The sequence below is a fragment of the Geobacter sp. genome (assembly GCA_009684525.1).
In the GTDB taxonomy this organism is placed as follows: Bacteria; Desulfobacterota; Desulfuromonadia; order Geobacterales; family DSM-12255; genus Geoanaerobacter.
In genome coordinates this window covers 56,707-146,508 of record WKKR01000007.1, presented here as the reverse complement: position 1 = coordinate 146,508, position 89,802 = coordinate 56,707, and the positions used below count along the sequence as shown (strand labels likewise).

95 protein-coding genes and 6 tRNA genes (1 of these 101 only partly in view) are annotated in these 89,802 nt (G+C 56.1%); 18 read left to right on the top strand and 83 right to left on the bottom strand.

Features of this window, described 5'->3' with window-relative positions; translation table 11 throughout:
• Positions 1-102: 102 nt before the first annotated feature.
• Positions 103-1,389, bottom strand: coding sequence for an aminotransferase class V-fold PLP-dependent enzyme (locus tag GJT30_18100; GenBank protein ID MSM41531.1), 1,287 nt, complete (start codon positions 1,387-1,389; stop codon positions 103-105).
• A gap of 108 nt (positions 1,390-1,497) precedes the next feature.
• Positions 1,498-2,982, bottom strand: a complete 1,485-nt coding sequence (malQ, locus tag GJT30_18095) for a 4-alpha-glucanotransferase (protein MSM41530.1) — start codon at positions 2,980-2,982, stop codon at positions 1,498-1,500.
• Positions 2,983-3,097: 115 nt separating this feature from the next.
• Between malQ and GJT30_18090 the strand changes: the two genes are divergently transcribed.
• Entirely contained in the window at positions 3,098-3,256 is a 159-nt protein-coding gene (locus tag GJT30_18090; protein MSM41529.1) for a hypothetical protein, read from the top strand.
• A 37-nt stretch (positions 3,257-3,293) separates the two neighbouring features.
• On the opposite strand, the gene GJT30_18085 is transcribed toward GJT30_18090, so the two are convergent.
• From GJT30_18085 to GJT30_18070, 4 genes are all read right to left on the bottom strand, one after another.
• Positions 3,294-4,169, bottom strand: coding sequence for a CRISPR system precrRNA processing endoribonuclease RAMP protein Cas6 (locus GJT30_18085; protein ID MSM41528.1), 876 nt, complete (start codon positions 4,167-4,169; stop codon positions 3,294-3,296).
• Positions 4,170-4,239: 70 nt separating this feature from the next.
• A complete protein-coding gene (locus GJT30_18080) occupies positions 4,240-4,998 on the bottom strand; it encodes a succinate dehydrogenase/fumarate reductase iron-sulfur subunit (GenBank protein ID MSM41527.1) in 759 nt (252 codons plus the stop codon).
• Complete coding sequence (gene sdhA, locus GJT30_18075) at positions 4,998-6,914, bottom strand: succinate dehydrogenase (quinone) flavoprotein subunit (protein MSM41526.1); 1,917 nt, start codon at positions 6,912-6,914, stop codon at positions 4,998-5,000. Before sdhA ends, GJT30_18080 begins: the two co-directional genes overlap by 1 nt.
• A gap of 13 nt (positions 6,915-6,927) precedes the next feature.
• The gene (locus GJT30_18070) at positions 6,928-7,593 is read right to left on the bottom strand and encodes a succinate dehydrogenase/fumarate reductase cytochrome b subunit (protein ID MSM41525.1); all 666 of its coding nucleotides are present in this window, start codon (positions 7,591-7,593) and stop codon (positions 6,928-6,930) included.
• Between the two features lie 390 nt (positions 7,594-7,983).
• Here GJT30_18070 and tgt point away from each other — a divergent pair, with 390 nt between their 5' ends.
• Entirely contained in the window at positions 7,984-9,135 is a 1,152-nt protein-coding gene (gene tgt, locus GJT30_18065) for a tRNA guanosine(34) transglycosylase Tgt (GenBank protein ID MSM41524.1), read from the top strand.
• The gene (gene mazG, locus GJT30_18060; GenBank protein MSM41523.1) at positions 9,128-9,913 is read left to right on the top strand and encodes a nucleoside triphosphate pyrophosphohydrolase; all 786 of its coding nucleotides are present in this window, start codon (positions 9,128-9,130) and stop codon (positions 9,911-9,913) included. Before tgt ends, mazG begins: the two co-directional genes overlap by 8 nt.
• A gap of 312 nt (positions 9,914-10,225) precedes the next feature.
• On the opposite strand, the gene rplQ is transcribed toward mazG, so the two are convergent.
• The 49 genes from rplQ to GJT30_17815 form a co-directional block, all read right to left on the bottom strand.
• A complete protein-coding gene (gene rplQ, locus GJT30_18055; protein MSM41522.1) occupies positions 10,226-10,789 on the bottom strand; it encodes a 50S ribosomal protein L17 in 564 nt (187 codons plus the stop codon).
• A gap of 36 nt (positions 10,790-10,825) precedes the next feature.
• Positions 10,826-11,848 carry a DNA-directed RNA polymerase subunit alpha gene (locus GJT30_18050; GenBank protein ID MSM41521.1) on the bottom strand — a complete coding sequence of 341 codons (1,023 nt, stop codon included), beginning with the start codon at positions 11,846-11,848 and terminating at the stop codon, positions 10,826-10,828.
• Positions 11,849-11,879: 31 nt separating this feature from the next.
• A complete protein-coding gene (rpsD, locus tag GJT30_18045; GenBank protein ID MSM41520.1) occupies positions 11,880-12,506 on the bottom strand; it encodes a 30S ribosomal protein S4 in 627 nt (208 codons plus the stop codon).
• A 32-nt stretch (positions 12,507-12,538) separates the two neighbouring features.
• Positions 12,539-12,934, bottom strand: a complete 396-nt coding sequence (gene rpsK / locus GJT30_18040) for a 30S ribosomal protein S11 (GenBank protein MSM41519.1) — start codon at positions 12,932-12,934, stop codon at positions 12,539-12,541.
• Positions 12,935-12,963: 29 nt separating this feature from the next.
• On the bottom strand, positions 12,964-13,332 hold the full coding sequence (rpsM, locus tag GJT30_18035) for a 30S ribosomal protein S13 (GenBank protein ID MSM41518.1): 369 nt from the start codon (positions 13,330-13,332) through the stop codon (positions 12,964-12,966).
• Positions 13,333-13,356: 24 nt separating this feature from the next.
• Positions 13,357-13,470, bottom strand: coding sequence for a 50S ribosomal protein L36 (gene rpmJ, locus GJT30_18030; protein MSM41517.1), 114 nt, complete (start codon positions 13,468-13,470; stop codon positions 13,357-13,359).
• A gap of 26 nt (positions 13,471-13,496) precedes the next feature.
• Positions 13,497-14,243: a type I methionyl aminopeptidase gene (gene map / locus GJT30_18025; protein ID MSM41516.1), complete on the bottom strand. Its 747-nt coding sequence runs from the start codon at positions 14,241-14,243 to the stop codon at positions 13,497-13,499.
• The gene (locus GJT30_18020) at positions 14,240-14,893 is read right to left on the bottom strand and encodes an adenylate kinase (GenBank protein MSM41515.1); all 654 of its coding nucleotides are present in this window, start codon (positions 14,891-14,893) and stop codon (positions 14,240-14,242) included. Before GJT30_18020 ends, map begins: the two co-directional genes overlap by 4 nt.
• Positions 14,894-14,905: 12 nt before the next feature.
• The gene (gene secY, locus GJT30_18015) at positions 14,906-16,213 is read right to left on the bottom strand and encodes a preprotein translocase subunit SecY (GenBank protein ID MSM41514.1); all 1,308 of its coding nucleotides are present in this window, start codon (positions 16,211-16,213) and stop codon (positions 14,906-14,908) included.
• Positions 16,210-16,656, bottom strand: a complete 447-nt coding sequence (rplO, locus tag GJT30_18010; protein ID MSM41513.1) for a 50S ribosomal protein L15 — start codon at positions 16,654-16,656, stop codon at positions 16,210-16,212. Before rplO ends, secY begins: the two co-directional genes overlap by 4 nt.
• A gap of 201 nt (positions 16,657-16,857) precedes the next feature.
• A complete protein-coding gene (gene rpsE / locus GJT30_18005; protein MSM41512.1) occupies positions 16,858-17,346 on the bottom strand; it encodes a 30S ribosomal protein S5 in 489 nt (162 codons plus the stop codon).
• A gap of 21 nt (positions 17,347-17,367) precedes the next feature.
• Entirely contained in the window at positions 17,368-17,736 is a 369-nt protein-coding gene (rplR, locus tag GJT30_18000) for a 50S ribosomal protein L18 (GenBank protein ID MSM41511.1), read from the bottom strand.
• Between the two features lie 17 nt (positions 17,737-17,753).
• On the bottom strand, positions 17,754-18,293 hold the full coding sequence (gene rplF / locus GJT30_17995; protein ID MSM41510.1) for a 50S ribosomal protein L6: 540 nt from the start codon (positions 18,291-18,293) through the stop codon (positions 17,754-17,756).
• 21 nt (positions 18,294-18,314) lie between these two features.
• Complete coding sequence (rpsH, locus tag GJT30_17990; protein ID MSM41509.1) at positions 18,315-18,713, bottom strand: 30S ribosomal protein S8; 399 nt, start codon at positions 18,711-18,713, stop codon at positions 18,315-18,317.
• 39 nt (positions 18,714-18,752) lie between these two features.
• Positions 18,753-18,938: a type Z 30S ribosomal protein S14 gene (locus tag GJT30_17985; GenBank protein ID MSM41508.1), complete on the bottom strand. Its 186-nt coding sequence runs from the start codon at positions 18,936-18,938 to the stop codon at positions 18,753-18,755.
• A gap of 19 nt (positions 18,939-18,957) precedes the next feature.
• Entirely contained in the window at positions 18,958-19,497 is a 540-nt protein-coding gene (rplE, locus tag GJT30_17980) for a 50S ribosomal protein L5 (protein MSM41507.1), read from the bottom strand.
• A gap of 14 nt (positions 19,498-19,511) precedes the next feature.
• Complete coding sequence (locus tag GJT30_17975) at positions 19,512-19,838, bottom strand: 50S ribosomal protein L24 (protein ID MSM41506.1); 327 nt, start codon at positions 19,836-19,838, stop codon at positions 19,512-19,514.
• Between the two features lie 11 nt (positions 19,839-19,849).
• Complete coding sequence (rplN, locus tag GJT30_17970) at positions 19,850-20,218, bottom strand: 50S ribosomal protein L14 (GenBank protein MSM41505.1); 369 nt, start codon at positions 20,216-20,218, stop codon at positions 19,850-19,852.
• Positions 20,219-20,233: 15 nt separating this feature from the next.
• Positions 20,234-20,491, bottom strand: a complete 258-nt coding sequence (rpsQ, locus tag GJT30_17965) for a 30S ribosomal protein S17 (GenBank protein MSM41504.1) — start codon at positions 20,489-20,491, stop codon at positions 20,234-20,236.
• A 3-nt stretch (positions 20,492-20,494) separates the two neighbouring features.
• Positions 20,495-20,692 (bottom strand): 50S ribosomal protein L29, encoded by a 198-nt coding sequence (gene rpmC / locus GJT30_17960; GenBank protein ID MSM41503.1) that lies wholly within the window; start codon positions 20,690-20,692, stop codon positions 20,495-20,497.
• Entirely contained in the window at positions 20,682-21,104 is a 423-nt protein-coding gene (gene rplP, locus GJT30_17955; protein MSM41502.1) for a 50S ribosomal protein L16, read from the bottom strand. The genes rpmC and rplP overlap by 11 nt, the downstream gene beginning before the upstream one ends.
• Positions 21,105-21,130: 26 nt before the next feature.
• Complete coding sequence (gene rpsC, locus GJT30_17950; GenBank protein MSM41501.1) at positions 21,131-21,760, bottom strand: 30S ribosomal protein S3; 630 nt, start codon at positions 21,758-21,760, stop codon at positions 21,131-21,133.
• A gap of 21 nt (positions 21,761-21,781) precedes the next feature.
• The gene (gene rplV / locus GJT30_17945; protein MSM41500.1) at positions 21,782-22,117 is read right to left on the bottom strand and encodes a 50S ribosomal protein L22; all 336 of its coding nucleotides are present in this window, start codon (positions 22,115-22,117) and stop codon (positions 21,782-21,784) included.
• Positions 22,118-22,135: 18 nt separating this feature from the next.
• On the bottom strand, positions 22,136-22,417 hold the full coding sequence (gene rpsS / locus GJT30_17940; GenBank protein ID MSM41499.1) for a 30S ribosomal protein S19: 282 nt from the start codon (positions 22,415-22,417) through the stop codon (positions 22,136-22,138).
• Between the two features lie 22 nt (positions 22,418-22,439).
• Positions 22,440-23,264, bottom strand: coding sequence for a 50S ribosomal protein L2 (rplB, locus tag GJT30_17935; protein ID MSM41498.1), 825 nt, complete (start codon positions 23,262-23,264; stop codon positions 22,440-22,442).
• A 23-nt stretch (positions 23,265-23,287) separates the two neighbouring features.
• Positions 23,288-23,572: a 50S ribosomal protein L23 gene (locus tag GJT30_17930; GenBank protein ID MSM41497.1), complete on the bottom strand. Its 285-nt coding sequence runs from the start codon at positions 23,570-23,572 to the stop codon at positions 23,288-23,290.
• On the bottom strand, positions 23,569-24,192 hold the full coding sequence (gene rplD / locus GJT30_17925) for a 50S ribosomal protein L4 (GenBank protein MSM41496.1): 624 nt from the start codon (positions 24,190-24,192) through the stop codon (positions 23,569-23,571). Before rplD ends, GJT30_17930 begins: the two co-directional genes overlap by 4 nt.
• 24 nt (positions 24,193-24,216) lie before the next feature.
• Positions 24,217-24,849: a 50S ribosomal protein L3 gene (gene rplC, locus GJT30_17920; GenBank protein ID MSM41495.1), complete on the bottom strand. Its 633-nt coding sequence runs from the start codon at positions 24,847-24,849 to the stop codon at positions 24,217-24,219.
• 28 nt (positions 24,850-24,877) lie between these two features.
• Positions 24,878-25,186 carry a 30S ribosomal protein S10 gene (gene rpsJ, locus GJT30_17915; GenBank protein ID MSM41494.1) on the bottom strand — a complete coding sequence of 103 codons (309 nt, stop codon included), beginning with the start codon at positions 25,184-25,186 and terminating at the stop codon, positions 24,878-24,880.
• Between the two features lie 22 nt (positions 25,187-25,208).
• A complete protein-coding gene (tuf, locus tag GJT30_17910; protein MSM41493.1) occupies positions 25,209-26,399 on the bottom strand; it encodes an elongation factor Tu in 1,191 nt (396 codons plus the stop codon).
• Positions 26,400-26,435: 36 nt separating this feature from the next.
• Complete coding sequence (gene fusA / locus GJT30_17905) at positions 26,436-28,514, bottom strand: elongation factor G (protein ID MSM41492.1); 2,079 nt, start codon at positions 28,512-28,514, stop codon at positions 26,436-26,438.
• 36 nt (positions 28,515-28,550) lie between these two features.
• Complete coding sequence (rpsG, locus tag GJT30_17900; protein ID MSM41491.1) at positions 28,551-29,021, bottom strand: 30S ribosomal protein S7; 471 nt, start codon at positions 29,019-29,021, stop codon at positions 28,551-28,553.
• A 35-nt stretch (positions 29,022-29,056) separates the two neighbouring features.
• Positions 29,057-29,428 (bottom strand): 30S ribosomal protein S12, encoded by a 372-nt coding sequence (locus GJT30_17895; GenBank protein MSM41490.1) that lies wholly within the window; start codon positions 29,426-29,428, stop codon positions 29,057-29,059.
• A gap of 535 nt (positions 29,429-29,963) precedes the next feature.
• A complete protein-coding gene (gene rpoC / locus GJT30_17890) occupies positions 29,964-34,226 on the bottom strand; it encodes a DNA-directed RNA polymerase subunit beta' (protein ID MSM41489.1) in 4,263 nt (1,420 codons plus the stop codon).
• Between the two features lie 74 nt (positions 34,227-34,300).
• The gene (rpoB, locus tag GJT30_17885) at positions 34,301-38,413 is read right to left on the bottom strand and encodes a DNA-directed RNA polymerase subunit beta (protein ID MSM41488.1); all 4,113 of its coding nucleotides are present in this window, start codon (positions 38,411-38,413) and stop codon (positions 34,301-34,303) included.
• A gap of 175 nt (positions 38,414-38,588) precedes the next feature.
• On the bottom strand, positions 38,589-38,966 hold the full coding sequence (gene rplL, locus GJT30_17880; GenBank protein MSM41487.1) for a 50S ribosomal protein L7/L12: 378 nt from the start codon (positions 38,964-38,966) through the stop codon (positions 38,589-38,591).
• Positions 38,967-39,003: 37 nt separating this feature from the next.
• Positions 39,004-39,528 carry a 50S ribosomal protein L10 gene (locus GJT30_17875; GenBank protein ID MSM41486.1) on the bottom strand — a complete coding sequence of 175 codons (525 nt, stop codon included), beginning with the start codon at positions 39,526-39,528 and terminating at the stop codon, positions 39,004-39,006.
• 176 nt (positions 39,529-39,704) lie between these two features.
• Positions 39,705-40,406 carry a 50S ribosomal protein L1 gene (locus GJT30_17870; protein ID MSM41485.1) on the bottom strand — a complete coding sequence of 234 codons (702 nt, stop codon included), beginning with the start codon at positions 40,404-40,406 and terminating at the stop codon, positions 39,705-39,707.
• Between the two features lie 21 nt (positions 40,407-40,427).
• Positions 40,428-40,850, bottom strand: a complete 423-nt coding sequence (rplK, locus tag GJT30_17865) for a 50S ribosomal protein L11 (protein MSM41484.1) — start codon at positions 40,848-40,850, stop codon at positions 40,428-40,430.
• A 68-nt stretch (positions 40,851-40,918) separates the two neighbouring features.
• Positions 40,919-41,446: a transcription termination/antitermination protein NusG gene (gene nusG, locus GJT30_17860; GenBank protein ID MSM41483.1), complete on the bottom strand. Its 528-nt coding sequence runs from the start codon at positions 41,444-41,446 to the stop codon at positions 40,919-40,921.
• Between the two features lie 15 nt (positions 41,447-41,461).
• Positions 41,462-41,647: a preprotein translocase subunit SecE gene (gene secE, locus GJT30_17855; protein ID MSM41482.1), complete on the bottom strand. Its 186-nt coding sequence runs from the start codon at positions 41,645-41,647 to the stop codon at positions 41,462-41,464.
• A gap of 28 nt (positions 41,648-41,675) precedes the next feature.
• A tRNA-Trp gene (locus tag GJT30_17850) sits at positions 41,676-41,752 on the bottom strand.
• Positions 41,753-41,780: 28 nt separating this feature from the next.
• Positions 41,781-41,930: a 50S ribosomal protein L33 gene (rpmG, locus tag GJT30_17845; GenBank protein MSM41481.1), complete on the bottom strand. Its 150-nt coding sequence runs from the start codon at positions 41,928-41,930 to the stop codon at positions 41,781-41,783.
• Positions 41,931-41,993: 63 nt separating this feature from the next.
• Complete coding sequence (gene tuf, locus GJT30_17840; protein ID MSM41480.1) at positions 41,994-43,184, bottom strand: elongation factor Tu; 1,191 nt, start codon at positions 43,182-43,184, stop codon at positions 41,994-41,996.
• Between the two features lie 62 nt (positions 43,185-43,246).
• A tRNA-Thr gene (locus GJT30_17835) sits at positions 43,247-43,322 on the bottom strand.
• 14 nt (positions 43,323-43,336) lie between these two features.
• Positions 43,337-43,413, bottom strand: a tRNA-Gly gene (locus GJT30_17830).
• Positions 43,414-43,521: 108 nt separating this feature from the next.
• Positions 43,522-43,607: transfer RNA gene (locus tag GJT30_17825), tRNA-Tyr, on the bottom strand.
• Between the two features lie 35 nt (positions 43,608-43,642).
• Positions 43,643-43,718: transfer RNA gene (locus GJT30_17820), tRNA-Thr, on the bottom strand.
• A gap of 96 nt (positions 43,719-43,814) precedes the next feature.
• Complete coding sequence (locus GJT30_17815; protein ID MSM41479.1) at positions 43,815-45,677, bottom strand: YgiQ family radical SAM protein; 1,863 nt, start codon at positions 45,675-45,677, stop codon at positions 43,815-43,817.
• A 223-nt stretch (positions 45,678-45,900) separates the two neighbouring features.
• Here GJT30_17815 and GJT30_17810 point away from each other — a divergent pair, with 223 nt between their 5' ends.
• The 4 genes from GJT30_17810 (at position 45,901) to GJT30_17795 (ending at position 49,053) form a co-directional block, all read left to right on the top strand.
• Positions 45,901-46,692, top strand: coding sequence for a transporter substrate-binding domain-containing protein (locus tag GJT30_17810; GenBank protein MSM41478.1), 792 nt, complete (start codon positions 45,901-45,903; stop codon positions 46,690-46,692).
• Positions 46,693-46,734: 42 nt separating this feature from the next.
• Positions 46,735-47,760: an ABC transporter permease subunit gene (locus tag GJT30_17805; GenBank protein ID MSM41477.1), complete on the top strand. Its 1,026-nt coding sequence runs from the start codon at positions 46,735-46,737 to the stop codon at positions 47,758-47,760.
• Positions 47,747-48,523 (top strand): ATP-binding cassette domain-containing protein, encoded by a 777-nt coding sequence (locus GJT30_17800; GenBank protein MSM41476.1) that lies wholly within the window; start codon positions 47,747-47,749, stop codon positions 48,521-48,523. Before GJT30_17805 ends, GJT30_17800 begins: the two co-directional genes overlap by 14 nt.
• A 164-nt stretch (positions 48,524-48,687) precedes the next feature.
• Positions 48,688-49,053: a PilZ domain-containing protein gene (locus GJT30_17795; GenBank protein ID MSM41475.1), complete on the top strand. Its 366-nt coding sequence runs from the start codon at positions 48,688-48,690 to the stop codon at positions 49,051-49,053.
• A 103-nt stretch (positions 49,054-49,156) separates the two neighbouring features.
• Here the strand turns inward: GJT30_17795 and GJT30_17790 are convergent, their stop codons facing one another.
• The 23 genes from GJT30_17790 to smc all read right to left on the bottom strand — a co-directional run bounded on the left by GJT30_17790 (position 49,157) and on the right by smc (position 75,458).
• The gene (locus GJT30_17790; GenBank protein ID MSM41474.1) at positions 49,157-50,197 is read right to left on the bottom strand and encodes an N-acetyl-gamma-glutamyl-phosphate reductase; all 1,041 of its coding nucleotides are present in this window, start codon (positions 50,195-50,197) and stop codon (positions 49,157-49,159) included.
• Positions 50,198-50,528: 331 nt separating this feature from the next.
• Positions 50,529-50,921: a 30S ribosomal protein S9 gene (gene rpsI / locus GJT30_17785; protein MSM41473.1), complete on the bottom strand. Its 393-nt coding sequence runs from the start codon at positions 50,919-50,921 to the stop codon at positions 50,529-50,531.
• Positions 50,922-50,945: 24 nt separating this feature from the next.
• Positions 50,946-51,374 carry a 50S ribosomal protein L13 gene (rplM, locus tag GJT30_17780; protein MSM41472.1) on the bottom strand — a complete coding sequence of 143 codons (429 nt, stop codon included), beginning with the start codon at positions 51,372-51,374 and terminating at the stop codon, positions 50,946-50,948.
• Between the two features lie 162 nt (positions 51,375-51,536).
• Entirely contained in the window at positions 51,537-52,301 is a 765-nt protein-coding gene (gene truA / locus GJT30_17775) for a tRNA pseudouridine(38-40) synthase TruA (GenBank protein ID MSM41471.1), read from the bottom strand.
• Positions 52,298-53,509 carry an HD domain-containing protein gene (locus GJT30_17770; GenBank protein ID MSM41470.1) on the bottom strand — a complete coding sequence of 404 codons (1,212 nt, stop codon included), beginning with the start codon at positions 53,507-53,509 and terminating at the stop codon, positions 52,298-52,300. Before GJT30_17770 ends, truA begins: the two co-directional genes overlap by 4 nt.
• 191 nt (positions 53,510-53,700) lie before the next feature.
• Positions 53,701-54,138, bottom strand: coding sequence for a hypothetical protein (locus GJT30_17765; protein MSM41469.1), 438 nt, complete (start codon positions 54,136-54,138; stop codon positions 53,701-53,703).
• Between the two features lie 76 nt (positions 54,139-54,214).
• On the bottom strand, positions 54,215-54,583 hold the full coding sequence (locus GJT30_17760) for a hypothetical protein (protein ID MSM41468.1): 369 nt from the start codon (positions 54,581-54,583) through the stop codon (positions 54,215-54,217).
• A gap of 37 nt (positions 54,584-54,620) precedes the next feature.
• Positions 54,621-55,478: a hypothetical protein gene (locus tag GJT30_17755; protein ID MSM41467.1), complete on the bottom strand. Its 858-nt coding sequence runs from the start codon at positions 55,476-55,478 to the stop codon at positions 54,621-54,623.
• Complete coding sequence (locus GJT30_17750; GenBank protein ID MSM41466.1) at positions 55,475-55,933, bottom strand: NfeD family protein; 459 nt, start codon at positions 55,931-55,933, stop codon at positions 55,475-55,477. The genes GJT30_17755 and GJT30_17750 overlap by 4 nt, the downstream gene beginning before the upstream one ends.
• A gap of 46 nt (positions 55,934-55,979) precedes the next feature.
• Positions 55,980-56,735, bottom strand: coding sequence for a DUF72 domain-containing protein (locus tag GJT30_17745; protein ID MSM41465.1), 756 nt, complete (start codon positions 56,733-56,735; stop codon positions 55,980-55,982).
• Positions 56,732-58,345, bottom strand: a complete 1,614-nt coding sequence (locus tag GJT30_17740; protein ID MSM41464.1) for a hypothetical protein — start codon at positions 58,343-58,345, stop codon at positions 56,732-56,734. Before GJT30_17740 ends, GJT30_17745 begins: the two co-directional genes overlap by 4 nt.
• 142 nt (positions 58,346-58,487) lie before the next feature.
• The gene (locus GJT30_17735) at positions 58,488-59,393 is read right to left on the bottom strand and encodes an ATP-dependent DNA ligase (GenBank protein ID MSM41463.1); all 906 of its coding nucleotides are present in this window, start codon (positions 59,391-59,393) and stop codon (positions 58,488-58,490) included.
• Positions 59,390-60,175, bottom strand: coding sequence for a Ku protein (locus GJT30_17730; GenBank protein ID MSM41462.1), 786 nt, complete (start codon positions 60,173-60,175; stop codon positions 59,390-59,392). Before GJT30_17730 ends, GJT30_17735 begins: the two co-directional genes overlap by 4 nt.
• Positions 60,176-60,189: 14 nt before the next feature.
• A complete protein-coding gene (locus tag GJT30_17725) occupies positions 60,190-60,960 on the bottom strand; it encodes a hypothetical protein (protein ID MSM41461.1) in 771 nt (256 codons plus the stop codon).
• 234 nt (positions 60,961-61,194) lie between these two features.
• Positions 61,195-64,002, bottom strand: a complete 2,808-nt coding sequence (locus tag GJT30_17720; GenBank protein ID MSM41460.1) for an RCC1 repeat-containing protein — start codon at positions 64,000-64,002, stop codon at positions 61,195-61,197.
• A gap of 121 nt (positions 64,003-64,123) precedes the next feature.
• Positions 64,124-64,750 carry a hypothetical protein gene (locus tag GJT30_17715; GenBank protein ID MSM41459.1) on the bottom strand — a complete coding sequence of 209 codons (627 nt, stop codon included), beginning with the start codon at positions 64,748-64,750 and terminating at the stop codon, positions 64,124-64,126.
• A 225-nt stretch (positions 64,751-64,975) separates the two neighbouring features.
• Positions 64,976-65,320 carry a cupin domain-containing protein gene (locus tag GJT30_17710; GenBank protein ID MSM41458.1) on the bottom strand — a complete coding sequence of 115 codons (345 nt, stop codon included), beginning with the start codon at positions 65,318-65,320 and terminating at the stop codon, positions 64,976-64,978.
• A 120-nt stretch (positions 65,321-65,440) separates the two neighbouring features.
• Positions 65,441-66,832, bottom strand: a complete 1,392-nt coding sequence (locus GJT30_17705; protein ID MSM41457.1) for a hypothetical protein — start codon at positions 66,830-66,832, stop codon at positions 65,441-65,443.
• Positions 66,833-67,068: 236 nt separating this feature from the next.
• The gene (locus GJT30_17700) at positions 67,069-67,782 is read right to left on the bottom strand and encodes a hypothetical protein (protein ID MSM41456.1); all 714 of its coding nucleotides are present in this window, start codon (positions 67,780-67,782) and stop codon (positions 67,069-67,071) included.
• 255 nt (positions 67,783-68,037) lie between these two features.
• Entirely contained in the window at positions 68,038-68,814 is a 777-nt protein-coding gene (locus GJT30_17695) for a hypothetical protein (protein ID MSM41455.1), read from the bottom strand.
• Positions 68,815-70,304: 1,490 nt separating this feature from the next.
• Positions 70,305-70,643: a hypothetical protein gene (locus GJT30_17690; GenBank protein MSM41454.1), complete on the bottom strand. Its 339-nt coding sequence runs from the start codon at positions 70,641-70,643 to the stop codon at positions 70,305-70,307.
• An 81-nt stretch (positions 70,644-70,724) separates the two neighbouring features.
• On the bottom strand, positions 70,725-71,417 hold the full coding sequence (locus GJT30_17685; GenBank protein MSM41453.1) for a hypothetical protein: 693 nt from the start codon (positions 71,415-71,417) through the stop codon (positions 70,725-70,727).
• A gap of 510 nt (positions 71,418-71,927) precedes the next feature.
• The gene (gene smc, locus GJT30_17680; protein MSM41452.1) at positions 71,928-75,458 is read right to left on the bottom strand and encodes a chromosome segregation protein SMC; all 3,531 of its coding nucleotides are present in this window, start codon (positions 75,456-75,458) and stop codon (positions 71,928-71,930) included.
• A 158-nt stretch (positions 75,459-75,616) separates the two neighbouring features.
• Between smc and GJT30_17675 the strand changes: the two genes are divergently transcribed.
• On the top strand, positions 75,617-76,690 hold the full coding sequence (locus GJT30_17675; protein MSM41451.1) for a branched-chain amino acid aminotransferase: 1,074 nt from the start codon (positions 75,617-75,619) through the stop codon (positions 76,688-76,690).
• A gap of 217 nt (positions 76,691-76,907) precedes the next feature.
• Positions 76,908-77,117 carry a 4Fe-4S ferredoxin gene (locus GJT30_17670; GenBank protein MSM41450.1) on the top strand — a complete coding sequence of 70 codons (210 nt, stop codon included), beginning with the start codon at positions 76,908-76,910 and terminating at the stop codon, positions 77,115-77,117.
• Here GJT30_17670 and GJT30_17665 read toward each other — a convergent pair.
• Positions 77,100-77,357, bottom strand: a complete 258-nt coding sequence (locus tag GJT30_17665; protein MSM41449.1) for a hypothetical protein — start codon at positions 77,355-77,357, stop codon at positions 77,100-77,102. The genes GJT30_17670 and GJT30_17665 overlap by 18 nt on opposite strands.
• Positions 77,358-77,648: 291 nt before the next feature.
• Here GJT30_17665 and clpB point away from each other — a divergent pair, with 291 nt between their 5' ends.
• The 8 genes from clpB (at position 77,649) to GJT30_17625 (ending at position 85,080) form a co-directional block, all read left to right on the top strand.
• Positions 77,649-80,246, top strand: coding sequence for an ATP-dependent chaperone ClpB (gene clpB / locus GJT30_17660; protein MSM41448.1), 2,598 nt, complete (start codon positions 77,649-77,651; stop codon positions 80,244-80,246).
• Between the two features lie 128 nt (positions 80,247-80,374).
• Positions 80,375-81,223, top strand: a complete 849-nt coding sequence (locus GJT30_17655; protein MSM41447.1) for a 4-(cytidine 5'-diphospho)-2-C-methyl-D-erythritol kinase — start codon at positions 80,375-80,377, stop codon at positions 81,221-81,223.
• 50 nt (positions 81,224-81,273) lie between these two features.
• Positions 81,274-81,348 (top strand) — tRNA-Gln (locus GJT30_17650).
• 73 nt (positions 81,349-81,421) lie between these two features.
• Positions 81,422-82,369, top strand: coding sequence for a ribose-phosphate diphosphokinase (gene prs, locus GJT30_17645; GenBank protein ID MSM41446.1), 948 nt, complete (start codon positions 81,422-81,424; stop codon positions 82,367-82,369).
• Between the two features lie 43 nt (positions 82,370-82,412).
• Positions 82,413-83,003 (top strand): 50S ribosomal protein L25, encoded by a 591-nt coding sequence (locus tag GJT30_17640; GenBank protein ID MSM41445.1) that lies wholly within the window; start codon positions 82,413-82,415, stop codon positions 83,001-83,003.
• Positions 83,004-83,029: 26 nt separating this feature from the next.
• Positions 83,030-83,611: an aminoacyl-tRNA hydrolase gene (locus GJT30_17635; GenBank protein ID MSM41444.1), complete on the top strand. Its 582-nt coding sequence runs from the start codon at positions 83,030-83,032 to the stop codon at positions 83,609-83,611.
• Positions 83,612-83,648: 37 nt separating this feature from the next.
• Positions 83,649-84,743 carry a redox-regulated ATPase YchF gene (ychF, locus tag GJT30_17630; GenBank protein MSM41443.1) on the top strand — a complete coding sequence of 365 codons (1,095 nt, stop codon included), beginning with the start codon at positions 83,649-83,651 and terminating at the stop codon, positions 84,741-84,743.
• Positions 84,744-84,843: 100 nt separating this feature from the next.
• Positions 84,844-85,080 carry a hypothetical protein gene (locus GJT30_17625; GenBank protein MSM41442.1) on the top strand — a complete coding sequence of 79 codons (237 nt, stop codon included), beginning with the start codon at positions 84,844-84,846 and terminating at the stop codon, positions 85,078-85,080.
• A gap of 126 nt (positions 85,081-85,206) precedes the next feature.
• Here GJT30_17625 and GJT30_17620 read toward each other — a convergent pair whose 3' ends face one another.
• Together GJT30_17620 and GJT30_17615 are read right to left on the bottom strand one after the other, a co-directional pair.
• Complete coding sequence (locus GJT30_17620; protein ID MSM41441.1) at positions 85,207-85,998, bottom strand: M48 family metalloprotease; 792 nt, start codon at positions 85,996-85,998, stop codon at positions 85,207-85,209.
• A gap of 55 nt (positions 85,999-86,053) precedes the next feature.
• Positions 86,054-86,269: a hypothetical protein gene (locus GJT30_17615; GenBank protein MSM41440.1), complete on the bottom strand. Its 216-nt coding sequence runs from the start codon at positions 86,267-86,269 to the stop codon at positions 86,054-86,056.
• 302 nt (positions 86,270-86,571) lie between these two features.
• Here GJT30_17615 and GJT30_17610 point away from each other — a divergent pair, with 302 nt between their 5' ends.
• Positions 86,572-87,852, top strand: a complete 1,281-nt coding sequence (locus tag GJT30_17610; protein MSM41439.1) for an HD domain-containing protein — start codon at positions 86,572-86,574, stop codon at positions 87,850-87,852.
• A gap of 141 nt (positions 87,853-87,993) precedes the next feature.
• Here GJT30_17610 and GJT30_17605 read toward each other — a convergent pair whose 3' ends face one another.
• Both GJT30_17605 and GJT30_17600 read right to left on the bottom strand, forming a co-directional pair.
• Positions 87,994-89,145, bottom strand: a complete 1,152-nt coding sequence (locus tag GJT30_17605) for a hypothetical protein (GenBank protein MSM41438.1) — start codon at positions 89,143-89,145, stop codon at positions 87,994-87,996.
• Between the two features lie 173 nt (positions 89,146-89,318).
• Positions 89,319-89,802 carry the end of an MFS transporter gene (locus GJT30_17600; protein ID MSM41437.1) on the bottom strand. It continues 821 nt past the right edge of the window, so only the last 484 of its 1,305 coding nucleotides appear in the window; the start codon falls outside the window, past its right edge; the stop codon is at positions 89,319-89,321.

Genomic DNA, 89,802 nt, shown 5'->3' with positions numbered 1-89,802 from the left:
CAAACTCCCCGCTGCACCGTCAAGGAGTTTTTTCAGAAAATTATCGGTTCTGGCTAAGTGGCTGATATCTCCACAGCTCCCTCTGACGAAATATGCACCTCGTCATTGTTGCGATGCCTTGAGTGCCTGATCAATGTCGCACATAATATCAGCCACGTCCTCGATACCAATGGACAGCCTAATAAAATCAGGGGTCACACCGGTGGACTGTTGCTCCACCGGGGTCAATTGCTGGTGTGTTGTCGAAGCAGGATGGATCACCAGCGACTTTGCATCGCCGATATTGGCAAGATGGGAAAGCAGCTTCACGTTGTCGATAAACCTCTTGCCCGCTTCCAAACCACCCTTGATACCAAAACCGATAATGGCGCCGGCACCATTGCCCAGGTATTTTACCACACGAGAGTGATCGATATGCTGTGCCAGCCCCGGATAATTGACCCACGAGACCAACGGATGACTGTCTAGCCACTCCGCTACCTTCTGGGCGTTTTCCACATGGCGGGCCATCCGCACATGCAACGTTTCGATTCCCTGCAGAAACTGAAACGCATTGAATGGGGAAAGGCACGCACCCATATCACGCAGCAGCGTGATCCTCATTCTCATGATATACGAGAGATTCCCGAGAGCATCCCAGTATTGAAGTCCATGGTAAGAGGGATCGGGCTCAGTGAACTCGGGAAACCGGCCATTGTTCCACGGGAACGTGCCGCCATCGACCACAGCCCCCCCAATACTCGTCCCGTGCCCTCCCAGAAACTTGGTCAGGGAGTAGACCACTATATCGGCACCCGAGGCGAGCGGCCTGAAGAGATAGGGGGTGGCGACGGTATTATCCACGATAAACGGGATACCTGCGTCGTGTGCGACGCGGGCGATCGCCTCAAAATCATCCACGTTGTTTTTCGGATTGCCGATGGTTTCGGTATAGACCAGCCTGGTATTAGCATCTATCGCCCTGCGCACGTTCTCAGGATCGGATGTATCGACAAAGTTCACCGTTATCCCGAGCCGGGGGAGGGTGTAATGAAATAGGTTATAGGTCCCGCCATACAAATAGCTGGTTGAAACGATATTCTGCCCTGCCCGAGCAATATTCAGGACCGCATAGGTAATGGCAGCCTGCCCGGACGCAAGTGCGAGCGCCCCTACCCCCCCGTCCAGCTCCGCCAGCCGCTTCTCCAGTACATCGCAGGTAGGATTCATGATCCGCGTATAGATATTACCGAACTCTTTGAGCCCAAACAGGTTTGCCGCATGCTCGGAACTGTTGAAGACGTAGGAAGAGGTCTGATAGATGGGGACCGCACGGGAAAGCGTTGCCGGATCGGGAGTCTGGCCTGCATGAAGCGCCTGGGTTCCAAACTTGTAATTTTCTGCAGACATACATACCTCTCTGGTGCGATTACTTATTTACGCACTATTTTTATCAAGTACACTGGCTTGACTTTATAGAAACCCGACAGAATCTGTCAACCTTTTTCCAGACTGCCTCTAGGGATACCTCGCATAGAATTCGGTCAATTCCCTGAGGCGGATTGCAGAGTCCGCGGTAAGGTCATGCGAGGAAAAGCGCCAACGCCAGTTCTCGCCGACCGTACCGGGAGTATTCATGCGTGCGGAACCTGACAGTCCCAAGATATCCTGCAGCGGAATGATCGCGGTTGCGGCAACAGAAGAGAGCGCCAATCGGATCATTTCCCAAACGACTTCTTCCGGAGTGCAGCGGAGATAGCGGCAGACGCGACGCTGCTGTTCGCCGTTCAATGTGTCAAACCACCCTTGCGTTGTATCGTTATCGTGGGTCCCCGTGTAGACAACACAATTCGGCACATAGTTATGCGGGAGGTAGCCGTTCCGTGCCCCCCCCTCAAACGCAAACTGAAGCACCTTCATCCCCGGCAGACCGAAACGGTCTCGCAAACTGAGCACTTCTGGTGTAATGAGGCCGAGGTCCTCGGCAATGAACGGCAGCTTGCCAACAGCAGCCTGAAAAGAGCTGAAGAGCGCTTCACCTGGCCCTTTGACCCATTGCCCTTTTATGGCGGTCTTTTCCTTAGCCGGTATCTCCCAATACGCCTCAAAACCCCTGAAATGATCGAGCCGAACAACATCATACAGGGAAAGATCGTTTTTCAAGCGGGCAATCCACCAGCCAAATCCATCTGCGGCAAGTCTTTCCCAATCATAGACAGGATTTCCCCAACGTTGACCGGTCTTGCTGAAATAATCTGGTGGCACGCCGGCTACCAACTCCGGTAGACGGTGACTATCCAATTTAAAGAGATGCTGATTACACCATACGTCAACCGAATCATAGGCAACAAATATGGGAGTATCGCCGACAATCAAGATGTTCCGTTCATTGGCATACTGCTTGACTGCCTTCCATTGTCGGTGAAACTGCCATTGCATGTACTTATGGAATCCAACCTCATGCCCGAGGCGATGTGAATATTCTGCGCACTCATCACGATTGCGCAGCACGAGCTCCTTTGGCCAGCGGTTCCAGCACTTCCCCTTGAACAGATCTTTCAGGGCCATAAACAGGGCGTAATCGTGGAGCCAGAAAGAAGTATCACAAAAATGCCAGAAGGAGTGCGTGCGGCGTGGATCATTGCCGGCAAAAAACCGATCCGCTGCCTGGCGTAGCAACCTTAATTTATATGCAGCAACACCGGTAAAATCTATCCGTTCCTCAGCCACAACCGGCGATATTTCATCGTTTCGCAGATCACCTTCCGACACGACAGTGGCAAGGTCGATCAGCAATGGATTACCGGCAAATGCCGAATAGCAGGAATAGGGAGAGTTCCCGTAACCGGGAGGCCCCAATGGGAGGACTTGCCAGAGAACCTGCCCCGCAGCTTGCAGGAAATCGACAAATTGTCGCGCCTCACCACCAAAAGTGCCAATGCCTCCATGTCCAGGGAGCGAAGTAGGGTGGAGCAGTATGCCACTCTTGCGTTGAATGTTCATGAATCCTCCCGCTGATGGATTCAGTATGCCACAGCAGGTAGGCAATGCAACGAGATGAGGACTTTACGGCGGGGTGGCAATCATGTTAGAAAGGAGTCAATAAGGAGGTGCGAACATGGTAAAGACTGCCCTTTTTGAAACGCTCATCGAAAGTGTCGTTGACAATGGCGATGGGACCTCCACGTTTACTCTAGAAGGAAAATCATATCTGATCCGTGACACCCTGGAGATCTCAAAGATCGCCCAAGATCACGGCTATATACTCATCTATTAGCACCTCGTTCACAATGGCAGGCCCCCAACAGGACTTTTCACTGCCTGAGCAGGTATCGCCCCATACCATAGACCGCCCCCTTCCCCAAATGGAAATATTCTCCAAACTGGAGAAAGGGGAAAAGATCTGATGGCACTGCGCTGAATCGCACCTCACCAGTCAAGCCTCCCTGCATACCTGGCCACTCCTCCCATTGCACAGTTGAAGATCCAACCCGCACGTCACCAGATTGCCTTGCCAGCCATTTATAATCCATATTCGGCTCAATCCCGCAATAGTAATAGGCAAGAGACGAATATCTGCGCATGAGCGGTCGGACAAAATCGCTAAAGGTCAACTGGCGGACTGGTCGCCCGTCACTGAGCAGGCGCAGTGGCGTCAACAGGACAACCGCAGCATCACTATGACCATCAGCCAACACCGGATTGGGGAACGAATCCGGGGACAGCAATACAAGCCCATCAGAGACTAAGCGTCCGACGGGATCCAACAGATTTGCAAAGTCGCCATTCACCCCGCAGGACAGAATCTGTCGGAGGATGATGGGGGTTTGAGCGATTGATTCACAGCGAGCGAGGGTACGTTGTACAGACGCAATGAATAGTGAAAGGCTGTTGACTGCCGAACCAGCCAATACAAGGGCAATGTCGACATCGTTTGCGGAAGCGTGTGATGAAGAAAGGACGGGAAAGTCAAACACAAATGGCAAGGGTGGTTTCTGGAATCGCTTGACTGCTGCAGGGTCAGGACTCAGGGCCTGACCGAACAGTTGCTCATAGATCAGCGGCTCCCCCCGCTCATTGCAGGTCCGCATGAATTCATCCCTGAAAAGGCGCCTGAATGAAAACAGCAGATACCGATCAGACGTCCCAGCCAAGGTAACGCGAAAGATGAGCTTGGCAAAGCTGAACATATTCACACCCTGCACGAAAAAAGGGGCGGGGATATGCTCCCCGCCCCTATTAAATCCTGCATAATATAGGTTATGCGAACAGCGCCTTCAGGTATTCGCGATTCATCCTGGCGATAAATTTGACATCAATACCCTTGGGACATGCAGCCTGGCACTCGTAATGGTTGGTGCAGTTGCCAAAACCACAATCCCTCATGGCCTGGATCATGTTGGTAACACGCTGTGCCGCTTCCGGCCTACCCTGAGGGAGAAGCGCAAGCTGTGAAACCTTGGCACCAGTGAAGAGCATTGCTGCGCTGTTGGGGCACCCAGCCACGCAGGCGCCGCAACCGATGCATTCGGCAGCGTCGGTTGCCTCTTCAGCAATTGGCTTGGGAATCATGATCGTGTTAGCATCGGGTACGCCACCAGTATGGCAGGAAGTATAGCCGCCAGCCTGGATAATCGTGTCGAGTGCAGAGCGATCAACAACCAGGTCTTTCACGATCGGGAAGGCACGAGCGCGCCACGGTTCAATATAAATCGTGTCGCCATCCTTGAACTTCCGCATATGTAACTGGCACAGGGTAGTGCGCTCTTGACCACCGTGCGGCATGCCGTTGACGACCTGTGAGCACATCCCACAGATCCCTTCGCGGCAGTCGTGGTCAAACACGATCGGTTCTTTTCCAGCATTAATCAGATCTTCGTTGACGACGTCCAGCATCTCCAAGAAGGAATGGTGCTCAGTGATCTCCTTGGCAGTGTATGTCTCAAATTTTCCGGGATCGTTGGCGTTCTTCTGGCGCCACACGATCAGTGTCAATGTCATGGTCTTGTGATCGCTCATTATTTGTAACTCCTTACAGCGAGATGAATAGTCTCGAATTTCAGGGGTTCCTTGTGAAGTTCAGGTTCCTTGTCGAGACCTTTGAATTCCCATGCCCCTACATATGAGAAATCGGCGTCATTACGCTTGGCTTCCCCGTCAGGGAGTTGATGTTCAACCCTGAAATGGCCGCCACAGGACTCTTCACGATGGAGTGAATCTCGTGCCATCAATTCACCGAATTCAAGGAAGTCAGCCACACGACCGGCATTTTCCAGTTGCTGGTTGAGCTCAGCCCCAGTGCCAGTGACCTTGACATTTTTCCAGAATTCTTCACGAAGCTTGGGAATCTGCTGTAAAGCTTCGGTAAGGCTCTCTTTGGAGCGGGCCATCCCGACATTGTTCCACATGATCTTGCCCAGATCACGGTGGAACTCGGTAACCGTCCGCTTGCCGTTAATGGCGAGCAGTTTCTTTGTCGTGGCATTGACGTCCTCAGCCGACTTCTTGAACTCGGCATGGTCTGTCTTGGTCCCACTGGGCTTGACAGTCGCCAGATACCCGCCAATGGTGTAAGGAATAACGAAATAGCCGTCGGAAAGACCCTGCATGAGGGCAGAGGCACCCAGGCGGTTTGCACCATGCACCGAGAAGTTGGCTTCACCCAGAACGAACAGGCCAGGAATATTGCTCATCAGGTTGTAATCGACCCACAGACCGCCCATGGCATAGTGTGGTGCCGGGTAGATGCGCATCGGTGTCTTGTAGGCGTTGTCGTCAGTAATCCGCTCGTACATCTCAAACAGGTTGCCGTAGCGTTCGCAGATGATTTTTTCGCTGAGACGCTTGATCGAATCGGCATAATCGAGGTAAACACCACGACCACCGGGACCGACACCGCGCCCCTCATCACACTGCTCCTTGGCGGAACGGGACGAGATATCGCGAGGAGCCAGGTTTCCGAATGAAGGATACTTGCGCTCGAGATAGTAATCGCGATCCTCTTCGGGGATCTGCTCTGGCCGCTTGTTTACATCTTCCTTCTTCTTGGGAACCCAGATGCGACCGTCGTTACGCAGCGACTCCGACATCAGCGTCAGTTTGGACTGGTATTCACCTGCCTGCGGGATGCAGGTCGGGTGGATCTGTGTGTAGCAGGGGTTGGCAAAGAAGGCGCCCTTTTTGGCTGCCTTCCAGGTAGCCGTAACAGAACAGCCTTTGGCATTGGTAGAAAGGTAAAACACGTTGACATAACCGCCGGTGCAGAGGCAAACGGCGTCAGCAGCGTAACTTTCAATCTCGCCGGTAATCAGGTTGCGGCAGGTAATACCGCGGGCAACACCGTCAACCACTACCAGGTCCAGCATCTCGCGGCGGTTGTACATCTTGACCGAACCGAGCTTTATCTGGCGGGACAGGGCCGAGTAGGCACCCAGAAGCAACTGCTGGCCGGTTTCACCGCGTGAATAGAAGGTACGGGAAACCTGGGCACCACCGAAGGAGCGGTTGTCGAGATAGCCGGCGTAATCGCGGCCAAAGGGTACGCCCTGGGCCACACACTGGTCGATGATGTTGTTGGAAACTTGGGCGAGGCGCCAGACGTCAGCCTCACGGGCACGGAAGTCACCACCCTTGATGGTGTCATACATCAGGCGCAGGATGGAATCGCCGTCACTCGGGTAGTTTTTTGCAGCGTTGATGCCGCCCTGTGCAGCAATTGAGTGGGCGCGACGCGGGCTGTCCTGATAGCAGAAAGCCTGGACATTGTAACCGAGTTCTCCCAAGGAAGCAGCAGCAGCGCCACCGGCCAAACCGGTGCCCACGACGATGATGTTATATTTGCGCTTGTTGGCGGGGTTCACCAGCTTCAGGTCGAAGCGATGCTTGTCCCAGGTTTTTTCAATTGGTCCGGTTGGACATTTTCCGTCGAGTATCACTATGAACCCCCTATTATTTGCTCAGAATGCCGGTAAGTATAAAGACTGGAATGGAACTGTAGCCAACCAGGAAGACAACGGCCACAACCTTGGCCAACTTGGTAATAACCGGCAGTGTCTTGTCGTTATTCCAACCCACGGTCTGGAAGAAGCTCTGGATGCCGTGGCTCAGGTGCAGGAAAAGAACAACCATTGCTGCCACATAAATGAAGGCGATCCCACCCTTTTGGAAGCTCGTGAGAACCATGGTGAAAACATCATATCTCCCCGCAGCATCAACTCCTTGCACGATATCGGGAGTAACCCTCGCCGTGAATTGCATGAGGTGATACACAAGGAATACCAGGATCAGGAGGCCGGTCCAGACCATGTTGTCGCTGGCGAACGTTGCCTTGCGATAATTCTTCACTGCATAGGACTGGGGGGACGCTGCACTGTTTTCAAGTGTCAACTGAATGCCAAAAAGGACATGGACGGAGAGCAGGCTCAACATTGCAAGGCGGAATACCCAGACCAGCGGTCCCAGGTCGTGGAGATGCTTGGCATAGGCGTTGATGCCGTCTGCCCCGATGAAGATCGAGGAATTGCCGAGCAGATGCACGACAACGAAAAGGACCATCAACTGGCCGGTGATCGCCATCAGAATCTTTCTGCCCACTGAACTTGTAAGTATCTGCATATTGGTATCCTTTTACCTTGAGATTTCTCGTATTGCACGTACAGTAGATGCGTGGAACGTCCGATACGCCGGAAGACGAAATAGTTTCTGCTATCCCGTCAAGAACGGCTCAGAAGTACATCGAGGGGGCGCTCGCCATTCGTTGATCGTGCACATACGTACCTCCTTGACCATTAAATTTTGCGAATTGGAGACCTTCCCACTTCATTAATGCCAATTAATATGCCTCGTGTATACTGTATACTAAACGTCGTTTTAGCAAAATGCAACAAAAAAACCGCATAAATCCACGTCTGGCATGCTGTTGCATTTTTCACTTCGATCTGCTAATAAGATTAATTCACTGGTACTTTTGCTCACCATTAGCCTATCTTATGAATGGGATAATTAATGCATTTTATAGAAAAAGGCAACTTCCATTTTACCCTTGTGGCCAAGGATTTTTCTTCAGCTGCCAGGCGAGGACGGATCAGAACCCCACACGGAGTTATTGAAACCCCCATCTTTATGCCTGTCGGCACCCATGCTGCCATGAAAGCAATGACTCCTGAGCAGGTCTCTGCTACCGGAGCACAGATCATTCTTGCCAATACCTACCATCTACACCTGCGGCCAGGTGAAAACCTTGTCGAAAAAGCTGGCGGACTTCACACATTCATGGCTTGGGACAAACCGATTCTCACCGATTCGGGAGGTTTTCAGGTCTTTTCTCTGCCCAATAAGCGCATTACCCATGACGGCGCATATTTTAAACACGAACTCACCGGCGAAGAGATCTATCTCGACCCGTCCAAGGCCATAGCAATTCAGGAAGCACTCGGTGCGGACATCATAATGGCTTTCGATGAATGCATCCCCTATCCCTGTGATCGCCAGTACGCAGAAACGTCAACCCGTAAAACCATTCGATGGGCAGAGATATGCAAAAATGCCCAACAGCGCACGGATCAAGCACTATTCGGCATCGTGCAGGGGAGCGTCTATCCAGATTTACGCACCATGTGTGCTAAAGAACTGGTCGCCATGGACTTCCCCGGATACGCCATTGGCGGCGTGAGTGTCGGCGAAGGACTGGAACTGTTGAAACAAGTTGTCGAAGTAACGGTTCCCCATCTACCTGAGGGCAAACCACGCTATCTCATGGGGGTAGGTCTCCCGGAAGACATCTTGGCAAGTGTCGAACGGGGGATTGACATGTTTGATTGTGTCATCCCCACTCGCTACGCACGCAGCGCAACACTATTCACTAACCGTGGGAAAATCAGGCTTACAAACAAGAATTACCGCCGTGATTTCTACCCAATTGACCCCAATTGCACCTGCTACACCTGTAAAAATTTCACACGTGCTTACTTACACCACCTCTTCAATGCGAATGAAGTCCTCTCGGCTGTTCTTGCCAGCATTCACAATGTACACTTCTACCTGAACATGATGGCTGACATTCGCACAGCAATCGAAGAGCATCGTTTCCTTGACTATAAACATGAATTTCTTTCAGCCTATCTGGGAAAAGCAAAAAAGGATCGTCCTCATGAATGAACCCGGTTTTGAACGCCTCATGACCATCATGAAACGCTTGCGAGGTCCCGCAGGTTGCCCTTGGGATGCAGAACAAAACCACGAATCCCTCAAGCGGTATCTCCTGGAAGAGTGCTACGAAGTGCTTGAGGCGATCGATGCCAATAACGACGAACTTCTCAAGGAAGAGTTGGGTGACTTGTTGTTGCAGCCGGTTTTTCATGCCGTAATTGCCGACGAACGTGGCGCATTCACGATGGACGACATTCTTGCTTCAATCTGCGAAAAACTCATTCGCCGCCACCCCCATGTTTTTGGTGATGACACCATCAAGTCAAGTGATGAGCAAATTGTAAACTGGGAAAAGATTAAACAACAAGAAAAGGGTAATGAACGACGCTCTGCTCTCTCGGGAATACCACCACACCTACCAGCCCTGCTCAAAGCGCAGAAAATCACGGAGAAAGCTGCAAGGGTAGGTTTTGACTGGGAAGATAGCGATCAAGTATTTGCAAAAGTGCTTGAGGAGTTACGTGAGTTTGAGGAGAGTGTTGTTAGTGGCAATCGGGAGGAAATGGAAGCAGAACTAGGCGATCTTCTTTTTGCAATTGTTAATCTAGGCCGCTTTTTGTCATTAACACCGGAAGAGGCGCTCCGTAAAACGATTGATCGCTTCACCTCGCGGTTTTCCTATATTGAACAGACACTACAGGGGCAAAACATCTCCATGCAAGACGCCACTCTCCACGAAATGGAGTCTCTCTGGCAGGAGGCAAAGGTTTTGGAACGTAAACGCTGACTTATGAGTCCACTTCATGCACTTACCGTATTTTCGACATGCCTTATCCACCAATCATGTTGATGATCTGTGGATAAAGTTGTTAACAACGAGGATTTCTTTTGTAGACCGCCCTCCTTACGCAGAATGCCCACAATTTGCCCAGACACTTTCCCTTTTGTTTCAAGATAGTTACAGTCGCGCTTAAGTTTTTTAGTTCATTACCCTACTGCGACGTCAGTAGTACGGAATACCCCTCCAAGAAGATACAGAAAAGGGGCGCTGATTTGATATCCAGCGCCCCTTTTCGAAAGTACTATTTTGTAACCTTCGTCAGTCTGCTTTTGCCTCGCAGGTTTCTGCAGTTTCAGACAGCGTGGACACAGGCGCATCCGCAACTGCTGCAGAGCTTTCCTGAGCATCAACGGTAGCGATCTCAGCCGGTTGCTCAGTAACAGGCTGAGCAGCCGTGGTGACCGCAGGCTCAACCTTCACTGGGGCCTTTTTTACCGCTATTTTCTTCGCGGGTCTTTTCTCAACAAGCTCCTCGACTAGTTCAATCTGGGAAAGGAGTGCATTATCGCCGGATCTTTGCCCCAGCTTGATAATACGGGTATATCCACCATCACGCTCCTTATATCGCGGTGCTATGGCACTAAAAAGCTTTGTCACCACTTTTTTATCGCGAATATAAGCAGATGCTAGTCTAATTGCATGAAGATCCCCCCGTTTCCCAAGGGTGATCATCTTCTCGGCAATAGAGCGGAGCTCTTTCGCCTTTGCGTCTGTCGTCGTAATCTTTTCATGCTGCAATAATGATGTCACCATGTTTCTGAACATCGCGACTCTGTGACTCGTTGTTCTTCCTAGTCTTCTTCCGGCCTTAGCGTGACGCATGACTACAGATTCCTTTCTCTATTCCAATCTTGCAGGCTACTCTTCGTCCTTGCGCTCGCCACGGAGCCTGCGCATGACTTCCTCATCCGGGAAGTTGTCAAGTTTCATTCCGAGGGACAGCCCCATATCAGCCAAAACATCCTTTATCTCATTAAGAGATTTACGACCGAAATTCTGTGTTTTGAGCATCTCGGCTTCAGTCCTGATAACCAGCTCACCGATGAGTTTTATGCCTGCATTCTTCAGACAATTGGCAGACCTTACCGAAAGTTCAAGTTCATCAACAGACCGATAGAGATTCTCGTTGATCCGCTCAGAATCCTCTTCATGCTCAACCTCTTCCGGCTGCTCAACCTCTTCATCAAAATTGATAAAGATGGTCAACTGCTCCTTGAGAATCTTAGCAGCATAGGCAATAGCATCATCAGGTTTTACACTTCCGTCGGTCCATACTTCTACAGTGAGTTTGTCATAATCTGTTATCTGACCGACACGCGCGTTAGTGACCTGAAAGTTGACCTTTGAAATAGGAGAAAAAATAGAATCTATCGGCATGGTACCTACAGATGCCTTTTCATCACGATTCCTGTCCGCAGGTACATACCCCTTGCCCATCCTGACAACCATCTCCATTTCAAGATTGGCGTCCTTGGAGCAGGTGGCAATGTGGTGGCCCGGGTTAAGGATTTCAATATTGGGGTCGGTAACGATATCGCCGGCCTTAATGATGCCTTCTCCACGGTGTATGACCCGAATCGTACGAGACTCGTGACCATGCATCTTGAGACGCACGCCCTTGAGATTAAGAATGATATCAGTCGCGTCTTCTGTTACACCCGGGATTGCAGAAAACTCATGCAAAACCCCTTTAATCTTAACAGATGTTATGGCAGCTCCCTGCAATGAAGAAAGGAGCACTCTTCTCAGCGAATTACCGAGCGTTGTTCCAAAGCCACGTTCAAAAGGCTCGGCATAAAATTTACCATATGTAGGCGAAAGAGTCTCCGATTCAACCTGGATCTTCTTTGGGCGTATCAGATCACGCCAGTTCTTATACATGAATTCCTCCCTGTCGCGGATTGCGTAGCCGTTACTTGGAGTAGAGTTCGACGATCAATTGCTCTTGAATAGGCATAGTGATGTCTTCTCTAACAGGAAGGGACTTGAGCACGCCCCGATATGCGTCCTTGTCCAGCTCCAACCATTGTGAAATACCACGCCGCACGACGCTATCCAGCGCATCGTTTACGCGCGTTATCTTCCGACTCTTTTCGCGCAATTCAATGGTATCGCCAATCTTGACCAGAATTGACGGAATATTGACCTTTCTCCCATTGAGCGTGAAGTGCCCATGTTTGACGAGCTGGCGAGCTTCTATGCGTGAAGAAGCAAATCCGAGTCGGTACACAAGATTGTCGAGTCTCCGCTCAAGAAGTACGAGCAAATTCTCGCCAGTCACACCTTTCATGCGCTCAGCCTTCTCAAAATAGGATCTGAACTGTTTTTCAAGAATGCCGTAAATTCGACGGACTTTCTGCTTTTCGCGCAACTGAACGCCATAATCAGAAACTTTTGCTCGCCCTTGGCCATGCTGACCAGGAGGATAGTTTCTACGTTTTATTGCACACTTATCCGTATAGCAGCGCTCTCCCTTAAGAAAGAGCTCCATATTTTGCCTCCTGCAGAGTCTGCAGGATGGACCCGTATATCTAGCCAATCAAAACCTCCTTAGCCGAATTTGCATCGGAATTATACTCTTCTCCGTTTTGGCGGACGACAACCATTATGGGGGATGGGTGTAACATCCTTGATGAAACTTACATGAAGACCAGCAGCCTGAAGTGCTCTAAGCGCTGATTCACGACCAGAGCCCGGTCCCTTGACGTATACTTCCAAGGAACGCATACCATGCTCCTGGACCTTCTTTGCACAATCCTCTGCGGCTATCTGAGCAGCAAATGGAGTGCTTTTGCGCGACCCCTTGAAGCCTTTGCACCCTGCCGTTGACCATGCGATAACATTACCAACCTGATCAGTAATCGTGATCATGGTATTGTTAAAAGTAGCCTGAATATGGGCTACACCGTTCGGAATATTCTTCTTTTCCTTCTTTTTCTTAACAACGCGCTTCGCTGGGCTTGCCATTATCCCTCCACTCTCACGTATTACGTTTCCTATTTCTTCTTGCCTGCAACTGTCCTGGCAGGCCCTTTACGCGTCCTTGCATTGGTCTTGGTACGCTGCCCCCGCACAGGGAGTCCTTTTCTGTGCCTGAGACCGCGGTAACATCCGAGGTCCATCAGTCGCTTGATATTCATCGACACATCCCTGCGGAGATCGCCCTCGACCTTGATGTTCTTATCAATATACTCGCGTATCCGCGCGACTTCAGCCTCTGTAAGCCCGTCGGTACGAGTATTGAAATCAATACCGCTGCCAGACAATATCTGCTGCGCTGTCGAGCGCCCGATACCGTAGATATATGTCAGAGCAATCTCAATACGCTTATTTTTCGGAAGGTCAATTCCTGCAATGCGTGCCAATGTTAAATCCTCCTCTAAAGGCTCTTAGCCTTGACGCTGCGAATGTTTAGGGATATCACAGATCACTCGCACAACACCCTTGCGCTTGATGATCTTGCACTTATCACAGATTCGTTTTACTGATGCCCGTACTTTCATCCGTTGGTATCCTTTCAGAAACAAGGTCATACCCTTGTCAGTATTTCAGGTCCATTGTCCGTTATGGCAACGGTATGTTCGAAATGCGCGGAGAGGCCACCATCACAAGTTACTGCGGTCCAGCCATCTTCAAGAACCTCAACCTCATAGCCCTTCTCATTGATCATCGGCTCTATGGCCAAGACCATCCCAGGCTTCAACTTCACGCCTTTTCCTGGCTGCCCATAGTTGGGTATTTGAGGGCTCTCGTGCAGACTTCGGCCTATGCCATGACCCACAAAATCCCGCACTACACTAAATCCACGGGACTCTACATAACTCTGAACCGCGTATGATATATCCGACAACCGCCCCATAGGCTGAGCTGCCTCTATACCGGCATAAAGTGACTCTTCAGTCGCCTGCAACAGCTTTTGGGCTGAAGGAGTTACATTTCCAACAGGGACCGTAAGCGCTGCATCCCCGTAAAAGCCATCAACAATAACACCAAAATCAAGACTCAGTATGTCACCTGCCAGCAGAACTCGTGAACTGGGCATACCATGTACCACTTGCTCATTCACTGAGCAACAGAGTGAGTACTTGTAGCCACTATACCCCTTGAACGCCGGCACAGCCTTTCGCTTTGCTGCCTCTCGCTCCGCAATCTTGTTGAGCGAGCCAGTCGTAACACCAGGGACAACGTTCTCAGCCAAAATAAGGAGAATCTCGGCAACTATCCTACAGGAGACCCTCATCCGGTCGATTTCCTGAGGAGATTTGAGAACTATCACCCAACATCACCCTGAACAATGGAAAGAATCTGATGCTGTATAGACTCTATGCTCCCAACCCCACGAACATCGCGAAGCAACGATGCGTTCCTATAATAATCTATCAGAGGTGCAGTCTGCAGGTCATATACCTCGAGACGCTTACGCATGGTCTCCTCGCGATCATCGTCGCGCTGAAAGAGTTCACCGCCACACTCGTCGCATTTTCCAGCTACGCGAGGCGCGTCAAAAATTATATGGTAACCCTTCCCACACCCCTTGCACGTCCGGCGACCCGTAATTCGACCAAGAAGCTCATCATTGTCTACCGATATTGAGATCACGTGCTCAATTGACCTTGCCTGCCCTTCAAGCATGCAACGCAACGAATCAGCCTGACTCACGGTACGAGGAAAACCATCGAGAATAAATCCAGCCACACAATCAGGCTTTGCCAAACGCTCTTCGACAATTCCGACAACAACAGCATCCGGAACGAGCAGGCCATCATCCATAAATGCCTTTGCCTTTGCACCCATGGGAGTCTGCTCCTTGACAGCCGCACGCAATATATCACCGGTCGAGATCTGCGGAATCGACAATGCCTTAACAAGAAGCTTTGCCTGCGTTCCCTTCCCTGCACCAGGAGGACCAAGAAGTACGAGATTCATGACAGCGCTAACCTACTTCCTACCCTTAATTTTGACACCCTTCATGAACCCCTCATAACTCCTCGTTATAAGGTGAGACTCAATCTGGGCAACGGTGTCCATACCTACACCAACTGCAATCAACAGAGCCGTTCCACCGAAATAAAAAGGCAAATTAAACTTACCGATCAGGATCGATGGAAGGACGCAAACCAATGAAATATAAACAGCCCCGGCAAAAGTAAGCTTTGTCAGGACCTTATCAATATAGTCCGACGTCTCTTTACCAGGCCGAATCCCAGGGATGTATCCACCATGCTTTTTCACATTTTCCGCCACATCGACAGGATTAAATGTGACAGCCGTGTAGAAGTAGCAAAAAAACACGATGAATGCAACATAAAATATATTATAGGCCCAGTTCCCAGGGGTAAGACTCTTAGCTGCCTGTTGAACCCACGGGATATCTATAAAGTTCCCAATCGTTGCGGGAAACATAATGATAGATGACGCAAAAATCGGCGGGATGACTCCAGCCATGTTTACCTTGAGAGGGAGGTGAGATGTCTGCGCACTGAAGGTCTTCAAACCAACGACACGCTTTGCGTAGTGAATCGGCAATCTTCGCTGTCCACGCTCAACATAAACTATTGCCGCAATGACAAGAAACATCAGCGCAAGTACAAACAGGATGATAAAAAGCGAAAGCTGACCGCTCTTCAGAAGACGGACACTGTTCAAAAGTGCTGTCGGAATCCTCGCCACAATGCCTGCAAAGATTATCAGAGAAATTCCATTCCCGATGCCCTTTTCAGACATCTGCTCGCCAAGCCACATGATAAATGCAGTGCCTGCAGTCAGGGTGATAACTGTCATGACTCGGAAACTCCAGCCAGGACTCGGCACAACCAACTCGCCTGCAGGCCCTCTCATGCTTTCCAGGCCGATACTGATTCCGAGGCCCTGGATAACACTGAGAACTATGGTCCCATAGCGAGTATATTGAATGATCTTTTTCCGTCCGGATTCCCCGTCTTTCGAAAGCTTTTCAACAGCCGGGACTACGACTGTCAGCAACTGGAAGATAATTGAAGAGGAAATATACGGCATGATCCCGAGGGCAAACACTGTGAGTCTTTCCAGTGCGCCGCCCGAAAACATATCAAACAGACCAAGGAGCGTACCCTGAGCCTGCTTGAAGAAATGTGACAATGCAATACTGTCTATCCCAGGTGTTGGGATATGACATCCAACCCTGTAAACGGCAAGCATAGCCAGTGAGAAAAGGACCCGTTTTTTCAGCTCAGGGATCCTGAAAATATTCTGGAATGCCTCGATCAAGGCTGGATCTCCTCAACAGTGCCACCAGCGGCAACAATCTTTTCCTTGGCGGCAGCGCTGAATTTGTGCGCCTTAACCGTGAGTGGCTTGGTCAATTCGCCTGTAGCAAGAACCTTTACCCCACTTTTGACTCCACCGATCAGACCGCAGTTCAAAAGAGTCTCCACATCAACGACGGAATTTGCTTCAAAAACATTGAGCCTGCCGACATTGATCTGAGCATACTCAATCCTGTTGAGCGGATTGAAACCACGCTTAGGAAGACGCCTCTGCATGGGCATCTGGCCCCCTTCGAAACCGGCCTTGATGCTGCCACCACTTCTGGCTTTTTGCCCTTTATGACCCTTTGTTGCTGTCTTGCCATGCCCAGAGCCCGTGCCTCTTCCGATTCTCTTCCGATCTTTCGAAGCACCGAGTGCAGGCTTTATCGTATTCAGTCTCATTACAAATACCTCGCAGGATTACTCTTCATCTACTTACCAGAAACGTTACACGCAATATGCCCGATATCAGACAGGTGTCTAAGCCACTCTTCATGCAGTGACATATTTTATAGCAGCTTGTGTGTGTTCAGACAGTGGGCGTTGACAATGTTTACACAAAATATCGAATGTAAAAGCGCGAAACCAGATCGCAGTGAGGGTCTATTCGCCAACTCCACGACGCTGCATGATCTCTTCAGGGCTTCTCAGTTTCCTGAGCCCATCAAACGCTGCCTTTACCACGTTATGGGCATTGTTTGATCCCAGACATTTTGCCAGTATGTTTTGAATCCCCGCTGACTCGAACACCGCACGTGCTGCACCGCCAGCGATTACGCCCGTACCTGCGGATGCAGGCATCATCAGAACGCGCCCAGCACCAAAATGCCCTTCAATTTCATACGGGATTGTATGACCTACAACGATAGGAACCTTGATAAGATTCTTTTTCGCCTGCTCTACGCCTTTACGGATAGCTTCGGGAACCTCGTTAGCCTTGCCAAGGCCATATCCGACATAACCATTGCCATCCCCTACCACAACGAGCGCTGAAAAACTGAAGCGACGTCCGCCTTTGACAACCTTTGCTACACGGTTGATGTGGACGACACGATCAGTCAGAGTTAGTTCGCTTGGATTAATCTTCAACAATTGAGGCCTCCTTTTACAGTCCTAAAAGGACAGTCCATGCTCTCGGGCTGCATCAGCAAGTGCCTTGACCCTACCATGGTACAAAAATCCACCACGGTCAAAAACAACTGCCTTGATGTTTTTTTCCAACGCGCGCTTGGCAATCTCAGCGCCGACCATTTTAGCGGCCTCTATATTCCCGGTAGATGAAAGTCCTGTTGCGACATCCGCCAGGAGAGTCGACGCCGAAACCAGTGTCATACCCGTATTGTCATCGATGACCTGGGCATAAATGTGGCGAGCGCTTCTAAACACATTCAGGCGGGGACGTTCTTCATCACCCCTGATCTTCTTCCGAACCCTTACCTTACGTTTCAGGCGGGCTTCTTTCTTTTCCGCAAGAGAACTCACGGCACACTCCTCATAGTCTATTTTTTACCGGTCTTGCCGGCTTTGCGCAGGATGGTCTCATCAGCGTACTTGATACCCTTCCCTTTGTAGGGCTCAGGGCCGCGGAAACTCCTGATCTTGGCAGCAGTCTCGCCAACAAGCTCCTTGTCGATACCCTTTACGAGCAATTTTGTCATCTTTTCAACTTCAACAACAATACCGGTGGGAAGCTGAAAGTTGATCGGATGAGAGTATCCCAAGCTGAGGTTGAGGATGTCTCCCTTTGCCTCAGCCCTGTACCCGACCCCGTTGATTTCAAGAGCCCGTTCGAACCCTTTCGTCACGCCAACAACCATATTGTTGATCAAGGTACGCGTCAGTCCATGTGCAGACCTGGAACCATTACTCTCATCTTTCCTGGTCACTACAATGGAAGCATCAGATATCTCTACGATCACGCCCGCCATAACCGATCGCGACAAGGTCCCTTTGGGGCCATCAACGGTGATTACGGAATCAGTATACTGGACCTTAACCCCTTTGGGGATTTCAACTGGTAACTTACCAATCCTCGACATACACAGCACTCCTTAGAAATATTACCAGACTGTGCAGATGAGTTCCCCACCCACACATGCCTCACGTGCAGCTTTATCGGTAAGGATCCCTTTGGATGTGGACAGGATTGCTATCCCCATTCCGCTTTTTACGCTCGGGATCTCGTCATGCTTTACGTAACGCCGGCTACCTGGCCTGCTGACCCGCTTGATTTCCGAGATGACCGGGTCTTTCTCGTCGATATACTTGAGATAGATCCGTAGCACACCCTGTTTCTGGTCGGCTATGACCTTATAGTTCTTGATAAAGCCCTCTGAACGCAGGACATTGGCCAAGCTTACTTTCATGTTGGAGGACGGAATATCCACCTTTTGAAGTTTGGCAAGGTTGCCGTTCCTGATTCTTGTAAGCAGATCTGCAATGGGGTCAGTCATGGACATCGATATGCACTCCTCTGTTACGTATTGCTCTGGTTCGTGTTACCAGCTCGATTTAATAACGCCAGGGATCTGGCCGCTGGAAGCAAGTTTGCGCAGACAGATTCTGCACATATCAAACTTCCGGTAGTATGCGCGCGGCCGACCACAGAGGGGGCAGCGGTTGTACTCGCGGACCTTGAATTTACTCCCGCGCTGAGCCTTGATGATCATTGATGTCTTAGCCACTTGCTTCCTCCAAACTTTGTTAGTTCCTGAACGGCATTCCCATGTGTTTCAGTAATGCCCGGCCTTCTTCGTCAGTCTTCGCAGTCGTTACGATCGTGATATTCAACCCCTTGATCTTATCGATCTTATCATAATCGATCTCGGGGAAAATCAACTGCTCCTTAACGCCAAGCGAATAATTCCCTTTCCCGTCGAAACCCTTGGGCGATACGCCCTTGAAATCCCGTACACGAGGAAGCGATATATTCATGAGGCGGTCCAGAAACTCGTACATCTTGTCCTTACGGAGCGTTACCATGCAACCGATAGGCATGCCCTGACGGAGTTTGAAGGTAGCTATGGATTTCTTCGCCTTGGTGATGACAGGCTTTTGACCTGCAATCTGAGCCATCTCAACTGCTGCCGAATCCAGAATCTTCACGTTCTGGATGGCTTCTCCCAACCCCATGTTCAGAACGATCTTTTCCAGCTTCGGAACTTCCATGACGTTCTTGTACTGCATCTCCGTCATCAGGCGGGATATGATTTCTTTATGATAAAGCTCTTTCAGCCTGGCCATCTTACGCCTCCGTCTTATTTATCAAAGGACTCGCCGCATTTAACGCAAACGCGCACCTTCTTGCCATCATCAAGGATATTGATCCTCGTCCGTACCGCCTTCTTACAGGTATCGCAATGAAGCATCACATTGGAAATGTGAATGGGCGCTTCCTTCTCGACAATACCACCAGCTTCATTGCCCCGCGCTCTGGTATGGCGTTTGACGACATTGAGTCCTTCAACGATCACACCGTCCTTCTTGGGCACCATGCGTAGTACCTTACCGGATTTGCTCTTATCTTTCCCGGTTGTCACCACAACGGTATCGCCCTTCTTTACATGCAGTTTCTTGCCCAGCATCGTCTATCTCCTTACAGCACCTCAGGCGCCAGCGATATGATTTTCATGAACTTTTTCGCCCTGAGTTCACGTGCAACCGGACCAAAGATTCGCGTACCAACCGGCTCCCTCTGGTTGTTGATCACTACCCCGGAGTTGCCATCGAAACGGATATAGGAACCGTCCGGACGACCTATCTCTTTAGCGGTCCTCACTATGACCACCTTGACGACATCCCCTTTTTTCACCTTTGAATTAGGGAGGGCCTCTTTAACGGAAGCTACGATAATATCGCCAACTCGTGCATATTTACGCTTGGATCCACCAAGCACCTTTATGCAAAAGAGCTTTTTCGCTCCAGAGTTGTCAGCTACGTCGAGGATTGTCTGCATCTGTATCATTGACGAACTCCTATCCTACTGTACAGAGGAAATAATCTGCCGGACTTTCCAGCACTTGTCCTTACTCAACGGGCGTGACTCCACAATTACCACCCGGTCGCCAACCTTACAGCCGTTGGCTTCATCATGAGCCTTGTACTTGGCTGTTTGGCGAATATATTTGTTATAAACAGGATGTTTGACGATCCTGTTGACCTTAACGACTACAGTCTTATCCATCTTGTCACTGACAACCACGCCGATCTGAGTTTTTCTATTACCGCGCTGACTCATTGCTTACCCTCTCTGTCCGCTTTTTTCACGGAGCAGCGTCTTCACCCGCGCAATATCCTTGCGAAGAGCCGCCAGTTTCGCTGTATTCTCAAGCCTGCCGGTATGAAGCTGGAACTTGATATTGAAGAGTTCCTTGGCAAGCTCCTTGTCCTTGACGTTGAGTTCTGCAGCGTCAAGCTTTCTGAATTCACTAGCCTTCATAGTTCCCTCCCCTGGCTACAAATTTGGTGGGTACGGACAACTTATGGGCAGCAAGTCGGAAAGCTTCACGTGCTATTTCTTCTGTAACACCTTCCATTTCGTAAAGCATCCTACCGGGCTTTACCACGCAAACCCAAGACTCCGGGGATCCTTTACCTTTACCCATACGTGTCTCAGCAGGTTTCGACGTGAGGGGCTTATCAGGAAACACGCGGATCCAGATCTTGCCACCCCTCTTGATATAACGGGTCATGGCAATACGGGCAGCTTCAATCTGCCGTGAGTCGAGCCAACAGCACTCAGTAGCCTGCAGACCGAACTCTCCGAATGAAAGCTCTGCACCACGACTGGCAGCACCGGTCATGCGTCCCTTCATTTGCTTTCTATGTTTAACTCTCTTGGGCATCAACATCGTACAAACTCCTCATCATTTCTTTCTTAACCGGGAAGAACTTCGCCCTTGAAAATCAGCACTTTGACGCCAATAATTCCATACGTTGTCTTGGCCTCGGCAAAACCGAAATCGATGTCGGCGCGGAGCGTATGCAGAGGTACCCGTCCTTCACGATACCACTCGGTCCTGGACATTTCGGCGCCGCCCAAACGACCGGAGCAGGTGATTCTAATACCTTTGGCACCAAACTTTAGGGCTGAGGTTACGCTCTTCTTCATGGCCCGGCGGAATGCGATGCGACGCTCAAGTTGCAGAGCTACGTTCTCGGCGACAAGTTGTGCATCAAGTTCCGGCTTGCGGACCTCCTGAATGTTCAGGTAGATCTCCGTATCGGTGAGCTTGGCGAGGTCCTTTTTCAGAGTTTCGACCTCTGACCCCTTCTTGCCAATGATGAGACCGGGACGCGCAGTATAAATGTTGATTTTTGCCTTGTTCGCAGCACGCTCGATCTCTATTTTGGAAACACCGGAATTATAGAGACGCTTCTTGAGAAAACTTCTGAGTTTCAGGTCTTCATGAAGCAGTTTTGCGTACTCGGACTTTGCATACCAACGCGAATCCCAGGTCTTGATGACCCCAAGCCTGAAGCTTATCGGACTTACTTTCTGGCCCAAACTACACCTCCAACGGTTCTATTATTTCTTGTCAGCCAGCACTACGGATATATGGCTGGTCGGTTTACGGATCTTGCTTGCCCTGCCCATCGCCCTGGGGACAAAACGCTTGAGAACGGTTCCCCCGTCAACGAAAATCGTCTTGACATAGAGGCTGTCCACATCAGCGACGCCTTTCTGTTCGGCGTTTGCCACAGCTGAACTGAGCAATTTGGCCAGGATCTTAGCCGAAGGCTGGGGAGAGAACTTGAGAATGGTCAATGCATTCTGTATGGACTTCCCTCTCACCATGTCTGCGACCAGTCTGGTCTTTCTCGGCGAAAGTCGGACAGAATATAATTTGGCACGTGATTCCATGCGAAACTCCTTTACAGTTTACTTCTTCTTCAACTTGCTTTTTTTGTCGGCAGCATGACCGTGGAAGGTCCGTGTCGGTGCAAATTCACCCAGCTTGTGTCCAACCATGTTCTCGGTCACAAAAACCGGTATGAACTTCTTGCCATTATGAACAGCAAAGGTAAGCCCGATAAAATCAGGTGTAATGGTTGAACGTCGGGACCAGGTCTTGATCACCCTTTTTGAGCTCGGGCTCTCAGCCTGCACCTTTTCCATTACATGAGTATCTACGAAAGGCCCTTTTTTAATCGATCGTGCCATGGATTCTATCCTCTAACCGGTATTATTTAGTGCGAGGCTTCACAATGAAGCGCGTTGAACTCTTGTTCGTCCTGGTCTTGTACCCCTTTGTCGGGATACCCCAAGGAGTAACCGGATGACGCCCGCCAGAGGTCCTGCCCTCGCCACCGCCATGGGGATGGTCGACCGGGTTCATGGCAACGCCTCTTACCTTCGGCCTACGACCCAACCACCGTGAACGCCCTGCCTTGCCGATGTTGACGTTTTCATGGTCAATATTGCCCACTTGGCCGATGGTTGCCTTGCAGTCCATGAGAACCATCCGCACTTCACCAGAAGGAAGCTTTACCTGGGCATACTTTCCTTCTTTTGCCATCAACTGGGCAAAGGTACCTGCACTCCTTGCCAGTTGACCACCTTTACCGATCTTCAGTTCGATATTGTGGATGATGGTACCAAGAGGTATCGCCCGTAACGGCAATGTGTTACCCGGCTTGATATCGGCATTGGGACTTGCAAGTACGGTATCACCGACCTTCAGGTCAAGCGGAGCAAGGATATATCGCTTCTCACCGTCACAGTAATTCAGCAGTGCGATGCGTGCACTTCTGTTAGGATCGTACTCAATAGAAGCAACCTTTGCAGGTATATCGATCTTGTCACGCCTGAAGTCGATTATGCGGTATTTCTGCTTGTGCCCGCCACCGATGTGCCGTGAGGTAATGCGGCCAAAGCTGTTTCTGCCACCCGTTTTCTTGAGGGACACCAGCAATGACTTCTCAGGTGTAGTCGTTGTTATTTCTTCGAAGGTGGAGCAGGTCTGGTGCCTGCGTCCCGCCGATGTCGGCTTGTAACTCTTGATTCCCATCGTATCAGCTCCACACGTACGGATTAGATTTCAAAGAAATCGACGGTGCTCCCTTCCTTAAGGGTCACGTACGCCTTTTTCCAATTAGACCGTTTGCCGACATTCTTACCGAACCTCTTCGTCTTACCAGCCACGGTCACGGTTCTGACGGAAGTAACGGCAACATTAAACAGCTTCTCGGCAGCGGTCTTTATCTCAATCTTATTTGCGTCCCGGTCAACCACAAACGCCACCACATTGTGCGCATCTTTTGCAATGGTGGATTTTTCAGTGATGAACGGTTTCTTGATTACCTGATAGATATTCATGACTGCAGCGCTCCTTCGACCTTGGCAACCGCATCGCGGGTAAGGATCACATTCTGGTATTTCATCATGTCGAAGATGTTAAGCCCTTCAGCCCTGATTACCTTCACATCCTTGATGTTCCGCGCTGAAAGCTCCAGCTCCCTGTTGTCGCCTTCGACAATCAGCAATGCTCTGGACAATTCGAAACGGTCAAGCACGCCGGAAAAGCTCTTGGTGGATATGGAACCGAGCTGCAGTGAATCCATAACCGTCAGCTTGTTGTCTTTGAAGAGCATCGAGAACGCAGAGCGAAGAGCAGCCTTGCGAGCCTTCTTGTTCATCGAAAGACTGTAGGTTTTGGGTTGGGGGCCAAAAGCCACGCCACCACCAGGATACTGGGGAGCGCGCTTACACCCTTGACGGGCACCACCCGTCCCTTTTTGACGAAATGGCTTCTTGCCACTGCCGGCCACTTCGGAACGGTTCTTAGATGCTACGGTGCCAGCGCGCCTGTTTGCCAGCTGGATCTTCACCGCTTCATGAATGAGATACTCCTTCACGTCGGCGTTAAAGACGACATCACTGATTTCCAGATCACTGACTTTGTTTCTCTGCATGTCATACACAGCTATTGTTGCCATACCTGTCTCCAGATTATGCTCTATTTACTTGGCTTTCAAACTTGGCTTGATCAGCAGCAGTCCGTTGGTAGCTCCGGGGACCGCACCCTTGATCAAAAGAAGATTATCGTCTACATCAACCCTGACAACCTGCAGTTTCTGGACGGTTACCCGCTCATTACCGAGTTGCCCAGGCATCTTCTTGTTCTTGAAGACCCGCGAAGGTGTAGCCGAGCAGCCGATCGAACCGGGTGCCCTGTGGAAGCGGGAACCGTGGGAAGAACGTCCACCCTTGAAGCCCCAGCGCTTGATGACGCCCTGGAAGCCTTTACCGATGCTCGTACCGGTCACATCGACATACTCGCCGGCGGCAAACTGGTCTGCACCAATCTGATCGCCCACCGAGTACTGATCGATATTTTCAACACGAAGCTCTTTCAGATAGCGGAAGACACCCTGACCTGCGGCTTTGCAGTGACCGACCAAAGCCTTGGTTGAGCGTGAAGCCTCTTTCTGCCCAAAACCGAGCTGGATAGCATCATAGCCATCCCGGGCAGCAGTCTTTTTCTGCAGAACGACACAGGGGCCTGCCTCGACGACGGTCACCGGAATTCTGCGTCCGTCTTCAACAAAGATCTGGGTCATGCCCAGCTTTTTCCCGATCAATCCTTTTTTCATGACTAAGCGTCCCTATCCTTGCAGCGAATTATAGCTTGATCTCTACATCAACACCGGCCGAAAGATCGAGCTTCATGAGCGCATCGACCGTCTGCTGGGTTGGATCGAGAATGTCGATCAGACGCTTGTGAGTTCTGATCTCAAACTGCTCGCGCGATTTTTTGTCCACATGCGGGCCACGAAGCACGCAGTATTTATTGATCACGGTCGGCAGCGGGATCGGTCCAGCCACGCGTGCGCCAGTTCTTTTTGCCGTATCGACGATTTCACCGACCGACTGATCCAGGAGCTTGTGGTCATACGCTTTGAGTCGTATTCTGATTTTCTGACTTGGCATTGTTTCCTCTTCTACTGACGGATTATTCGATAATGGCGCTGACGACGCCGGCGCCGACCGTACGGCCGCCTTCGCGGATGGCGAAACGGAGTCCTTCGTCCATGGCGATCGGCGTGATCAGGTTGATGGTGACGGCTACGTTGTCGCCCGGCATGACCATCTCGGTGCCCGCTGCCAGTTCGACGATCCCGGTCACGTCAGTGGTACGGAAGTAGAACTGCGGACGATAGCCGTTGAAGAACGGGGTGTGACGGCCGCCTTCTTCCTTGGTCAGAACGTAGGCCTCGGCCTTGAACTTGGTGTGCGGGGTGATTGAACCCGGCTTGGCCAGCACCTGGCCGCGCTCGATGTCTTCACGCTTGACGCCGCGCAAGAGGGCGCCGATGTTGTCGCCGGCACGGCCTTCGTCGAGCAGCTTGCGGAACATTTCAACACCGGTGACGGTGGTCTTGGCAGTGGTCTTGATGCCGACGATCTCGACTTCTTCGCCGACCTTGACGATCCCGCGCTCAACACGACCAGTGGCGACGGTGCCGCGACCGGAGATGGAGAAGACGTCTTCGACCGGCATCAGGAACGGCTTGTCAATGGCGCGCTCCGGCTCGGGGATATAGGCGTCGACGGCATCCATGAGCTGCATGATGGCCTGCTCGCCCAGTTCGCCCGGATCGCCTTCCAGTGCCTTCAGTGCGCTCCCCTTGATGATGGGGATATCGTCGCCAGGGAAGTCGTAGGAGGAGAGCAGTTCGCGGATCTCCAGCTCGACCAGTTCCAGCAGTTCGGCATCGTCGACCATGTCGGCCTTGTTGAGGAAGACGACGATGTAGGGTACGCCAACCTGACGGGCAAGCAGGATGTGCTCGCGGGTCTGCGGCATGGGGCCGTCGGCGGCGGACACAACCAGGATGGCGCCGTCCATCTGCGCCGCACCGGTGATCATGTTCTTGACGTAGTCGGCATGGCCCGGACAGTCGACGTGCGCATAGTGACGCTTGTCGGTCTCGTACTCGACGTGCGCGGTGGCGATGGTGATACCGCGCTCACGTTCTTCAGGAGCATTGTCGATCTGGTCGAATGCCCTGAACTCGGCCTGACCCTTGGCTGCCAGCACCTTCGTTATCGCTGCCGTCAGCGTCGTTTTCCCGTGGTCGACGTGCCCGATCGTCCCTATATTGACGTGCGGTTTCGTCCTCTCAAATTTCGCCTTTGCCATGCTGAAGGCCCTCCTTCACAACTGTTTTGTGTATCGTTAACCTTTAACTTTTGCGACTATCTCTTCGGCAACCGATTTGGGTACCTGCTCGTAATGATCAAAGGTCATGGTGTAGGTTGCGCGGCCCTGCGTTGCGGAGCGAAGGTCGGTAGCGTACCCGAACATCTGTGCAAGCGGGACCATGGAGGCAACAACCTGCGCACCAGCCCTATTCTCCATCCCCATAATCCGGCCACGGCGTGAGTTGAGATCGCCGATGACCTCACCCATGTACTCCTCAGGCACAACCACTTCCACCGACATGATCGGCTCAAGAAGTACCGGGGATGCCTTGGCACACCCTTCTTTGAAGCCCATGGATCCGGCGATCTTGAATGCCATTTCAGAGGAATCGACCTCGTGATACGAACCGTCAATGAGAGTGACCTTCACGTCGACAACCGGGAAGCCGGCAAGAACACCGGATTCGGTAGCTTCCTGAATCCCCTTGTCAACAGCGGGGATATATTCTCTCGGCACGACGCCACCCTTGATGGCATCGACAAATTCATAACCCTTGCCCGGCTCCTGCGGTTCCACTTCGAGCCAGACATGGCCATACTGACCGCGACCGCCGGACTGGCGCACGAACTTGCCTTCGACCTTGACCTTCTTGGAGATGGTTTCGCGGTAGGCAACCTGCGGCTTGCCAACGTTTGCCTCTACCTTGAACTCGCGCATGAGACGATCGACAATGATCTCCAGGTGCAGCTCGCCCATCCCCGAAATAATGGTCTGGCCGGTCTCCTCGTCAGTCTTCACGCGGAAGGAAGGGTCTTCGCTGGCGAGCTTGGCAAGGCTCGTTCCGAGCCTGTCCTGGTCAGCCTTGGTTTTCGGCTCGATGGCAATGGCAATTACCGGCTCGGGAAACTCGATGGATTCGAGGATAACCGGTGAATCTTCGGGACAGAGCGTATCACCTGTCGTTGTATATTTAAGACCAACCGCCGCGGCGATGTCTCCCGCGTAGACTTCCTTGATCTCTTCGCGCTTGTTGGCGTGCATCTTGAGCAGACGACCGATACGCTCTTTCTTCCCCTTGGTGGAGTTATAGATATAGGAGCCGGAGGTAAGCGTGCCCGAATAGACCCTAAAGAAGCACAACTGCCCGACAAAGGGGTCGGTCATGATCTTGAATGCCAGCGCAGCAAACGGCTCCGCATCAGAAGCCTTCCGCTCAACCTCGACTTCAGAGTCGGCGTCTATACCCTTGATTGCAGGAATATCCAGCGGAGAGGGGAGATAGTCGACAACCGCATTGAGCAGCGGCTGGACACCCTTGTTCTTGAAAGAAGAGCCGCAGGCTACCGGGCAGATTTTGATGTCGATGGTTGCCTGGCGAATGGCAGCCTTTATCTCCGCCGTGGTCAGTTCTTCGCCGGCAAGATACTTTTCCATCAGCGCATCGTCGTTGCTGGCAACCTCTTCCACGAGCTTTTCGCGATACTCGGCAGCGATCTCCATAAGATCGGCTGGGATCGCCTCCTCACGAAACTTTGCCCCGAGAGACTCCTCATCCCAAACAATCGCCTTCATTTCGACCAGATCAATGATCCCCTTGAAGGTATCCTCAACCCCGATCGGCAGCTGGATCGGCACCGGATTCGCTTTGAGACGATCCCTGATCATGCCGACGCCGCGGAAAAAATCCGCACCTACGCGGTCCATCTTATTGATAAACGCAATACGCGGAACGCGATATTTGTCAGCCTGGCGCCAGACCGTCTCCGATTGCGGCTCCACGCCACCCACGGAACAGAACACCGCTACCGAGCCATCGAGTACGCGCAGCGAACGCTCTACCTCAATGGTAAAATCGACGTGACCGGGGGTATCGATAATGTTGATACGGTGATCATCCCACGTACAGGTTGTTGCCGCCGACGTGATGGTGATGCCACGCTCCTGCTCCTGCTCCATCCAGTCCATGGTGGCAGTACCATCATGCACTTCACCAATCTTATGAGAAACACCGGTGTAATAGAGTATCCGCTCGGTGGTTGTGGTCTTGCCGGCATCAATGTGCGCCATGATACCGATATTGCGAGTTTTTTCCAATGGGGTCTGACGTGCCACGAATATTCCTCCAGTAACCCTACTCTATATCGAAAACTACCAGCGGTAGTGTGCGAAAGCGCGGTTTGCTTCTGCCATCTTGTGCGTATCCTCACGCTTCTTGACGGCTGCTCCGCGGTTATTAAAAGCATCGAGGATTTCACCGGCCAGCTTGTCGGTGGCCGTTTTCTCGGAACGCGCATTGGCATACCGTGCCAACCAACGCATAGCCAGAGAGTTTCTCCGATCCACACGCACCTCAACAGGAACCTGATAGGTCGAACCACCGACCCGGCGCGACTTGACCTCAAGAGTGGGCTTGACGTTATCGAGCGCCTTTTTCAGCACCTTCAGCGCGTCCTCGTTGGCGCGCTTGGCAACCAGATCAAGAGCGCCGTACAGCGCACGCTCAGCAGTACTCTTCTTGCCATCCTGCATGATGATATTGACGAACTTGGCAACCGTCCGGTCATTGTACTTTGGATCGGGCAAAATGACCCGCTTGGCAACTTCTCTTCTCCTAGGCATAGCTACCTCTCAAAAAGATCTTTCTGTACTACTGATTACTTGGGACGCTTCGCACCGTACTTAGAGCGGCTCTTCTTCCGGTCCTTCACGCCGACCGAATCAAGCGTTCCACGCACGATATGATAACGGACACCCGGAAGGTCCTTCACCCTGCCACCCCTGATAAGAACAACGGAGTGCTCCTGCAGGTTGTGCCCGACACCCGGAATATACGACGTCACCTCGATGCCATTAGTAAGCCTCACCCTGGCAACCTTACGCAGAGCGGAGTTCGGCTTTTTGGGCGTTGTCGTATAGACCCTGGTACAAACCCCACGCTTCTGCGGGCAACACTTCAGCGCCGGAGCAGTCGATTTGTCCTTTTTGCTCTGCCTTCCAATTCGAATAAGCTGATTAATCGTCGGCATAATTAACCCAATCTCCCAACAATAATTGTCAACCCACCCCACAAGAGGCGAATTGCAAACCTAACAAATAAACATCTTCCGTGTCAACGCTTTTATACTACCAACATAAAAAGACAAAAAGAAATCCCACACCCGAACTTTTCGGGCAGTGCCGCCAAGAGTGACAGCGGGATACTCCAGAAGCCCAGCGCGAGAATTCAACCGGAGGGGAATGGAATAGGTGTAGGGTCGGAATGGGTACCGACATCTCCATTCACATGCGCTTTACTAGCGCCTCGCACTTACAGAGGTCTTCTGAAAGACGGATATTAATAAACAATATTTGTGCGGTTGTCAACAACAAATCGCAGTTTTTTTATTTCGTCGCCGAGGCCTCGATTTTCGACGTGTTTCGGACAGACCCGGTTGTTGTCATGCCGCCGCGCTGAGCACAGAGTGCCACTCCGGACGCGGTTTTGTTCCGCCATAAGAAAACCGGCGCATGGTTCGCATGCACCGGTTTTCTTATATGCAGGCCGCAGCCTATTTTCAGCGGCTATTCGTCAAAGTCGTCACCGAAATCTTCATCGATGATCGGCTCTTCCTCCGGAGGCAGCAGTTCCACGGGAACCTCAGGCAGACCATGTGCCTCCTCCATCTGCAGTTTGAGGTGGCGATACCGGGTCAACCCTGTTCCGGCAGGGATCAGGCGACCCATGATGACGTTTTCCTTGAGTCCGCGCAGGCTGTCGACCTTTCCTTCGATTGCCGCCTGGGTCAGGACCTTGGTGGTCTCCTGGAATGATGCCGCCGAGATGAACGATTCGGTCGACAACGAGGCCTTGGTAATACCGAGGAGCAGCGGCTCGGCCGTAGCCGGACGGCCACCCTTGGTGAGAACCCGCTCGTTCTCGTCCTCAAAGACATACCGTTCGAGCTGATCGTCCACCAGCATGATCGTATCGCCGGAATCCTTGATCCTTACCCGGCGCAGCATCTGCCTGACAATGGTCTCGATATGCTTGTCGTTGATCTTGACACCCTGGAGCCGGTAGACCTCCTGGACTTCGTCGACCAGGTACCGGGCGAGTTCCTTGATGCCAAGCACCCGCAGAATGTCGTGGGGGTTGGAGGAGCCGTCCATGAGAGCCTCGCCAGCCCTCACATGGTCCCCTTCGTGAACACTGATATGCTTCCCTTTCGGGATGAGATATTCCTTCTCTTCGCCGATCTCGGGGCGGACAATGACCTTCCGCTTCCCTTTGGCATCCTTGCCGAAGGAGACGACACCGTCGATCTCGGAGATGACGGCATAGTCCTTGGGCTTGCGAGCCTCGAACAGTTCGGCAACACGTGGCAGACCACCGGTGATATCCTTTGTCTTCGTGGTCTCGCGGGGGATCTTCGCGATGACGTCACCGGCATTGACGATCGACTCGTCCTGAACGGAGATGTTTGCCCCGACGGGCAGGAAATAGCGGCCCATCAGGCTCTCGCCAATCTTCGTTGTCTTGCCCGACTCGTCCTTCAGTGAGATGCGGGGACGCTTGTCCGGGTCACGCGACTCGATGATGACCTTGCGGGAGAGACCGGTGACTTCGTCCACCTGCTCCTCCATGGTGATCCCTTCGACGATGTCGCCAAACTTGACCTTGCCACCGACCTCGGTGAGGATCGGCATGGTGTAGGGGTCCCACTCGGCCAGGGTCTGGCCCGGTTTGACCAGTTCATCCTGCTTGGCCTTGATCTTGGCACCGTAGACGATGGCATAGCGTTCGCGTTCCCGACCGGTCTCATCCACGATCGCCAGCTCGCCGTTCCGGTTCATGACGATGTAATTGGCGACATCACCCTCGTAGTTGGTGACAAAGTTGATGTTGATGTACTTGACGCGACCCTCGTTGCGCGCTTCGAGGGAGGTCTGCTCAGCACGACGGGATGCGGCACCACCGATGTGGAAGGTACGCATAGTGAGCTGTGTTCCCGGCTCGCCGATGGACTGTGCCGCAATGACGCCGACAGCCTCGCCCATGTTGACCAGATGGCCGCGTGCCAGGTCGCGGCCGTAGCACATGGCACAGATGCCGCGCCGGCTCTGGCAGGTAAGAACCGAGCGGATCTTGACCCGTTCGAGTCCGGCATCCTCGATCTTCTTGACGAGGGTTTCGTCAATTTCCGTGTCGGCAGCAACCAGAACCTCGCCGGTCACCGGGTCAAGGATGTCTTCCAGGGCCACGCGGCCGAGGATGCGATCACCGATATGCTCAATGATCTCGCCACCTTCCGTGAGTGCCGAAACCATCAGGCCGTCGATGGTGCCGCAGTCGGTCTCGGTGATGATGGCGTCCTGCGCAACGTCGACCAGTCGACGGGTGAGATAACCGGAGTTGGCGGTCTTGAGAGCCGTATCGGCCAGACCTTTACGGGCACCGTGGGTCGAGATGAAGTACTGGAGAACCGTGAGACCTTCGCGGAAGTTCGCCGTAATCGGAGTCTCGATGATCTCGCCGGAAGGCTTGGCCATCAAGCCCCTCATCCCGGCCAGCTGGCGGATCTGCTGGGCGGAACCTCGGGCACCGGAGTCGGCCATCATATGAATGGCGTTGAAGGAGGGAACCTTGAGTTCCTTGCCGTCGTCAGGGGAGAATACCGTCTCCTTGGAGATGTTGTCCAACATCTCCTTGGCAATATCCTCGGTAGCCTTGGCCCAGATGTCGATGACCTTGTTGTAGCGCTCGCCGTCGGTGATGAGACCTTCGGTGTACTGGTTCTGGATCTCTTTTACCTCTTCGGTGGCACGGTCGATGATCGCATATTTCCCAAAGGGGATCTGCATGTCGTTGATGCAGATGGAGATACCGGCCAGGGTGGAATAGCGGAAACCGATCTCCTTGAGCCGGTCGGCCAGGATGACGGTTTCCTTGTTGCCCGCCAGTCGGTAGCAGATGTCGACCAGGTTGGTGAGCTCCTTCTTGGACATGGTCTTGTTGATAGCGCTGAACGGAACCGCTTCGGGAAGGATCTCGCGCAGGAGAACACGGCCGACAGTGGTCTTGATCCGCTCAGGGGCATCTTCACTGCCACGGATGTTTTTCATGCGTACTTCGATGGGGGCCTGGAGGTCGACCTCACCGGCGTCGAAGGCGATCCTGACCTCTTCGGGTGACGCCAATATCTTGCCGAACCCTTTCACCCGCTGCCAGAGCTGGTTGCCGGTTTTCTTGTCCGCCATCGGCTTGCCATTCTCGTCAAGAACCCGCTCGAACTCGCGGTCCCTGGTCATATGGTACGTACCGAGAACCATGTCCTGCGAAGGAACGATGATCGGCTTGCCATGGGCCGGGGAGAGGATGTTATTGGTGGACATCATCAGAACGCGCGCCTCGACCTGGCTCTCGATGGAGAGTGGCAGGTGCACGGCCATCTGGTCGCCGTCGAAGTCGGCGTTGAATGCCGTACAGACCAGCGGATGAAGCTGGATGGCCTTCCCTTCGATCAGTACCGGTTCAAAGGCCTGGATACCGAGACGGTGCAGGGTCGGAGCACGGTTGAGAAGGACCGGGTGCTCCTTGATGACCTCTTCCAGCACGTCCCACACCTCGGGACGTTCCTTTTCCACCATTTTCTTGGCACTTTTGATCGTCGTGACAAACCCGCGTTCTTCGAGCTTGTTGTAGATGAACGGCTTGAAGAGCTCCAGCGCCATCTTCTTGGGGAGACCGCACTGGTGGAGCTTCAGCTCGGGGCCGACGACGATGACCGAACGGCCCGAATAGTCGACCCGCTTGCCGAGCAGGTTCTGGCGGAAACGGCCCGATTTCCCTTTCAGCATGTCGGAAAGCGACTTGAGCGGCCGCTTGTTGGGCCCGGCAATGGCACGGCCGCGGCGTCCGTTGTCAAACAGGGCATCAACAGCTTCCTGCAGCATACGCTTCTCGTTGCGGATGATCACCTCGGGAGCCTGCAGCTCCATGAGGCGCTTGAGACGGTTGTTCCGGTTGATGACCCGGCGATAGAGATCGTTCAGGTCCGAAGTGGCAAAACGGCCACCATCAAGCGGAACCAGCGGCCGGAGTTCCGGCGGCAGGACCGGGATACATTCGAGGATCATCCATTCCGGACGGTTGCCCGAAACCTTGAAGGCCTCCACGACCTTGAGCCGTTTGGCAACCTTCTTTCGCTTCGCCTCGCTGTTGGCTTCCTGCATCTCGGTCCTGAGCATATCTGCCAGCCCCTCCAGATCGAGTGCCTTGAGGCAGTCGCGGATGGCAGCAGCCCCCATGCCGGCGATGAAACCGTTGCCAAGCTCCTCAACCGACTTCTGGAACTGGTCCTCGGTAAGCACCTCGCCAAAGGAGAGGGAAGTGGCGCCCGGATCGATGATGACGTAGGCCTCGAAATAGAGGACCCGCTCCAGATCCTTCAGGGTCATGTCGAGCAGGTTGCCGATCCTGGACGGAAGCGACTTGAGGAACCAGATATGGGCAACCGGCGTGGCCAGATCGATGTGCCCGAGACGTTCTCGGCGCACCTTGGAGGGAATGACCTCGACGCCGCACTTCTCGCAGACGATCCCGCGGTGCTTCATCCGCTTGTACTTGCCGCAGTTGCACTCGTAGTCCTTGGTCGGGCCGAAGATCTTGGCACAGAAGAGGCCGTCGCGTTCGGGCTTGAAGGTACGGTAGTTGATGGTCTCAGGCTTCTTTACTTCACCAAAGGAGCGCTCGCGGATCTTTTCCGGTGAGGAGATGGATATCCTGATGGCGGAAAAGTGGAGCGGGTCCTTGGGCTTATCGAAAAAATTGAAAAGATCTTCCAATGTTGTGCCTCCTTGAAATGAGGAGTTATTCCTGCAGGCGGCGGAACGCTTCCCTGCCGCACGTTTGTAAGGTGTTACTCTTCCTCGGTCTCAAGCAGCTCCACGTCCAGACAGAGCGACTGGAGTTCCTTGATCAGAACGTTGAAGGATTCGGGCAGACCCGGCTCAAGGGTGTGTTTCCCCTTGACGATCGCCTCGTACATCCTGGTCCGTCCGGCAACGTCGTCCGATTTGACGGTGAGGAATTCCTGCAGGGCATAGGCAGCGCCGTACGCCTCCATGGCCCAGACTTCCATTTCACCCAGACGCTGTCCACCGAACTGCGCCTTGCCACCCAGCGGCTGCTGGGTAACCAGGCTGTAGGGGCCGATGGACCGGGCATGGATCTTGTCGTCGACCAGGTGATGAAGCTTCAGGACGTACATGACCCCGACGGTGACCTTGTGCTTGAACGGATCGCCGGACTTGCCGTCGTAGAGCGTGACCTGGCCCGAGCTGTCGAAACCGGCCTTTTTGAGCATGGTCTGGATGTTTTCCTCGGTTGCCCCTTCAAAGACCGACGAGGCCATCGGCACACCGCGCTTCAGGCGTGTTGCCACACGGAGCAGCTCATCCTCTTCCAGCGTGTCGATGAACTTGGACATCTCCTTCTCGTTGTAAATCTCCTTGAGGTTCTTCTTCAGCTGGGCTTCCGGAGTGTTTTTCTCCAGCATCTCCTCGATACGCCAGCCGATTCCCTTGGCGGCCCAGCCGAGATGCGTCTCCAGGATCTGGCCGACGTTCATACGGGAAGGAACCCCCAGCGGGTTGAGCACGATCTCCACCGGACGACCGTCTTCCATGTAGGGCATGTCCTCTTCCGGCAGGATCCGGGAGACGACACCCTTGTTCCCGTGACGGCCCGCCATCTTGTCGCCGACCTGCAGCTTGCGCTTGATGGCGATATAGACCTTGACCATCTTGATGACGCCCGGCGGCAGGTCGTCCCCCCGTTTCAGTTTCTGGATCTTGTCATCGAAGACGTATTTGATGAAGTCGATCTGCTGATAGAGCTTAGAGAGGACCTGGGCGACCTTTTCCTCCACGTCGTCCCCGTCGCTCACCGAGATCTCGTCCCAGCGCTCCAGCGGGATGGTGACCAGCAGCTCCTCGGAAATCTTCTTGTCCTTGGCCAGAAGGACCTTTCCTTCTTTCCCTTCTATCTTCACCGCAGAGGTCCGGCCGACCAGGAGCCGCTTCAGCTTGCCGACAGCCGAATCACGGATGATGCGGATCTCGTCCTGTTCGTCCTTGCGGAGTTTTTCCTCTTCTGCCTTCTCGATGATCTCAGTCCGGGCGTCCTTGTCGGAACCCTTGCGGGAGAAGATCTTGGCGCCGATGACCGTCCCTTCCACACCGGGAGGAACGCGCAGAGACGTATCACGGACATCGCCGGCCTTCTCGCCGAAAATGGCCCGCAGAAGCTTCTCTTCGGGAGAGAGCTGCGTCTCCCCCTTCGGGGTGATCTTGCCGACCAGGATATCGCCCGGCTTCACCTCGGCGCCGATCCTGATGATGCCGGACTCGTCCAGATCCTTCAGCGTCTCTTCACCCAGGTTGGGGATGTCGGCGGTAATCTCCTCTTTCCCCAGCTTGGTATCGCGGGCAACGCACTCGAACTCCTCGATGTGGATCGAGGTGTAGCGGTCGTCCTTGACCAGTTTCTCCGAAATGAGGATGGAGTCCTCGAAGTTGTAACCGCCCCACGGCATGAAGGCAACGACTACGTTCTGGCCGAGCGCCAGCTCCCCCATGTCGGTGGAGGGTCCGTCGGCGATGACGTCGGCTCGCTTGACATGGTCACCGATCTTCACCACCGGCCGCTGGTTGATGCAGGTGTTCTGGTTGGAACGGGCGAACTTGATCAGGTTGTAGATGTCGACGCCGGTCCCCATCTCGTCGAACTCGTCCTCGTCGATCTTGACGACGATGCGGGAGGCATCGACCGATTCCACCACGCCGTTGTGGCGGGCAACGACCGACACACCGGAATCACGGGCAACCACCCGCTCCATGCCGGTACCGACCAACGGCGAGTCGGCCCGCAGGAGTGGCACGGCCTGGCGCTGCATGTTGGAACCCATGAGAGCACGGTTGGCGTCGTCGTTTTCCAGGAACGGGATCAGCGAGGCAGCAACGGAAACGAGCTGCATCGGCGCCACGTCCATCAGCTCGATCTCGTCGCGTCCGACCAGCACGAACTCGCCCGACTTCCGGGCCGAGACATAGTCGGATTCGAAGCGGCCTTCCTTGTCCATCTCGGCGTTGGCCTGGGCAATGGCGTGACCTTCCTCCTCCAGCGCGGAGAAGAAACGGACCTCGTTGGTGACCTTCCCTTCCTTGACGATCCGGTAGGGCGTTTCCACGAAGCCGTGCTCGTTGATCCGGGCATAGGTGGAGAGCGAGGCGATCAGACCGATGTTTGGTCCTTCAGGGGTCTCGATCGGACAGACGCGGCCGTAATGGGTCGGATGGACGTCGCGCACCTCGAAGCCGGCGCGCTCACGAGTGAGGCCCCCCGGTCCGAGTGCCGACAGACGCCGCTTGTGGGTAACCTCGGAAAGCGGGTTGGTCTGGTCCATGAACTGGGAAAGCTGGGATGAGCCGAAGAACTCCTTGACCACTGCCGAAACCGGCTTGGAGTTGATCAGGTCGTGCGGCATGAGGTTCTCGACCTCCTGGAGGCTCATCCGCTCCTTGATGGCCCGTTCCATACGGACCAGGCCGATGCGGTACTGGTTCTCCAGAAGCTCGCCAACTGCCCGCACGCGGCGGTTTCCCAGGTGGTCGATATCGTCGATGCTCCCCTTGCCGTTCTTCAGGTCGATCAGGTAGCGCACCACTTCCAGAACGTCTTCCTTGGTCAGGACCTGGCAATCCAGCGGCGTCTTCAGACCGAGCTTGTGATTGAGCTTCAGCCGGCCGACCGCGGAAAGGTCGTAGCGCTCCGGATTGAAAAACAGGTTGCCGAACAGGGCAACGGCACTCTTGATGGTCGGCGGATCGCCGGGACGAAGGCGGCGGTAGATCTCGATCAGCGCGTCATCGGTCGAGGATATCTTGTCGACCAGGATGGTGTCGCGGAACGAGGAGGTGACATGGAGCCCGTCGATGAACAGCACCTTGAGGGCTGCAATCTCCCGGCTGCGGATCTCGGTCAGCTTGGCAAGGGTGATCTCGTCGTTGCACTCCAGCAGGACCTCGCCAGTAGCGGGATCGACCACGTCATGGCAGGAGAACCGGCCCACGACCTCTTCTTCCATGATCGGTATTGACTTGATGCCATGCTCTTCCATCTTCCTGATGGCAGCCTTGGTGAACTTCCGGTTGGCCTTGACGAGCACGTCGCCGGTATTGGGGTCCACAATATCGCTGGTGGCCTTCTGGTTGATCAGCAGTTCCGGCTCTGCGGTCTTTACCAGACGCTCACCCGAGAGGATAATCTCCTCGCTCTTGTAATAGTAATTGAGGAGTTCCTCGGTGGAGTAGCCCAACGCCTTGAGCAGCACCGTCGCCGGCATCTTGCGCCGACGGTCGATCCGCACGTAGAGGATGTCCTTGTGATCGAATTCGAAATCGAGCCATGAACCGCGGTAGGGAATCACCCTGGCCGAATAGAGAACCTTGCCGCTGGAGTGGGTCTTCCCCTTGTCGTGGTCGTAGAATACGCCGGGCGAGCGATGCAACTGGCTGACGATAACCCGTTCCGTTCCGTTGATGATGAACGTGCCATTCTCGGTCATGAGCGGGATCTCGCCGAAATAGACCTCCTGCTCCTTGATGTCACGGATCGACCGAGCGTTGTTCTCCTTGTTGACATCCCAGACAACCAACCGAACTTTGACCTTCATCGGCGCGGCAAAGGTCATGCCGCGCTGGTGACATTCCTCCACATCATATTTCGGCGTGCCCAGCGCATAGGAGACATACTCCAGAGATGCGGTCTCGCTGAAATCACGGATCGGGAAAACGCTGCGGAATACGGCCTCAAGGCCGAAGTTTTTTCTCGCCTCGTACGGAACGTCCAGCTGAAGGAATCTCTTGTAGGAATTCTTCTGTATATCAATCAGGTTGGGGATATCGATAATCTTTTTGATCTTCGCGAAGTTTTTACGGAGCAGGGGGTTATTCGCAATTGAATAAGCCATTAAGAATGTCTCCTTTGTTGCAAGGCTTTATAGACGTTGGCGCTTTATTGGTGACTACCTGAACTCTAAGCATTTCAAGTAGTTGGCGTCACGAAGCACTAGCCCGCCAACAAAATAGAACAGCCAAGGCCGCTTGCAGCGACCTTGGCTCGTGCTCAGCTTTATGCGCAGGTTACTATTTAACTTCCACTTCTGCACCGGCCTCGGCCAGCTGCTTCCTGGCTTCCTCGGCCTCGTCCTTGGACACAGCGGACTTGACCGGCTGCGGAGCGCCGTCAACGAGGTCTTTGGCTTCCTTGAGACCCAGGCTGGTAAGGGCTCGGACGACCTTGATGACGTTGATCTTGTTGGCACCGGCAGCCTTGAGGATAACATCGAATTCGGTCTTCTCTTCAGCGGCCTCGGCAGCGGCAGGAGCGGCAGCTGCTGCCACGGCGACCGGAGCGGCAGCGGAAACGCCGAATTTCTCTTCGAGTTCCTTGACCATCTCGGCCAGTTCGAGAACCGACATGCTTTCGATAAACTGGATGACTTCTTCTTTGGTAATAGCCATTGCTTATTCCTCCATAGAGTAATTGTTCGTAAGTGAGTTAATTGCCTTCTTTTTTTGCCCGGATGGCATCGAGTGCACGGACAAAGCTGCCCGGAACTGCAGCCAGAACACAGACGAAGTTCGTGACCGGTGCATTCATGGAACCGAGCATCTTGGCGAGCAGGACTTCTCTGCTCGGCAGGTCTGCCAGGGCCTGAATATCGGCAGGGGTAATCGCCTTACCGGACAGGACGCCGCCCTTGAGCTTGAAGGGGACCAGTTGATCCTTATCGAAGCGCGACAGAACCTTTGCTGCGGCGACGGGGTCGGTGTAGCTCAGTGCTACCGCGGTCGGGCCTGCAAAGTGTTCGCTCAGAGCCTGCTTGTCGGTCTCGCGAATAGCGAGTTCCAGCAGGGTATTCTTGACGACCTTGTATTCTACCTCAGCCTTGCGGAGTTCATTCCTGAGTTCGGAGACCTTCCCGACATTCAGACCGCGAAAGTCCGCGAGAAACACCGCCTTGGCCCGCTGGAGCTTATCATGCATCTCAGCGACCACTTGCTGTTTATTCTCTTTTTTCAAGCGCCTTCCTCCTTTCTTTGGGGTTAAGGGTCTTCCGGACCCTTGCCAAAGTCAAGAAGCTACTGCGTTGCGCGTGGTGCGCACCCCAAGTCTCGGCAGGCTGTCCCGTGTTTAAGCCGTCTCCCGGAGGAGGCGACGCCTGCTGTCTATGACTTTGGCGATTTCTTGTGGGGGTATTATAAACTGGCCGCCACGTCGGCTGCGTCGAGACGCACGCCGGGACCCATGGTGGTCGAGAGGCAGATCTTTTTCACGTAGGTGCCCTTGGCTGCCGAAGGCTTGGCCTTCATCAGCGCATCCACCAGGGCCAGGATGTTCTCTTCCAACTTGGTCCCCTCGAAGGAGGCCTTGCCCACAGGTGCGTGGATGATCCCGGCCTTTTCGACGCGGAATTCAACCTTGCCCGACTTGGATTCCTTGACCGCTCTCCCCACATCGAAGGTAACCGTTCCCACCTTCGGGTTGGGCATGAGGCCACGGGGACCGAGCAGCTTGCCGATCTTGCCGACAACGCCCATCATGTCGGGAGTAGCAATGGCGGTGTCGAAATCGAACCAGCCTTCCTGGATCTTGGCGACCAGATCCTCGGCACCGACATAGTCGGCACCCGCATCGCGGGCCTCTTTTTCCTTCTCACCCTTGGCGAATACCAGGACGCGGACGTCCTTGCCGAGCCCGTTGGGCAGGACAACGGCACCGCGAACCATCTGGTCGGCATGCCGCGGGTCGACCCCGAGCCTTACCGCGATATCAACCGTCTCGTCGAACTTGGCATACGCAGACGCCTTGACAAGTTCCACCCCCTCCTTAAGGGGATAGTTCCTGGTCCGGTCGACCTTGGCCATGGCCGCTGTATGTTTTTTTGCTGTCGTAGGCATTGCAGTTCACCCTCTCCTTCTCTAAACGATGTCAACGCCCATGCTGCGGGCGGTGCCTTCGATGGTCCGCATGGCCGCCTCAAGGCTGGCTGCGTTCAGGTCCGGCATCTTCTTCTTGGCTATCTCCTCGACCTGCGCCTTGGTAAGCTTGCCGACCTTGTTCTTGTTGGGAACACTGGAGCCGCTCTCGATCCCCAAAGCCTTCTTGATCAGAATAGGTGCCGGAGGAGTCTTGGTAATGAAGCTGAACGAACGGTCAGCAAACACCGTGATGACGACCGGGATGATGGTCCCTTCGTCTGCCTGGGTTTTGGCATTGAACGCCTTGCAGAACTCCATTATATTGACGCCGTGCTGGCCCAGGGCAGGTCCGATCGGGGGGGACGGGTTTGCCTTGGCAGCGGGAATCTGCAATTTGATATACCCTGTGATTTTCTTAGCCATGCTTTGCTCCTTTGCTCTCCATCCTGACGATGCTCTTAAGTATGCTCAAGCTGCGGCCGGTAGCCGAGCTATTGTTTTTCCACCTGCATGAATTCCAGCTCCACGGGGGTTGCCCGCCCGAAGATGCTGACCATGACCCGCAGTTTGGCCTTGTCCGGCTTCACATCCTCCACCACGCCGGAGAAATTGAGGAACGGCCCGTCGACAACCCGTACGGTTTCGCCGACCTCAAACTCGACCTTGGGACGGGGTTTTTCCGCCCCTTCCTCCATGCGGCGGGTGATCTTCTGCACCTCTTCCTCAGGGATCACTACCGGATTGTTGCCGCCGACGAAACCGGTGACCCTGGCGGTCTCTTTCACCACATGCCAGGTCTCGTCGTTGAGTATCATGTTGACCAGGATATAGCCGGGGAAGAATTTGCGGGTCGAAGTCCGCTTCTCCCCTTTTTTCAGCTCGACCACGGTCTCCGAAGGGATGAGGATATCGCCGAACTGTTCGTCAAGCCCCAGGTTCTTGATCCGCTCCTGGAGCGAAAGCTTGACCCGGTTTTCAAATCCTGAATAGGTATGTACGCCGTACCATTTAAGTGCCATAACTCACATCGTCCTTTATGCCAGAATCAGGCGCATAAGCTTGGCAAGCACTACGTCGCAGGCACCAAGGTACAGGGAGATCAAAACAATGATGACCACAACCACCCAGGTAGTGGCAATGGTTTCCTTGCGGGCGGGCCACGTTACCTTGCCCAGCTCGATCTTTACTTCTTCGAGAAAATTTTTGGTCTTTGCCAGCACAGGTTCACCCCATTCACTTGGAATAAAATGGCAGGCCAGGAGGGATTCGAACCCCCAACACCCGGTTTTGGAGACCGGTGCTCTAGCCGTTAGAGCTACTGGCCTGCAATCCTCAACACGCCCGCCACGGGCGCTACTTGGTTTCCTTATGAGGAGTGTGCTTGCGGCAGAAGCGGCAGTATTTGCTCAACTCCAGCTTCTCGGGAGTGGTTTTCTTGTTCTTGGTCGTCGTGTAGTTTCTCTGCTTGCACTCGGTACAGGCAAGCGTAATGATATCTCTCATTGCAGCATTCCTTTATTTATGACTGTAGGGGCAGTCCGTGAACTGCCCCTACAACACCTCGATTTACTCGATAATGGCGCTGACGACGCCGGCGCCGACCGTACGGCCGCCTTCGCGGATGGCGAAACGGAGTCCTTCGTCCATGGCGATCGGCGTGATCAGGTTGATGGTGACGGCTACGTTGTCGCCCGGCATGACCATCTCGGTGCCCGCTGCCAGTTCGACGATCCCGGTCACGTCAGTGGTACGGAAGTAGAACTGCGGACGATAGCCGTTGAAGAACGGGGTGTGACGGCCGCCTTCTTCCTTGGTCAGAACGTAGGCCTCGGCCTTGAACTTGGTGTGCGGGGTGATTGAACCCGGCTTGGCCAGCACCTGGCCGCGCTCGATGTCTTCACGCTTGACGCCGCGCAAGAGGGCGCCGATGTTGTCGCCGGCACGGCCTTCGTCGAGCAGCTTGCGGAACATTTCAACACCGGTGACGGTGGTCTTGGCAGTGGTCTTGATGCCGACGATCTCGACTTCTTCGCCGACCTTGACGATCCCGCGCTCAACACGACCAGTGGCGACGGTGCCGCGACCGGAGATGGAGAAGACGTCTTCGACCGGCATCAGGAACGGCTTGTCAATGGCGCGCTCCGGCTCGGGGATATAGGCGTCGACGGCATCCATGAGCTGCATGATGGCCTGCTCGCCCAGTTCGCCCGGATCGCCTTCCAGTGCCTTCAGTGCGCTCCCCTTGATGATGGGGATATCGTCGCCAGGGAAGTCGTAGGAGGAGAGCAGTTCGCGGATCTCCAGCTCGACCAGTTCCAGCAGTTCGGCATCGTCGACCATGTCGGCCTTGTTGAGGAAGACGACGATGTAGGGTACGCCAACCTGACGGGCAAGCAGGATGTGCTCGCGGGTCTGCGGCATGGGGCCGTCGGCGGCGGACACAACCAGGATGGCGCCGTCCATCTGCGCCGCACCGGTGATCATGTTCTTGACGTAGTCGGCATGGCCCGGACAGTCGACGTGCGCATAGTGACGCTTGTCGGTCTCGTACTCGACGTGCGCGGTGGCGATGGTGATACCGCGCTCACGTTCTTCAGGAGCATTGTCGATCTGGTCGAATGCCCTGAACTCGGCCTGACCCTTGGCTGCCAGCACCTTCGTTATCGCTGCCGTCAGCGTCGTTTTCCCGTGGTCGACGTGCCCGATCGTCCCTATATTGACGTGCGGTTTCGTCCTCTCAAATTTCGCCTTTGCCATGGCATCCTCCCAGTATCTGGCTAAGTATCAGAGAATCGCTTCTCTATGCAGTGTAAAAAAAATGGAGCCCACATCCGGACTCGAACCGGAGACCTCTTCCTTACCAAGGAAGTGCTCTACCTCCTGAGCTATGTGGGCTTAAACGAGACTTTTGGAGCGGGAAACGGGACTCGAACCCGCGACCCTCAGCTTGGAAGGCTGATGCTCTAGCCAACTGAGCTACTCCCGCCGAAACATCTCTATGTGGACGTTGTGAAGACGGAAGCGGTTCATAGACCCAGTAAAGCGACCGCAGTCTCCTGGAAATACGCACCGATGCCGGCTTCTGCAGATTTTATGGTGGAGGGAGGAGGATTCGAACCTCCGAAGTCGTCCGACGACAGATTTACAGTCTGTTCCCTTTGGCCACTCGGGAATCCCTCCAGAGAAGACAGGCCTTGCACTGCTCGTTCAACTAGTGGAGCTGGCGATGGGACTCGAACCCGCAACCTGCTGATTACAAGTCAGCTGCTCTGCCAATTGAGCTACGCCAGCGCAAAAAAGAGCTATACACAAAATCGTTACGCGGGTCAAGCACTTTTCTCCCGCGCGTAAAAGAATGTTTCTTATAATCCATGACCCCGACAGCTGTCAAGTCCTTTTTCTACTCCGCACCCGTCCTGCGGTTCTTTCACCCTGTCCTCCCGGACCTGCCTTTCCCCTCCCCGATGCCGCCGGGGGACGCTGCGACTGCCCTCCCCCGAGAAGCGTGCCTGCCGCATCTTCCCTGCCGCAGGCACGCAGTGCCTCCAGCACCAGCTTTCGCTCCTCGGGGAGATGGGAGAGCAGCAGCGCCTTCTGCAGGCGCTTTTCCCGCTCGCCACGGGCAACCGGAACCTGCTCACCGGTAAAGGGGTCGATGCCGGTATGGTAAAGGCAGGTGGCCAGGGTCCCCGGCGTCGGGGTGAAATCCTGCACCTGCTCAACTCTCAGCTTGAGCCGCCTGAGCATCAGGGCCAGCTCCACCATCTCGTCGAGGGTCGAACCGGGATGACCGGAGATGAAGTAGGGAACCACGGCCTGGCGCTTGCCGATCCGGGCGCTTTCCTGACGAAACAGGGCAAGGAACGCCTCGAACAGGCCGCCCGCAGGTTTGCGCATGAGCCGGGTCACCCGTTCCGTCAGGTGCTCGGGCGCCACCTTGAGCAGCCCCCCGACCTGGTGGGCAAGCAACTCGCGGAAATACTCGGGCTGCCGTGAAAGAAGGTCGTAGCGCACCCCGGAGGCCACTGCCGTGTGACGCACCCCTGGCACCGTGCGCGCCCTTGCCAGCAACCGGGCAAGACGGCCGTCGGCAATCCGCAGGTTGGTGCAGACTGCCGGGAAGAGGCAGCTCTCCCGCTGGCACCTGCCGCAGAGTCTGGTGTCGCGGGCAGCCATCCCGTACATGTTCGCCGTGGGACCACCGATATCGCTGATGCTCCCCCGGAACCATGGCTCTCTACTCAGCCGGGCAATCTCGTCGAGGATCGACTGCTCGCTGCGGGACTGGATCGTCCGCCCCTGGTGGCGGGTAATGGCGCAGAAGGCACAGCCGCCGCTGCAGCCGCGATGGGTGGTGACAGAGGTCTTGATCTGCTCCCAGGCCGGGATCGGCTCCGTGTAGGAGGGGTGGGGCATCCGGGTGAACGGGAGCGCATAGACGGCGTCCAGCTCTGCCCCGGTCAGGGGGGGCGACGGCGGATTGCAGACCAGCAGGCGGTCGCCATGCCGCTGGACGAGGGTCCGGCCGGACCAGGGGTTCTGCTCCTGCGCCTCCAGGCGAAACGCCTGGGCATAGCTTCGCTTATCGGCAGTGACCGTTTCCAGGGAAGGGAGCACGACACAGCCCTCGGGAACCTCTTCCTCGCGGGAGATCCGGGCCGTCCCCCTGATGTCGCGGATGTCCCCGAACCGTTCACCGCTTCTCAGCCGCTCTGCCAGCTCCAGGAGCGGGCGCTCCCCCATCCCGTAGACCAGCAGGTCGGCCTTGGCATCGAACAGGATCGACCGCCGGACCTTGTCATCCCAGTAATCGTAATGGGCAAAGCGGCGCAGCGACGCCTCGATGCCGCCGATCACCACCGGCACGTCGCGGTAGGCACCCTTGCAGCACGAGGTGTAGACGATGGTCGCCCGGTTCGGGCGGGCGCCATGCCGGTTCCCCGGCGTATAGGCATCGTCCCGGCGCAGTTTCCTGAGTGGCGTGTAGTGGGCGACCATGGAATCCATGGCGCCGGCAGCCACGGCAAAGAAGAGCCGCGGCCGGCCGAGCACCGTGAACGCCTGCGATTCACGCCAGTCGGGCTGGGGGATGATGCCGACCCTGAAACCGTGTGCTTCGAGCCAGCGGGCCAGAAGGGGCACGCCGAACGCCGGGTGATCGATATAGGCATCGCCGGTAATGAAGACGATGTCGAGCTCGTCCCAGCCGCGCTGACGGACCTCGCTCAATGTCAGGGGGATGAATGGCATAATGTATATGGTCGCATTGAAAGAGACCCGCATGCAACCTTTTCTTTTACCCTACTCTGGCGAATCGCCCTGATTCCCTGCAGTTGTGGAGATGCCCCATTTTTTGGTAAAACCATTTACAATTCTGGCTTGACCTGCGGCCGAGTTTCTGCAAAATTGCATGTTCGCATATACCATTTTTCATTCGTCACCCTGGCAACGGGGAACGAGAGAGGAGCTGCAGGTGAGAAGAATCGTATCGTTGTGCGCTGCCGTACTGCTGGTCGCCCTGGCCACCGCCGCCTTTGCCGGAGACGGGTCGTTCAAGCGGGTCAAGAGCGCGGGAAAACTGGTGATCGGCCTGGATGATTCCTTCCCCCCCATGGGCTTTCGCAAGGAAGACGGCACGCTGAATGGGTTCGACATCGACGCGGCAGAGGAGCTGGGCAAACGGCTGGGGATCAGGATCGAATGGCAGCCAACCGCCTGGGACGGGGTGATGCATTCCCTCAATGCCAAGAAATTCGACTGCATCTGGAACGGCATGACCATTACCCCTGAGCGGGAAAAAGAAGTTGCCTTCACCAAGCCCTATATCATGGATGGCCAGGTGGCGGTGGTCCGGTTCGACGAGAAGCGGTTCAAGGGGCTCAAGGACCTGAAAAAGGTCAAGGTCGGGGCGCAGAAAGGCTCGTCAGCCCTCAATGCGGTCAAGAAACTCCCCACGGCTCCGGCTGAACTCAAGGAGTACGAGGACAACCCCAAGGCGCTGCTCGACCTCGAAGCAAAGCGGATCGACGTAGTGGTCATCGACAATGTCACCGGCCGCGATTTCATTGCCAAGCGACCGGGGAAATTCAAGATCCTGCCCGGCTTCATCAGTAAGGAGCCGTTCGGCGTCGCCTTCCGCAAGGAAGACCGCGAGCTGCGCGAAACCGTGCAGAAAACCCTGGACAAGATGGCCAAGGATGGATCGCTGGCCAAGATCAGCCGGAAATGGTTTGCCGAAGACATCACCAATCCGAAGAAATGGTAGACGAAACGTGATCGCAACGTTTCACTCCCTGGACAGGCACGTATGAGAATATCACTATCCGGAATCGGCAGGGTCGTCTCGACCCTGCTTTTTTTGTGGGTCCTGACGGGCTTCGCGGCAGCCGGGCAGACAGTCGACCTGGACAGTCTCTTCCGCCAGGCCGGCGATCTGCAGAGCGAAGGGAATCTGCAGGGGGCGGTGGAGACCCTGGGCAAGGTGCCGCCACCGGCAGCCGGCCAGGACGGGGAACCGTTCGTCCGGAGCAGGATGCAGATGGCGCGCATCCAGTTCTCCCTCAAGGAGCTGGACAAGGCCCAGGCAACCTGCCGGCAGGTCCTTGCCCTCTACCCCGACAACAGTGAGGCGAAGAACTTCCTCGCATCTATCGAGCAGGAACGCAAGTCGCGGCTGGGCGCCTTTATCGACGACTGCCTCCGCTTTCTCCCGGTGCTCCTCAAGGGAGCGTTGATGACCCTGCTGCTCGTGCTTTGCACCATGCTGATCTCCCCCCTGGGGGGGCTGTTCATCGCGCTGGGGAGAATCAGCCATTTCCGGCCCCTCACCGCTTTCTGCTGGCTCGTCATCTGGCTCTTCCGCGGCACCCCGCTGCTGTTGCAGCTCTTCTTCATCTATTACGGACTCCCGGCGCTGGGGATCACCTTCAGGCCCTTCACCGCAGCGGTGATCGGGCTCGGCCTCAACTATTCCGCCTACTTGGGAGAGATCATCCGCGGCGCCATCCAGAGCGTCGACCATGGCCAGATGGAAGCGGCCAAGGCGCTGGGGATGACCTACCGGCAGGCGATGCGGCGGATCATCATCCCCCAGACCTATAAGCGGCTCATGCCCCCCATCGGCAACGAATTCATCGCCCTGATCAAGGACACTGCCCTGGTCTCGACCATTGCCATGGTCGAACTGATGCGCTCGGCCGACCAGATGTTCAACACCTACTTCAACATTACGGCGCTGATACTCGCCGCCATCATCTACCTGGTCTTTACCACCGTCTTTACCTTTATCTTCGAAAAGATCGAATACAGGGCAGGGATCTATGAACACCGCTAATCAGCCGCTCCTGGAACTGGTCGGCATCACCAAGCGCTTTAAGCAACTGACCGCCGTGAACGGGGTGAGCCTGGTCGTCAACCCCGGCGAAAAGCTGGTCATCATCGGCCCGTCCGGATCGGGGAAGTCGACGCTGCTCCGGGCCGTCAATTTTCTGGAGCAGATCGACGACGGGATCATCCGCTTCGAAGGTCGCGAGGTCGGCTATCTCCGCAAGCACGGCAAGCTGCACCTGGACCGGCAGCAGGTCATCTGCGGCCTGCGGGCCGAGATCGGCATGGTCTTCCAGCATTTCCATCTCTTCCCCCACATGACCGTCCTGGGAAACGTCATGGAGGGCCCTCTTACCGTGCAGAAAAAGGGGCAGAGCGTAGCGCGGGAGATCGCCCTGGAGATGCTGGGCAAGGTGGGGCTTTTGGACAAGAAGGAGGTCTACCCCGCCACCCTCTCGGGCGGGCAGAAGCAGCGGGTTGCCATTGCCAGAGCCCTGGCCATGAAACCGAAGCTGATGCTGTTTGACGAGCCGACCTCGGCGCTCGACCCCGAACTGGTGGGAGAGGTCTTCGACACCATCCACGCCCTGGCGGACGAGGGGATGACCATGGTCATCGTGACCCACCACATGGGATTCGCCAGGGAACTGGCCGACCGGGTCATCTTCATGGAAGCGGGCTCGTTCGTGGTGGAAGAGACCCCGGCCGACTTCTTTTCCGACCAGTTGGGCAACGAACGGATCAGGGCCTTCCTGAACCGTTTGATCTGATCCCAGGAAAACATTGAACCGACCCACTGCGATGCACACCCCTGCGAGGACGACACGTCTTCAGCAGCCAGTTGCCTTTTCGCCACTCCCGTCGTATATTTTACTCAGAGTAGCGGTCTGCCGCTGACTCCCGGTACTGGTCCACGGAAGACACGGAGCGTGCGATGATCGAAAAGAGGCGGTTTCATCGGGTGCTGTTCAGAACGAGATGCCTCGTCCGCCACGATGAAATCCCCTATGATGGCTACGTGGAGAACATCTCCCTGAAAGGCGCCATGGTCAGCTTCGACGAAGCCATCATGGTCCCCCAGGGTGATTGCTGCTCCCTTGAGATCTCCCTGGCCGGCGAAAAGGCCCCGCTCCTCATTACGGCAGAGATCATCTACTCCACCATGTTCAGGATCGGGGTGGAATTCGGCACTTTCGAGGCGGGCCACCACTTCAGGCTCTGCGGCCTGATGGAGCGGCTCACCAGCGAGCCCGGAAAACTGCGGGAGGAGTTGAAACTGATCGGCCTGGAAAGCGACTGAGCCCGGACGCCACTGCCGCGCGAACAGGAAAGCCGGCCCCCGCAAGGAGGCCGGCTTTTTTCGTCAGGAGATGATTTCTGCAGCAGAGCGGTCTGCCCGGGGTTCACGGGAACAGCGCCAGCCCCTCCAGCCCCATGTTCTCGGGGAAACCGCAGGTCAGGTTCATGTTCTGCACCGCCTGGCCGGATGCCCCTTTCACCAGGTTGTCGATGGCGGAGACCACAATGACCCGGCCGGTCCGCTGGTCCACGGTGATGCCGATGTCGCAGAAATTGCTCCCCCGCACGTGGGCCGTCGAAGGTACCTGGCCAACAGGGAGGACCCGGACAAAGGGCTCGCCATGGTAGAAGGTCTCATAGAGCTTGACCAGCTGGTCGGTGGTGGCCTTTTTCAGCGGCGTTGCATAGACCGTCGAGAAAATACCCCGGTCCATCGGCACCAGGTGCGGGGTAAAGGAGATGACGATCCGCTCTCCGGCCAGCTCCGACAGCTCCTGTTCGATCTCAGGGATGTGCCGGTGGACGCCGCCGACGCCATAGGCCCGGAAACCGTCATTGATCTCGCAATAGAGGTTGTCCACCTTGGCGCTCCGCCCGGCGCCGCTGACGCCCGACTTGGAATCGGCAATGATGCTGGCCGGATCGATCAGCCCCTTTTTCAAAAGCGGCGCCAGCCCGAGGATGATGCTGGTTGGGTAGCACCCGGGATTGGCCACCAGCCGGGTCTTGGCGATCTTGTCGCGCCGCAGCTCGGGCAGGCCGTAGACCGCCTTTGGCAGAAGCTCGGGGTTCATGTGCGGTTCGTACCACTTCCCGTATTCGGCGGCATCGTGCAGGCGGTAGTCGGCCGAGAGGTCGATCACGGTCCGCTTCAGTTCGAGAAAGGTCGGCACCACTTCCATGGCAGCCTTGTGCGGCAGGGCCGTGAAGATCAGCTCTGCCCGTTCGGCGACCCGGACCGGCTCCAGGTTTTCCAGCACCAGGTCGCAGCGTCCCCGCAGGGTCGGAAAGACCTCGGAGATCCGCTTGCCGGCGCTCTGCTCCGACGTGACACAGGTAACCGCCACCTCGGGGTGACAATAGAGGATGCGCAAGAGCTCCAGACCGGTATACCCGCTTGCACCGACAACGGCTACTTTCACCATATCTCCACCTCACAAATTTTTGTCGGTTGTTGAAAACGAAGTTTCAGCGCAGCTAAAAGCAGCCACCTCGCCGCCGTCCTCGAAAAGCCTCCTTGTGCGGCGTAGCGCTGTTTATGCCCTGTGGGTACTACGCCTCCGCGGGGCTTTCTGCGGGTGCGACGATCTGACTGCTTTTGAACAACCTGAGTTTTTCAACAACCCGTAAGGGCCGGCAGCTTGTGTCCTGACACGGCACACCAGAGGACTCCGCAGTCAGGGCGCAACTCCGGCCCGTATGCAAAAAAGGGGTACCCTTGCGGATACCCCCTCGAACACTTCCTGCAAGCGGATCTTAACGCTTGGAGAACTGGAAGCTGGCGCGTGCAGCCTTCTTGCCGTACTTCTTCCGCTCCTTGACCCTGGCGTCACGGGTGATGAACCCGGCCTTTTTCAGGGTACCGCGGAGTTCGGCGTCAACCACGAGCAGCGCCTTGGTGATGCCGTGCTTGATGGCGCCGGCCTGACCCGAATCGCCGCCGCCGCTGACCGTCACGTAGATATCGAAGGTACCGACCTTCTCCACCAGCTCCAGCGGCTGCCGTACGACCATCTTGGAGGTTTCGCGACCGAAGTACTCGTCCAGCGTCTTGTTGTTGACCATGATATTGCCGCTGCCGGGCTTGAGCCAGACCCTGGCAATGGACGATTTTCTTTTGCCTGTACCGTAATAGCTGATTGCTGCCATCGTATTATCTCCTGAACTGAATTATCAGAGTTGAACCGTTTTGGGCTGCTGGGCCTTGTGCGGATGCTCGGCGCCTGCATATACCTTGAGCTTGCTCAGCATGTGGCGGGAGAGCTTGTTCTTGGGAAGCATCCCCTTGACTGCCTTGCGGATCAGATCTTCCGGCCTCTTCTCCAGCAGCTTGCCGGCAGAGATGGACTTGATGCCGCCGGGATAGCCGGAGTGGCTGTAGTAGATCTTGTCGTCGCGCTTGGCGCCGGTGAGCAGGATCTTTTCGGCGTTTACGACGATAACGAAATCGCCGGTGTCGACACTGGGGGTGTAGGTCGGCTTGTTCTTGCCACGGAGGATGTTGGCTATCTGGGTGGCGAGCCTGCCGAGTACCTTGTTATCGGCATCGAACAGGTACCAGTCGCGGTTTACCTGATCAGTTTTTGCAATGTACGTCTTCATCGAACCCTCACATCTCGTCTGATAGTCTTCCAAGAAAGTTGTTAAGCTAGAACAATTCGATTCATCTGTCAAGAATTTTTCTATCTTCTGAAAACGCACGGCTGTGCCGGCACGGCAGCGAAATTCCGGCTGCGGCTGCGCGGGCAGGGAATGCGGCGCCCCTCAGCCGGCGGGGTCCTGCGGCACTGCACCAGCGAAAAAGACCTCCATGAGACAGAGCCCCTGGGGAGGGGCCGTGATGCCGGACAGTCGCCGGTCGCCACAGGCGAGCAGGTCGCTGATCTCTTCCGGGGCGCGTCGCCCCAGGCCGACCTCCACCAGGGTGCCGACCATCACCCGCACCATGTTCTTGAGAAAGCCGGTGCCGATCACATCGACATGGATCAGGTCGTCCTCTTCGACGATCTCCATGCTGCGGATGGTCCGGCAGGTGGTCTTGGCAGCACAGCCGGTGGCGCGGAAAGCGGCGAAATCGTGGTCGCCGACGAATCGCACTGCAGCGGCACGCATGGCAACAAGATCCAGCGGCCCGCGCAGATGCCAGACGTAGAGCCGCTTAAGCGGCGAGCGGTCCGGCCCCAGGTGGAGCGAATAGCGATAGTGCTTGGCAACTGCCTCTCGTCGGGGGTTGAAGTCCGGTGGGACCTCTACTGCCCCGCGGATGGCGATGTCCGGCGGTAAGAGGGAGTTGAGCCCAGCCGTGAAGGCCTTGAGCGGAATCGACCGGCTGGTCCTGAAACAGGCGGCCATGGCTCGGGCATGGACGCCGGCATCGGTGCGGCCCGACGAATAGAGCCGGACCTCCTCCCCCAAAAGCCGGGCCAGCGCCTCCTCCACCACCTGCTGGATCGTGAGCCCGTTGGGCTGCACCTGCCAACCGGCATAGGCGGTACCGTCGTATTCCACTGTCAGGAGCACGTTTCTCATGCCGATCCATCCCGCATCCGGCGAAGCCGCTCCACCCGGCGCTGCAGCAGGAGCGTACCACGATGCTCCGGCGCCATCCCCTCCAGCACGAGCCGGTCAACCCCCAGCTCGGTGCTGCTCATGGACGCGACCTGCACCGCCTCTGCCCAGCCCGGCATGACCTGGCCGGAGGCCTTGTCCGCAGCGGCAACCAGCGGCAGGATCTCCACGATGCCCGCCTGGATGGCCTGCTCGGCCATGCGGACCCTGGTGGAATCGCGCAGCTCGGGCCATCGTCTGGCACTGCCATGCAGGCGGCAGGTCGCTGCCAGTGCCCGCCGGTACAGCGCCGGCAGCCGCAGACGGTCGCAAAAGCCCCTCGCCAATTCGCTCCCCGTCTCCTCGTGGCCATGATGCCGCGGGTAGAGCGGAGGGTCAGTGGCAAGCTTTCCCAGATCATGGAACAGGCCGCAGAAACGCGCCAGCGGATCGTCGCTCTGCTGCGTCAGCCGCTCCAGCACCTCCAGGGAGTGGGTGCAGAGGTCCCCTTCGGGGTGGTATTCCAGCGGCCCGGCCGGCACCTCCCCCATCCGGAACAGCTCGGGGAGGAACTCCGAGCCGATGTCGAACTCCAGCATCCTTTGGAAGAATCGCACCGGCTCCTGCTTGGCCAGCGCCTTGAGCATCTCGGCGGAAAAGCGCTCCACCGGCACGGCTTCCAGCCCCAATGACCGGCTCCCGGCCCGGAGCAGTTCCGCAGACTCGTCTGTCAGCCGCCACCCCTCTGCCTCGAAGCGGAAGGCCCGGAAACAGCGGAGCGGATCGTCGCTGAAAGAGCTGTCGCTGCAGGCCCGTAAACTGCGGGCTGCCAGGTCGTCGCGCCCCCCCAGCGGGTCGAGGAGCTCACCCCCCAGGGAGAGAGCCATGGCATTGACGGTGAAGTCCCGCCGGTGCAGGTCGGCCGTGAGCAGCGAGACATCGTCCAGCAGAGTCGCCTCGACTTTGCCGACGCCCTCAATGAACCGAAAGTAGATGGGAGCCGCGCTTTTGGCCGCCACGAAGCGAAAACCGAGGCGCTCAAGCCCCTCTGGCGGCACGGCGGCCACCAGGTCCAGGTCCTGGCTTACCCTGCACGAGAGCAGGTCCCGCACGCTGCCACCGACCAGGAAAACCCGGTCATGGAGCGCAGGAGGAAACAGGGGGCGCAGTAACGAAAGCACTGCCTCCATGGAAGTATCGACTCCGGCCACGCGTTCGTGCTCCTCCCCAACAGGGGAATCAGTATAGGTCCGGCATTGTGTTGTAGGGGAAATCACCCGGAGAGTCAAGGAGATGGTTGAGGGGGCAGCCGGCATCAGGTGAGGGCAGACGTTTTCCGGCAGCGGCGAATGCCGGGACAGGGAGGTCGTGGGCGCCGTTTCTATAAATACCAGAACGGCCAGTCCGGTCGCCTGCCCCAGACCAGTTCCCCGGTTGTCGTGTCATCGACCCAGACGGCATAGGTTCTCGGCGTGCACCAGAAGCAGAGCCTGATGTTGAACTCGTAGGAATGGCCAGGCTGCAGCTCAATCTCAACCAGCCCCTGCGGGTGGGCACCGAAGTCCGCGGTCTGATAGGCATATGCCAGGGCATGTCGGCCCGGCACAAGCCTTGCGCACGTATAGCCGGCGCCGACACCTGTTCCGTCGATCGAAGAGATCACCCCCGGCAGACTCGACCAGTCGAATGCCGCGTTAGCACCGCTCTCCAGGCCTGCAGCACCCGGGCCGACCCATTCGCCCCAACCCCAATAGAGCGGCGAAAGGTGCGCGCATGAAACAAGCGTGCAAGAGAGCATGAAAAATGCTATCCGATTCATGGGAATCCCGCCCTAACGCCGCTGTCGCTGCCCTGACGGCATCAGTGGCCAGACGGGCCGATAAGACACGAGCAGGCTAATTGAAAAAGCCCTTTTCGACACACTTTTCACGGGTTTCCAGGATGGCGTCGATCATCTTTTGCTGCTCAGCCGGCAGGGCGCCGTAACCGAGTTCTTCCTTCGAGCTGACCAGGGTGTGGATATACTGCTCGAAGCTGACGCTCGCGGGCAGGTTTTCGCCGAGACAGGAGCAGAATTTTTCCCGGCCGACCGCCTTCAGGCACTGCTCGGCCTTCTTCTTCCCCAGATCCTGCTGGGCCTTCAGCGCCTTCAGTTCCTGGATCTGCTGCTCCAGCAGCTTGATTTTCTCCTGCACCGCATCCTGCGCCTGGAGCGGCGAGGCCATCAATAGACATACGAGTGTGAGCAGTGGCAATCGTTTCATGGTCTATCCTCCTCAGTGGTGCATCTGCAGGTTGAATCTATCCCTGTGATCTCCCGGCGATCCCTTTTACCGCGCCGAGGATGTCTGCCGGCAGGACGAAGGTTTTGACATTGGCCGACGTGGCGAGATGCTGGATGGCATTGACATAGCGGTCGCCCAGGAGAAAGAGGGCGGGAAGTTCCTTGTCCCCCACGGCGCCGGCAATGTCCTCGATTGCCCTGGCTGACGCCTCGGCCAGGGTTATCTGCGCCTCCGCCTCCCGTTTTGCCGCCTCCAGCTTCCCTTCAGCCTCGCGGATCATCGCCTCTTTCTTCCCCTCCGCCTCCAGGATCATCGCCCGCTTCAGCCGCTCGGCCGTGGCCTGCTGTTCCATCGCCTTCTGCATGGAGTCGGACGGCTTGATGTCCTGGATCTCCACCGACTTGACCAGGATTCCCCAGTCGGTGACGTCTTCGGAGATGATGTCCTTCAGCCTCGCCTTGATGATGTCGCGTGACGAGAGGGCCCGGTCCAGCTCCATCTCGCCGATGATGGCCCGCAGAGAGGTCATGACCAGGTTCTGGATGGCATATTCGTAGTTGCTGATGCCGTAGACCGCCTTCACCGGGTCGACGATCTTGATGAAGGCAATGGCGTTGGTGACGATGACGGCGTTGTCCTTGGTGATTGCCTCCTGGGCGCCGATGTCCAGGGGGATGTCCTTGGTGGTAAGGCGGTAGGCGACGATGTCGACATAGGGAATGATGAAGTTGAGGCCCGGCTTGAGCGTGGAATGGTACTTGCCGAGCCGCTGTACGACGAATTCGTAACCCTGGGGAACGAGCCGCACCCCCATGAAGATGGTGACAAGCACCAGCGCAAACAGGACTCCCAGTACGATTGTTCCCGGATTCATGACTTTTCCCCTTTGTCGGTTTTTTCCACTTTCAACAGATGCCCCTCCACGTCCACCACCCTGATCCGGTCCCCCACCTCAAGCGGCTCGTCGGACATGCAGGGCCATTCGTCCGCCCCGAGAAGCGGCAGTTGGAACTTGACTCTCCCCTTGTCGTATGTGCCCGCAGCCTTGATGACCAGACCCCTCTCGCCGATGATCGCATCCTTGGACGAGCCGGCGAAGGTTCTGCTGCGCGGCTTGAAGAAACGGAACCAGGCAACGGTCAGCCCTGCCGAGACAATGGTCCAGGTGAGGATCTGGGCCGACAGGGGGAGGCTCGGGACAATCGCAATGATGATGCCGACCAGAACGGCCCCGAGGCCGAACCAGACGATGGTAAAGGAGGGGACCACCAGTTCGAGGCCGATGAGTATGAGTCCCATTACCACCCAGTGCCACCAGAGTATGTTCACGTATTATCCTCCTGACCGCGGGGCTCAATAGCCGCAGCTGAAATTTCTATGCTCCGGATGCCATCCTCCCGCCGGAAGCGGGACGTGCCGCGGCAAGCTCACGAAAACGGAGCGCCATTTCGGGCCCCACAATCGGACCGGCAGCCTCTTCCTCGTGCTTGAAAAAGACGAAGACCTGCTCCCATTGTTGCGCAAGGATCTTTTCCAGCCATTGCGCCAGATCGGCCTCCGTATAGATGGCCCGGCGCAGGCGCAGGTAGCCCCATGACGTCGTAGCGACGATCTCATGAGCCGGATTCTCGTCGGTATCCTCGAAGCACAGGCAGCAGCCCCTTTCACGCAGGAGATCCGCCACTCCCGCTTCGAGCCAGGAGGGGCTGCGGAAGTCGAAGGCGCACGGCACATTGCCGGGAATCAGGGCGAGAAAATCCTCCAGGGCCGGGAGGTTCTTTTTCGCGTGGAAAAACTTTGGAAACTGGAACAGGGCCGGCCCCAGTTTGCTCCCCAGAACCGGGAGGGTCCGGAAGAAGAAGTCGGCCTCCTCCTCAACGTTGCGGAGCTGCTTCATATGCGTCATGACCTGGGGCGCCTTGAGCGCAAAGGCAAAATCGTCGGGAACCTGTTCCACCCAGGGTGTCAGGATCCTCTCGGTGGGCATGTGGTGAAAGGTATAGTTGATCTCCACCGCATTGAGGCGTTCCCCATAAAAGCGGAGCATCCCCTTGGGCGAGATCTTTTCCGGATAGAATATCCCCTTCCATTCCTTGTACGCATACCCGCTCGTCCCGACATGGATCTTCATGGTTCACGCTCCTCGTCGCCGGTGTCGCGCACCACTTCTCCGGCGTCCTTGTCCTCGCGAAGCCGCAGGAAAACCGGCTGCCGCATGACCCCGTCCCCGGTCCACCCCGCCAGGGCGACCTCGCAGACCAGCTCCGGCCTTACCCAGGTGGCAGGGGCATTGGTCTGCGGCTCCACCTTGAAGGGGCACTCCTGTTGGATCATGGGCTCCAGCCTTGCGCGGATTTCCTTCAGATCCTTCACCGTGAAGCCGCCTCCCGCATGACCGATGTGGATCAATTCGTCCCCCCGGTACACCCCCAGGACCAGGGTGCCGAAATACCCTCTCCCCCCGCGCGGTTGCGTGAATCCCGCGATAACCCCCTCCTGGGTCAGCCGGCTCTTCACCTTCAGCCATTGCCGGCTCCTTTTCCCGATCTGGTACACACTTTGGGAATGCTTGGCGATTATCCCCTCCAGCCCCTTATCCTTGACGACCCGGAAAAACAGGCTCCCCTCGTTCCGGACATGATCGCTGAATCGCAGGTTCGGCATCGGCGGCAGGACCCTTTTCAGGAGCTCCTTTCTTTTGAGGAGGGGGAGGCCGGTCAGGTCATGCCCCTGGAAGTGGAGGAGATCGAAGACGTAATAGAGCAGATGGCCGCTGCGGGATTCCCGGTAATCCTGCAGCAGCTGGAAATCGGGATGTCCCCGCTCATCCACGACGACGATCTCCCCGTCCAGAACCGCCTCGAAACTGCATTTCCGCAACGCGTCCACAATGGGGGGAAACTTCCGGTGGAGCGGGATCAGGTTCCGGGAGTAGAGCGAAACGTCTCCGTCCCGGAGTTCGGCAATAGCCCGGTACCCGTCCCATTTCACCTCGAAGAGCCAGTCCGGATGGTCGAACGGTTCCCTGACCAGGGTCGTGAGCATCGGCCTTATGGCGTGCGGCATCGGAGTCTCCGGCGCAGCCAGCAGCTCTTCGCTTTCCTCCGCTTCCCGAAGGCGAATCCGGCTTATGTTCTTCTGCCCGGCTGAGTTCCCCGGCCCGGCTGCGAAGACCTCCTCCAGGGTCCGGTCGGTCGCGACGGAACGGTTCTCCCGGAGGATATCCTCCCCGGTCGCATAGCGGTCCTTTTTCTTCAACAGGAGCCACGACTTTCCGTCCTTCCCCGTCTTCACCAGCGCGAACTCGCCCCGGAGCTTCTCCCCTGCAAGGACGAGCTTCATGTCCCCCTTTTTCAACCCCTCCAGGAGGAGTTTCTCGCTTTCCTCCCCATCCCGTGCGGCAGGGTGGCGATAAATGCCCCTGTCCCAGATGATGACGCTCCCCGCGCCGTAATTCCCCTCCGGGATGACCCCCTCGAAATCCTTGTAGGCAAGCGGATGGTCCTCGACCATGACGGCGAGCCTCTTGACGGAAGGCTCCAGCGAAGGCCCCCTGGGGATGGCCCAGCTCTTCAGCACCCCTTCCAGCTCCAGCCTGAGATCATAATGAAGGGCCCGGGCCGCATGCTTGTGAACGACGAAGATGAGCTGCCCCCCCTCATGCTGAAGTGCCGGCTCCGGTTCGGGCGTCTCCCCGAACCTCCGTTTGGCTGCGTATTCCTTCAAGTCTTTGTCAGTCAAGAACAGAAGGCTCCATTCCTCGCGTCCGGGTTTATGCCAGGTTTGGCTGGGTCGATTGAGCACAACCGCAGGCGCAGCAGCGCTACGTCGAGGATTGTGCGATTGAGACCGGTCAAAGATGGCGTGAAGACGGGTGCGAGTGTCACAGATGGGGCAGCTTCTGTTGTTTCTCGATCACCTCGCAAAACAGGTCCCCCCGTGTCTCTGCCCTGTGAACAGCCTCCGCATGGTCGATCTGGAACCTTTTCGGGTCGCGAAGCCGTTCCAGTTCCTCCAGTTCTCCCCACGCCAGGGGAAACGAAACGAGCGGCTTCTCCCTGGCCCGCAGGGAATAGACGCAGACCATGGTCTTTGAGGCGTCGTTCTGGGACCAGTTGATGAAGACCTTCCCCTGCCGGGCGTCCTTCGCCATCTTCGAGGTCACCAGCTCCGGATAATTTTTCTGCATGATCACGGCCACGGCCCTGGAAAATGTCTTGGTCTCCTCAAAGGTCGTCTCGGCGCGGTTCAGGGGGACATAGACATGGAGCCCCTTCAGGCCCGAGGTCTTTACCCAGCCCACAAGCCCCAGCCGGGCGAGGATCTCCCGGAGTATCAGCGCCACCCTGGCACAATCCAGGACGTCCGCCCCCGCGCCGGGGTCCAGGTCGAAGACCATGGCATCGGCCGTTTCCGGGGAAGCGGCCCTGCCAAGGGGGACATGGAGTTCGAGGGACGCCAGGTTCGCCACCCAGATCAGCGTTGCCGGGTCGTTGACCAGGCAGACCGTCATCCGCTCCCCGCCTTCCCCGCGGATCTCGGCCGTTTCCGCCCACTCCGGATGGTGGGAAGGACAGCGCTTCTCGAAAAAATAATCCTTCTCCACCCCGTCGGGATACCGCTTCAGGGTCAATGCCCGGCCTTTCAGGTGGGGGAGGATGAACGCGGCGATCCGGCCATAGTATTCCAGGACGTGGGCCTTGGTGAAACCACAGGAGGGATAGAGCTCCTTTTCAAGGTTCGACAGGGAGAGCCTTCTCCCGGCGATGTCGACGAATTCCCGGCTCACCGGTCCTGCTTCACTTTGCGCATGATCTCCTCCAGCGCGGCGACCAGATCGATCGGGCCTTCCCCCTCTTCTTCCCGGACTTCCGGGGCCTCCACCGGTGTCATTTCCTTCAGCTTCCTCTGCAGGAGCTCCATGACCTTTGCCCGGCGCTCGTCCGCATATTTTTCCGGGTCGAACTCCGCCATCATCTCCCTGATGCTCTTCTTCATCCGGCTCTTCGCTGCTGCTTCGATCTTTCCCCCCTGCGGCGCCACATCATCATCGGGGAGTATTTCCCCGCTGTAATGAAGCGTCGTCAGGGCCAGCGCACCCTCCGTGCTTTTGACCGCCACCAGGTACTCGCGCTCTGCCAGCACGAATTTGGCGAGCCCGGCCCTGTTGGTCCGGCGCATCACCTCGGCCAGCAGCCGGTAGGATTTTTCGCCCCCCTTCAAAGGGACGAGATAATAGGGGTGATCAAAGTAGATCGGGTCCACTTCCGCCATGTCGATGAACTCGACGATCTCGATGGTGCGGCTCCGTTCGGGCGACACCGATTCCAGCTCCTCGTCCGTTATCGGCAGGTATCTGTCGGGTCCGATCTCATATCCCCGCACGATCTCCTCCGGCGGGACCATGGTTTCCTGTTCCGGACAGAACATCCTTCTCGCCAGGGGGGAGAAATCCGTGCTGTGGAGCAGACGGAAAGAGATACGGCCGGGCGCTACGGCCCTGACCAGCTGCACCGGGATCGCTACCAGGCTGAAACTGATCGTCCCGCTCCATATCCCCTGAACAGCCATGGCATGCCTCCCTTTCAGGCCACTTTCTTCAGGCTCGCTTCAAGCGCCTCAAGCAGCTTGTCCGATGTCGTCGGTTTCAGGAGTTTCGGGCGCAGGAGCACGATTTTTTCTCCGCGGGCCTTTTTTTCGATCAGTTGCTGCAGTTTTTTCTCGTGTTCGTTTTCGAATTTCTCCGGCTGGAAAGGGGCTGTCAGCTGATTGATCAGATCGATCCCGATTTTCAGTTCCTTCTCGGCCAAGGGGATGTCCGGCAGTTGCAGGGCCTCAACCTTGATCACCTCGTCGGCATGGCGCAGGGTATTCAGGCGCAGAATCCTTCCGCTCGCCTGCAAGGCCCCGAGATAGGATCTTTTTCTCATGGCCCAGGTGCAGATCCCTGCCGCGTCCTCCTCCTGCAGGGCCGCAACCAGCGCGTCATAGCCTTCCGGGGACGCATCCGGCTCCAGGTAGTAGGTGCGCTCCAGGAAAACCGGGTCGATCCGTCCGGTCCTGACGAATTCATGGACATCGATCAGCCGGCTCCCTTCGGGAACGGTCTGTTCCAGCTCCGCCGGATCGATGAGGATATATTTCCCCTCCTCCACTTCGAACCCCCTGGTCTGTGCTTCCGTTGGCACCGGGATTTTTTCATACGCACAGATCATCTGCTGACGCAGTTTCACACGATCGCGCATGTGCAGGAGGTGAAACTGAATCCGCTCTTCCTTGACCGCGGCATGCAGCTTCACCGGCACATCCGTATCCCCGAAATGGATATGTCCTTTCCAGATCGTTGTTCCCGCCATCGGAAATCCTCCGCAGTGGCACTACTGTGATGGACCATGCCCCTAAGGAAAGTATCGCACAAAATGTCCTGCTGTCACTTTTTCCGCTGATCTGCTGTCACGTCAGGGGGGAAGTGTACACAGAAGAATAAGGCCAATTCCGGCAGGTGCCGGTCAGCGGCCATGACTGCAGGGCGTGGCGGTTCGATCTGGCGACCGGCGGGGTGGAGGGAGGTGGCTAACGGGAGGAACAGGCTAATGAATGGTTATTGAGCCATCGATGTTTACTGTGCCTGCAGAAATGACTATCGATCCGTGGATAACGGTGATGCCGTCAATCGTAGTGAAACCGGCATCGTAGCCGCCACGGAAGGTAAAGGCGAGAGGGCGGTTGAAGACAACATCTTCGAATAGTTCGACCCCGCGCGAAAGCATTGCACCGCCATCCGATACATTGGCAAATGCCTCAGCGAGAGTGCCGTACTGCACCCCGCTCACACTCGCGGCTGAAGGTGCGAATGCCGCGAATACGCCCCGCAGGCCATACATGGTGACACTGCAAACACCTCTGCCGCTGCAGTCTCCTCCCCAGGAAGCGAGATGGTAACCGATTTCGGGAGAGGCCGTGACAGTGACCAGCGTACCGTAACCATAGCCCTGGCTGCAGTTGGACGTGCAGGCCATGTCGGGTCCGGGGCTAGTGTGGACGGTACCGGGGCCGGCAACAGCAATAGAGAGCCCATAGGTAATGGGCCGGAATGTGGCAGTCACAGTGCAGTCGGCAATGATCGGGACTGTGGTGTAGATAGCCCCGTTGATGGAACCACCACAGCCGTCGATCGTTTCCAGTTCATACCCGGTGAAGGGAGTGACGGTGAAACTCGTGGATTCTCCCTTGGGAACGCTTTGAACGATAGCCGGCGAGAGTTCCCCTCCACTGGACACGGCAGTCGATACTCTGTAGACGTACAAGTTGATCAGTGCGGGGTGCGCGGTTAAGTCCTTTACGTCACCTAGTTGCCATAATGTATTCTCTCCCCACCCCCAGACGGTTCCATCATTCTTGATCGCCATGTTATGGAAATATCCGGCGGAGATCCTGATAATCCCCGAAAGCCCGCTTACCTGAACGGGTATCAGCCGGTTCACAGTTGTGTTGTCTCCGAGTTCGCCATTTCCGTTATAACCCCACGCCCAGAGCGTTCCATCATTCTTCACAGCCACCGTGTGGTTCTGCCCGGCGGCGATGGCAACAATCCTCGAAAGACCGAGTACCTGAATCGGTGTCAGGCTGCCTGTGGTACTGTTGTTCCCGAGCTGACCACGCGCGTTATCTCCCCAGGCCCAGACCGTCCCATCCTCTTGCAAGGCAACCGTATGTGAATAACCCGCGTCAATCGCTGTTATACCGGATAGGCCTGGCACCTGGACCGGTGCCAGCCGCCTCGTGGTGCTGTTGTCTCCGAGCTGGCCGCTACTGTTGTTTCCCCATGTCCAGGCCGTTCCATCGTTCTTCACAGCCGCGGTGTGAAAGATACCAGCGGCAATGGCAGTGATTCCGGAAAGCGTGGTCACCGGTACCGGAGTCAGACGGTTTGTCGTAGTGTTGTCTCCGAGGTTGCCCCAGCCGTTATACCCCCATGCCCAGACGGTCCCGTCGTTCTTCAAGGCAACGGTGTGAGCCCCACCCGTGGCGATGGCGGTAGCCCCGGAAAGCCCATACGCCTGCACCGGTGACATCCTGCTGGTAGTGCTGTTGTCCCCGAGTTGGCCGCTTTTGTTAGAACCCCAGCCCCAAACCGTCCCGTCCCCTTTTAGGACCACTCTGAACTCGGAACTCGCAGATGTTGAGGTAATGCTCTCCAGCCCGTTAACCTGGACAGGAACCAGGCTGTCGGCTCCCCACGTCCAAACCGTTCCATCCCCCTTTACGGCAACCGTCTCAATATTTCCCGCTGAAATGTCCGCAATGCCTGGAAGTCCACTCACCGGAATCGGCACAACCCGGATGGTGGAGGTATTGTCCCCGAGTTCGCCGTTATAATTGTCTCCCCAGGCCCAGACCGATCCGTCGTTCTTCACAGCGGCGCTATGGAGCAAACCGGTCGTGATGGCAGTAACCCCCGAAAGGCCGCTCACGTAGACCGGCGTCAGCCTGTTCACTATGCTGCCGTCACCGACCTGGCCGCGATTGTTATATCCCCATGCCCGGACCGTACCGTCCTCCCCCAGGGCAATCGTATGATGCTGACCGGCGGCCATGGCGGTAATCCCCGCAAGTCCGGCAACCTGGACCGGCACAAGTCGATCCGTCGTACTACCGTCTCCGAGCTGGCCATAGGCGTTGTGCCCCCACGCCCAAACAGTCCCATTGTTCTTCAGAGCGAGGGAATGATACTGACCCGCGGCAACGGCAATGACCCCTGTGAGTCCGGTTACCTGGAATGGGATCTGCCTGTCTGTCGTACTGTCATCGCCGACCTGGCCATATGCGTTATACCCCCACGTCCAGACCGTCCCGTCATCTTTAAGGGCAACATTATGAGAATTCCCGGCCACTATGGCCGTTACCCCGGATAGCTCTGTTGCATGAACCGGAATCAGGCTGTCCGTCGTACTGCCATCCCCAAGCTGACCGCTGCCATTATAGCCCCACGCCCAGACTGTCCCGTCGTTTTTCAGGACCACCGTGTGGAAGCATCCCGTGGCAATGGCCGATACTCCATCAATCCCGGCCTGGACAGGCGTCAGGCTGGTTGTAGTGCTATTGTTCCCGAGCTTGCCATACGCGTTTTCGCCCCACGCCCAGACCGTCCCGTCGTCTCTGAGGGCCGCAGAGTGGAACCAACCTGCCGCAATGGCCGTAATGCCGGAAATTCCGTTCACCGGAACCGGCGTCAGTCGCTGAATGAGACTCCCGTCGCCTAACTGTCCAGAGCTGTTATTGCCCCACGCCCAGACCGTCCCGTCGCTTTTCAGAGCCAGTGTATAGTTGTATCCACCGGTAAGCTTTGGGGTGACGGAAGCATCCACACAATTGAGAAAAAGGAACAAACTTGCCATCGCAAGCAGAACAACGAATTTCACAATCAATGACGGTATGATTTTCATAGGTCTGATTTCTCCGATATTCCGGGAACAAGAAAGGCTAACAGGACGCAGTTGATGCAATGGATTCATCAGATCAATCAACTACGCCCCCCTGCTCCTGCTTGTTTATCGTTTGAGGCGGCAGCAGCTGTAACTCACTCGCCAGTTTTGTCGTGATTGTGTCGATCTCGGCGGGGAAGCGGGTGTAAAAGAGGTCGTAGAGGATATTGAAGCCCTTGCCCTGCTGCTCCCTGAAGGCATCCCAGCCGGCGGCATCGGGAGTGGTCGCCGTCGAGCCGGAGATTTTCGCATCCGATGCGATGAGAATGTCCTCGAAAAAGGTGACGAGATCGTCGTGCAGCGCCTGGGGCAGCAGCCGTTTCGCCTTCGTTATTTCAGCCCGTATTTTTGCCAGGTAGTCCCACGATTTTGCGTCATAGGTGTCGCTCGCGGCGACATAGCGCTCTCTGTTATTCTCCAGGAAGTAATATGCCACCGACAGGGCGAGGAACTGGTATTCACAGAGCAGCGACGAAAAGGTCTCCAGGAAGGCCGCCTGCGCCTCGATCACCTTGCCCTGGCGCGCCAGATCAGCCTCGAAGACCTTCTGTTCCCGGAACTTCCTGTCGTCCCGGATCTTCAGGACGATCGGAATGACGATCCCGGTTAAAACCGCGCTGAGGACCAACAAAAGGGCATTCTCAAGAAATGCTTGCGACATCGGTATCCCTCCGGCCGGACGATACGAAATTCTGGGAAGTCCCTGGAGCAGTATACCAAAATCCGAACCTACGGAATGAGTCGACCGCCAATTCTTGATGCTGATGCGGACTGGCTACAGGCCAAGGAGGGTAATTACCCATGAGACTTTAAAGAACTCTCTCAAGGGTCTCAACATCTGACATGGTTCTGTGCTCTGTGTTTCTAGAAACCTGACCTCTGCCTTCTATACCTGCCTGACTATATCGACCGAGATCTCCACCGCCGGAATCGTCCCTCTGTTCTCAAGCCAGTGTGTGGTATTCCTATCCTCGGGCCAGCCCACTCCCGGTCCATAGTCCGTAGCAACTCCATCTCGATGGTCAGTGATCGTTCCTTGCAGTATATAGACGGTGCCTGGTCTGTCTTTATGGTCATGGATCGGGCCGAAGACACCTCCAGGTTCGATGGTCACCATACGCATTCGAAGTTGGCGCCCTGCCATGCCCTCGATCTCAGGGCCAAGATCAACCGTTGCAAGTAACTTCACCGTAACACCTTTCGTCTCAGGTGCCACCAGTTCGTTGCTCATCGTGCTCTCCTATCTGTACTTCCAGGGCGCGGGGTCTTTCAAGTTGATTAGAACCAAGACGTCAAGCTGTCATTTTGGAAGCCAGACCCTGACCTTTGAGCAAGAAAACCGGATTTCTATTTATTTTATCAGTTTTGCCCAAACACCAGGATCGGTTCCAGAATTCTGTGTCCAGATTACTAAAACATTTCCCAAGGCATCCCGAGCAGCCTTATAACCAGTAACGGTTCCAGAATTCTTATCCAAGCGGATTGAGTTCTCCCATCCTGATAAAGGGGAATACTTTTTTGACCAGAGTTCTACACTATTATTTCCGTATTGTTTCCAGGTCAAATACAAGTTGCCACTTTTCCCGACTGTGATAAGTGGGCTTGAGAAATAGTACGGTTGAGAGTCGAGAACCTTAGTAAATGTCCATCCAGTGCCTGATTTGTAAGCAGCAACATGAATATTGGATAGACTGTAACTGTAATTATACCAACTATCCAGCACACTCACATATGCTGTATCAGAGCCATCTAACACAAATGGAGACACCGTAATAGACGAGGACGCTGAGATATTGCCAATTGATAGTGGTGCTCCCCATCCATTCACCATATTGAATTGGTTTACGGTTATGCGATAGTCATTACCCGCGTAATCAACCTCAGACCATAAAGCTAAAGCATCTCCTTGTTCGTTGATTGATACCATTGGATAGTAATGGCCAGGTGTTGTGGTTGGGTTATAATACCCACTTCCATCCAATTCAGAAATGGCATTTCCCACAGTTTGAGATGATGACCAACCGATACCAGGTGTAAAGATACGAACGTATGTATTGTAGTTGTGATAACCTGGTTGGTTTAGATCTGGTTCTGCCTGATTCCATATTGCTATTTCCTTACCTGCGCTATTGCCAGATAAACTATGCATTGGTGTAGAAGCTGTTGATTCGAGTATTTGTGGAACCTCCCATCCAGTAGATGTGTATCTGGATGTCATGATCGTATTCATATAGGAATGATTAACAAAATCAGTTCTATGCCAAAGAGCGGTTGCATTCCCATCGTCATCCATTGCAATCGTCGGATTCAAACCAAAACCGGTTGCATCAAGAACCGATGCGGTGCTCCAACCATTAGAAGGATCGTAATTTGCTGCAAGTATCTCATTTGTATTGTTTATGGTACGTGTCCAGATCAAAGCAGCAGACCCTGACGCATTTACCGCAATTTCTGCTCCGCCTTCATTGCCGGTCCCTGAGCCCACTGATTGAGCAGCACCCCAACCCGTATTCGGATTGTAGTAATTAACCCATAGGGATTGGGAAGATGTCCCCTCCGACCAGACGGCAATGGCTTTTCCATCAGCCATCATCGCAATTGATGGTGAATATGCATTTGGAGAATTCTGTACAAGAAGGGAAGAAGACGAACTGTTTATAGTTGAATCACTTGAGTTACCACCACATGCGCTGATAATACTTAAAAACACAATTACAATGATCAATCTGATTAAGTTATTCATTCGCACTCCATTGGTTCACATAACTCGTAAATCACCAGTTAAGGGGTTGATTGCTACTCCATTAAGGAATAAGTCGACCCACTCTATGTGGGTAAGTGTGGGACGTTGTTTCTGTCTTGCTAGCTTTATTATGACAGGCAGTCAGCTTGATTTTTAACCAAGCAATATCAGATAATTACATGGTGAAAACCAACCAACAAACAACGTACCGTTCAGCCATCCTGCTACAAGCTCCATCATTTACATAACTTCAAGTTGGTTCGTGTGGCCTTGATCATCGGCAGATCAACGGTCAGGTCCATGGGCCTTATGCCGTATTCTTCCTCCAGCTCTTGATCGCTTAACGCTGCCAACTCTGCCAGAGGCTGTAGCAACTTGCGGCATGACTCCCGATCATTCAGCTTATAATATGTGAGTGCCAGATCGTTTCTAATCCAACCTTCCTCACGGCTATCAAGCATTTTCGCACAATCATTAAGAACTGTGCTCAACACCATTTGCGCTTGAGGAAATTTCTTTTGGTCATAGAGACGTTTGAATTCACTGCGCCGCTTCTTTAGTTCCTTCGTAGTGCAACCAGGGACCGGCTTCAAGTAAAGTCCATCAAAACCACTGGCACGCGAACCGCAGAAATAATGGCATATATCTTGATCATTGACGGCAACGTCTATGTCTGCACCTTTTGGAGTAAACTGCACAATACACTTGCCTTCTTCCCCTGCATCTAATACCGCTTGCTGGCCGGTAATTTCGCCATCCGCACTGCACGTGTGCCCATTAACGTGGACCGATTCAATTGAAAACGTAAGTAACCCTTTCGGTCCGCGTTTAATAGATAAATGACCCGAGGCTCCTTCAGCAATGTACTCACCTGCTTTAATTGGAGCCTGCTGTGCGATGGCAGAAGTTGAAATCAGGGCCATAAGTACAGAAAGTATCATTATAAGCATTGGCAAAAATCCTCCTTTGACCTTCCAACGGCCGAGCCATGACCCGCCCCACCCAGGCTCATCAGTCGGTCGGCGTGCCTGGCTGTGGAGTCGTGCCTGCAAAGCTGTAAATTCAATCCGGCCCCCATCATTGATTCCTCATCGTCTCCATGCTAAACAGACCCTACATACACAATCTAGCGATATCAAGATGTTTGATTGCATGGGTGACCCCAATGCCTCGCAAATGCCCTCGCTGACCCCAGCATCCTCTACCTATGGGTGCAGCCCATTTTGAATGTTACCAATGATGTCTTCTGAAAGAGCACCTGCAAACCTGTTGGAGATCTTGTTCATTTCCGAAATGAACCCGCTACTCGTGGAAAAGACAGACCCCATGGACTGTTTCGTCAGTTCCTGACGTCCTTCATGTACCGACAACGGTTCGGTCAAGTTCTGGTGGCGATAGACCTTGGAAACGGCAACGGCCTTAAGGTTTATATGGTTCAGTGGCTGTTCCCAGACCTGGAATTCGCTGACTTTTACCCGCACAAGGTATTGTGGGATGCCTGATGCAAGCGTTTGCTCCTCGCATTGAGCGTCGAAACAAATTGATGAATTGGGAAAGGCTTTAGATAGCCCGGACCTGAAGGTCCCCTCGAAAATGCGCCCAAACGGGATGACAATCCTCGTTTCTATCAGCGATGGGTCAGAAGCGGCACCGACGGCACCTCCTATCACACCGCCGACTGCGACTACAGGGATATACTTGCTGTAATTCTGAGTGAATCCGATCTGATTTGATTCCTCAACGTCCCAAAAAGCTCCTGAAACATTGTCCCACACCGTTTCCGGTAACGGTTTACCGGGCAATGTATTTTCGAATCGAACCAGAACTGCTTGGGTCGTTGGAGCGAGTGATATTTCGGGTGGGTCAATCTGCAACGGCTTTCGTTTTACCGGGCTTAAGGTGACACCGCATCCAGTTATTGAAGCGGCGAGGGCGAGCACACACAGCAGGGTGACAAGGTTGCTACACGAAATGGATTTCATAAATGCCAGTTCTCCAGAGTTGAGTTTTTATGGTGGTCATAGGGTCGTTCCTGCAGAGCTGCAAATTCATCCGTACCCCATCATAAATTTCTTAATCATTCGTCTCCATGTTAAACAGGTCCCAATGCAAATTCTAACAATATCAAGTAATTATGTGACAATTTTGCATGATTGCAGGCCTGCCCCCGGCCCCCTGATGCCTTGACAACGAAGGGAGGCGGGAACCCTGTCGTATCCACGGCATAGCTGCCATCCACATCGATAGGCACCGGGCCGTGCACCACCCCGAGGCTGTCGGTCAACGTAACCTGACCGGATATCGGGGCCCCTGCCGCAGCTATCCCCGAGACAGAACCTCCGCCTGAACTCGACGAACCACTCCCGCTGCAACCCGAGATTACCAGGATCAAGAAACAGAGGCCGATAAACGAATTTTTCATGAGTCACCTCGCAACTGTCCAGAGAAGCCGACAGGACTAGGACTGCAGTGCTACAGGCCCATTGATTCTACATTTGTCTCTATGCCCCAATGCGTACATATTGTGATATCGATATGTTACGCGACAATTTTACATGTTTGCATGCCCCAACGCCTGTACATGTCGAGGGCAGACCCCTCATACTCATGCGACCGCCTGCCGCCACCTTGTTAGGGATTTAAGAGTATTCAATATCATTTCCCATACATCTGCTCGACTTCGCGCCTCCACGAACGCAACTCGGTGATACAAGCATCTCTTGCTGGAACAAGATTAGGTGTAGTGACACCTCGTAACTTTCGAAGTCTCTTTTCCAAACTACCAATGGCCTGCTTGAACGTATGGTAGCGAGGTTCGGTTTGGTCAGGCAGGAATTGACACATACCCAGTCGGAATGTGGGCCATAAAATTCGAAGTGTATCAGTGGGATTGTTTTCTAACGCGTCCCCTGCTGCGACCGTAAGTTCCTCGGCAGATGAGCCATCCGTTCCGGGGCTGAGTAGTCGAGCTACTTCAAGCCAAGCGGAGTCCCCGCTCTTGATTGAGGCCATTAGAGAACTCCACTCCGCAGGATTACGATACGTTTCTTGAACAACCAAATTCGCACCTCTGGCCTTGATACGTGCCACTATGGAATCCGCGGATTGCTTCGCAAAAGAGTGTGATGGGGCTAGAAGCGTCAAGATCACGAGTGTCGGAAGAATTTTTATATACATTGATCTGACTCCCCGAACGGGACTTAAACCCTTTAGATATCCAACTGTTACTGCGTACAGTCAGGACTTGACAACTTGACCATTCATCCATTAATCAAACTTTCAAGTCCTGACCCCGACGCCCCTGCATTTTCTCCGCTTCCAAGGAGATCGCAGCCCCTGGATTTGCCAGCACCTAAACCGTGGGCACCAACTCTATGCCATGAACCAGAAACCAAAAGGCGCATTGATTCATTAATTGGCTTTTTGTCAGAACCTTACGCTGACTTGCTTGAAATAATTTTTGGTGAAAAATTTACACTACAACATGCCATTCTTCTATCGGCGCTGATGCGCCATATGGATTGTTGTGAATTGGCTCCATTGAAGTTTTTTTGTTCTGAATGAAATGGGTTACTTTTTCGTCAAACTCGTCTTTAGCACGTTGTGGCAACAGCTCATAATCTTCGATTTGTTCTTGGCTTATGGTTATTCTGAATGTTTTTGATCTTTTGCTTTTTCTTTGTGGATCGTCATTGGTTTTCCATGTCATATCCATGCAGAGATAATCTAAGTTTGGTTTTGGTTCTACTTTATCGGCTTCGGGGAATAGGCTCATGATTAAATTAGAAAGATGTCTGACTGATGATTTCATGGTTTGTTCTCCTTTTCTTGTATAACGGCTAAAGGCTGACCCACGGAGCGTTAGCGGAGATGGGTCTAGCCGGGGGTTGAACTATTTTCTGGTACGTCCTACGTCACGTATGATTGCCGAAATAGATTTTGCTGAGGTAAATTGGCATTGGCAGGGTTTGACATAGGTTTTTGATGCTTTGACTGAAGCTGGTTTAATAGTGATTATTATTGCTAAGGCAATCAAGGCACTGATCACAGCTACTAACGCGATGGTTACTACAGTTTTCGTCGTTCTAAAAGTTGGCTCACCTCTTTTTACTCTTTCCCATTCTATCTTTAATTCCTTCTGTATTGCCTCCGTAAGCCGATTTAAAGTTTTACTTGTTTCATCTCTTGTTGGCAGTGGTAATGTCTCCAACTGCTTATCGAGAATCTGCATAATCTCGCGAATATCTTGATGTTCATGAGGATTTAGACGAAGCAATATGCTCCTCGCTAAACTGTGAGCTTGACAGACGCTTTCCTGAATTGATTCTATGCATTTTTCTATTTCCTTTGTTGCCTCTAAGCCTGATTTATTTTTTGTTTTTTCATGCAGCCAACGACCGTGAAGAATAATTACTTCTATATGACCTACAAAGTCCGATACTTCGCGGCGCAGGTTATCAATCCACTGTTGCCGGAATTCAGAAGTTTTGTTTTCTTTAGAAATAATCAGTCCAACAAGGGTTAGTAGGCCAGTAATGATTGCTGCGGCGATTGCAGTGAAAATTGTAGATGGGGTTATATCCATTTTTTGTCCTGTTCAACTCGTAAATCACCGGTTAGAGGCTGTTATCTATATGTAGATGCTTGTATATACATGTAGATGCTTGCATCTATATGTATACGACTGCCTGTCATCTATATATAGATGCTTTTGCCATTATTCCCAGTTATCACGTTTCATCTACATGTAGATGCTTTCCCAGGGGCGGGCGACGGAGCTAACGAGACGTCGTTGATTTGTTGATTGCGAATCAGTCTATCAACCAGTAAACAACTCCCCCCATAACCCATTGATTCAATGACGATTACTACACCAGCTTCTCTCAACAGGCAAGGTGATTTTTACTCTGAATTGCAGTATCAAATGTCACAACGACACGCCACTCAAACGTATTGTGTCATTCCGTGCAGTTATGACTGTATTTTGCCAAGAAGAGAGCCAAAATCTATGCTCATTACTGAACATGATAGTATTTCATTAAACGTATAACTTCACAGGAACGGGAAACGAAGGGGAGAGCTGAAAGAGAAGAGGCTACTGCAGCCTGACCGAAACAACCTTGGAGACGCCGGGGTCTTCCATGGTGACGCCGTAGAGGGTGTCGGCGACCGCCATGGTGGTTTTGGAGTGGGTGATGAGGATGAACTGGGAGAAGGCGGTCATCTCCCGGATCATGTCGTTGAATCGGCCGATGTTGGCGTCGTCCAGCGGGGCGTCGACCTCGTCGAGCAGACAGAAGGGGGAGGGCTTGACCAGGAAGATGGAGAAGATGAGCGCCACCGCGGTGAGCGCCTTTTCGCCGCCGGAGAGGAGCGAGACGTTCTGCAGCTTCTTGCCCGGCGGCTGGACGATGATCTCGATGCCGGTCTCCAGCAGGTCTTCCTCGTTGGTCAGCCGCAGCTCGGCGCGGCCGCCGCAGAAGAGCCGGGGAAAGACCTCCTGGAACTGCTCGTTGACCAGATGGAAGGTCTCCAGGAAGCGCTTGCGGGTGGTGCGGTTGATCCGCTGGATCGCCTTCTGCAGCTCCTGCAGCGAGTCCTCCAGGTCGGCTTTCTGGGAGGAGAGGAAGGTGTAGCGCTCTTCCAGCTCCTTGTATTCGTCGATGGCCATTAGGTTGACCTCGCCCAGCTCGGCAACGAGCTTCTGCAGCTCTTCCTGGCGCTGCCGCATGGCCGGCTCGTCCAGGTCCGCAACGGGCTCGTCGTCGGGCAGGGCGGCGATATCCAGCAGGTAGCGCTCCTGCATGGAGCCCTCCAGGTGACGGAGCTGCAGGTTCAGCTCAGTCTGCCGCAGGCTCTGCTGCCCCACATGGTCGCGCTCCGCAGCGAGCTGCTCGCGCAGGACCTTGAGGGTCGCCTCCTGCTCCTGCAGGAGCGAGGTCTGCTCCTCGAAGCGGGCCCGCACCGCGGCATGGGCCGCCTCTGCCGCCACATGCTGCTGCAAAAGCGCCGCCAGCGCCTTGTCGCCTCTTGCCACCTCCTGCTGCAGCCGCTCCCGCTCCTCCTGCCCCTTGACCAGCTCCTGCCGCAGGGAGACGACCTTGCGGGCCAGGTCGTCGATGAGCCCGCTCACCCGCTTGATGCCGCGCTGGTTGGCCTCGCGCTTTTCCTCCAGGGTGGCGACCCGCACCTTCAGGCCGGTGAGCTTTTCGTGATGGGCGTCGATCTCTGCCCGTCTCGCCTTGAGATCTGCCTGCAGCCCTGCCGCGTCCTGCTCCCGCGCCGCCTTTTCCCCTTCCAGGGCGGCCAGGGCCTCGGCTGCGGCTGCCCGCTCCTGCTCCAGGGAGCTCTTTTCCTCGACGAGCTGGTCGTCCTCCATCCCCTTGACGCTGCGGCGGTCTTCCAGGCGCTGCACCTCTTCGCGCCCGCGCTGCAGGTCCTTTTCCAGGTGGACGAGCTGCATCTCGGACTGGTGCAGCTCCTGGCGCACCCTTTTCAGCTCATCTTCGGCAGCGGCAAGCTCCCCGCGCAGCCGGGTTCGCTCATCACTGCGGGCTGCCACCGTCTCTTCCAGCACGGCCACCTTGGCGGTCAGCTCACGGATCTCCCGCTTGGTATGGATCAGACCCTGGCCGGTCCCTTCGGCCGAGCCGCCGGTGACCACCCCGCCACCCGTGGCCACTTCCCCCTCGCGGGTGACGAAGGTGAGCCGGGGATGGCGGCGGGAAGCGGCAAGCGCCGCTTCCAGGCCGTCGGCGAGATAGACATCCGCCAGCAGCGGCTCCACGAGCTGCCGCCGGTCAGGGGTGATCCGCACCAGGTCGAGCAGGCGCGGCATCTCCGGCAAGGCCGCGACTGCGGCTGCATCCCCCCACCCCGGCAGCAGGAAGCTGCAGCGACCGCCGGCGGTCTCCTTGAGGTGCGCCACGGCGGCAAGGGCATCTTCGTCCCGCAGACAGAGCACGTACTGCTGCCGCTCCCCCAGGACCCCTTCCACGGCTGCCTCGTACTCTTCGCCGGTTTCGAGCAGATCGGCCACCAACCCGGCAAAGCGACCTTTGAACGACGCGGCGCCAAACAGGGTGCGGACCCCCTGGCCGTAGCCGGCAAACTGGGCATCCAGCTCCTTGAGCGAGACCAGTCGCGAACCCTTGGCGCTCAGCTCGTCCCGGCCGGTCTGCAGTGCCTGTTCCGCCGTTGCCAGGCGATTCCTGAGATCGGTGCCACGGGCCACGAGAACGCCGACCGCTTCGGCCAGCCCGGCCTTGACTTCGGTCGCCTTTTGAAAAGCAGCTGCCAGCTCCTCGACCCGCACCCCGGCAGCGGAAAGTCTGCCGGCCAGCTCCGCCCCTTCGCGCTCGCTCCGCTCGAACCGCTCCGCCAGCCGCGCCAGCCGACGGCCCGCCTCGCTCTGCTGGTTGTTGAGCTGGGCCACCCGGTTGAGCAGCGAGATGGTCTGCTGGCGCTCCTCTTCCTGCCGGCGCAAGAGCGCCGCCTCTTCGCCGCGCAACGCTTCGAGCACGCTGTTCTGCGACTGCAACCCCTCCTGTTCCTGCGCAGCCTCGACGAGCAGCTCCCCTTTTCGCCCCTCAAGGTGGCGCAGTTCGGCCTCGGCCTCACCCTGCTGGCGGACCAGGTCGGTCAGCTCCTCGTCGAAACGGCTCCCCTGCCGCTCCAGGTTGGCCAACTCCTTGCGCTGGAACTCCAGGCGGTTCTCGCAGCTCTGGTACTCCCCCTTGGCGCGGAAGATCTCTTCCTGCGCCGCGGCAAGCGACTTTTCCTCCTCCAGAAGGGCGATCCGCCGCTCTTCCAGGGTGTTATCCGCGCTTGCGGCCTCTGCCGCCAGGCTGGTGACGCGAACACCCCGCTCGGCCAGGTCGAGCTCCAGTTGCCGGCTCTCATCCGCAAGCTGGCGGTACCGGCGGGTGGCAAAGGCGATCTCGATCCCCTTCAGTTCCTCGCGCAGAGTTCGGAAACGCTCGGCCTTCTTTGCCTGGCGCTGCAGGGAGTTGAGCTGGCGCCGGATCTCGGCCACCACGTCGCCAATCCGAAGGAGGTTCTGCCGGGTGTTGTCGATCTTCTTCAGCGCCACCTGTTTGCGGGCCTTGAACTTGGTCACCCCGGCCGCCTCTTCGATGAGGAAGCGGCGCTCTTCGGGCTTGGCCATCAGGATCATGCCGATCCGCCCCTGCTCGATGATCGAATAGGCCCGTGCACCCACGCCGGTGTCCATGAACAGCTCGTTGATGTCCAGCAGGCGGCAGGGGGTCTTGTTGAGGGAATACTCGCTGTCGCCGTCGCGGTAGAGCCGCCGCGTCACCTGGATCTCGCTGTAGTTGAGATACTTCGCCGGCACCCGGCCGTCGTCGGTGGAGAAGACCAGGGAGACCTCGGCCATCCCCAGGGGCTTGCGGGTTTCGCTGCCGGCAAAGATGATGTCCTCCATCTGCCTGCCACGCAGGTTCTTGGCGGACTGCTCCCCCATGACCCAGCGGATGGCGTCCACCACGTTGGACTTGCCGCAGCCGTTGGGACCGACCACAGCCGTCACCCCCGGCGGAAACTCCAGCACGGTCCGGTCGACAAAGGACTTGAATCCTATTATTTCGATGCGCTTGATCTTCATAAACCGGGTGATGATAGCAGAGAGGATTCGTCAATGCAAAGGGGAAACAGGGCATCCGCCTGCCGCCGCGGCGACAAAAGCCTTGCCCCCCCAGTGCCAAATGTGCTAAAGAATACTTCATGAAAACAGCGCATTGACGCGCACGGAGGCCGATTCCCATGAAGATCCAGGTGCTGCCCCTTCCGGAAGACCGGAAGAAACCCCGCTATACCGACGAGTCGCAACTCGGCTTCGGCCGCCTCTTCACCGACAGGATGCTGCTGGTGGAATGGAAGGCGGGCCAGGGCTGGGTCGATGCCCGGATTCAGCCGTACGCCCCTTTTTCCCTCGACCCGGCCTGCCTGGTCCTTCACTATGCCCAGGAGATCTTCGAGGGGCTGAAGGCCTACCGCTGGCAGGACGGCTCCATAGCCCTCTTCAGGCCGGAGATGAACGCCCGCCGCTTCAACCTCTCGGCCACCCGGCTCTGCATGCCGGAGGTGCCGGAAGACCTCTTCGTGAGCGGCATCGAGCAGCTGGTGAGCCTGGAACGCGACTGGGTGCCGGGCAGCGAAGGGACCTCCCTCTATATCCGCCCAACCATGATCGCCGTGGAGCCGGTCCTGGGGGTCAAGCCGTCCGACCACTACTATTTCTACGTCATCATGTCCCCGGTGGGAGCCTACTATGCGGCAGGCTTCAACCCGGTGAAGATCATGGTGGAAGATACCTATGTCCGCGCCGTTCCCGGTGGCACCGGCGAGGCCAAGACCGGCGGCAACTACGCCAGTTCGCTGAAGGCGGGGCTGGAAGCCAAGAAGAAGGGATTTGACCAGGTTCTCTGGCTCGACGGTGTCCACAAGCGCTATATCGAGGAAGTCGGCGCCATGAACATGTTCTTTGCCTACGCCGACAAGGTGGTGACCGCACCGCTGGCCGGCTCGATCCTGAACGGCATCACCAGGGATTCGGTGCTGAAGCTGGCCGGAAGCCTGGGATTCAGCGTGGAGGAGCGGCCGATCGATGTGAACGACCTGATGGCAGATCTCCGTGCGGGCAAGGTGAAGGAGGCCTTCGGCAGCGGGACCGCCGCGGTCATCACCCCGGTCGGAGCGCTCTGTTACAAGGACGAATGCCTGCAGGTGGGGGACGGCGGCGTCGGAAGCCTGACGCAGAAGCTGTACGACACCCTCACCGGCATCCAGTACGGCAGGATCGCCGACACCTTCGGCTGGGTCAGGAAACTGGCCTGAAAACAACAACGGGGGCCGTCATCGGCCCCCGTCCGTCCCTGCGGTGATGCCCCCATGAAGAAACCGACCAGCGACAATCGACTTTGCCTTTCCTGCCGAAGAACCTGCAAGCAGGCCGCTCACGCGGTCATCACCTCGTGCCCCCGCTACTATCCCGGCCCCAGGATCAAGAAGTGCACCTGGAAGCAGATGGAATTCAAGTTCCCCCCCCTGCCCCATGGCTGAAATTGTCGTCAACGAGACGAGATGTTCGGGATGCGGAAGGTGCGTGTCTGCCTGCCGGGAACGGCTTTACAGCCTGGAAGTCTGCGATGGGAAAAAATTCGCGGTCAGGCACGACAGCGAGCGGTGCACCCGCTGCCTGAACTGCAGGAGAGAATGTCTGCTGGGGGTGATCGTTAGCAACGGACTACTGCCTGACCCATAGCTCCCGCCGGGTGCCCTCTACCGGCCGTAACACGGGCGCCTGGGGTTCGGCAACCCGGGCCAGCATGGTCCTCGACACGCTCGGCGTCGTCGGTCGGGCCTTCCGCGCCAGGTAACGCTGCTTCTCGACGCTGATGGCATCGGCACCCAACTCCCGGAACGTTGCCTTGCCGATTACCTGCAGTTCGCTGCATCCCGTCAGAACCAGACTCCCCAGAATGAACAGTGCCAAGCGTTTCATGATCCGGCCTCCCCGGTGGGAATTTCAATGCACGGAAATATCCTTCCCAGATCCGTGCCAGCACTGAAAAGCCTTAACACTCGGTAATCACGCTACATTTCTCCAACCGACTATCACCACCCACTGCTCCCCAGCTGAACAGCCCCGCCTACTCCGCCGGCAGTTCTCTCTTTATTACGGCAAGTTACAGCTCATTCACCGAATGCCCCGAAGTTGGACAGCCTTCCCTCCCCGCCTTGACACCCGCCCCTCCCGCACTTATGTTTTCTGCAGGATATGAAAGGAGCAGCCATGATTCGACCTGACAAGATGACCGTCAAGACCCAGGAGGCGCTGGCAGCTGCCCATGAACTCTCGGTGCAGCACAGCAACGCTGCCGTGGAACCCGAGCACCTGCTGCTCGCCCTGCTCGACCAGGAGGGGGGGCTGGTGACCGCACTGCTGCGCAAAATCGGCGCAAGCATCCCGATCATCCGCAGCACGGCCGAAGCCGCGGTGAAGAAACTGCCCCAGGCAAGCGGCGCCACGGCCCAGGTCTATATCTCCTCGGCGATGAACCGCCTCCTTTCCGCGGGTCAGAAGGAAGCGGACGAGATGAAGGACAGCTTCGTCTCCACCGAACATCTGCTGCTCGCCTTCACCGGAGAAAAGGGGAACGCGGCCGGCCGCATCCTGGCGGACAACGGGATAACGCGCGAGGCGGTCCTCGCGGCCCTCAAGGAGGTCCGGGGCGACGAGGCGGTGACCGACCAGAACCCGGAGGACAAGTACCAGGCGCTGACCAAGTATGCCCGCGACCTGACCGACCTGGCGCGGAAAGGGAAGCTCGACCCGGTGATCGGCCGGGACGACGAGATCCGGCGGGTCATCCAGGTGCTGTCGCGCAGGACCAAGAACAACCCGGTCCTGATCGGTGAACCGGGCGTCGGCAAGACCGCCATCGTCGAAGGGCTGGCCAGCCGGATCGTTGCCGGCGACGTGCCCGAGACCCTGAAGGAAAAGCGGCTGGTGGCACTGGACATGGGGTCGCTCATCGCCGGTGCCAAGTACCGCGGCGAGTTCGAGGACCGGCTGAAAGCGGTCATCAAAGAGGTGGAGAAGGCGGAAGGAAAGATCATCCTCTTCATCGACGAACTCCACACCCTGGTCGGCGCCGGGGCGGCAGAGGGGGCGATGGACGCCTCCAACATGCTGAAGCCGGCCCTGGCCCGGGGAGAGCTGCACTGCATCGGCGCCACCACCCTCAACGAATACCGCAAGTACATCGAAAAGGATGCGGCCCTGGAGCGGCGCTTCCAGCAGGTCTACACCGGCGAGCCGTCTGTCGAGGACACCATCGCCATCCTGCGGGGGCTGAAGGAGAAATACGAGAACTTCCACGGCATCAGGATCAAGGACAGCGCCATCATCGCCGCTGCCACCCTCTCCGACCGCTACATCACCGACCGCTTCCTGCCGGACAAGGCCATCGACCTGATCGACGAGGCGGCTTCGCGGCTGCGGATCGAGATCGACTCCATGCCGACGGAGATCGACGAGGTGGAGCGGAAGATCATCCAGCTGGAGATCGAGAAGCAGGCGTTATTGCGGGAGCAGGACCCCCACTCCCAGGAGAGGCTGCGAAAGCTGGCCGACGAGCTGGAGGTGCTCAAGTCCCAGTCGATGGAGCTTAAGACCCACTGGCAAAAGGAAAAGGAGCTCCACTCCCGGATCAGCCAGCTGAAGGTGAGCCTGGAGGAGAAGAAGGAAGAGGCCAAGAAGAGCGAGCGGGAGGGGAACTTGGCCAGGACCGCGGAGATCCGCTATGGGGAGATCCCGGCCATTGAAAAGGAAATCGTGGCGCAGCAGGAAGAGCTGGGCCTGCGCCAGCAGGAAGGGAGGATGCTCCCCGAAGAGGTGGATGCGGACATGGTGGCGGAGATCGTTGCCAAGTGGACCGGGGTGCCGGTGAACCGGATGCTGGAGACCGAGGCGGAGAAGTTGGTAAAGATGGAGGAGCGGCTCAGGAGCCGGGTCGTCGGCCAGGACGATGCCCTGATCCTGGTGGCCAATGCCGTGCGCCGGGCCAGGGCCGGGCTCTCCGACCCGAGCCGGCCGGTCGGCTCGTTCATCTTCCTCGGCCCCACCGGCGTCGGCAAGACCGAAACCGCCCGCGCCCTGGCCCAGTTCCTTTTTGACGACGACCAGGCCATCATCCGGATCGACATGAGCGAGTACCAGGAAAAGCACACCGTTGCCCGGCTGATCGGCGCGCCCCCCGGCTATGTCGGCTACGACGAGGGGGGGCAGCTCACCGAGGCGGTCCGGCGACGGCCCTACTCCATCGTCCTGTTCGACGAGATCGAGAAGGCCCACCAGGAGGTCTTCAACATCCTGCTGCAGGTGCTGGACGACGGCCGGCTCACCGACGGTCATGGCCGTACCGTCGATTTCCGCAACACGGTCATCATCATGACCAGCAACCTGGGATCGCAGTGGATCCAGCAGTACGGCAGCGAGGATTACGGCCGGATGCGGGCCATGGTCATGGAGACCCTGAAAGAGAACTTCAAGCCCGAATTCCTCAACCGGGTGGACGAGATCGTCATCTATCACGCCCTGCCGCTGGAGCAGATCAAGCGGATCGTCGGCATCCAGCTGAAAAACCTGGAAGAACGCCTGGCGGAACGTCACCTGGTGCTCCATGTCACCGACAAGGCGCGGGAATTCATTGCCCACGAGGGGTACGACCCGGCCTACGGCGCCCGCCCCCTCAAGCGGACCATCCAGCGCAGCCTGCAGGACCCGCTGGCACTCCTGCTCCTGGAAGGGAAGTTCCAGGAGGGTGAAACCGTCAAGGTCGACATCGACATGCAGGGTCAGGGGCTGGTGATCAGAAAAGAGGAATAGCGGCATCCCCGCTCCGGCACTGTCGCACCTCGCAACCGCCCCTGACCCGTCGATGATTTGCCTTGATTTTCCGGATAGCTTGCGGTAGAACAGCCCCGGTCAAGGGAAAGGATGATCGGGGACAGACCATGAACAAATCGAGCGTTACCCTTTATGCGCCCGCCAAAGTCAACTACCGCCTGGACGTGCTCCGCCGGCGGCCGGACGGCTACCATGACCTGCGCATGGTCATGCAGCGGGTGGACCTCTGCGACACCATCGAGATCGCCCTCTGCGACACCCCCGGCATCAGGGTCACCTGCGGCCGCGAGGGGGTCCCGGACGGGCCGGACAATATCGCCTGGCGCGCAGCCGATATGCTGCTGACCCTGTCGGGAAAGCAGGTGGGAATAGATATCGCCATCAGCAAACGGATTCCGGTGGCAGCAGGCCTGGGCGGCGGCAGCAGCGACGCGGCCACGGTGCTGATGGGCCTGAACGAGCTGCTGGAGCTCGGGCTGTCTGACGCGCGACTGATGGAGATCGGTGTAAAGCTCGGGGCGGACGTCCCGTTCTTCATCTTCAAGAAGACCGCACTTGCCGAGGGGATCGGCGAACAGCTCACCGCACTGGAACGATTGCCGCAGGCATGGATCGTTCTGGTGAACCCGAATGTCCACGTATCTACAGCCTGGGTATACCAAAATTTACAATTGACAACCACTGCGGAACTCCATACAATACCTTCCTTCTTCGGAAGCGTTGCCGACGTTTGCGCGATCCTCGGCAACGACCTGGAATCGGTTACCATCAGCAGTTTCCCGGTTATTCGCTCGATCAAGGAGCGGCTGGTATCCCTGGGAGCCCAGGGTGCCCTCATGTCGGGAAGCGGTCCGACGGTATTCGGCGTCTTTGCCGATGAGTCGGTTGCACGCCTGGCAGCAGAGACCATAGCCGGGGAAAGTGACTGGTTCGTCACGGCAGTAAAGACACTGTAGCATCTCTCGTTTCTTGGATAGCTGCCGACGTTTCAACACAGCTTTACTATTGGGGCGTCGCCAAGCGGTAAGGCACCGGATTTTGATTCCGGCATCCCCAGGTTCGAATCCTGGCGCCCCAGCCACATTTTCTGAGACGGCAGTGCAAAGCGCCCCTTCGAGGGGCGTTTTGCACGAGCCGTCAGGGTATCCGACTCCATGGAAGACAAGATCAGAGTATTTTGCGGGAACTCGAATCCCGCGCTGGCCGAACAGATCTGCGCCAGCCTCAGGGTTCCCCTGGGCACCGCCAAGGTCAAGACCTTTTCCGACGGCGAGATCATGGTCGAGATCGGCGAAAACGTACGCGGCCGGGACGTCTACATCATCCAGTCCACCTGCGCCCCGACCAACAACAACCTGATGGAAATGCTGATCATGATGGACGCCCTGAAGCGTGCATCCGCAGCCACCATCACCGCGGTGATCCCCTATTACGGCTATGCCCGCCAGGATCGCAAGGTCGCGCCCCGCACCCCCATCTCGTCAAAACTGGTGGCCGACCTGATCACCACCGCCGGTGCCGACCGGGTGGTAACGGTCGACCTGCACGCCGGCCAGATCCAGGGCTTTTTCAATATCCCGGTGGACAACCTCTATGCCGCACCGGTCCTCCTTGCCCATCTCAAATCACGGTTTGCCGACAGCAGCGAGATGGTCATGGTCTCCCCCGACGCCGGCGGCACCGAGCGCGCCCGCGCCTTTGCCAAACGGCTGGGCTGCACCCTGGCCGTGATCGACAAGCGCCGCACCGGGCCCAACGTGGCAGAGGTCATGCATCTCATCGGCGAGGTCAAGGGGAAAACGGCCATTATCCTGGACGACATGATCGATACGGCCGGCACCCTGACCCAGGCCGCCAAGGCGCTCAAGGAGCACGGCGCCAAAACCATCTATGCCTGCGCAACCCATGGTGTCCTTTCCGGACCGGCCATTGAACGGATCAACACCTCGGAGATCGAGACCGTCATCATCACCGATACGGTCCCCCTGGGGGACAAGGCAGAGCAGACCTCGAAGATCAAGGTGCTGACCGTTGCCGAGCTTCTCGCCGAGGCCATCCGCCGCATACATGAAGACGAATCGGTCAGCTCACTGTTTGTCTGAGCAGGCCGTAACCGACACAAATAAAGATCTGACTGGAGGATCTATGGAACAGAAACAGATAAGCGTTGAACTGAGGACCCAGACCGGCAAAAACAGCTGCCGCCAGATTAGGATGACCGGTCTCATCCCCGGCATCGTCTACGGTAAGGGGATCGAACCCGTGCCGGTTACCCTGAACCCGAAAGAGCTGAGTTCGGCCCTTGCCGGTGAAGGCGGGCGGAACACCCTGCTTGCCCTGAAAGGTGGCGGAAGCCTGGAAGGCAGCATGGTCATCGTCTCCGATATCCTTCGCGAGCCACTCAAGCGTGCCATGCTGCACGTCGACCTGCACAAGCTGAGCATGGAAGAGAAGGTACGCGTGCATGTCCCCATCAACATCGTCGGGACCGCGATCGGCGTCAAGGAAGGCGGCATGCTGGACGTGGTCATGCACTCTCTGGATATCGAGTGCCTTCCCGGTCAGATTCCGGACCATATCGACGTCGATGTCACCGACCTGACCATCGGCCACTCGATCCATGTTGCCGACATGAAGCTTCCTGCCGGCCTGAAGGCCCTGATCGACAGCCGTGCATCCATCGTCAGCATACTCGGCAAAGCCAAGGACGAAGGGACTGCTGCCGCTGAGCAGTAATCACCCGTCCGGCGGCAGAACAGATCATGCCTGGAAAGCTGCTTGCCGGACTGGGAAACCCCGGCACTCAATACCTCAGGACCCGGCACAATGCCGGATTCATGGTTGTGGATCGCCTCGCCCAGCTGCTCTGCACCTCCGTAACGCAAAAGGCCTTCAATGGCCTGTACGGTAAGGCAGACAGCTGGGGAGAGCGGCTCCATCTCCTCAAACCCCAGACGTACATGAATCTCTCCGGCCAGTCGGTGGCCGCTGCCCTCCGCTACCACAAGCTCACTCTCGACGACCTGATCGTCATCCACGACGATCTGGACATCCCCTTCGGCAGGATCAAGGTCAAGAAAGGTGGCGGCCATGGCGGCCACAATGGTCTACGTTCTCTGCTCAAGGAACTCGGCTCCGGCGAGTTCGTCCGCATCCGGGTCGGCATCGACCGCAAGACTGCGGGCGATACCGCCGACTACGTGCTAAGCCCCTTTTCGAAGGACGAGTTTGCCCGGGTCCCCGAACTGCTCGACCAGGTCGTCGAGGCGTTGCACCTGCTGGTCACCGAAGGTTTTGCCAAGACCATGAGCCTTTACAACAATCGCGATCTCCTTTCCGGGTAAGACCGGGCACGCTGACGATATTTTTCAGGAGTTACCCATGGGCCTCAACTGCGGCATTGTCGGACTTCCCAACGTCGGAAAGTCGACTATTTTCAACGCTCTCACCTCGGCCGGCGCCGAATCCGCCAACTACCCGTTCTGCACCATCGACCCCAATGTGGGGATCGTCCAGGTTCCCGATCCCCGCCTGCAGCAGTTGGCGGCGATCGTCAACCCGAAGCAGACACTTTCGACAACCATTGAATTCGTCGATATTGCCGGTCTGGTGAAGGGAGCAAGCCAGGGCGAGGGCCTGGGGAACCAGTTCCTCGGCCATATCCGGGCCGTGGACGCCATTCTGCACGTTGTCCGCTGTTTCGACGATGAAAATGTGGTGCACGTGAGCGGCAGCGTCGATCCGATCCGCGACATCGAGATCATCCAGACGGAACTTGCGCTCTCCGACCTGGACAGCGTCGAGAAAAAGCTGTTGCGAGTAGAGAAGCAGGCAAAGAGCGGGGACAAGAAGATCAAGGACGAGGCGGATTTTTACGTCAGGGTGCGGGACACCCTGAGCGCAGGGGGGCCGGTGCGGGGCATGGCAACCGGCGACGACGAACAGCTCTGGCTGCGGGAACTTCATCTCCTGACCGACAAACCAGTGCTCTATGTGGCTAACGTTGCCGACGACGATCTCGACGGCTCGCACCCTGCCGTGGCAAAGGTCAGGGAACTGGCTGCGAAGGAGGGGGCACAGCTGATCATCATCTGCGGCCGGATCGAGGCTGAGATCTCCGAGCTTGCCGGAGACGAAAAAAAGGAATTCCTTGCCGACATGGGTCTGACCGAATCGGGCCTGGAACGGCTCATCCGCACCGCCTACGATCTGCTCGGCCTGATCACCTACTTCACGGCCGGGGTCAAGGAGGTCAGGGCCTGGACCATCATCCGCGGCACCAAGGCGCCGCAGGCGGCCGGCGTGATCCATAGCGATTTCGAGAAAGGGTTCATCAGGGCTGAGGTCATCGCCTTCAACGACTTCATTGCCTCCGGGGGCGAATCCGGTGCCAGGGAAAAGGGGCTCCTCCGCCTGGAAGGGAAGGAGTACGTGGTACAGGATGGGGATGTCATGCACTTCCGGTTCAACGTTTAGGCGGTTTCCCTCCGAAAACAGCATTCCGCACCAACAAAAAAGGGCGATCTCGGATCGCCCTTTTCTCCCCATGCCGATGATACCAGCCGGGAAACTTACCGTGCATCTTGCAGATCAGGCTGCCAGACTCGCCGATCTCCAGTCCTGCCTCCGTCTTTCGACTCCCAACACGGCAGGTCGCCGCTCCCGAGGGGTAACCCACTCTCCGTCGCGCAGATACGCGGTAACAAGCCCCTCCATCACCAATTCATCAAGACGTGATTCCATTGCCACCGAGTACGTGTCATCACTGCAGCGTACCAGCACCACCATCGCCATCTCCTCTCCTTGGGAATAACTTGAACGTGTCTCGTTACTGTTGTAGAAGATTCTTTCATTGCCAGGTAGGTACCGGCACTACGAACCAGCGGAAGAGGACTTCACTATAGCGTAAGCCCAAAAGGGCTGCAAGAGTTTTTTTTAGTTAATCTACTTTAATTTTCATCCGATTGAATGATGCATTCTCTTCCGCCGGCCAGTTCCGAGGCGGGAATTTCGCTATCTCCTCCTGCACCCGTACAATTCGTTCACCTGCCATGGGATGGGACGAAAAAAACCTCGCCAGTTGGGATGGGTTCTCGTGTCCCATCGCATCCATCTTCCGGAAGAACGTCAGCATTGCTGCCGGATTGTAGCCGGAGCGGTAGAGGGTTTCCACGGCAAGGATATCGGCCTGTGTCTCCATGCTTCTGCTGTAAGACATGGAACCGGCCTTCCCGAACAGGGAGACGGCAAGCTGCGCCACCTGGTTCGGGTTTTCTCCCAGCACCAGCTGCAGCACCAGGGCATAGCCGTGCTGCTGAGTCAGTTGCCGTGTACCGTGTCGTGCCACAACGTGGTTGATCTCGTGGGCCATGACTGCTGCCAGTTCCGCCTCGCTCTGCGCCGCCTTGATCAGCCCGGAATGCACATAGGTGTGACCACCGGGAAGGGCAAAGGCGTTCACCGTATCGTCCTTGACCACCTTGAAGGTGTAGGGAAAATCCACGCTTCTGGCACCGGCCAGAAGCCGCCTGCCGATCCGGTCCACATAGCTCTGGACCTCCTGATCCTGCACGACGGTCTGCTTTTTCTCGATCTCGGCGGCAAAGCGGTCCCCGAGTTGCCGCTCCTCTTCGATGGATACGAGATTGATGCCCTTGATATCGTACTGGCTGACCGCACAGCCGCTCATCAGCTGGGTGATCAGCATCAGCGCAAAAAGCACTCTGCGCATGCCCTGCTCCCTCGCTCTTCCTTCTGCTGGAGTGTCCGATCCGGGCACTGCCCGGCTAGTATGTGTCTTCAACCTCGTCGTGAGGCGACTTACGACGTTCCGGTCCGGTGTATGCCTCCTGGGCCGGTTTCCGGAGCGGATCGACACCAATGGTCACCCATTTATTGGAACGCTCGAAACCGATGATCTTGTTTTCGGAAATCAGGCTGCCAAGGTGTCGTTCCAACACCATGTCATATGTACCGTCAAGGTAGCGAACCAAGATCATCATAGGCACCTTCTCCTTTTTTCGTAACACCGCACGACAGAACCGGCACATTGAGTGCCAACCTCGATATCCTTTATCGTCACTCTGTTACGCATATTCTACGGCGCGTCTCGGTGTTTCCAGCTCCTCAATGTAAAACATCCCAACGGAAAAGCAAGGGGAAATTTTCACTGCCAGCAGAGGTCACAGGAGCAAAATCGACGCGATAACTGTGCGCAATCCTTGCAACTGCACGGCATACTGTTAAAATTTATCAATATCATCTCCCCCGGATATGCGGCACGCCTGCAGAAAGCGAGATCGACATGTCTGACGTAAGGACCCTGAGCCTGTCGGAAACCGTCCTCACCCTGTCGGCGGCCCTCGATCTGGTGAGCCCGCTGCTCGTGAACCATCATCGGCGCGTTGCCTATCTTGCGGCAACCCTGGCCCATGAGGCAGGGCTCCCACCGAACCGGCAGCATGACGTTGTCCTTGCCGGACTCCTGCACGATGTCGGCGCATTTTCCCTGCAGGAGCGGATGGACACCCTGCATTTCGAACTCCAGTACCCCCAGACCCATGCCGAACGGGGCTACCTGTTGCTCAAGACCTTCACACCCCTGGGGACCATCGCAGACTATGTACGGTATCACCACCAGCGTTGGGACGAGCGCGACTCCCTGCCAGGACCCATCCCCCCGGAGTCCCTTCTGCTCCACCTGGCAGACCGCGTCGCCGTACTGTTGCGCGACGATGAACCCGTACTCAATCAGGTGGGGGGGATAACCGCTTCCATTCTCAAGCATGGCGGCAACATGTTTTCTCCCGAGCTGGTGGAAGCCTTTCAGGCCGTTTCGAAACGGGAATATGTCTGGCTCGATGTTACCTCTCCGGGCATTGAGACAATTATCCAGGAAAAGCTGGCCAGAACCGAGGTCGCGCTGCCGTCGTCAGCACTGGCCGAGCTATCCAGGCTCTTCGGCCGGATCATCGATTTCCGCAGCTCGTTCACGGCGCTCCACTCGAACGGCGTTGCCGCCATTGCCGAGCGGATAGCCCAACTGCATGGCTTCACCCAGGAAGAGTGCACGCTGCTCCGGATCGCAGGCAATCTCCACGATCTCGGCAAGCTGTCAGTGCCGCGGGAACTTCTGGAAAAACGGCAGGGTCTCACCCCGGCAGATCACAACATCATCAAGACCCATTCCTACTACACCTATCAGGTGCTCTCCCCCCTGCGGGGTTTCGACTCGATCAGAAACTGGGCAGCTTTTCACCACGAGCGCCCCGATGGCAACGGCTACCCCTTTCATGTGAAAGACGACGCCTTCGACCAGGGGTGCCGGATCGTTGCCCTGGCCGATGTCTTCACCGCTCTGACCGAAAACCGCCCCTACCGGCCCGGCATGGCTCCGGAAGCGGTACGTCGCGAGCTCAAGGCCATGGGCACACGGATGCAACTGGACCAGCAGTTGATGGCCGCCGTCAACGACTGCTTCGACGATCTCACCGTTACCTGCCTGTCGGCGAAAGAACAGGCGCTTTCCGAGTATCTCAGGTTTCGCGGGGCATTTGACAGCTGGAGCCGCCAGGGAAAGGCGTAAACGAAGAACCGGCGCAACAACGTCCGGAACATTCATGGTGGAAGGTGATGCGGGGATGCTATCTGCCGGCAGGAAAGGACGTCACATTCAGTACGTGGGAAGCCTCTCTTGGGGAGCGATTTTCGCAACTCCAGCGCAGTATTATTTGACTATTACCGGATGCAGGCCGGGAAACTGCAGCATTCCCCTGCTGCCGCAATTGACGCAGGAAATGCGGTCTATGTAGAGCCCGTCACCATCGGCACAGACCTCTGGAGGGGCATCGAATGACGTATAGTTCTGCGAGCAGCCGGTCGGACCGCTCGCGCAGACCCTGCTGATCCTCACCATGGCGTACTTGGTAACCGTACTGACCTCGAAGATGGTCCCATTCCGTGCCGGCGTACAGCTGCTTACGGGCGCGATAACCCACCAGCCGATCAGATTGCCGCTTGCCTTGTCGTACTCCTTGTTGCTCTTGTCCGCATTCGGATTGTACATCATCGCTTCGATGTCACGAAGCAGGTCCTGTGGTGCGTTACCGGTGGAATGAATCTGTTTCCCGCATACCTCCTGCGCAGGCATCTCGCCGCACACCAGATCTGACAGCATTGACGTACTCGCCACCGGGTAGAGCAGCGAGGTGTAGGCGTAGCGATTGGCCGCGGGGAGATCACTCGTAGCGCCCAGGGCAGCCGAATACATTTTTCGTTCCGGGATCGCGCAGACACTGGGATAGGTGCAGGCCGCATCACAAGCTTCGGCGCAGATCACGATATTGGCGCTTGCACGGGGGGGCATGGCGGCAATCGTATCGGGCGTGTAATTGGCGGTCTGGGCTCCGGTCATCTTGGCAAGATTAATCCCCAGTGGCCCCAGCCCGACCGACGCACTCTCTGCCGTGCGCTTCGTCCGCACCTGGATCGCATTGACCGGGGTTCCACCCGGAATATAGGTATGGGTACTGATATTCCAGAACCCGACAGTCACGTCATTATATTCGCTCAAGGAATTTTTGTTATTGGAAAGGACATCGACGAGCGCAACAGCAGCATGGCTCCCCATGGCCATATCTATTGCAGCAGTACGGGCTGACGATTGCACGGTATCATTGAGGGTGGCGGGAAGCTTACCGGGATCGGTCGCCGCCTGATTCTGGATACGCTGCTTGATCGCCTTGGCGCCTGCCAGTGCAGCAGTCTCCGAGGCGTTCTTCAGGTCCTCATCGCTGACGTACATATACCCCACATCGATTGCCAGGGCAGCAACGACAAGAAAAACGACCAGCATAATATTGACGTAGGTAGTATCCATGCGCCACCCTTTTACCATGAATTGCTTCAGATACTATCACATATTTTCAAATGACTTACAAAAGAAGGGTCATGCATTGCTGCACGACCCTTCCCTCACTTGCGAATTTGCTTGAGTCTTCGTTTCACCTCGACTGATGTGCAACTGTCGAGCTTACATCGTTACTGGGTTTCTCAGGAAACTTCCTCCATAACCGCAACCGGTTCGCCAACAACAACAGGAGCTTTCACATCAACAGCCTGCTTCTGACGGAGGAAGAAGGTAAGAACCGTACCGAAAGCGCACAAGGTCCCTGCAAGGATGAAGGACTTATTCAGACCGCCAGGCAGGGTATTGAGGTATCCGGAGACCTTGCCCATCACCAGTCCGCCCACGCCCCATGCGGTGAAGAGAACGCCGTAGTTGATGCCGTAGTTCTTCAGTCCCCAGAAGTCCTTGCTGAAGGAAGGGAACAGGGACAGGTTGGAGCCGTAGTTGAAGCCGATGAAGGTAGCGGCGAGTACCAGCAGCACGGCGCTACCCGACCCGACGATGGGGATGGCGGCGAACATCATCAGCGCCTGGAAGGCAAGCATGATGGAGAGAGTTGCCTTGCGGCCAATCTTGTCGGAAAGGATACCGGCGACGACGCGGCCCAATGCGTTACCGATGGCCATG

What these genes read in the sequence shown, in the direction of transcription:
- rplD (MSM41496.1), bottom strand. Translation starts at nt 24,192, where the DNA reads ATGGCAACAATAGCTGTGTATGACATGCAGAGAAACAAAGTCAGTGAT.
- rplL (MSM41487.1), bottom strand. Translation starts at nt 38,966, where the DNA reads ATGGCTATTACCAAAGAAGAAGTCATCCAGTTTATCGAAAGCATGTCG.
- GJT30_17715 (MSM41459.1), bottom strand. Translation starts at nt 64,750, where the DNA reads ATGTCGCAAGCATTTCTTGAGAATGCCCTTTTGTTGGTCCTCAGCGCG.
- GJT30_17725 (MSM41461.1), bottom strand. Translation starts at nt 60,960, where the DNA reads ATGGCGGGAACAACGATCTGGAAAGGACATATCCATTTCGGGGATACG.
- GJT30_17720 (MSM41460.1), bottom strand. Translation starts at nt 64,002, where the DNA reads ATGGCAAGTTTGTTCCTTTTTCTCAATTGTGTGGATGCTTCCGTCACC.
- GJT30_17610 (MSM41439.1), top strand. Translation starts at nt 86,572, where the DNA reads ATGTCTGACGTAAGGACCCTGAGCCTGTCGGAAACCGTCCTCACCCTG.
- nusG (MSM41483.1), bottom strand. Translation starts at nt 41,446, where the DNA reads ATGGCACTTAAATGGTACGGCGTACATACCTATTCAGGATTTGAAAAC.
- GJT30_18020 (MSM41515.1), bottom strand. Translation starts at nt 14,893, where the DNA reads ATGAATCTCGTACTTCTTGGTCCTCCTGGTGCAGGGAAGGGAACGCAG.
- prs (MSM41446.1), top strand. Translation starts at nt 81,422, where the DNA reads ATGGAAGACAAGATCAGAGTATTTTGCGGGAACTCGAATCCCGCGCTG.
- mazG (MSM41523.1), top strand. Translation starts at nt 9,128, where the DNA reads ATGAATGAACCCGGTTTTGAACGCCTCATGACCATCATGAAACGCTTG.
- rpsS (MSM41499.1), bottom strand. Translation starts at nt 22,417, where the DNA reads ATGGCACGATCGATTAAAAAAGGGCCTTTCGTAGATACTCATGTAATG.
- GJT30_17800 (MSM41476.1), top strand. Translation starts at nt 47,747, where the DNA reads ATGAACACCGCTAATCAGCCGCTCCTGGAACTGGTCGGCATCACCAAG.
- rplC (MSM41495.1), bottom strand. Translation starts at nt 24,849, where the DNA reads ATGAAAAAAGGATTGATCGGGAAAAAGCTGGGCATGACCCAGATCTTT.
- tgt (MSM41524.1), top strand. Translation starts at nt 7,984, where the DNA reads ATGCATTTTATAGAAAAAGGCAACTTCCATTTTACCCTTGTGGCCAAG.
- GJT30_17655 (MSM41447.1), top strand. Translation starts at nt 80,375, where the DNA reads ATGAACAAATCGAGCGTTACCCTTTATGCGCCCGCCAAAGTCAACTAC.
- rplB (MSM41498.1), bottom strand. Translation starts at nt 23,264, where the DNA reads ATGGGAATCAAGAGTTACAAGCCGACATCGGCGGGACGCAGGCACCAG.
- rpsI (MSM41473.1), bottom strand. Translation starts at nt 50,921, where the DNA reads ATGGCAGCAATCAGCTATTACGGTACAGGCAAAAGAAAATCGTCCATT.
- GJT30_17620 (MSM41441.1), bottom strand. Translation starts at nt 85,998, where the DNA reads ATGCGCAGAGTGCTTTTTGCGCTGATGCTGATCACCCAGCTGATGAGC.
- GJT30_17730 (MSM41462.1), bottom strand. Translation starts at nt 60,175, where the DNA reads ATGGCTGTTCAGGGGATATGGAGCGGGACGATCAGTTTCAGCCTGGTA.
- GJT30_17705 (MSM41457.1), bottom strand. Translation starts at nt 66,832, where the DNA reads ATGAATAACTTAATCAGATTGATCATTGTAATTGTGTTTTTAAGTATT.
- rplE (MSM41507.1), bottom strand. Translation starts at nt 19,497, where the DNA reads ATGGCCAGGCTGAAAGAGCTTTATCATAAAGAAATCATATCCCGCCTG.
- GJT30_17615 (MSM41440.1), bottom strand. Translation starts at nt 86,269, where the DNA reads ATGATGATCTTGGTTCGCTACCTTGACGGTACATATGACATGGTGTTG.
- GJT30_17685 (MSM41453.1), bottom strand. Translation starts at nt 71,417, where the DNA reads ATGGATATAACCCCATCTACAATTTTCACTGCAATCGCCGCAGCAATC.
- GJT30_17755 (MSM41467.1), bottom strand. Translation starts at nt 55,478, where the DNA reads ATGAATCCGGGAACAATCGTACTGGGAGTCCTGTTTGCGCTGGTGCTT.
- GJT30_17790 (MSM41474.1), bottom strand. Translation starts at nt 50,197, where the DNA reads ATGGTGAAAGTAGCCGTTGTCGGTGCAAGCGGGTATACCGGTCTGGAG.
- rpmG (MSM41481.1), bottom strand. Translation starts at nt 41,930, where the DNA reads ATGAGAGATATCATTACGCTTGCCTGTACCGAGTGCAAGCAGAGAAAC.
- GJT30_17815 (MSM41479.1), bottom strand. Translation starts at nt 45,677, where the DNA reads ATGCCATTCATCCCCCTGACATTGAGCGAGGTCCGTCAGCGCGGCTGG.
- rplM (MSM41472.1), bottom strand. Translation starts at nt 51,374, where the DNA reads ATGAAGACGTACATTGCAAAAACTGATCAGGTAAACCGCGACTGGTAC.
- truA (MSM41471.1), bottom strand. Translation starts at nt 52,301, where the DNA reads ATGAGAAACGTGCTCCTGACAGTGGAATACGACGGTACCGCCTATGCC.
- rpsH (MSM41509.1), bottom strand. Translation starts at nt 18,713, where the DNA reads ATGTCCATGACTGACCCCATTGCAGATCTGCTTACAAGAATCAGGAAC.
- rpmJ (MSM41517.1), bottom strand. Translation starts at nt 13,470, where the DNA reads ATGAAAGTACGGGCATCAGTAAAACGAATCTGTGATAAGTGCAAGATC.
- rpsG (MSM41491.1), bottom strand. Translation starts at nt 29,021, where the DNA reads ATGCCTAGGAGAAGAGAAGTTGCCAAGCGGGTCATTTTGCCCGATCCA.
- GJT30_17605 (MSM41438.1), bottom strand. Translation starts at nt 89,145, where the DNA reads ATGGATACTACCTACGTCAATATTATGCTGGTCGTTTTTCTTGTCGTT.
- rpmC (MSM41503.1), bottom strand. Translation starts at nt 20,692, where the DNA reads ATGAAGGCTAGTGAATTCAGAAAGCTTGACGCTGCAGAACTCAACGTC.
- rpsQ (MSM41504.1), bottom strand. Translation starts at nt 20,491, where the DNA reads ATGAGTCAGCGCGGTAATAGAAAAACTCAGATCGGCGTGGTTGTCAGT.
- GJT30_18085 (MSM41528.1), bottom strand. Translation starts at nt 4,169, where the DNA reads ATGTTCAGCTTTGCCAAGCTCATCTTTCGCGTTACCTTGGCTGGGACG.
- GJT30_18090 (MSM41529.1), top strand. Translation starts at nt 3,098, where the DNA reads ATGGTAAAGACTGCCCTTTTTGAAACGCTCATCGAAAGTGTCGTTGAC.
- rplF (MSM41510.1), bottom strand. Translation starts at nt 18,293, where the DNA reads ATGTCGAGGATTGGTAAGTTACCAGTTGAAATCCCCAAAGGGGTTAAG.
- GJT30_17690 (MSM41454.1), bottom strand. Translation starts at nt 70,643, where the DNA reads ATGAAATCATCAGTCAGACATCTTTCTAATTTAATCATGAGCCTATTC.
- GJT30_18050 (MSM41521.1), bottom strand. Translation starts at nt 11,848, where the DNA reads ATGTATAAGAACTGGCGTGATCTGATACGCCCAAAGAAGATCCAGGTT.
- rplP (MSM41502.1), bottom strand. Translation starts at nt 21,104, where the DNA reads ATGTTGATGCCCAAGAGAGTTAAACATAGAAAGCAAATGAAGGGACGC.
- GJT30_17635 (MSM41444.1), top strand. Translation starts at nt 83,030, where the DNA reads ATGCCTGGAAAGCTGCTTGCCGGACTGGGAAACCCCGGCACTCAATAC.
- GJT30_17765 (MSM41469.1), bottom strand. Translation starts at nt 54,138, where the DNA reads ATGAATCGGATAGCATTTTTCATGCTCTCTTGCACGCTTGTTTCATGC.
- GJT30_17930 (MSM41497.1), bottom strand. Translation starts at nt 23,572, where the DNA reads ATGAATATCTATCAGGTAATCAAGAAACCGTTCATCACTGAAAAATCC.
- GJT30_17870 (MSM41485.1), bottom strand. Translation starts at nt 40,406, where the DNA reads ATGCCTACGACAGCAAAAAAACATACAGCGGCCATGGCCAAGGTCGAC.
- GJT30_17675 (MSM41451.1), top strand. Translation starts at nt 75,617, where the DNA reads ATGAAGATCCAGGTGCTGCCCCTTCCGGAAGACCGGAAGAAACCCCGC.
- GJT30_17795 (MSM41475.1), top strand. Translation starts at nt 48,688, where the DNA reads ATGATCGAAAAGAGGCGGTTTCATCGGGTGCTGTTCAGAACGAGATGC.
- rplQ (MSM41522.1), bottom strand. Translation starts at nt 10,789, where the DNA reads ATGCGTCACGCTAAGGCCGGAAGAAGACTAGGAAGAACAACGAGTCAC.
- smc (MSM41452.1), bottom strand. Translation starts at nt 75,458, where the DNA reads ATGAAGATCAAGCGCATCGAAATAATAGGATTCAAGTCCTTTGTCGAC.
- rpsK (MSM41519.1), bottom strand. Translation starts at nt 12,934, where the DNA reads ATGGCAAGCCCAGCGAAGCGCGTTGTTAAGAAAAAGAAGGAAAAGAAG.
- GJT30_17695 (MSM41455.1), bottom strand. Translation starts at nt 68,814, where the DNA reads ATGAAATCCATTTCGTGTAGCAACCTTGTCACCCTGCTGTGTGTGCTC.
- GJT30_17895 (MSM41490.1), bottom strand. Translation starts at nt 29,428, where the DNA reads ATGCCGACGATTAATCAGCTTATTCGAATTGGAAGGCAGAGCAAAAAG.
- rplK (MSM41484.1), bottom strand. Translation starts at nt 40,850, where the DNA reads ATGGCTAAGAAAATCACAGGGTATATCAAATTGCAGATTCCCGCTGCC.
- GJT30_17710 (MSM41458.1), bottom strand. Translation starts at nt 65,320, where the DNA reads ATGAGCAACGAACTGGTGGCACCTGAGACGAAAGGTGTTACGGTGAAG.
- GJT30_18080 (MSM41527.1), bottom strand. Translation starts at nt 4,998, where the DNA reads ATGAGCGATCACAAGACCATGACATTGACACTGATCGTGTGGCGCCAG.
- ychF (MSM41443.1), top strand. Translation starts at nt 83,649, where the DNA reads ATGGGCCTCAACTGCGGCATTGTCGGACTTCCCAACGTCGGAAAGTCG.
- rpoB (MSM41488.1), bottom strand. Translation starts at nt 38,413, where the DNA reads ATGGCTTATTCAATTGCGAATAACCCCCTGCTCCGTAAAAACTTCGCG.
- GJT30_17670 (MSM41450.1), top strand. Translation starts at nt 76,908, where the DNA reads ATGGCTGAAATTGTCGTCAACGAGACGAGATGTTCGGGATGCGGAAGG.
- GJT30_17805 (MSM41477.1), top strand. Translation starts at nt 46,735, where the DNA reads ATGAGAATATCACTATCCGGAATCGGCAGGGTCGTCTCGACCCTGCTT.
- tuf (MSM41480.1), bottom strand. Translation starts at nt 43,184, where the DNA reads ATGGCAAAGGCGAAATTTGAGAGGACGAAACCGCACGTCAATATAGGG.
- GJT30_17770 (MSM41470.1), bottom strand. Translation starts at nt 53,509, where the DNA reads ATGGAGGCAGTGCTTTCGTTACTGCGCCCCCTGTTTCCTCCTGCGCTC.
- GJT30_17640 (MSM41445.1), top strand. Translation starts at nt 82,413, where the DNA reads ATGGAACAGAAACAGATAAGCGTTGAACTGAGGACCCAGACCGGCAAA.
- rplV (MSM41500.1), bottom strand. Translation starts at nt 22,117, where the DNA reads ATGGAATCACGTGCCAAATTATATTCTGTCCGACTTTCGCCGAGAAAG.
- GJT30_17975 (MSM41506.1), bottom strand. Translation starts at nt 19,838, where the DNA reads ATGCTGGGCAAGAAACTGCATGTAAAGAAGGGCGATACCGTTGTGGTG.
- GJT30_17745 (MSM41465.1), bottom strand. Translation starts at nt 56,735, where the DNA reads ATGAAGATCCATGTCGGGACGAGCGGGTATGCGTACAAGGAATGGAAG.
- rplN (MSM41505.1), bottom strand. Translation starts at nt 20,218, where the DNA reads ATGATACAGATGCAGACAATCCTCGACGTAGCTGACAACTCTGGAGCG.
- malQ (MSM41530.1), bottom strand. Translation starts at nt 2,982, where the DNA reads ATGAACATTCAACGCAAGAGTGGCATACTGCTCCACCCTACTTCGCTC.
- GJT30_17700 (MSM41456.1), bottom strand. Translation starts at nt 67,782, where the DNA reads ATGCTTATAATGATACTTTCTGTACTTATGGCCCTGATTTCAACTTCT.
- GJT30_18100 (MSM41531.1), bottom strand. Translation starts at nt 1,389, where the DNA reads ATGTCTGCAGAAAATTACAAGTTTGGAACCCAGGCGCTTCATGCAGGC.
- GJT30_18070 (MSM41525.1), bottom strand. Translation starts at nt 7,593, where the DNA reads ATGCAGATACTTACAAGTTCAGTGGGCAGAAAGATTCTGATGGCGATC.
- GJT30_17760 (MSM41468.1), bottom strand. Translation starts at nt 54,583, where the DNA reads ATGAAACGATTGCCACTGCTCACACTCGTATGTCTATTGATGGCCTCG.
- clpB (MSM41448.1), top strand. Translation starts at nt 77,649, where the DNA reads ATGATTCGACCTGACAAGATGACCGTCAAGACCCAGGAGGCGCTGGCA.
- rplO (MSM41513.1), bottom strand. Translation starts at nt 16,656, where the DNA reads ATGAGACTGAATACGATAAAGCCTGCACTCGGTGCTTCGAAAGATCGG.
- rpsJ (MSM41494.1), bottom strand. Translation starts at nt 25,186, where the DNA reads ATGCCAAGTCAGAAAATCAGAATACGACTCAAAGCGTATGACCACAAG.
- tuf (MSM41493.1), bottom strand. Translation starts at nt 26,399, where the DNA reads ATGGCAAAGGCGAAATTTGAGAGGACGAAACCGCACGTCAATATAGGG.
- GJT30_17665 (MSM41449.1), bottom strand. Translation starts at nt 77,357, where the DNA reads ATGAAACGCTTGGCACTGTTCATTCTGGGGAGTCTGGTTCTGACGGGA.